Source organism: Variovorax sp. Varisp53, from assembly GCF_059491555.1.
Genome location: NZ_CP168512.1, coordinates 5903510 through 6013008, shown reverse-complemented (window position 1 = coordinate 6013008; position 109499 = coordinate 5903510). Strand labels below are relative to the sequence as shown.

Below are 109499 nucleotides of genomic sequence, written 5' to 3'. Positions count from 1 at the left end.
CACGAGGAGAACGCCCACGCCAACCAGTTCGCCCTCCTCAAGCAGCGGCGCTTCGCGCCTTTCTTCTGGACCCAGTTCGCGGGCGCGGCGAACGACAACCTGTTCAAGTTCGCCTTCACCGTCATGGTGACCTACCAGCTGCAGCTGAGCTGGATGCCGCCAGCCATGGCGGGGCTGGTGATCGGCGCGCTGTTCATCCTGCCGTTCCTGCTGTTCTCGGCCACGGCCGGCCAGCTCACCGACAAGTTCGACAAGACGAAGATGATCCGCTTCGTCAAGAACCTCGAGATCGCGATCATGGTGCTCGCGGCCTGGGGCTTCGTGCGGGCCGACGCGGTGGTGCTGCTGGGCTGCGTGTTCCTCATGGGCCTGCACTCCACGCTGTTCGGGCCGGTCAAGTTCGCCTACCTGCCGCAGGTGCTCGACGCGCGCGAACTCACGGGCGGCAACGGCATGGTCGAGATGGGCACCTTCGTCGCCATCCTGCTCGGGCAGGTGGCGGGCGGGTTGCTGGTGGCGGTGCCGCAGATCGGCCACATGAGCGTGGCGGTGGGCTGCGTGCTGCTGGCGCTGGTCGGCCGGGGCGTGGCGCAGGCCATACCAAAGGCGCCGGCCACCGACCCGGGGCTGGTCATCAACTGGAACCCGATCAGCGAGACCTGGCGCAACCTCAAGCTCGCGAACCAGAACGTGGTGGTGTTCCGCTCGCTGCTGGGCATCTCGTGGATGTGGTTCTTCGGGGCGGTGTTCCTGAGCCAGTTCCCGAGTTTCGCGAAGGAAGTGCTGCACGGCGACGAGCAGGTGGCCTCGCTGCTGCTGGTGGTGTTCTCGGTGGGCATCGGCATCGGCTCGCTGCTGTGCGAGACGCTGAGCCGCCGGCAGGTGGAAATCGGACTGGTGCCGCTGGGCGCGATCGGCATGAGCGTGTTCGCCGTCGACCTGTACTTTGCATCGCGCGGCCTGCCGGCCGTGCCCGAGATGGGCATCGGCGCCTTCGTGCGCCAGGGCGCCCACTGGCGCGTGATGGCCGACCTGGCGCTGCTGTCGCTGTTCGCGGGCCTCTACAGCGTGCCGATGTACGCGCTGATCCAGCTGCGCAGCCAGCCCACGCACCGTGCGCGCATCATCGCGGCGAACAACATCCTCAATGCGCTGTTCATGATCGGCAGCTCGGTCATCGCGGGCGCGCTGCTGGGCGCGGGTTTCACCATTCCGCAGATCTTCTTGTTCACCGGCATCGCCAACGCGGTGGTGGCGTTCTACATCTTCATGCTGGTGCCCGAGTACCTGCTGCGCTTCGTGGCCTGGGTGCTGTCGCGCTTCGTCTATCGCTTCGACATCAAGGGCGAGTCGCACATTCCCACCGAGGGCGCGGCCGTGCTGGTGTGCAACCACGTGAGCTTCATCGACGCGGTGCTGCTGATGGCGGCGAGCCCGCGGCCGATCCGCTTCATCATGGACCACCGCATCTTCAAGGTGCCGGTGCTGGGCTGGATGTTCAAGCTGGCCAAGGCCATTCCGATCGCGCCGCAGAAGGAAGACCCCGCGGCCTACGAAGAGGCCTTTGCCAAGGCGATCGGCGTGCTGCGCGAGGGCGACCTGCTCGCGATCTTCCCCGAAGGCGCGATCACCCGCGACGGCGAGCTGCAGCCGTTCAAGGGCGGCGTGATGAAGATCCTTGAAGGCGCGCGCGCCCAGGGCATCGAGCCGCCGGTGATCCCGATGGCGCTGACCAATCTCTGGGGCTCGTACTTCAGCCGCATCGAGCTGCGCGGCGGCGAGCGCGTGGCCATGGCCAAGCCCTTCCGCCGCGGCTTTTTCAGCCGCGTGGGGCTGAACGTCGGCGGTCCCGTGCCGCCGGTGGAAGTGCAGCCCGAGTCGCTGCGCCAGCGTGTGAGCGCCCTGCTGGCCGCCTGAGGCGCAGCTCCTTTCCGGCGCGCAAGGCACCGGAAAGTATCGATTGCAGATACCGGTGGCGCTGAAAACCGCAACTGGTGCAAGCATTCAAGCCCCGCGGTGCGGGAGCGAACCATCATTCGCTCACCTTCACTACGCCGCGAGGCACACATGCAACCCCTCTCATCGACCACGACCGTCTTCATCCAGCGCGACACGCGGGCCTGGCAGTTCCAGGCCTGGGCCTCGTTCGCGATCGCCGTCTTCCTGTGCGCCACCGGCCTGAGCTGGCTGCCGGGCGAGGCGCTGGACCGGGCGTTCATGGTGATGGGCTATGTGTTCTGCCTGAGCACCGCCTTCATGCTGGCCAAGTTCGTGCGCGACAGCCAGCAGGCCGCCGAGCGCAGCGCCGAAGCGACGCGCGACGTGCCGATGTGGAAGCTGGTCGTCTGGGGCAGCTTCTTCACCGCGATGGGCCTGACCGGCTGGGGCCTCGTGCGCATGGAGATCAACGAGGCCTACAAGGCCTTCCTGGGCGTGAGCTGGCTGTTCCTGATCAGCTCGGCCTTCACGTTGGCCAAGACGCTGCGCGACCGCCACGAAGCCGACATGGCCGAAGCCCGCCTGCAGGGCCGCCGCATGGCCCGTGCCGAAGCTACTTCTTCTTCTGCTGCCGAATAACCCGCGTCCGATCAACGAAAGCCCATCATGAAAAAGTCGATTGCCGCCGTTCTCGTCGCCGTCTGCGCTGCCTTTGCCGGCGTCTCGGCTCCCTTGCAAGCCCAGGCGCAGAGCGACGCCTCCGTGGCCCTCTCGCTGATGCCTGTGGCGTCGGTGGTGGTCGCCGCCTCTGCGGTGGGGGCCTCGGCCACCACAGCGGTCGCGCTGCCCGCCGCGCTGTCGGTGGGCGGCTCGACGCTCACCGTGATCGCGGTCGAAGCCTCTGTCGACGGCACGGTGTACCTGCTCGAACGCGCCTCGGACGGCGCGCGCGCCAGCATCAAGGTCGCGGGCCGCGCGGCCGACGGCGTGTCGAAAGCCGTGGGCACCAGCGTCCTCGTCAGCGTGATCGGCACGGGCGTCGTGCTGTCGGCCGCCGGCGAGGTGCTGGCCTTCGTGCCCAATGCCATCGGCCGTGCGCTGCTCCACAACGAGAGGTTGTCGTGAAATCCGCGTTGGCCGTGTTCGCTTGGCTCGCCGTCGCAGCCGCGATGGCCGTGCCGATGCAGGCGCAGGCCGGCCGCTCATGCGAGCAGGCCAAGCCAATGCCTGAAGTGATCGTCAAGGGCATGCAGCTGGCCGAGCGCACCTCGCAGGCGCTCGACGCCAGCGGCGCGCGCGTCGTGATCCTGGCGCGCGCAGGGCAGGACCTGAGCAAGTACGGCCTGCGCTACTCGCACCTGGGCTTCGCCTACAAGACGGATGCCGGCCCGTGGCGTGTGGTGCACAAGCTCAACCAGTGCGGCACCGCGGTGGCCGCCGTCTACCGCCAGGGGCTCGGCGAGTTCTTCCTCGACGACCTGTGGCGCTACGAGGCGGCCTGGGCCGTGCCCACGCCGCAGGTGCAGGCGCAGCTGCTGGCCGCGCTGAACGAACCGCCCGCGCGCATCGTGCGGCTGCACACCGCGCCCTACAGCATCGTGAGCTATGCCTGGGGCCGTAAGTACCAGCAGTCGAACCAGTGGGCCGTCGAGACGCTGGCCGCCGCCATGGAGCCCGCCACCATCGGCAGCCGCGCGCAGGCGCAGGCCTGGTTGCAGTTCAAGGGCTACGAGCCGACCACGTTGAAGCTCGGCCCGCTCACCCGGCTGGGCGGGCGCGTAGGCTCGGCCAACGTGGCCTTCGACGACCATCCGAACGACAAGCGCTTCTCGGACCGCATCGAGACCGTGACGGTCGATTCTGTGTTCGCATGGTTGCCGCGTGCCGGGCTCGGCGCGGCGCCGGTGACCTTGAAGCTTCAATAAGAACGTGGAGAAAACAACATGAGCAAATCCTTGCGCCTTTCCGAAAAATGGTTCCGCCGCGGCCTCTGGCTGGTGGCCCTGGTGTTCGCGAGCTTCCTCATCGGGCTCGGCAGCACCGTCGTGAGCGACCTGCCGCAGGTCGAGCGCGTGCGCGGCATCGACGACTTCATCGACAAGCCGGCGGCCGAGCCGCTGCGCGCCACCGTCAAGGCCTCGGAAGCCGCCGAGCTGCAGGCCGCGCGCGACCTCGACCAGATCCGCCTGCAGCTCAACGCCGCGCAGCAGGCCAGCGCCAATGCACGCGAGACCTTCGGCAACTGGATCTCCACACGGCGCGCCACCGCGCAGCCCGATCAGGACACCGAACTCATCGCGCGCACCAAGGCGCTCGACGCCTTCAAGCAGAAGGAGGAGGAGCTGCAGCGCAAGGTCAACGCGCAGCAGAAGATCGCACTCGACGCGCGCCAGGCCGAGCAGCGCGCCTCCGAAGCGCTGTCGGTGCTGGAGCGCGACGCGCAGGTCAAGCTCGACGCCGAGTACCGCCGCATCGAACTGCGCGTATTCGCCTACCGGCTGGCGCTCACGCTGCCGCTGCTGGTCGTGGCCGGCTGGCTGTTCGTGAAGAAGCGCAAGAGCACCTGGTGGCCGTTCGTGTGGGGCTTCATCTTCTTCGCGCTGTTCGCCTTCTTCGTCGAGCTGGTGCCCTACCTGCCGAGCTACGGCGGCTACGTGCGCTACGTGGTGGGCATCGTGCTCACCGTGCTGGTGGGGCGCTACGCGATCATCGCGCTCAACCGCTACCTGGCGCGCCAGAAACTCGCCGAGCAGCAGCCCGACCAGGTGCGCCGCGAGGAGCTGAGCTACGACGTCGCCCTGGCGCGCCTGGGCAAGAGCGTATGCCCAGGCTGCGAACGGCCGGTCGACCTGAAGAACAACGAGATTGACTTCTGCCCGCACTGCGGCATCGGCCTGTTCGACCACTGCGGCCACTGCAGCACACGCAAGAGCGCGTTCTCCAAGTTCTGCCATGCCTGCGGCACCTCGGCGGGCGCGCAGGCGCAGTCGCCGCACACACCTGTGACCGGCACTGCGCAATCGGTCACGCCGGGTGCCCCGGTTCTGCCGGCCACGTAGCGGAACCGCCGCACGGGCGTGCTACAACCCGAGGCTGCGGCACGCAACGCCGTGCCGCGGGTTTTCCCATTCACATTGACGGAGTACACCCATGAGCATTTTCGGCAAGATTTTTTCCAAGATTTTTCCGTCGGCCAACGCCGCTGAAGTCGTCGCCGCACCGCCGGCGGCTGCACCGGGCGCGCCGGCCGCTGCCGCACCGCCGCCTGCGATCCCGCTGGGCGACGTGCCCGCCGTCCTGGACGCGATGCCTGGTGCCGCCGGCCTGAACTGGCGCACCTCGATCGTCGACCTGCTCAAGTTGCTGGGCCTGGACAGCAGCCTCGCCGCGCGCAAGGAACTGGCCAGCGAAATTCTCTACAGCGATGGCGAGCCGGGTTCGGCCGAATGGAACATCGGCCTGCACAAGCAGGTGATGAGCCGCATCGCCGCCAATGGCGGCACGCTGCCAGCCGAACTGCGCGACTAAGAAGATCGGTACCCGGGAATTTTCTTTTTCCAGAAACACCGCGGAACCGGCCTCGCCGGGCCGCAGGTGTTGCCCCCGGCAGGGGGAAGGCGCACGCGACACGATGTGCGCGTAGCCTGGGGGCGAGCCTGTTTCAGGTCCAGCCTGCGTCCACCACGTAGTCCTGCGCGGTGCACATGCGCGAATCGTCGGCCGCGAGGAACAGCGCCATTGCAGCGATGTCCTCGGCCATCACGCGGCCCGGCAGGCACTGGGCCGCATCGATCTCCGCGCCCGATTCGGGCTTCACCCACAGCTTGATCTGCCGCTCGGTCATCACCCAGCCCGGCACGATCGAATTCACGCGGATGTTCTGCTTGCCCAGGTCGCGCGCCAGCGAACGCGTGAGGCCGCGCGCCGCCGCCTTGCAGGCCTGGTACACCGGGTAGCCCCGGCCCTTGATCATCCAGCTGATCGAGCCGAAGTTGATGATCGATCCGCCGCCCAGCGCACGCATGTCGTCCGCCACCGCCTGCGCGGCGAAGAACTGGTGCTTGAAGTTGACGGCCACGAGGCGGTCGAAGTCCTCGCTGGTCACGTCGGCCATCTCGTGGCGGCGGTCGTTGGCCGCGTTGTTCAGCAGCACGGCGATCGGGCCGAAGCGTTGGCGCACCGCGTCGATGGTGGCGCCGAGCGCGGTCGTGTCGGTCACGTCGCAGGCCTGGAACAGCGCAGGGTGCTCGCCCTGCAGCTGCGCCGCGAGTGCGTTGCCGGCGGCGGTGTCGAGGTCGCAGAAGCCGACCTTCGCGCCCTGCGCGTGGAAGGCCCGCACCAGCGATTCGCCGATGCCGCTGGCGCCGCCGGAAATGAACACGGTGCGCCCGGCCAGCGACGGATAGCGGGCGGTGTAGGGGGACGATGCGTTGGTCATGGGAATGCGGCAACAGCAGTGGAAACGGAAGGCAAGCGTAGCGGATGAGCGGGCCCCCGGCGAGCCCGGGGTTGCCGGTCGGCGTATGGCTTCCGGCGAATGGGCAGCGCCGGCCGGCGTGGCTACGCTCCTGCCCCATGACGAACACCTTTCCCCGCCGCGCCGTCCTGGCGCTCGCGCTTCTTCCCGCCGCCCTGGCGGTGCGTTCCGTGCGCGCACAGGCGCCGGCGCCCGTGCAGCTCTTCAAGGTGGTCTCGCCGCGCGACGAGGTGATCGTGGGCGCCGACGCGGCGCTGCTCGGCGCGGGCGCCGGCCCCGCCGTGGAGCGGCTGGCCGCGCAGCTGGCCGCCAAGGGTCAGCTCACGCTGTGGCAGTACGCCTCGCACAAGGACCCGGGCGGCGCGCTGGTGCAGGCGCCGCTCAGGCAGATCGTGGTCTTCAAGAACGAGGCGCTGCGTATCGAGCCCTACGCCACGCCGCTGCCCATCCAGGCCCCGAAGTAAGAAGAAGCCTCAGACGCCTCGCGCCCGCTCCGACTTGAAGCGCGCGCGGAACTCGGTGAACGTGCCCGCGTCGAGCGACGCGCGAATCTCGGTCATCAGGTTCAGGTAGTAATGCAGGTTGTGGATGGTCGTGAGCATCGGCCCGAGCATCTCGCCGCAACGGTCGAGGTGATGCAGGTAGGCGCGGCTGAAGCCCTCGCGCCCGCCGTCGTTCCACGAAACGCCCGAGGTGCCGGCGCACGCATGGCAGGTGCAGCTGGGGTCGATGGGCTGCGGATCGCTCTTGTGGCGCGCGTTGCGCATCTTCAGGTCGCCGAAGCGCGTGAACAGCGTGCCGTTGCGCGCATTGCGCGTGGGCATCACGCAGTCGAACATGTCCACGCCGTCGGCCACGCCTTGCACCAAGTCCTCGGGCGTGCCCACGCCCATCAGGTAGCGCGGCTTGTTCGCGGGCAGCCGGTGCGGCGTGTGGCCCATGATGTGCAGCATCTCTTCCTTGGGCTCGCCCACGCTCACGCCGCCGATGGCGTAACCCGGGAAGTCCATGTCGACCAGCGCTGCGAGCGACTCTTCGCGCAGGTTCTCGAACATGCCGCCCTGCACGATGCCGAACAGCGCATTCGGGTTCTCCAGCCGTGCGAATTCGCTCTGGCAGCGCCTGGCCCAGCGCAGGCTCAGCTCCATCGAGATGCGCGCCTCGGCCTCGGTCGTGATGTGGCCCTTGGTGTCGTAGGGCGTGCACTCGTCGAACTGCATCACGATGTCGCTGTTCAGGATGGTCTGGATCTGCATCGAGACCTCGGGCGTGAGGAAAAGCTTGTCGCCGTTGACGGGCGAGGCGAACTTCACGCCTTCCTCGCTGATCTTGCGCATCGCGCCCAGCGACCACACCTGGAAGCCGCCCGAATCGGTGAGGATGGGCTTGTCCCATTTCTCGAAGCCATGCAGCCCGCCGAAGTTCGCCATCACGTCCAGGCCCGGGCGCATCCACAGGTGGAAGGTGTTGCCCAGGATGATCTGCGCGCCCATCTCCTCGAGGCTGCGCGGCATCACGCCCTTGACGGTGCCGTAGGTGCCCACGGGCATGAAGATCGGCGTCTGCACCTTGCCGTGGTTGAGCGTGAGCGTGGCGCGGCGCGCGTGGCTGTCGGGGTCGGTCTTGAGGAGTTCGAAGTTCAGCATGTCGTTCAGTCCGTTTGTCGCGCGAGCAGCATGGCGTCGCCATAGCTGAAGAAGCGGTAGCCGTTGGCGATGGCATGGGCATACAGCGCCATCACGTGCTCATAGCCCGCGAAGGCCGAGACCAGCATCATCAGCGTGCTCTTCGGCAGGTGGAAGTTCGTCACCAGCACATCGACGTGTTCGAACACGAAGCCCGGCGTGATGAAGATGCGCGTGTCGCCCGTGGCCTCGCCGCTCTTGGCCCACGATTCGAGCGTGCGCACCGTGGTCGTGCCGACCGCAACGACACGGCCGCCGCGTGCCTTGCATTCGGCAATGGCGCGCTGCGTGGCCCCGGGCACTTCGTAGCGCTCGGCATGCATCGTGTGCTCTGAGATGTTCTCGGTCTTCACCGGCTGGAAGGTGCCGGCGCCCACGTGCAGCGTGACGTTGGCGCGCTGCACGCCGCGCGCTTCGAGCTCGGCCAGCAGGCCTTCGTCGAAATGCAGTGCGGCCGTGGGTGCGGCCACCGCGCCGGGCACGCGTGCGAACACGGTCTGGTAGCGGCTCTCGTCGTCGGCAGAATCGGTGTGCGTGATGTAGGGCGGCAGCGGCACGTGGCCGCAGCGCTGCATCAGCGCGTAGGGATCTTCGCCCGCATCGCTCTCGAAGCCGAAGCGGAACAGCGCGCCGTCTTCATCGGGCCAGCGGCCCAGCAGGGTGGCGCGAAAGCCGCCGACCATCTCGAGCGTGGTGCCCACGGGCGGCTTCTTGCTGACCTTCATGTGGGCGACCACCTCGTGGCCCTGCAGCACGCGCTCGACCAGCAGCTCGAGCTTGCCGCCGGTCGGCTTCTCGCCGAACAGGCGCGCCTTGACCACGCGCGTGTCGTTGAAGACCAGCAGGTCGCCCGCGCGCAGCAGCGAAGGCAGGTGTTTGAAGATGCGGTCGACTGGTGCGGGCCCCGTGCCGTCGAGCAGACGGGAGGCGGTGCGTTCGGTGGCCGGGTGTTGCGCCACCAGCTCGGGCGGCAAGGCGAAATCGAAATCGGAAAGCGTGAAGGCGCGCATGGTGCTTGAGGGCCGGACGGGCCCGTGCCAAGGAGGCATGGGAAGAGAAGGATGCGGGAAGCGGGCGATTGTCCCATGGGTCGGGATCACGGGCCCGGCAAGGGGTTGCCGAGGCAGAATCGACGCATGGTCGATTCCTCCGTCGCGCGCGTCCCGCCAGCCCCTGCTCCTCCTTCCGAAGGCGAGCTCTTCAAGAAGATCCTGGGCGGCGCCTGGATGGGGCTGCACCCCGACATCCGCCGGCGCTTCGACAAGAACCCCTCGCCCGGCAAGGCACTGCACTACCTGGGCGCGCTCAGCGAGCTGCGCTGCTCGCGCTTCGGCAAGCTGCTGGGGCACCTCACGCAGCCGATGATCCAGGGCGCGCTGATTCCCTACAGCGACAGCCACTTCCCGGTGGAGATCCAGGTCTACGCCAGGCCCGGCGACCCCGCCATCTACAAGCAGCGCATCTACCGCCTGCACGGGCGCAAGCCGATCCAGTTCACCAGCTTCATGCGCGAGAGCGAGCGCGGCGAGGTGCTGGAGTACGTCGGCATGGGCCTGGGCATGAAGCTGGTGCTGAGCGTGGAGAACGGCAGCCTGCATTTCCAGAGCGACGGCTATTTCTGGGACGTGTTCGGCTGGCGCATTCCGCTGCCGGGCCTCTTCACGCCGGGCAAGACTTTCCTCTGGCACCACAACGAGACGCCCGAGCGCTTCAACATCCGCATCGAGATCCGCCACCGGCTGATGGGCACCACCTTCACGCAGGTCGGCGTGTTCGAGGAAGTGGCCGAGCCGCAGGCGGTGCCCGCATGACGCTCGACACGCACCTGCTGGCCCTGCAGCTCATGGCGGCCCAGGGCGTGCTGGGCGCCTTCGACACGCTCTACCACCACGAGGGCACGGAGGCGCTGCCGCGGCGCGGCACTGCGGCGCGCGAGCTGGCGATCCACGCGACGCGCTCGTCCATCTACTGCGCGCTGTTCCTCGGGCTGTCGGCGTGGGCCTGGCACGGCGCGTGGGCGTGGGTGCTGCTCGCGGTGTTCGGCGTCGAGATCGTGCTCACGCTGTGGGACTTCGTGGTCGAGGACGGCAGCCGCCTGCTGCCGCCCACCGAACGGGTCACGCACACGGTGCTGGCCATCAACGCCGGCGCGTTCATCGCGCTGCTGGCGATGAGCGCGGTCGGCTGGGCCGCGCAGCCGACCGCGATGGTGTGGCAGCCGCACGGCTGGCTCAGCGCATTCCTGGCGTTGTGCGGCGTGGGCGTGGGGCTCTCGGGCCTGCGCGATGGCTTCGCAGCGCGCGCGCTGTTCGGGCAGCAGAAGCAGGCGCAGGCGCGCGATGCCCTGGCGCCGGTGCGCTTCGGCACCAAGCCGCAGCATGTGCTGGTGACGGGCGGTACCGGCTTCATCGGCCAGATCCTCGTGCGCCACCTGTTGGCCGACGGCCATGCGGTGACGGTCTGGACGCGCGATGCGCGCTCGGCCGCCTGGGGCTTCGGCGGCGCGGTGCGCTGTGTGCAATCGCTCCACCAGGTCCCGGCGGCCGACCATGTTGACGTGGTCGTCAACCTCGCGGGTGCGCGAATCCTGGGCATGCGCTGGAGCGAACGGCGACGGCAGCAGCTGCTCAGGAGCCGTGAAGGGCTGACACAGCAGCTGGTGGCATGGATCGCCACGCGGCCACGCAAGCCGTGGCTGCTGCTCTCGGGCTCCGCCATCGGCTACTACGGCGTCCAGCCGCAGGGCGACGCTGCCGAACTCGCCGAAGATGCGCCGCCGCAAGACATCTTCATGTCGCAGCTGTGCCAGCGCTGGGAGCAGGCGGCACGCGCCGCTGTCGCGCACGGTGTGCACGTGGCCTGCATGCGCTTCGGCTTCGTGCTCGGCCACCAGGGCTCGCTGCCGCAGTTGCTGATGCCGGTCCGGCTCGGCATGGGCGGGCGGCTAGGCAGCGGGCGGCAATGGCTGTCGTGGGTGCATGTGCATGACCTGGTCCGCGCGATGGCGCATGTGTGGAGCGTGACCGAACGGGCCGCGGCCCCTGCGACGGCGCAGGCTTTCAACTTCACCGCGCCCGGTGCGCTGAGCCAGGAAGAATTCACCCGCGTCGCCGCCAGCGTGCTGCACCGCCCCTGCTGGATGCCCACGCCTGCCGCACCCGTCAAGCTGCTGCTCGGCGAGCAGGCCGACCTGCTGCTCGAAGGCCAGCGCGTGGTGCCCGCGCAGTTGCTGCGCACTGGCTTCCAGTTCATGTTCCCCGATGCCCGCAGCGCCTTGACGGACCTTTGCCGCCCGCGCTAGAAGCCCGTCCGTGCCTCCCAAGAAAGCCCCGTCCCCTGCAGCTTCCGCGAGTGCCGCCGCGCCGGCGCCCGCAGGCCCGCCCGGCAGCGGCCTGAGCCAGGTGCAGCGCGCCCTGCGCAAGCTCGGCCTCGTGCGCGACATCGACTTCGCGCTCTACCTGCCGATGCGCTACGAGGACGAGACGCGCATCGTGCGGCTTGCCGACACGCGCGACGGCGACATGGCGCAGGTCGAAGGCGTGATCACCGAATGCGAGGTGGTGTACCGCCCGCGCCGCCAGCTGCTGGCGACCATCGACGACGGCAGCGACACCTGCCAGCTGCGCTTCTTCAACTTCTATCCGTCGCAGCAGAAGCAGCTGGCGGTCGGCGCGCAGGTGCGTGTGCGCGGCGAGGTGCGCGGCGGCTTCGTGGGGCGGCAGATGATGCATCCGACCGTGAAGGCGGCCGGCACCGCATTGCCGAACGCGCTCACGCCGGTCTACTCGACCGTGGCTGGTCTCGCCCAGCCGGTGCTGCGGCGCGAAGTGCGTTCGGGCCTGGCGCGCGCGGTGCTCGACGAAACGATTCCCGTGCAGATCGGCCTGCGCGGCGCGTGGGACCTGCGCAGCGCGCTGAGCTTCCTGCACTACCCGACGCCCGACGTGTCGATTGCCGCGCTCGAAGACCACAGCCACCCGGCATGGCAGCGCATCAAGGCCGAGGAACTGCTCGCGCAGCAGCTGTCGCAACTGCAGGCGCGGCTGGAGCGTGCGGCGCAGCGAGCGCCGGTGCTGCCTGCATCGACCGAGCCGGTCGCCACCTCGCTGCATGCGCAGCTGCTCGCGGTGCTGCCCTTCGGCCTGACCGGTGCGCAGCAGCGCGTGGGCGAGGAGATCTCGGCCGACCTGCACCGCCAGATCCCGATGCACCGCCTGCTGCAGGGCGACGTGGGCTCGGGCAAGACCGTGGTGGCGGCGCTGGCGGCGGCGCGCTGCATCGACGCGGGCTTTCAATGCGCGCTGATGGCGCCCACCGAAATCCTCGCGGCCCAGCACTTCGGCAAGCTGGTCGGCTGGCTCGATCCGCTGCTCGCTGCGCGTGGTCTGCGCGTGGCTTGGCTCACGGGCAGCCAGAAGAAGAAGGAGCGCGACGAGATGTCGGCGGCGGTGGAGAGCGGCCAGGCCGCGCTGGTCATCGGCACGCACGCGGTCATCTCGGAGAAGGTGCGCTTCAAGAATCTCGCGCTGGCCATCATCGACGAGCAGCACCGCTTCGGCGTGGCCCAGCGCCTTGCGTTGCGCGGCAAGGCCGGCGGCGGCACTTTCAGCCCCCCTGAGGCTTCGCCTCACCCCCCCGAGGGGGGGCAATCCGGCTTGGGGCGGCCCGGCGCCGGATTGGAGCCGCACCTGCTGATGATGAGCGCCACGCCCATCCCGCGCACGCTCGCGATGAGCTACTACGCCGACCTCGACGTCTCCACGCTCGACGAGCTGCCGCCGGGCCGCACGCCCATCGTCACCAAGCTGGTGGCCGACCATCGCCGCGACGAGGTGATCGACCGCATCCATGCGCAGATCGCGCAGGGCCGGCAGGTGTACTGGGTGTGCCCGCTGATCGAGGAGAGCGAGGCGGTCGACCTGCGCAACGCGACCGAAACGCGCGACGAGCTGGCCGACACGCTGGGCGAGCCCATCCAGGTCGGCCTGCTGCATTCGCGCATGCCCACGGCCGAGAAGCAGGCGGTGATGGCCGCATTCACCGCCAACGAGATCCAGGTGCTGGTGAGCACGACCGTGATCGAGGTGGGCGTCGATGTGCCCAATGCCTCGCTGATGGTGATCGAGCATGCCGAGCGTTTCGGCCTGTCGCAGCTGCACCAGCTGCGCGGCCGCGTGGGGCGCGGTGCGGCGGCCTCGGCCTGCGTGCTGCTCTATGCGCCGGGCGACAGTGGCCGTGTCGGCGAAGCGCGCGCGCGCGGCTCAAGGCGATGGCCGAGACCGGCGACGGCTTCGAGATCGCGCGGCGCGACCTGGAGATCCGCGGCCCCGGCGAATTCCTGGGCGCACGCCAGTCGGGCGCGCCGCTGCTGCGCTTCGCCGACCTGACGACCGACACGCTGCTGCTCGACTGGGCGCGCGAACTGGCACCGGTGATGCTGCAGAAGCATCCCGAACTGGCGCAGCGCCACATCGACCGCTGGCTCGGCACCAAGGCCGAGTACCTGAAAGCCTGATTCCGGGACCGCAACGCAAATGAACCTTCGATTCGTGGAAGCCTTCCACTGGGCGGTGGCGCTCAAGAGCGTCACGCGCGCCTCCGAGAAGCTGCACCTGACCCAGTCGGCCCTGTCCAGCCGCATCGCCGCGCTCGACCGGCGCGACAAGCAGTTCCGCCTGACCGTGGCAGGGCAGCGCTTCCATGCCTTCGCGCAGAAGCTGCTCGAGATGCAGATGCACATCAAGGCCGAGATGGGCTCGGGCGCGGCGCGCGAGACGGTGCTGCGCGTCGGCGCCATCGAGTCGGTGGTGCACAGCTGGCTCACCGGCTGGCTCAAGCACATGCAGGCCACCCACCCGGACTTCGAGCTCGAGCTCACGGTCGAAACCACGCCGGTGCTGGTCGACCAGCTGCAGCGCGGCAAGCAGGACCTGGTGTTCGCCGCGCTGCCCGCCGCCGGCGACGGCGTGCGCACGCGCGCCGTGCCGCCGATGCCCATGTGCTTCGTCGGCCACCGCGAGCTGCACCTGAAACGGCGCTACCGCCTGGCCGACCTGCTGTCGCTCGACCTGCTGACCTTCCAGCGCGGCTCGCAGCCGCACGTGGCGCTGCTCGAGCTGTTCCGCGAGGCCGGCAGCCCGCCGCCGCGCGTGCACGCGATCTCCTCGATCTCGGCCATGGCCCAGCTGGTCGAGGCGGGATTCGGCGTCGCCACGCTGCCGCGCGCCGTGGTCGAGCCGCTGGCGCGGCGCCTGCCGCTGCGCGTACTGCCGTGCGAGGACACGCTGGAGCCGCTGCCCATTTATGCGAGCTACCGCGACGACCCGTCGTCGCCGCTGCCGGAGGCCGCGCTCGGCTCCGCCGTGGTGCATGCCTCGCACCGCCAGGGGTCATCGAAAAAATCGATGAACTGAGCGAGAAACTTTGCGTTGGCGTTCGTGAGCGCGCATTCCCACAATCCGGCGCATCACAACACAACGATGCATTGCGCATCGGGAACGCCATGTCGAGCCGCCATTCCTTCGAACAACAGCCCGGTCCCTCGAGCAGCGCGCTGGCCGTGCGCCTTGCCGCCCGCAGCGGCGCGCTGAACACGCACACCAGCGGCCTCGCCAGCGCCCACGCGCAGGGCAACCTGGTGATCCTGCCGAAGTCGCATGCCGGCGACTTCCTGCGCTTCTGCCAGGCCAACCCCAAGCCCTGTCCGCTGCTGGGCGTGTCCGAGGCCGGTGACCCGGCGCTGCCGGCGCTCGGCGAGGACATCGACATCCGCACCGACCTGCCGCGCTATCGCGTCTGGCGTGACGGCGAGCTGGTCGACGAGCCTACCGACGTGCGGGCGCTCTGGCGCGACGACCTGGTGAGCTTCGTGATCGGCTGCTCCTTCACCTTCGAGCATGCGCTGATGGCCGAGGGCATCGCGCTGCGCCACGTCGCGCAGGGCCGCAATGTGGCGATGTACCGCACCTCGATCGAGACCGTGCCGGCTGGTCCGTTCCACGGGCCGATGGTGGTGTCGATGCGGCCGCTGCGCGCGGCCGACGCCATCCGCGCGGTGCAGATCACCTCGCGCTTTCCGGCGGTGCACGGCGCGCCCGTGCATATCGGCGATCCGGCGCTGATCGGCATCCGCGCCATCGGCGTGCCCGACTACGGCGATGCCGTGGAGGTGATGCCCGACGAGCTTCCTGTCTTCTGGGCCTGCGGCGTGACGCCCCAGGCCGTGCTGGCGGCCGCGCGGCTGCCGTTCGCGATCACCCATGCACCGGGCGCGATGCTCGTTACCGACCTGCTGCACCACCGCCTTGCGGCCTTCTAGGCTGCCCTTTTTTTCACCCGAGACCCTGGAGACAACGACCATGAAGAGCACTCTCGATGCAGCCCCCGCGGCCGGCGATGCGCCTGCCGGCGAGAACTGGCTGCGCACGCTCAATCCCAACGAGAAGCGCACGCTCGCCGCATCTTTCAGCGGCTACGCGGTCGACGCGTTCGACTACTACACGCTGCCGCTGGTCACGCCGATCCTGCTGTCGCTGTGGGGCATGAGCAAGACCGAGGTCGGCCTGATCGGCACCGCCACGCTCGTCGCCTCGGCCATCGGCGGCTGGGCGGCGGGCATCCTCGCCGACATCTATGGCCGCGTGCGCATCCTGCAGCTGACGATCCTGGTGTTCGCGATCTTCACCTTTGCCTGCGGCCTGTCGCGCACGCCCGAGGAACTGCTGATCGCCCGCACGCTGCAGGGCCTGGGCTTCGGCGGCGAATGGGCGGTGGGCTCGGTGCTCATCGCCGAGATGATCCGGCCGGCCTACCGCGGCAAGGCCGTGGGGCTGGTGCAGAGCAGCTGGGCCATCGGCTGGGGAGCGGCGGTGCTGGTGTCGATGGCGCTGTTCTCGTTCCTGCCGCCGGAGATCTCGTGGCGCGCGATGTTCCTGCTGGGCCTGCTGCCGGCGCTGCTGATCGTCTTCATCCGCCGCTCGATCCGCGACCCGGAAATCTACGTGCAAAGCCGTGCCGCCGTGGCGCGTGGCGAACGCAGCGGCAATTTCCTCGCGATCTTCAAGCCCGGCATGCTCGGCACCACGGTGCTCGCGAGCCTGCTGTTCACCGGCATGCAGGGCGGCTACTACGCCATCGGCGTCTGGCTGCCGACCTTCCTGAAGAACGAGCGCCATCTCACCGTGCTGGGCTCGGGCGGCTACCAGTTCATGTTCATCGTTGGCGCCTTCATCGGCTACCTGTGCGGTGCCTACCTGTCGGACCGCCTCGGCCGGCGCCGCGCCTTCATCCTGTTCGCCATCGGTGCCGGTTCGCTGGTCTATGCGTACACGCTGCTGCCCATCACGGACGGCCTGATGCTGCTGCTGGGCTTTCCGCTGGGCTTCTTCATGTCGGGCATCTTCAGCGGCGCGGGAGCCTTCCTGGCCGAGCTGTTTCCCAACGAGCTGCGCGGTTCGGGGCAGGGCTTTTGCTACAACTTCGGACGCGGCATCGGCGCCACCTTTCCGGCGCTGGTCGGCCTGCTGAGCGACCGCATGCACCTGCCGCTGGGCACCGCCATCGGCGTGTGCGCGGCCGTCGCCTACGCCATGGTGGTCGTGGTGGCCCTGTGCCTGCCCGAGACGCGCGGGCGCGATCTGCGCCAGAACTGATCCGGCGGATTCCCCCTTCGCTCGCGTGACCGCCTGCCCCGGGGGGGCAGGCAGGCCGCCCGCATTGAACCGAGAGCGCGCATCACCGCGCGCCGGGACGAACATGAACATCGACTTGAACAGCGACCTCGGCGAGAGCCTGGGCGCATGGCGCATGGGCGACGACGCCGCCATGCTTTCCCTCGTGAGCAGCGCCAACGTGGCCTGCGGCTTCCATGCGGGCGACCCGGCAGGCATCCTGCGCACGCTGCGCCAGGCGAAGGCGCGCGGCGTTGCGATCGGCGCCCACGTGGCCTACCGCGACCTCGTGGGCTTCGGGCGCCGCAACATGGACGTGGACAGCACCGACCTGCGCGCCGACGTCATCTACCAGATCGGCGCGCTGAAAGGCCTGGCCGCCGCGGCCGGCACCACGGTTAGCTACGTGAAGCCGCACGGCGCGCTCTACACCACCATCGCCCACGATGAGCGCCAGGCGCGCGACGTGATCGCCGCCATCCGCGAGATCGATCCCGGCCTGTGCCTGGTCGCGCTCGCGGGTTCGCCGCTGCTGGGCTGGGCGCGCGGCGAAGGCCTGCGCGCGGTGGCCGAGGCCTTTGCCGACCGCGCCTACACGCCGCAGGGCACGCTGGTGTCGCGCCGCGAACCCGGTGCGGTGCTGCACGACGCCGATGAAGTGGCCGAACGCATGCTGCGGCTGGCCACCGAGGGCGTGGTCACGGCCATCGACGGCAGCACGGTGCGCATCGAGGCCGAGTCGGTCTGCGTGCATGGCGACAGCCCGGGCGCGGTCGAGATGGCGCGCCAGGTGCGCGCGCGGCTGGAGCAGGCGGGCGTGACTATCCGCCCGTTCGTGGACGCTGCATGACGATGCGCTTCCTGCCCGTCAACCTGAATGCGGTGCTGGTCGAACTCGACGACCTGCCGCAGACCCTCGCGCTGCTGGCCTCGCTGCGCGCCGAGCCTGTCGCCGGCATCGAAGAACTGGTGCCCGCCGCGCGCACGCTGCTGATCACTTTCCGTCCGGCCGCGATTGCGGCTGACGAACTCGTGCGGCGGGTCGGGCAGCGCAGCCTCGACGCGCGCGAGACGCGCATCGACAAGCGCATCGAGATTCCCGTGCGCTACGACGGCGAAGACCTGGCTGAAGTGGCCAGCCTGCTCGGCATCGCGCCCGAGGAAGTGGTGCGCCGCCACACCGGCAGCGACTACACGGTCGCCTTCACCGGCTTCGCACCGGGCTTCGCCTACCTGTCGGGCGGCCACCCGAGCCTGAACGTGCCGCGCCGCCCGGTGCCGCGCACGCGCATCCCAGCGGGCGCAGTCGGCCTGGCGGGCAGCTTCAGCGGCGTCTATCCGCAGGCCAGCCCCGGCGGTTGGCAGATCATCGGCACCACCGATACGCCGATGTGGGACTTGTCGCGCGAGACGCCCGCGCTGCTGCAGCCGGGCGACACGGTGCGTTTCGTGGATGCCGCGGCGCAACCGAGGGCCGACGAGCCCGTGGCCGTGGCGCCCGCACCTTCGCGGCTCGCCGCAGTGGAGGGCAGCTGCGCCTTCGAGATTCGCGCAGCGGGGCTCCAGGCGCTGCTGCAGGACGGTGGCCGCCCTGGCCAGGCCCGGCAGGGCGTCTCTGCCTCCGGTGCGATGGACCAGCGTGCATTGCAGGCCGCCAACCGGCTGGTCGGCAACGCGTCGGACACGGCGTGCGTGGAGATCGCCCATGGCGGCTTCCAGTTCGCCTGCCGTGGCGAAGCGGTGGTGGCGATCACGGGCGCCGACGGGCCCGTCATGCTGACCCGCGCCGACGGCACGAAATGGCCGCTGCCGCGCTACCAGCCCATCGCGCTGGCCGACGGCGACATGCTGGCGCTGGGCGAGCCGTGCGCCGGCATCCGCAGCTACCTCGCTGTGCGCGGCGGCTTCGACATCGCGCCGGTGCTCGGCAGCCTCTCGACCGACACGCTGGCTCGCATCGGCCCGGCCGCCATCGCCGCGGGCGACCTGCTGTCCGTGCGCGCGGTGGTCGCGGGTGCCGTGGTCGGCGCACCTGAAACACCGCCGACAGATTTGCCCACCGTGCAGGAAGAAGTCGTGCTCGACATCGTGCCCGGCCCGCGCGCCGACTGGTTCACGGCCGATGCGCTCGCGCTTCTGTGCAGTCAGCCGTGGGTGGTCACGCCGCAGTCCAACCGAGTGGGCATTCGCCTCGCCGGCGAAGAGCCGCTGGCACGCGCCAACCACGCCGAGCTGCCCAGCGAGGGCACGGCCCGCGGTGCGATCCAGGTGCCGCCCAGCGGCCAGCCCGTGCTGTTCATGGCCGACCATCCGCTGACCGGCGGCTATCCCGTGATCGCCTCCGTCGCCACCTATCACCTCGACCGCGCGGGGCAGATCCCCATCAACGCCCGCGTCCGCTTCAACCCGCTGGCCGCGCCCATCGCTTCGTGAAAGCATTCCGATGAAAAAACTCCTGATCGCCAACCGCGGCGAAATCGCCGTGCGCATCGCGCGTGCCTGTGCCGACCACGGCGTGCAGTCGGTCGCGGTGTACGCCGATGCCGACCTGAATGCGCTGCACGTGCGCATGGCCGACGAGGCTTATGGCCTGGGCGGCGACCGCCCGGCCGACACGTACCTGAACATCGCCAAGCTGCTGGCGGTGGCCGCGCGCTGCGGCGCCGACGCGGTGCACCCGGGCTACGGCTTTCTCTCCGAGAGCGCGGCGTTCGCGCAGGCCGTCATCGACGCCGGCCTTACCTGGGTCGGCCCGTCGCCGGCCGCCATCGCGATGCTGGGCGACAAGGTGCAGGCCCGCAAGCTCGCGATGAAGGTCGGTGCGCCGCTGGTCGCGGGCACGGCCGATCCGGTGGGCAACGCGGGCGAGGTGCTTGCGTTCGCGGAGAAGCACGGCCTGCCGGTCGCGATCAAGGCCGCGTTCGGCGGCGGCGGCCGCGGCATCAAGGTGGCGTGGCGGCTCGACGAGGTGGAAGGCCTCTACGAATCGGCGGTGCGCGAGGCGGTGACGGCCTTCGGCCGCGGCGAGTGCTATGTCGAGCAGTTCCTCGACCGCCCGCGCCACGTCGAGGCGCAGGTGCTGGCCGACACGCACGGCAACGTGGTGGTGCTCGGCACGCGCGATTGCTCGCTGCAGCGGCGCAACCAGAAGCTGGTGGAAGAGGCGCCCGCGCCTTTCCTCAGCGACGCGCAGCGAGAACGCATCCACCAGTCGGCGCGCGACATCTGCGCGGAGGCCGGCTACACGGGCGCAGGCACGGTCGAGTTCATGCTGAGCGCGAGCGGTGCGATCTCTTTCCTCGAAGTGAACACGCGGCTGCAGGTCGAGCATCCGGTGACCGAGGAAACCACGGGCATCGACCTCGTGATCGAGCAGCTGCGCATTGCCGAGGGACTGCCCTTGTCGATCACGCAGACGCCCGCGCCGCGCGGCCATGCCTTCGAGTTCCGCATCAATGCCGAAGACGTGGGGCGCGGCTTCCTGCCGTCGCCGGGGCCGGTCAAGGTGTTCGACGCGCCCTCGGGCCCCGGCGTGCGCGTCGATGCCGGCGTCGATGGCGGCTCGCAGGTGCCGGGCACCTTCGATTCGCTGATGGCCAAGCTGATCGTCACCGGCGCCACGCGCGAGCAGGCCATCGCGCGGGCGCGGCGCGCGCTGAAGGAGTTCCGCATCGAGGGCGTGCCCTCGGTGCTGCCATTCCATCGCGCCGTGATGGCGCACCCCGACTTCGTGTCGGGCGATGCCTTCAAGGTGCACACGCGCTGGATAGAGACCGACTTCGCGAACGGCGAGGCCGCTGCGATGCGGCCCGACCCGATGCCCGACACGGCGCTGCTGCGCACGGCGATCGAAGTGGATGGGCGACGGATGTCGCTGGGCCTGCCGGCCGTGCTGTTGAGTGGTTTGTCGTCTGCGGCTGCTGGCGGTGCGGGCATCGCCACGGCAGAACCAGCAGTGGCAGACGCCGCCGCCGTGGCCGCGCCGGTGTCGGGCACGGTGCAGGGCTGGAAGGTGGCCGATGGCGACGAGGTCGCGGCGGGCAGCGTCATCGCCGTGATGGAGGCGATGAAGATGGAAATGCAGGTGCTCGCGCACCGGGCGGGGCGCATCGCTTTCTCGGTTGTTGCGGGCGGATACGTGGCCGCTGGCGCCGCCATTGCAACCATCGGCTGACATCGCGAGCCGGCTTGGGCAGTGATGAAAACCTAGCCGCCGCTGACGCGTCCCCAATATGGGGGCAGCGATCCCCGAATCGGGGCGGCCTGCATCTTGCGCACCACATTTGTTTTCGACATGGGTGCATGAGCCTTGTATACCACTGGCATGATTCGTGCGACTCGGGGCTGGCATGGCCTTTTGGCGGCCAGGCGTGCGCTCGAGATCAAACCCACAAATACTCTTCTTTATTCAGGAATCATGAAATTCAGCAGATTGCAAATCGTTCTGGGACTCGCGCTCAGCGGTCTCATGGCAACCGGCGCAGTCCATGCGCAAAGCGCGTTGGACACCATCCTGAAGAACAAGAAGATCGCGATCGGGGTTCCTCCTGATTTCCCGCCTTATGGATCCATGGACCGGGACTTCAAGATGCATGGCTTGGACATCGACATGGCCAACTACATCGGGGCCAAGCTCGGCGTGGAAGTCGACCTGATACCCGTGACAAGCGCCAATCGCATTCCGTATCTGCAGAAAAGAAAAGCTGCATTGGTCATTGCCACCTTGGGCAAGAACCCGGACCGCGAGAAGCAGATCGACTTTGCCGCCGCGTATTCGCCTTTCTATCAAGCCATCTTCGGCGCGAAGGCCTTGAACATCAAGAGCTTCGCCGACCTGTCGGGGAAGTCGATCGCTGTCACGCGCGGTTCGGTCGAAGACCAGGAACTCAACAAGGTTGCGCCAGCGGGTGCCGACATCAGGCGCTTCGACGACAACACCAGAACCGTTGCGGCCTTCGTGTCCGGACAGGCCCAATTGATCGCCACGGGGGCATCCGTCGCGAACACCGTCATGACCAGCAACCCCTCGCTTGGCATCACCTACAAGCTGCTGTTGAAAGAGAGCCCGAACTACGTCGGGGTGGCCAAGGGCGAAGATGCGTTGCGGCAGAGAGTGAACGGCATCATCGACGAGGCGAAGAAGAACGGCGAACTGGACAAGTTGTCGATGAAATGGCTGGAGCGCCCGGCGGGCGATCTGCCGCAGTAGATCTTCCAGATCCGATTGCATCCTTTGTGCGAGCGCGTCGGATCTGCCCGGTTCGGCCAGCGCCCCATGGCTTCCAAAGCGTTGGACAACTTCCGGATCGGTCAGCACCTTGTTGAGGGCTTGATTGAGGCGCGCGATGGCTGCAGGAGGCGTGCCGGCCGGCGCAAACAGCCCATACCATTGGACGACATCCACTCCCGCGATGCCTAGCTCTGCAAGTGTCGGCACGCCAGGAAGAGCATCCAGGCGCTTCGGGCCTGCCACAGCCAAGGCGCGCAGCTGACCCGTCCGGATGAATGGAGATGCCGTGAACAAGCTGGGGAACATGATCTGCGAGCGACCTTCGACCGCTTCCGCGATTGCAGGTGCGGCACCCTCGTAGGTCGTGCTGGCCATCGAAGTCCCGCTGCTGAGCTGAAAGAGCTCGGCAGCGAAATGCGGCGGCGTCCCGTCGCCGGCCGATGCGTAGCGCAGGCTGCGAGGCGTTTTCTTCAGCTGCGCGACCAACTGGTGCACGTCCAGTATTCCCCCGCCCGGGTGAGTGACCATCAAGGTCGAGGAAGAACCGACGAGCCGGACGGGTTCGAAGTTGGCGACCGGATCGTAGTCCAGCCTCTGCAGGGCGGGATTCATCGCATGCGTGCCGACATAGCCGAACATCAGCGTGTGGCCGTCGGGCACCCCGCCAATGCATATCGACCCAGTGCGGTCGCGGTTCATTGAAGAAGGTGTCGCACCGTGCCGCGGCGATGCATTTGTGAACCGGCGCATGCGTCATTCCGAAAATGAAATTCAGCCGCTCATTTTCAGAGGCAATCCGGCGGGCGACTTCTTCATCTTGTAGGCCACACTAGTCGCCTCGATGGAGGTTCCCTCCAGCCAGTCCGGTCCGGCTTCAGGATCGGCTCTTTCCTCAGACAAGCAGGTGCCGGCGCGAGTCGAGCCCTGCGCGAACTTGGGAGTGAACTCCGCAACCTGATCGAGCTGTGAGCTCGCATCCGAGCGCTGCATGGCGAAGCCGCTGATCGTGCCAGTCGAACATGCACGAGCAAGACGGCGAGCGATGACATTCAGTGGCCTTGCGCGCATCGCAGGTGACAACGAATGTCACTTCCTGTCGGTGCATGTCGCTCGCGCCGCGCGCAATGCATCCATCGGATTTACCAATTCAATCGCATCGAGCGATCGGGACGAGTGGCACGCAGATTGCGGAATCATTTCTTTACACACTCACGAAAGATGACACATTCATGAGCGACGACAAGAGCGACTTTCTGCTGGGTCGACGCACCTTCTTCCTTGGTACGGCGAGTGCGCTGGCACTGGGAACGACGGCCTGCGGCGGAGGAAGTCAGAGCAGCAGCTTCTCGCCCATAGGTGGGGCGGCCGCGCAGCAGACGCCGCCGCAGCTGACACCCGCTGCGGTTGCCGGTGTCGATTCCCCCAATACCCCCGGCACCCCCGTTACTCCCGAAACCCCAGCGCCCGAGCCGACCACCCCTGAGCCCCAAGTACGCAAGATCGTGCACCCGGGCCTGCTGGTCACGGAAGACGATCTGCAGCGCATCCGTGACAAGCTGGCCGCCAAGGCGGAGCCCTGGGTGGGCGGCTTGAACATGATGCTCAAGACGAACAACACCAACCTCGATGCGAAGCCGCGCCCCCTGGCGGTGGTGATACGCGGCGTCGAGGGCGAGAACTACGGCCAGATGATCGGCGACTTTGTGCGCGCCCTTCATCTCGCATTGCGCTGGAAGATCACGAACGACGAGGCCTACGCGAAGAAGGCGGTGGAGTTCCTCAATGCATGGTCGTCGACCTTGACCGAGCTGGGCGGCAACTCGAACGTCTACCTGGCCTCCGGCCTTTATGGCGCCCAGTGGGCCAATGCCGCGGAACTGATGCGGACCTACCCCGGCTGGGCGAAGGAAGACGTCGCGCGCTTCCAGGCCATGCTGCTGAACGTGTTCTACCCGAAGGCCCACGACTTCCTGGTCAACCACAACGGCACGGAGACCAGAAAGGTCACCCACTACTGGGCCAACTGGGACCTGGCCAACATCTGCGCCATCTACGCGATCGGCGTGTTCTGCGATCGACCCGACCTGGTCGCCGAGGCGAGCAACTACTACAAGGCTGGCCGCGGCTGCGGTGCGAGCGCCAACAACGTCTACCACGTGCATCCTGGCTATCTGGGGCAGTGGCAGGAGAGCCATCGCGACCAGGGCCACTCGACCCTCGGCATCTCTCTGGCCGGCATGCTGTGCCAAATGGCCTGGAACCAGGGCGAGGACCTCTTCGGCTATTGGAACAACCGGCTGCTGGCCGGCGCGGAGTACGTGGCCAAGACGAACCTGGCCGATACCAATGGCAACGCGCTGTACACGATGCCGTTCGCGCCCTACAACGGCGTCCACGGAGAAGGGACTGCTGCTGCGGGCACGAACAGCCTGCGGCCCAACTGGGACCTCATCTACAGCCACTATGTGAGCCGCAAGGGACTCTCGGCACCCTGGACCAAGGCGATGCTCGACAAGATCCGGCCCGAACGCGTCGACGGCGGCGACCAGCCGGGCATGGGCACGCTGCTCTATGCGCGCGATCCGGTTCCTCCCGCCAGGCCCAGCGGGCTGAGCGCATTCCTGAACGACGGAAAGGTGCAGCTGTCCTGGTGGGGCACCGCGGGCGCTTCCCAGTACCTCGTGCAGCGCGCGGCTTCGCCGAACGGTCCGTTCACGACCCTCGCGCCGGTCACCGAACCGCGCACCTACACCGACGATCCCGGCCAAGGCACCTGGTACTACCGGATCGACGCGGTGACCGACGCTGGCGAGATCACCGGTGCGGATACCTTGCGCGTGGCGGTTCCGGGCGAGCTGTGGCTGCACTTGCCGCTCAACGGCGATGCCAACGACGCCAGCGGCCGCGGCCTGAACGCGCAGTTGAAGGGCGGCACGAGCTGGGGCGAAGGGCGCAACGGCGGAAGCGCCGTGCAGCTCGATGGCCGCAGCGGCCATATACAGCTGCCCGACGGAGCCGTGTCGGCCCTGGGCGATTTCACGATCGCGGTGTGGGTCTACTGGGATACCGCGTCGGTCATCGCGCGCGTTTTCGACTTCGGCTCCAACGACGTGGCCTACATGATCCTGATCCTGCGCGATGGCAACAAACAGCTGCGCTTTTCAGCCTCGCGCAATCAGTTCTGGAAGGAAGAGTCGGTCGCCGGCGGCGAGACGCCCACCGGGCGCTGGGTGCACCTGGCGGTCACGCTCTCTGGCACCACAGGCACGCTCTACATGGACGGCGCGCAGGTCGCCACCGCGGACGACATCTGGATCAATCCTTTCCAGCTGGGCAACACCACCCGGACATGGCTGGGCCGCTCCCAGTACGGCGGCGACCCGTACTTCAAGGGCCGCATGCAGGACTTCCGCATCTACAGCGGCGCGCAGGACGCGGCCTTCATCGCGAACCTCGCCCGCTGACGGCTGACGGCTGACGGCTGACGGCTGACGGATAGCCGCGCGGCGCAACCCACCCTGAATTTCAACCGACCCGCGCGCGCCTTTCGGGGCGCGCCGGGGCTTTCTTCCTCCTAAACAGACTTTTCCCATGAACTTTGCTTCTCAACGATGCGCTTGCGCACTGATGACTTCGCTGCTGCTTTTCGGCTGTGGCGGCGGAGGCGGGGGCGGTAGCGGAGCCGGCGTTGCGTTGGTCGGCAGCCCGACAGGCCAGTCCGGCAGCGGCGGTCCATCCAATGCCGGCCAGAGCGGCAGCCAAGGCGGCAGTGGCAGCACGACCGGAAGTGGCACCCAGACCGGTGGTGGCACCACGGGCAACCCGGGCGGCGACGCTGCACCCGTTGCAGCGTCGGCAGCCCTGGTCGCGAAGCTCGGCAAGCCCTCTCGCGTGTTGGTTGGCCTGGGATCGACTTCCATTGACGACATGAAGAGCCAGGACATCCACCCCGACATCGTGGATCAGTACCTGGTGGGCGTCGGCCCGGGCTCGTGGCCCACGTGGAACAGTCCCGATGGGGCCTACGTCACCTTCACCGCGCAGGCCGCCCAGGCCTATGGTGCGGTTCCCATGTTCACGCTCTACCAGATGACGGCGAACGGCGAGGGCAACCTGAGCGGCATCAGCGACGCGACCTTCATGAACAAGTACTGGGGCCAAGTCCGCTTGATGTACCAGCGCATCGCGGAATGGGGCAAGCCTGCGCTGGTCAATGTGGAGCCGGACTTCTGGGGCTTCGCCGCGTCGCAGGCGCCTGGTCGCGATCTGACGAAGATGGCCGCCGCCGTGAGCGGCCAGCCGGAATGCAGCACGTTGCCCGACACCGTCGCGGGCCTCGGCCAGTGCTTCGTGCAGATGGGCCGCAAGGTTGCGCCGAAGACGCTGATCGGGTTCCCGCCCGCTTTCTGGAATGGCACGCCCGTCGAGGTCGCCGCGATGATGCGGGCCGCCGGCGCGAACCAGGCCGACTTCATCGTCGCACAGACCAGCGACCGCGACGCGGGCTGCAGGGAAGTCGCATCGCCGCCCGCGGAATGCCAGAACGGAAGCGCTCCGTTCTATTGGGACGCGAGCAACAAGACCAGCCCGAACTTCCACGATTCGCAGAAGCAGTATTCGGACTACCGCGCGGCGCTGGGCAACGGCCTGCCGATCCTGTGGTGGCAGACACCGATGGGCGTGCCTTCCGACACACCCGGCGGCACCGACCAGCACTACCGCGACAACCATGTCGACTACATGTTGCGCAACACCCAGGAATACGCCGACATGCACACCTTCGCGATCGTCTTCAGCGCGGGCGGCAGCCACCAGACCTCGATCAGCACGGATGGCGGCCAGTTCGCGCGTCTTTCAGCGCAGTACCTCGCGGGAAGCGGTGCTGCCTTGAAGTAGCGGTTTTCTGTCGAAGGGGGGCGGGTGCAATGGCGTTCACGACACCATAGGCATATCTCGACAGCGATTCCGACCGCATGCCTGCAATCGAAGACGTCACCACGATGCGGCGCTATGCCGAAAGAGACCTGGTAGTGCCACCCGCCGCGCCTTGAACAGCCACGGTGGGGTTCGCCAACGGGCCATGCCACCCGTCGTCGGCCACGGAAGTAGCGGAATGCGAGAAGAAAACGGCGGGCTTTGGTGCTTGTCTTGGACGACATCGCGGCTTCGCACCAGCGGTGAACGGGGGGGGGTGCCCGCAACCTGCAGGCATCGTCTGCGGGGCCTCTTGGTTTTGCAATTTGCTGCGGCCTGAGGGGCGCTTATGGGCACAAATGCCGGGCCTTAATGCCTAGCATCAGTCATCCAACTCATCCCCCCAATTCGAGAATACAGAGGCCACCTCAATGAAAACGCTGCTGTTGAAAAAACAGGAAGTCAGCCAATTGATTTCCATGAAGGAAGTCATCGAGACGGTGGAAGAGGCATACAAAGCCTTCAACAGCCAGCAGGTGGTGCAGCCTGGCTATGTCGAGATTCATCTTCCGACACCACGCGGCGAAATCGACTTCAAGTTGGGCTACTACAAAACCAATGAGGTGATCTCCATGAAGGCCTCATCCGGGGGATTCCCGAACAACCCGGCGGAGCACGGCGTGCCCAGCGGCATGGGCACCATCCTTCTGTTCGATGCCAGAAGCTGCGCCCTGGTGTGCGTCATGGACGGAAGCTTGATCACGGGCCTGCGAACCGGGGCGGCAGGCGCCGTTTCAGTGAAAGTGCTGGCCAGAAAGAATGCAAGAAAAGTCACCTCGATCGGCACCGGCAATCAGGCCCGCATGCAAATCCGTGCGATCCACGAGGTGATGAAGATCGAGGAGATTCACGCGTGGGACAACCACCCCGAGACGCTGTCCCGATACAAGGCGGACATCGAAAGCGAGTTCGGCATTCCGGTGGTGATGGCCCACTCCAAAAAGGAGGCGGTTGAACAGGCCGACATCCTGGTCACCACGACCCGCGGAAAGGGCTCGCTGGTGGAGGCCGATTGGGTCAAACCCGGCACGCACATCGTCGCCATCGGTACGGACACGCAAGGCAAGCAGGAGCTGGCGCCGGAGATTTTCAGGAATGCCAGGATCGTCAACGACTCCATGGCGCAGTGCATTGAAAAGGGTGAAACCTGGCACCCGCTTCATCACAACATCATCACCCAGGCAGACATCCACGCAGAAATTGGTGAAATCCTGCTGGGCCAGAAGCCAGGCAGAGAAAACGACGAAGAGATCACCATCTTCGACTCGACGGGCATGGCCATACAGGACAACACCACGTCGAGCAGGATCTATCGGAACGCCATCGCCGGCAACACTGGCACCGCCTTCGAGTTTTTTCAATGACGACCATGCTCGAACACCCCACCCTGCAGGACATCCACGAAGCCCGGGCACGGCTGAAACCGCACATCAGACGCACGCCGTTGTTGCGCGCGGAAAAGCTGGAGAACGCCTTGGGATGCCATGTCTATCTGAAGCCGGAAATGCTGCAGATCACGGGGGCCTTCAAGATCCGGGGCGCCTTGAACAAATCGCTGTCGCTTCCAAGGGACGAGATCGCCAACGGCATCATCGCCACCTCTTCGGGCAACCATGCGCAAGGGCTTGCCTATGCCGCTCGGATGCTGGGTGTGAAGGCGATCCTGGTCGTGCCAGTGACCACGCCCAAGATCAAGATCGAGAATACGAAGGCGCTCGGCGCAGAAGTGGTTCTGTTTGATGGCGATACCGCCGCCCGATGGAAGAAGGTTTACGAAATCGCCGAAGAAAATCACTACTCGGTTGTGCACGCCTTCGAGGATCCTTTGGTCATGGCCGGCCAGGGAACCATTGGCTGCGAAATTCTGGAAGACCTGGACGATGTCGACACGGTCATCATTCCCATGGGTGGCGGCGGCCTCATTTCCGGGATCGCTACCGCCATCAAGGAAACCAGGCCCTCGGTGCGCGTGATCGGCGCCGAACCTGCCCTGACACCCAAGTACTTTCACAGCCGGATCAACCAGGAACGCATATCGCTCCCGCTGAAGAACACCATTGCGGATGGTTTGCGAATCAGTGTTCCGGGGCAGAACCCCTACCCCATCATCGAGAAGTATGTGGACGAGATCGTTCTTGTCGATGACGAACACATCATTGCGGGCATGCGCACGCTGGCCAAGGATGCGAAGCTGATCGCGGAACCTGCGGCCTCCATCGGCATCGGTGCCCTGCTGGCCGGTAGCGTGAAGGTCAGGCCGGACGAAAAAGTCTGTGTGGTTCTGACAGGCGGAAACTGGGACCTGTGCGACCTCGCCGAGATATACCAGCGCGCTGAATAGGTCGGCCCGCAACCATCAATCCCACCGTTTCTGGGTCGCAATGATGCGCAGCGGATACCCGCGCCGGCCCAGCGACTGGCGCAGCACGATCCGGCTGGCGAAGCGCTCGATGCCGATGTCGTCTTCCAGCATCTTTTCCATCAGCGCCTGGAAATAGCCGACGCCGGGCGCCACGATCTTCAGCAGGTAGTCATAGCCGCCGCTCACGTTGTAGCACTCGACGATCTCCTCGTACTTCGCGGCGGCTTCCTCGAATCTGCGGAAATCATCCGGTCGGTGGCTGCCGAGGGTGACCTCCGAGAACACGATGACGTGATCTCCAAGCCTTTCCAGCGCGATGTCGGCGCTGTAGCCGCGGATCAGCCCGGTCTCCTCCAGCCGCTTGGTGCGCATGAGACACGGGCTGGGGCTGAGGCCTATGGACTCGGCCAGATCGACGTTCGAGCAGCGCCCCTCGCGATGGAGATGCACCAGGATCTTGAGGTCGAACCGGTCGAACGAAACTGCTGATCTCATGGAGTGATCGTACCGTCAACGCGAGCCCGGCGACCCGCGCTTCGCCTCGGTGAGCGATTCGTCGAGCGCCTCGATAACCATGCCGGCCTGCTCCGCCGTGAGCACCAGCGGCGGGCGGATCTTCAGCACGTTGTGCCCCTGGGCGCAGGCGCTGAGCAGCACGCCCTTGTCGCGCATCAGGTTGACCACCTGGCTGGTAAGGCCGCGGTCCGGCGCCCGCGTCGTCCGATCCGATACGAGCTCGACGCCCACGAAAAGCCCTGCCCCCCGCACGTCGCCGATGGCCTCGTGCTTCGCGCCGAGCCCCACGATGCCGTCGAGCAGCACCTTGCCGACCTTGGCTGCGTGCGGCACCAGTTGGCTCCGCTCAATGGTCTCCAGCACTGCCAAGGCGGCCGCGCATGAGACCGTGTTGCCGGCGAAGGTGTTGAAGTAGCGGGAGTTCTTGCCGAATTCCGCCAGGGCATCGGCTGTCGCGAGGAGGCCCGCGATCGGCTGGCCGTTGCCCATCGGCTTGCCCATGGTGACGATGTCAGGAACGAGGCCGTGGCGCTGGAAGCCCCACATGTGCTCGCCCGTGCGGCCGAAGCCGGGCTGCACTTCGTCGGCGATGAACAGGCCGCCAGCGCGCTTGATCGCCTCGACCGCTCCCTTCAGGAAGCCCGCAGGCCCGGGCAGGATGCCGTCGCTGGTGAAAAGCGAATCGACGATCAAGGCCGCCGGCTTGATGCCGTGGCGCTGCAGGTCGGCGATAGCCGCCTCGACGTCGCGCGTGAAGCGCTCGCCAAGGTCAGTGCCTTCGGCGTGGTACAGGCGTGGCGCCGGCACCAGGCGAACGTGCGGACCAAGGGCGACGCTCACGCCGAGCGATGGCGAGAACTGCGACACCGCGTCGGTGATGCCGTGGTAGGCCGTGTCGGTGACGATCACACCCGTGCCGCCGGTGCGTACCTTGGCGATGCGATAGGCCAGGTCGTTGGCCTCGCTGCCGGTGCAGGTCAGCATCAGATGGGCGAGGTCCGTGCCGGGCACGCTGGCGAGCAGGCGCTCCGCCAGCTCGAGGATGGTGTCGTGGAGGTATCGCGTATTGGTCGCAAGCGTCTGCACCTGGCGGCAGATCGCCTCGGTCACTGCGGGGTGGCAGTGACCGAGCGAGGTGACATTGTTGTAGACGTCGAGGTATCGGTGGCCTTCCGGGTCCATCAACCACACACCGTCGCCGCGCACGATGTGCAGCGGGTGTTCGTACATCAGCCGGTAGGCCGGGCCGAGCAGCGCATTGCGCCGCTCGATCATTGCCTCGGTGACGGGGCCGACGTTGGCGCGACCGGGGATGTAGGCGTTGACCATGTTGAGGTCAGCAGTGGCTTTCATGGGGAGGTTCCGTTTCGTCGTGATGGCGTCAACAAGCGGTCGCGCGCTTCATGGCGCGAGAGGTCTGCCATCTGTGACAGTGCCTCCCACGCCGCGGGGTTGTGGCGCATGATGTAGCTGCGGTTTTCGGGATAGCGCAGGGCGCGCCACTCCGAGATCAGCGCCGTGATGAGGTGGCGTGTTGCCATGAGGTCGGCGACGATGTCCTGCTCCGGCTCGGTCAATGGCAGGACGGCCTGGTAGGCGCCGACGAACTGCGCCGGTCCTTCGAACGGGTCGGCGCTGCCGGCCATGTGGAAGGCGGCCGCCGTCGCCACCTCGCCGACCAGTGGCGCATGGAGCATGTCGCCGAAATCGATGATGCCGGTGATGCGCGCCTGATCATCCGGCGCGACCAGCACGTTGTAGAGGTGATAGTCGTTGTGGATCACCTGCGCCCTCACCGACGCAAGGCGGGGCAGCACATGCTCGGTGAAGCGCGTCATGAACGATCGGGCCAGCGCACGTTGCGGTCCTTCGACCAGGCTGTCGAGTTGGACGGTCAGTCGGTGCGCGGCCGACACGTTCCACAACAGGTCGTGCATGGCCGCAGGGTGCGTGAAGCCCTGCAGGGCAAGGTTCAGTTCGGCCAGACCCTTGCCCATCGCCACGCGCTGTGCGGCGGTGCGCTGTGTCTCCCGGACCTGGATGCCCTCCAGGTAAGTGAGCATGCGCACGGTGGTCCGGGCGCCGTCGGAGAGCGTCACGGTTTCACGTGCGCGGCCGTCTGCAGTCTGAACGACGCGAGGGACAGGCTGGCCGGGCGATGTGCGGGCGATGTGCTCGATGGCAGCGATCTGGAAATCGACCAGCGATACCGGCTCGGAGGGGTTGCTGATCTTGAACACGTAGCGCGTGCCGTCGGCGGACTCCACGGCGCAATTCTGGTCGCGCTCGCCGGCCAGCGACTTCACCACGCCATGGATGCCGTAGAGGCGTTCCACCAGCGCCTGCACCTCGGCCGGCGCCAGGTCGGGCGCCGGGGTGCTCAGCGCGGCGGCCTCGGTCGGGCGCCCCTCGGGCACCCGGGGTCCAGGGTGGAGGTGCAGGCTGGCCATCAGAGTCCGAGCAGAGCAGGAAGCTGACGAACGTCGGTCAAGCGGCTCACGCCATATTCGCTTGACGTGGGCTCGTGACCACGGTCGATGAAAGCCTTGGCCATGAAGCCCAGGTCCGACGCTGTCATCAGGTCATACCGGAAGCTCGACGAGACATGCATCATCTGATCGGGCCCGCAGCCGAGTTCGTCGAACATGTATTCGAAGGCTTGCATGCGCGGCTTGTACGCGCGCGCTTCCTCGGCGGTGTAGACCGCATGGAAAGGGGCCTTGAGATGCGCGACGCTGCGAGGGATGAGGTCGACCATCGAGTTCGACAAAATCACCAGCGGCACGTGCGGCGCGATCGCCTCCAGCACCTCGACCACGTTTGGATGAGGCTGCCAGGTCGGCACCGCGTCGTACAGAGAGAGAGCATCCGATGCCAGGTATTCGATACCGTGCGCTTTGCAGGCACGCTGGATGGAGTTCGCCACCACGTCGTAAAACGGCTTCCAGTCGCCCAGTACCTCGTCAAGGCGATAGGCGCGGAAACTGTCCAGGAACGCCGGCATCCGGTCGACCGGCACGCGGTCCTTGAACAGGACTTTTGCCGTCGGGCCCATCTCGAAATTGATGAGCGTTCCATAGCAATCGAAGCTGATAAATTTTGGTTTGAACATCATGGGCGCGCCCGCTGCGTTGAGATGGAGCAAGTCTAGGTTTGCCCCCTTTGCAGGAGATGCCGTATCGCAATGGGACCCAAGCAGTTTCTTTGTCAATCCGCAGAGGGCCTGGCATTTTTGAGTGGTTCGGGATTGAAGCGTGTTCTTGCCGATCCTCGTAGATTTCGAATCTCTGTCAGGGGCTTCTAAAGCCCTATACGGTCGGGTCACAAACCCTTGCGCATAATTGACGCAAGCTATGACTCTCACCGAACTCAAATACATCGTCGCAGTGGCCCGCGAACGGCACTTCGGCAAGGCGGCCGAGGCCTGCTACGTTTCCCAGCCGACCCTGTCGGTCGCGATCAAGAAGCTCGAGGACGAGCTCGAAGTCAAGCTCTTCGAGCGCAGTGCCGGCGAAGTGACCGTCACGCCGCTCGGCGAGCAGATCGTGCAGCAGGCCCAAAGCGTGCTCGACCAGGCGGCCAGCATCAAGGAGATCGCCAAGCGCGGCAAGGACCCGCTGGCCGGTCCGCTGAACCTCGGCGTGATCTACACCATCGGGCCGTACCTGCTGCCCGACCTCGTGCGCCAGGTGATCGCGCGCACACCGCAGATGCCGCTGGTGCTGCAGGAAAACTTCACCGTCAAGCTGCTCGAGATGCTGCGCGCCGGCGAGATCGACTGCGCCATCATGGCCGAGCCCTTTCCCGACACCGGCCTCGCGATGGCGCCGCTGTACGACGAGCCCTTCATGGCGGCGCTGCCCAACAAGCACAAGTTGGCCGACCGCGAATCGATCACCTCGGAAGAACTGCAGAGCGAGACCATGCTGCTGCTGGGCACCGGCCACTGCTTTCGCGACCACGTGCTGGAGGTGTGCCCGGAGTTCGCGCGCTTTTCCAGCAACGCAGAGGGCATCCGCAAGAGCTTCGAAGGCTCGTCGCTGGAGACCATCAAGCACATGGTGGCCTCGGGCATGGGCGTGACGCTGGTGCCGCGCCTGTCGGTGCCGGCCGATGCGCTCAAGCCGAAGCTCAAGGGCCGCAAGGAACTCGAGCAGATGGTGCGCTACCTGCCGGTGCGCGATGCGCAGGACCGCGACCCGCCCACGCGCCGCGTGGTGCTCGCATGGCGGCGCACCTTCACGCGCTACGAGGCCATCGCGGCACTGCGCAACGCGATCTATGCCTGCGAGCTGCCGGGCGTGAAGCGCCTTTCGTAGCGGCATTTGCGGGGTTGGCCTACGCGCCGGCCGTTCTGAATCGTTGATCGCTGAGATAGAGTGGCGCTGTTGCGAAGCCGCATGCCGGCTTTCAAAATCGGGTGTCCACCCTCCCAATTTGAAGAAAGACTTCCCGCCATGGCCAAAGCCTCGAAGAAATCGTCGTCCGCGTCCTCCGCCGGCAAGGTGCCCAAGAAGGGCGGCACGGTGGTCGCGCAGGAGTCGGGCAGCCGCAATGCGCCGATCATCAACATCGGCATCGAGCGCCAGGACCGCGCCGCCATCGCCGAAGGCCTGAGCCGCGTGTTGGCCGACACCTACACGCTCTACCTCACCACGCACAACTTCCACTGGAACGTGACCGGCCCGCACTTCAACTCGCTGCATGCGATGTTCATGGGCCAGTACACCGAGCTGTGGGGCGCGACCGACGTGCTGGCCGAGCGCATCCGCGCGCTGGGCCACTACGCGCCGGGCTCGTACGCCGAGTTCAGCAAGATTGCCACCGTGCCCGACGTGCCGCAGACCCCGCCCAAGGCGATGGAGATGGTGCGCATCCTGGTGAAGGGCCACGAAACCGTGTCGCGCATTGCGCGCGAATTCATTCCGGTCGCCGAAGAAGCAGGCGACGACCCGACGGCCGACATGCTGACCGCGCGCTGCACGGTGCACGATCAGACGGCCTGGATGCTGCGTTCGCTCCTTGAAGACTGAGTCCGCTCCCCCCACCACCGCGCCCGCGCCGCCTCGCGGGCGTTTTGCGTTGTACCTCGACCTGATCCGCTGGAACCGTCCGGCGGGTTGGCTGCTGCTGCTGTGGCCCACGCTGGGCGCGCTCTGGTTCGCGGCCGGCGGCTGGCCCGGCTGGCTTCTGCTGGTGGTATTCGCGCTCGGCTCCTTCCTCATGCGCAGCGCGGGCTGCTGCGTCAACGACGTGGCCGACCGCGACTTCGATCGCCATGTGAAGCGCACCGCGCAGCGGCCCGTCACCAGCGGCGCGATGTCGGTCAAGGAGGCGCTGGGGCTGGGCGTGGTGCTGGCGCTGGCGGCCTTCGGGTTGGTGCTCACGACCAACCGCACGACGGTGCTGTGGTCGTTCGCGGCATTGGCCATCACGCTGATCTACCCGTTTGCCAAGCGCTTCGTCTCGGTCCCGCAGGCGGTGCTGGGCATTGCCTTCAGCTTCGGCATTCCGATGGCCTTCGCGGCGGTGCAGTCCACCGTGCCGGTCTTCGCCGCGTGGCTGCTGGCGGGCAACCTGTTCTGGGTGCTGGCCTACGACACCGAGTACGCGATGGTCGACCGCGACGACGACCTCAAGATCGGCATGAAGACCTCGGCCATCACCTTCGGCCGCTTCGATGTGGCGGCGGTGATGGCGAGCTACGCGATCTTCCTTGCGGTCTGGACCTGGGCCGGCGCGAGCAGCTCGCTGGGCACGCTGTTCTACGCCGGCATCGCCGCGGCCGCGGTGCAGGCGCTGTGGCACTGGCGGCTGATCCGCGAGCGCACGCGCGAGGGCTGCTTCAAGGCCTTCCGCCTGAACCATTGGCTGGGCTTCACGGTGTTCGCCGGCGTCGTGGCCGGCTACGCCGTCCGCTGAGAGTGCCCGCATGCTGGAACAGTTGAAGCGAAAGATCGGCCAGGAGGGCTTCTCCGAATGGCACTGCATCACGCAGGAGATGGTCCAGCGCTATTCGGAACTGTCGGGCGACGGCGAAGGCGAGTGGATCCATCTCGATCCCGAGCGCGCGGCGCGCGAGGCGGACTACGGCGGCACCATCGTGCAGGGCTTCTTCCAGGTCTCGCACCTGGTCCGGCTGACCGGCGAGGCCATGCGCACGCTGCTGCCCTTCGATTCGAACCACGCACTGAACTACGGCTTCGACCGCCTGCGCTTCGTGCGACCGATGCCGGTGGGCGCGCGCTTCCGGGCGCGCGTGCGCATCATGGACGTGACGCCCAAGCCCGGCGACAGCTTCATGGTGAAGGAGGAAGTCCTGCTCGAGCTGGAAGACGGCACCGTCACGCTGGCCGCCGAGTGGTTGTTCTTCCTTGGGCCGGGCGCACTGCCGCCGGCCTGAAATCAGCCGCGGCCGAATTCCTCGCCCAGTTCGGCGGCGCGCTTCTGCGCCGCGCGGATCGCGGTCTTGAACTGCGCCTTCACGTCGGCCTGCTGCAGCGAGGTGATGGCCGCGTAAGTGGTGCCGCCCTTGGAGGTCACGCGCTCGCGCAGCACCGACGGCGGTTCGGTCGCGCTGTGCGCCAGCGCCGAGGCGCCGGTGAAGGTGCCGATGGCCAGCCGCTGGGCCTGTTCGGGCGTCAGGCCCATCTCGACGCCGGCTTCGGTCATCGCCTCGATGAAATAGAAGACGTACGCCGGGCCCGAGCCTGACATGGCGGTCACGGCGTCGAGTGCCGATTCGGTGTCGACCCAGATCAGCTCGCCGGTCGGTGCCAGCAGCTGCCCGACCAGCGAGCGGTCGGCCCCTTCGACGCCGGGTCGGGCGTACAGGCCCGTCATGCCCTTGCCCACGAGTGCCGGCGTGTTGGGCATGGCGCGCACCACGCGCTCGGTGCCGAGCCAGCGGGCGATGCTGTCGGACGGGATGCCCGCGGCCACGCTCAGGTGCAGCGCGTCTTTGGTGAAGTCGCGCACCGGTCGGGCAGCTTCGGCAAAGGCCTGGGGCTTGACCGCCCACACCACCACCCCGCAGCGCGACAGCGCCTCGCCCGCCTCGGCCTTCGCGACGATGCCGAATGACTGGGCCAGCTTCGTGCGGGCCTCCTCGAAGGGCTCGACCACCTCGAACGCATCCGCCGGAGTGCCTTGCTGGATCAGGCCGCCGATGATGGCGCTGGCCATGTTGCCGCCTCCGATGAAGGCGACGGGGGGCAGCGGCGCGGGGCCGGTGCGGGGCAGGAAGGTCACGGCGATGGTCATGGTCGGTCGGCGTATTCGAAGGCGGCGAACTGGGTGATTTGAAGCGGATTGAAATTGTCGTCGCTCACGACCACCAGCATGCGCTTGCCGTCCGGCAGGGGCGGTCCCCAGCACATGCCCTCGGTGTTGTCGAGGCGTGACAGGCCGAGCGCGGCGAAGTCGGCCACCAGGGTCTTGGCCGCCGGCCGGTGGTTGCCCGGCGCCAGTGCGTCGATGGCGAGCACGTCGCTGGCGGCACGGGTGTCGATTTCATACAGGCGCAGCGAATTGCCGGCGCCGGTGGCGTAGGCGCGCTCCAGCACCAGCATGCGGTCTGCATCGAGCATCAGGATCTCGCTCACGCCGTTGTCGGCGTAGCTGCCGGGAATCAGCGGGCGCAGGGGAATAGCGTCGGGAACGTAGGCGATCTGGCGGTCAGCCTGGCCGGTTTCCAGATCGATTCGGGTGAAGCGACAGGGCCCGCCGGGGGCGCCGGTGGTGGGCTCGGGGCCGTCCTGGATCAGGGCGTTTTCCATGCCGAGCCAAGCGAAGCGGCCATCGGGTGCGAGGGCGAGTCCTTCGAGCGTCAGGTTGTCGCGCGGGCCGCGGCGCTGGGCCGGGTCGGGCCTGAACATGGCCGGGAGAGGGAATTCGCGCAGAAAGCGGCCGTCGCGGGCCGATTCGTACAGCGCCGGGCCGAAGCCGCGGGCGATGTCGCCCTCGCTGGTCCACAGCAGGGTGTTGGTTGCGGGCCGCAGCCGCAATGCCTCGGGGTCGGGAACCGGAAGTCCCTCGACCGCCCGGCGCCGGTTGGGCCAGGGGCCGCCGCCGGGGCGTTGCAACTGCACCACGCCGAGGGGTTCGGGGCGGGCGGCCTGCGGCTGGGGCCATCGGGCGATGTAGTAGCGCACAGGCGCGAGGTCCGACCGGTCATCGCTGATAAGCAGGTACTCACCTCGGATCGGGTCGTAGTCGATGCCCGAGAGGCCTCCGGCCACGGTGCCCTCTATATTGGAGTGGTGCGGCCAGCGGGCCTCCGCGATGCGCCGCAGCCGGCCGGGATCCGGGTTCGGCGCCGCGCTCCTGCAGCCGGCCAGGCCCAGCGCCAGCAGGCCGGCCGCGCCCGCCAGCACGCGCCGACGCTTCGGCTGCGAAAAGTAGAAATTCAGGGTGTCGCGCACCGCCCGGAGTCTAGTGCCAGCGCGGTGATGTAATGGGGTTGTTGACATCGGCAGTAGTGCGTGCCACAATCGCTGGCTTCGCTTTCAAAAGGCGAAGCTTTCAGCCCAAAGCGGAAGTGCCTCGAGTGGTTCGAGGCATGGACGACGGGCCCAAGACTGACCGCGGTGCTTCCCTCCTGGAGGCGCATCGGTACAAGTTGGGAATATCAAGAAATGATCCAAACTGAATCCCGGCTCGAAGTGGCCGACAACACGGGCGCGAAATCCGTCCTGTGTATCAAGGTGCTCGGTGGCTCCAAGCGGCGTTACGCCAGCGTGGGCGACGTCATCAAGGTCAGCATCAAGGAAGCCGCTCCACGTGGTCGCGTCAAGAAGGGCGAGATCTACAGTGCAGTGGTGGTCCGTACCGCCAAGGGCATCCGTCGCGCCGACGGTTCGCTCGTCAAGTTCGACGGCAATGCCGCCGTGCTGCTCAACGCCAAGCTGGAGCCCATCGGCACCCGCATCTTCGGACCGGTCACGCGCGAACTGCGCACCGAGAAGTTCATGAAGATCGTGTCGCTGGCACCCGAAGTTCTGTAAGGACAACAACGCCATGAACAAGATTCGCAAAGGCGACCAGGTCATCGTGTTGGCCGGTCGTGACAAGGGCAAGCGGGGCGTCATCTCGCTGCGCAAGGACGACTCGCACGTCGTCATCGAAGGCCTGAACCTCGTCAAGAAGCACACTAAGCCGAACCCGCTCAAGGGTACGACCGGTGGCATCGTCGAGAAGTCCATGCCCATTCACCAATCCAACGTGGCGATCTTCAATGCTGCGACCGGCAAGGCCGATCGCGTGGGCATCAAGATCACCCAGGGTGCCGACGGCAAGCGCGTGGCTGTTCGCGTCTTCAAGTCGAGCGGCGACGAAATCAAGTTCGCCTAAGAGGTACTCACATGGCACGTCTCCAACAACACTATCGCGAAAAGATCGCGAAAGACCTGGCGGAAAAGTTCGGCTACAAGTCGCCGATGCAGGTTCCGCGCCTCACCAAGATCACGCTCAACATGGGTGTGGGTGAGGCAGTCGCCGACAAGAAGGTTCTCGACAACGCTGTCGCCGACCTGACCAAGATCGCTGGCCAGAAGCCCGTGGTGACCAAGTCGAAGAAGGCCATCGCCGGCTTCAAGATTCGCGAAATGCAACCGATCGGCTGCATGGTCACGCTGCGCGGCGTTCAGATGTATGAATTCCTGGACCGTTTCGTGACCATCGCGCTGCCGCGCGTTCGTGACTTCCGCGGTATTTCGGGTCGTGCCTTCGACGGTCGTGGCAACTACAACATCGGCGTCAAGGAACAGATCATTTTCCCTGAGATCGAGTACGACAAGGTTGACGCCCTGCGCGGTCTCAATATCAGCATCACGACGACGGCCAAGACCGACGAAGAAGCCAAGGCGCTTCTCGCTGGTTTCCGTTTCCCGTTCAAGAACTGAGGCGAATCATGGCAAAACAATCCCTGATCCAGCGCGAACTCAAGCGCGACAAGCTGGTTGCCAAGTTCGCTGCGAAGCACGCGGAACTGAAGGCAATCTCCAACGACGTGAAGAAGACCGACGAAGAGCGCGCTGCTGCCCGCCTGGGCCTGCAGAAGCTCCCGCGCAACGCGAACCCCACGCGTCAGCGCAACCGTTGCGAAATCACTGGTCGCCCCCGCGGCACCTTCCGTCAATTCGGTCTGGCTCGCGCCAAGATCCGTGAACTGGCCTTCGCTGGCGACATCCCCGGTGTCACCAAGGCCAGCTGGTAAGCCAGGCAGGAGCAAACAACATGAGCATGAGTGATCCCATTGCCGACCTGCTGACGCGTATCCGTAACGCGCAGATGGTGGCGAAGCCCACCGTGTCGGTCCCGTCTTCCAAGGTGAAGGTCGCGATCGCACAAGTTCTGAAGGACGAAGGCTACATCGACGGCTTCCAGGTCAAGACCGAAGCCGGCAAGAGCGAACTTGAAATTGTTCTGAAGTACTACGCTGGCCGTCCGGTCATCGAGCGCATCGAGCGCGTGAGCCGCCCCGGCCTGCGCGTCTACAAGGCAAGCTCTTCCATTCCGCAAGTCCAGAACGGCCTCGGCGTTGCGATCGTCACGACCCCCCAAGGCGTGATGACCGACCGCAAGGCACGCGCCACCGGTGTCGGCGGCGAAGTCCTGTGCTACGTCGCCTAACCGAGACATCGAGGAGTTACTGAAATGTCCCGAGTAGGAAAAATGCCGATCACCATCCCCGCTGGCGTGGATGTGTCGATCAAGGAAGACCAGATCAGCGTCAAGGGCACGGGCGGCACGCTCAACCTCGCACGCAATGCACTGGTCAAGATCGTCAGCAATGACGGCAAGCTGAATTTCGAACCCGCCAACGAATCGCGCGAAGCGAATGCGATGAGCGGTACGATCCGTCAGCTGGTGAACAACATGGTGGTTGGCGTGACCAAGGGCTTCGAGAAGAAGCTCAACCTGGTCGGCGTCGGCTACAAGGCTGCAGCCTCCAACAACAAGTTGAACCTGCAAGTCGGTTACTCGCACCCGGTCAACATCGACATGCCGCAAGGCATCACGGTGGTCACCGCGACCCCGACCGAAATCGTGATCAAGGGTGCTGACCGTCAGCGCGTTGGTCAAATCGCCGCTGAGATCCGCGCTGTTCGTCCGCCTGAGCCTTACAAGGGCAAGGGCATCCGTTATTCGGACGAGAAGATCGTGATCAAAGAGACCAAGAAGAAGTAAGGGGCAGCAAAATGATGTTGACCAAAAAAGCACAGCGTCTTCGCCGCTCGCGCCAGACCCGCATCCGCATTGCGACGCAGGGCGTGGCCCGTCTGACGGTGAACCGCACCAACCTGCACATCTACGCCACCGTCATCTCCGACGACGGCACCAAGGTGATTGCAACCGCATCGACGGCCGAAGCCGAAGTGCGTACCTCGCTCGGCGGTTCGGGCAAGGGCGGCAATGCCGCTGCTGCCACCGCCGTCGGCAAGCGCATCGCTGAAAAGGCGAAGGCTGCCGGCGTCGAGAAGGTCGCCTTCGACCGCGCAGGTTTTGCGTACCACGGCCGCGTCAAGGCGCTGGCCGAGGCGGCTCGCGAAGCCGGTCTGCAGTTCTAACCGGACACGAGATTCAAAATGGCAAAGATTCAAGCAAGAACGCAGAACGAAGGCCCTGAAGACGGTTTGCGCGAGAAGATGATCGCGATCAACCGCGTCACCAAGGTGGTGAAGGGTGGTCGTATCCTCGGTTTCGCAGCACTCACCGTCGTGGGCGACGGCGACGGCCGCGTCGGCATGGGCAAGGGCAAGTCGAAGGAAGTGCCTGCTGCAGTGCAGAAGGCAATGGAAGAAGCCCGTCGCAACCTGTTCAAGGCTCCGATCAAGAACGGCACGCTGCACCACCGCGTGACGGGTCACCATGGCGCCGCTTCGGTCGTCATGATCCCCGCACCGAAGGGTACCGGCATCATCGCCGGCGGCCCGATGCGCGCCGTGTTCGAAGTCATGGGCATCACCGACATCGTGGCCAAGAGCCATGGTTCGTCGAACCCCTACAACATGGTTCGCGCCACGCTCGACGGGTTGAAGAACTCGACGACCGCGTCCGATGTGGCTGCCAAGCGCGGCCTGACCGTCGAAGAAATCTTCGCCTGAGCGCAAGCTCTCGCAAGGCTGAAGGAAGCATTCAAATGACGACGCAACAACAAACCCTCAAGGTGCAACTGGTCAAGAGCCCGATTGGCACCAAGGAATCGCATCGCGCGACCGTGCGTGGCCTCGGCCTGCGCAAGCTCAACAGCGTGAGCGAGCTGCAGGACACCCCGGCGGTGCGCGGCATGATCAACAAGATCAGTTATCTGGTCAAGGTTCTGTAAGAGAGACTGATATGGAACTCAATGGCATCAAGCCGGCAGCCGGCGCCAAGCACGCGAAGCGTCGCGTCGGCCGCGGTATCGGCTCCGGCATCGGCAAGACCGCAGGCCGCGGTCACAAGGGTCAGAAGTCGCGCGCAGGCGGTTTCCACAAGGTCGGCTTCGAAGGCGGTCAAATGCCGCTGCAGCGTCGCCTGCCGAAGCGTGGCTTCAAGTCGCACCTGCTGAAGTTCAACGCCGAAGTCACGCTGACTGCCCTCGAGCAGCTCGGCCTGGCTGAAGTGGACATCCTGGCGCTGAAGCAAGCCGGCCTCGTGGGCCAGCTCGCCAAGGTCGTCAAGGTCGTCAAGACCGGTGAACTCACCAAGGCCGTCAAGCTGACGGGCGTGGGCGCAACGGCTGGCGCCAAGGCTGCTATCGAAGCAGCCGGCGGCAGCATCGCCTGATCACCATCGGACTGAAAGAAGTTCTTCGTGGCAACTAACGCGGCAACGATCGCAAAAACAGGCAAGTTCGGCGACCTCCGTCGTCGGCTCGTCTTTTTGCTGCTCGCGCTCGTGGTCTACCGGATTGGCGCGCACATTCCTGTGCCGGGCATTAACCCGGACCAGCTGGCGGCGTTGTTCCAGGGCCAGCAGGGCGGCATTCTGAGCCTGTTCAACATGTTCTCGGGCGGTGCGCTGTCGCGCTTCACCGTGTTCGCGTTGGGGATCATGCCGTACATCTCGGCGTCGATCATCATGCAGCTGATGACCTACGTGCTTCCGACCTTCGAGCAATTGAAGAAGGAAGGCGAGGCCGGCCGCCGCAAGATCACGCAGTACACGCGCTACGGCGCGCTGGGTCTGGCACTGTTCCAGTCGTTCAGCATCGCAGTGGCCCTCGAGTCGTCGGCCGGTCTGGTCATCGCCCCCGGTTTCGGCTTCCGCCTGACCGCCATGGTGAGCCTGACGGCAGGTTCGATGTTCCTGATGTGGCTCGGCGAGCAGATCACCGAACGCGGCCTGGGCAACGGCATCTCGATCCTGATCTTTGCAGGTATCGCGGCCGGTTTGCCCAACGCCATCGGCGGCCTGGCTTCGCTGGTGACGACCGGTGCGATGAACCCGATCATTGCGCTCTTCATCATCGCGGTTGTGGTTCTGGTGACCTACTTCGTGGTGTTCGTCGAACGCGGCCAGCGCAAGATCCTCGTGAACTATGCGCGGCGCCAGGTCGGCAACAAGGTCTATGGCGGCCAATCGTCGCACCTGCCCTTGAAGCTGAACATGGCCGGTGTGATTCCACCGATCTTCGCTTCGTCGATCATCCTGCTGCCCGCAACGGTGGTTGGCTGGTTCAGCACCGGTGAAGGCGGTTTCCGCTGGATCAAGGACGTTGCCGGCGCACTGCGTCCGGGCGAGCCGATCTACGTGCTGCTGTACGCCGCCGCGATCGTTTTCTTCTGCTTCTTCTACACGGCACTCGTGTTCAACAGCAAGGAAACGGCCGACAACCTGAAGAAGAGTGGTGCATTCATTCCTGGCATTCGCCCGGGTGACCAGACCGCTCGCTATATCGACAAGATTCTGGTTCGCCTGACGCTGGCCGGCGCGGTGTATATCACCTTCGTCTGCCTGCTGCCCGAGTTCCTGATCCTGAAGTACAACGTGCCGTTCTACTTCGGTGGTACCTCCCTGCTGATCATCGTGGTCGTCACGATGGACTTCATGGCCCAGGTGCAAAACTACATGATGTCCCAGCAGTACGAATCGCTGCTGAAGAAGGCGAACTTCAAGACATCGTAGGGCTGTGTTGCAGTATTGAGTCCGGGCGGTAGACCGCCACGTTAAACAGTTTTAGGAGAATGAAATGAGAGTTTCGGCTTCGGTCAAAACCATCTGCCGTAATTGCAAGGTCATCCGCCGTAAAGGTGTGGTGCGTGTGATTTGCACCGACCCGCGCCACAAGCAGCGCCAGGGTTGATTGAAGAGTATTAGAGGACGCACATGGCACGTATTGCTGGCATCAACATTCCGCCGCACAAGCACGCTGAAATCGGCCTGACCGCCATCTTCGGCATCGGTCGCACCCGCGCCCGTCAGATCTGCGAAGCGAGCGGCATCGAATATTCGAAGAAGATCAAGGATCTGACCGACGCCGATCTCGAGAAGATCCGCGACCAGATCGCTCTGTTCACCATCGAAGGCGATCTGCGTCGCGAGACGACGATGAACATCAAGCGTTTGATGGACATCGGCTGCTATCGCGGCTTCCGTCACCGTCGCGGCCTGCCGATGCGCGGCCAGCGCACGCGCACCAATGCCCGCACCCGCAAGGGTCCGCGCAAGGCAGCGCAGTCCCTGAAGAAATAAGGATAGACAAGCATGGCTAAAGCACCTGCAAACAACGCCGCACAGCGCGTTCGCAAGAAGGTTCGCAAGAACGTTGCGGACGGCATCGCCCACGTGCATGCCTCGTTCAACAACACCATCATCACGATCACCGATCGCCAGGGCAACGCCCTGTCGTGGGCTTCGTCGGGTGGCCAGGGCTTCAAGGGCTCGCGCAAGTCGACCCCGTTCGCTGCGCAGGTCGCTTCCGAAGTGGCCGGCCGTGCTGCTGTCGAACAAGGTATCAAGAACCTCGACGTCGAGATCAAGGGCCCGGGCCCCGGTCGCGAATCGTCGGTGCGCGCGCTGGCTGCGCTCGGCATCCGGATCAATTCCATTGCCGACGTGACGCCCGTTCCGCACAACGGCTGCCGTCCCCAGAAGCGTCGTCGCATCTGATCGTCAGTCCGCAAGGCGCAGCCGGCTTTGAATAGCGGCTGCGCATTTGTTTTTTATCTAAGCCCACCGCCACTCGCGTTTCGCAAGTGGCTCCCGCAGGCAACTGCGGCAGATACACAAAGGAAGAATCGTGGCACGTTACCTCGGCCCCAAGGCCAAACTTTCCCGCCGTGAAGGCACCGACCTGTTCCTGAAGAGCGCCCGCCGTTCGATCCAGGACAAGGCCAAGTTCGACTCCAAGCCCGGCCAGCACGGTCGCACCTCGGGTCAGCGCACTTCCGACTACGGCCTGCAACTGCGTGAAAAGCAGAAGGTCAAGCGCATGTACGGCGTGCTGGAAAAGCAATTCCGCCGCTACTTCGAAGAAGCCGATCGTCGTCGTGGCAACACCGGCGCCAACCTGCTGTTCATCCTCGAATCGCGCCTGGACAACGTCGTCTACCGCATGGGCTTCGGCTCGACCCGCGCCGAAGCGCGTCAGCTCGTGTCGCACAAGGCGATCACGGTGAACGGTCAGTCGGTCAACATCCCGTCGTACCTGGTCAAGACCGGTGACGTGATTGCCGTGCGCGACAAGTCGAAGAAGCAGAACCGCATTGTCGAAGCGCTGCAACTCGCCCAGCAAGTCGGTATTCCGGCTTGGGTCGACGTGAACGCCGACAAGGCCGAAGGCACGTTCAAGAAGGTGCCCGATCGCGACGAATTCGCAGCCGACATCAACGAATCGCTGATCGTCGAACTGTATTCGCGTTGATTTTTTCTACCCGCCTTGGCGCATTCGCGCCGGCGGGAGATTGATATTGTTGTTCACGTTCCTGCTCCGCGCTTCGTCGCGGATCAGGTGCTTCACCAGCCTTACCGGTGTAACGAGCCGGGGGTATTGAGAGGAAGTCTGCATGCAAACCACCCTGCTGAAACCCAAGACCATCCAGGTCGAGCAACTTGCTGCCAACAAGGCCAAGGTGACGCTCGAGCCTTTCGAGCGCGGCTATGGCCACACGCTCGGCAACGCGCTGCGTCGCGTTCTGTTGTCGTCCATGGTGGGCTACTCGGCCACCGAAGTCACGATCGCCGGCGTTCTGCATGAGTACTCGTCGATCGACGGCGTGCAGGAAGATGTCGTCAACATCCTGCTGAATCTCAAGGGCGTGGTGTTCAAGCTCCACAACCGCGACGAAGTCACGCTGAGCCTGCGCAAGGACGGCGAAGGCCCGGTCCTCGCATCGGACATCCAGACCCCGCACGACGTCGAGATCATCAACCCCGACCACGTGATCGCGCACCTGTCGCAAGGCGGCAAGCTCGACATGCAGATCAAGGTTGAAAAGGGTCGCGGCTACGTGCCCGGCACGATGCGCCGCTACGCCGACGAGCCGACCAAGTCGATTGGCCGCATCGTCCTCGACGCCTCGTTCTCGCCCGTCAAGCGCGTGAGCTACACGGTCGAAAGCGCCCGCGTTGAACAGCGTACCGACCTGGACAAGCTGCTGGTCGAAATCGAAACCAACGGTGCGATCACCGCCGAAGACGCCGTGCGCGCTTCGGCTAAAATCCTGGTTGAACAGCTCGCCGTGTTTGCACAGCTCGAAGGTGGCGAACTCGCTGCATTCGATGCACCCGCACCGCGCAGCGCACAGCAATTCGATCCGATCCTGCTGCGCCCTGTCGACGAACTCGAACTGACGGTGCGTTCGGCCAACTGCCTGAAGGCCGAAAACATCTACTACATCGGTGATCTGATCCAGCGCACCGAAAACGAGCTGCTCAAGACCCCGAACCTGGGTCGCAAGTCGCTCAACGAAATCAAGGAAGTGCTCGCCTCGCGCGGCCTGACCTTGGGCATGAAGCTCGAAAGCTGGCCGCCGGCCGGCCTCGACAAGCGTTGATTTGAATTTTTGAATTTGGCCCCTGAAAGGGCCAGTGCACCGGGCAGTACCTGATACGGCTGCCTGTTTTTATAAAGTAAAGGAAAGCACCATGCGTCACGGACACGGACTCCGCAAACTCAACCGCACCAGCTCGCACCGCCTTGCGATGCTGCAGAACATGATGAATTCGCTCATCGAGCACGAAGTCATCAAGACCACGGTCCCCAAGGCCAAGGAACTGCGCCGCGTCATCGAGCCCATGATCACGCTCGCCAAGAAGCCCACGCTCGCCAACAAGCGCCTGGCCTTCGACCGCCTGCGCAGCCGCGACAGCGTCGTCAAGCTGTTCGGCGAACTCGGCCCGCGTTTCGCAGCGCGTCCGGGCGGCTACACCCGCATCCTGAAGATGGGTTTCCGCGTGGGCGACAATGCTCCGATGGCACTCGTCGAACTGGTCGACCGTGCTGAAATTAAAGAAGAAGCAGCCGAGCAAAGCGCTGCAGAATAAGTTATAATTCCATCTTGCCGCGCGATGGAGCAGCCTGGTAGCTCGTTGGGCTCATAACCCAAAGGTCGCAAGTTCAAATCTTGCTCGCGCAACCAATTTAAAAGGCCCTTTGAATTTCAAAGGGCCTTTTTCTTTTGTCGATGAATTGAAGAAAGAAATGCCCTCGCGAAGAGGGCATTTCTATTTCCGCCGGCCTTTGCCGGTGCGTGCAGCGCTGCCGCTGCCGCCCGATCAATCGGGAACGACTGCCGTGACTTCGATTTCCACCTTGGCGCGATGCTCGACCAGCGCCGCCACCTGCACGCAGGTCATGGCCGGGAAGTTGCGGCCCATCGCGTCGCGATAGACGGGCCCGAGCTCGGAGAGCCGGCGGCTGTATTCGTCGCGGTCCGTCACGTACCAGGTCATGCGCACCATGTGCTCGGGGCCTGCGCCGCCTGCGCGCAGCACCTCGGCGATGTTGCGCAACGCCTGGCCGCATTGCTCGATGAAGTCGTCCGACTCGAACTGCTGTTGTGCATTCCAGCCGATCTGGCCGCCGACGAACAGCATCGTGCCGCGCGCAGCGACACCGTTTGCATAGCCCTTGGGAGGCAGCCAGCCTTCAGGCTGCAGGAGTTTGTTGATCATGGTGTGGTGTTGAGTTGTCTCAGTTTGAATCGCTGGAGCTTGCCGGTTTCGGTGCGCGGCAGCACCGCGACGAACTCGATCTCCCGCGGGTATTTGAACGGTGCGATCGTCGCTTTCACATGGTCCTGCAGCGCCTTCACGAGGGCCGCATCGCCTTCGTGCCCTGGCTTGAGCACGCAGAATGCCTTCACGATCATGCCGCGGTCGGCGTCGGGCTTGCCGATCACGCCGCACTCGGCAACCGCCGGGTGCTTGAGCAGCGCGTCTTCGACCTCCGGTCCGCCGACGTTGTAGCCGGCTGTGATGATCATGTCGTCGGCGCGCGCCTGGTAGAAGAAATAGCCGTCGTCGTCCTGCACGAAAGAATCGCCTGGGTAGTTCCAGCCGTTCTTCACGTAGCCGGTCTGGCGCGGATCGTCGAGATAGCGGCAGCCCACGGGACCTTGCAGCGCGAGCTTGCCGACCGTGCCGTGCGGCACTTCGTTGCCCTCGTCGTCCACCACCTTGGCGGTGAAGCCAGGAACCACCTTGCCCACCGCGCCGCGGCGGACGTCGGCGCCCGCGGCGGAGATGTAGATGTGGAACACCTCGGTGCCGCCGATGCCGTCGAGCATCTCGATGCCGGTGGCTTCCTTCCACAGCTGGCGCGTGGCGTCGGGCAGCGCCTCGCCGGCGCTCACGCTGATGCGCAGGCTGGGCATGCCGTGCTGCTTCACGAAGGGCGCCATCTGGCGATAGAAGGTCGGCGCCGTGTAGCAGATCGTCGCGCCCACCTCGTTGATGAGCTTCACCAGCCCTTCGGGAGTGAACGGCGCGTCGGCAAAGTACACCGAAGCGCCGGCCCACATCGGGAACACGAGCAGCCCGCCGAGCCCGAAGGTGAAAGCCAGCGGCGGCGAGCCGATCACAATGTCGTCGCTGCGCGCGCGCAGCACATGGCGCGGCCAGGTCTCGCACATCGCGAGCACGTCGCGGTGCGTGGTGACGGGCGCTTTCGGCTTGCCCGTGGTGCCCGAGGTGAAGGCCAGCAGCGCGATGTCGTCGGAAGCCGTGGGGCAGGCCGTGAACACGCCGCTCTTCTTCGCTGCGCGCGCGGAGAGCGAGTCCGGCGCATCGGGCTTGTTGAATGCGATCACCGTGGCCAGCACGGGGTGCTCGCGCTGCGCGATCGCGAGTTCGTCGAGCAGGCGGCCATCGCACAGCGCAGCAACGGGCTGCGCCTTCTCGATGATGTCGCCCAGCTCCTTTGCGCGCAGCAGCGGCATCGTCGCCACCGCGATCAGTCCGGCCTTCACCACCGCGAGCCACGACAGCGCCATGGCCACCGAGTTGCCGCCGCGCAGCAGCACGCGATTTCCCGGCACGAGTCCGAGATCTTCGGTCAGCACCTGCGCGATGCGGTTGACCTCGATGGCGGCCTGCGCATATGTCAGCGTACCCTGCGGTGAACGCAGCATCGGCTTGTCGCCGAAGCCCTTCGCCGCAGCCTTGTCGAGCAGTTCCTCGACCAGGTTCAGCTGGTCGGGCAACTGCAGCTCGGGCAGGTCGTAGCGAAAGACGGGCAGCTGCTCGGCGGGCGGCAGGCGGTCGTGAACGAAGCGGTCGACTTGGGCAGACACGGTGTTTATCCCCGCAGAACGGATTTGCCAATGATCAGTTGTTGAACCTCCGTCGCGCCTTCGTAGATGCGCAGCGAGCGGATGTCGCGGTAGAGGCTCTCAATCTTCGTGCCAACCTTCACGCCGAGGCCGCCGTGCATCTGCAGTGCCATGTCGATCACGCGGCTGGCGTTCTCGGTGGCGCACATCTTGGCCATCGCGGCAGCGGTCGACACATCGCCGACGGCGGGTGCGCCGCGTTGCTCGGCGTCGTCGCGCATCCATGCGGCGCGGTAGGTGAGCAGCGCCGCGCTGTCGATCAGCGCAGCCATCTCGCCGAGCTTGGCCTGCGTGAGCTGGAAGTCGGCGAGCGTCTGGCCGAACATGCGCCGGCTCTTCGAATGCGAGATGGCTTCGGCCAGTGCGCGACGACCCATGCCGAGCGCTGCCGCCGCCACTGAAGCGCGGAAGATGTCGAGCGTGCGCATCGCGAGCTTGAAGCCGCCGTTGAGTTCGCCGAGCTGCGCCGTGCGCGGCACGATGCAGTTCTCGAAGCGCAGCGTGGCGAGCGGATGCGGTGCCATCACGTCGATGTGCGCGGAGGTGTCGAGACCGGGCGTCGTCGCGTCGACGATGAAGGCCGTGATGCCGCGCGTGCCGCCCGTGGGATCGGTCTTCGCGAACACGCAGTAGAAATCGGCGATGCCGCCGTTGCTGATCCAGGTCTTCTCGCCGTTCAGGCGCCAGCCGTCGGCGGTCGCTTCGGCGCGCATGGCCATTGCACCCACGTCGGAGCCTGCCTCGGGTTCGCTGAGCGCGAAGGCCGCGATCTTGCTGCCCTTCGCCACGGCCGTCAGGTAGCTTGCATGCTGTTCTGGCGTGCCGGCGAGCGTGATCGCACCGCTGCCGAGGCCCTGCATGGCGAAGGCAAAGTCGGCGAGCGGCGAATGGAAGGCGAGCGTCTCGCGCAGCAGCACGAGTGCGCGCGAGTCGAGGCGCTCGAGCGCACCGCCAGCGCTGCCGGGCACGGCATAGCGCAGCCAGCCGCCGTCGCCGAGCCGCTTCACCCAGTCCCGGCACGCCGCGCGGTCGTCGTGCTCGTCCACTTCCTGTGCGGAGGCCCAGGGCAGCAGGCCATCGGCCAGTGCGCGGTGCGCATTGTCGAAGAACGGCAGCGCGAGGTGCGCGGTCGACGGCGGTGCGGGTGCTTTGGTCATCATCGCGTCAATCTCCGCCGAACACGGGTTTGCGCTTGGCCGCGAAGGCCTCGTACGCCCGTTTGAAGTCTTCGGTCTGCATGCAGATCGCTTGCGCCTGCGCCTCGGCCTCGATGGCCTGATCGATGGTCATCGACCATTCCTGCGACAGCATGGTCTTCGTCATGCCATGCGCGAAGGTCGGGCCTTCGGCCAGGTCGCGCGCCACCTTGGTGGCGGCTTCGAGTAATGCATCGCTTTCGTGCAGGGCGTTGAAGAAGCCCCAGGCGTGGCCTTCCTGCGCGGTCATGGCGCGGCCGGTGAACAGCAGTTCCGACGCACGGCCCTGGCCGATCACGCGGGGCAGCAGTGCGCACGCGCCCATGTCCGCGCCGGCTAGGCCCACGCGCGTGAACAGGAACGCGGTGCGAGTGGCGGGCGAGCCGTAGCGTAGGTCGCAGGCCAGCGCGATCATCGCGCCAGCACCGGCGCACACACCGTCGATGGCACCGACGATCGGTTGCGGACAGGCGCGGATCGCCTTCACCAGGTCGCCCGTCATGCGCGTGAACTCCAGCAGCTCGGGCATGCGCATGCCGGTCAGCGGGCCGATGATCTCGTGCACGTCGCCGCCCGAGCAGAAGTTGCCGCCCGCGCCGGTCACGACGATGACCTTCACGTCGGTGGCGTAGGCCAGTGCGCGGAACAGATTGCGCAGTTCGGCGTACGAGTCGAAGGTCAGCGGGTTCTTGCGCTCGGGCCGGTTCAGCGTGATGGTGCCGACACCGGCTTCAAAACTCCACGCGAAGTGCTCGGCCTTGTAGGCCGCCTTCGCCTCGAATTGCGCGCGCATGGGGTTGCCTGCGCCGATGTAGTGCTTCATTCGGTCTCCGCCATCAATAGTTGGTTGTGTGAGTGTTGCTTGACCTTGCCGAGCAGCTTGTGGAGCTGCGCGATCTCCTTGCCGCTGAGGCCCGCGAAGGCCTCGACGATCCAGTCTTCATGCTGCTGCGCCATCTCGTTGAAGAGCTTGCGCCCGCGCGCGGTGAGCCGCACGCGCCAGGCGCGCCGGTCGCCCTCGACGTTGATCCGCTCGACCAGCCCTTCGGCCACGAGCTGGTCGGTGATGCCGGTCACGTTGCCGCCCGTCACCATCATGCGGCGCGAGAGCTCGTTCATCTTCAGGCCCTCGGGCGAGCGCTCGAGCTGCGACATCAGGTCGAAGCGCGGCAGCGTGGTGGCGAACTGCGAGCGCAGTTCGTTGCGCACCTGCTTCTCGATGAGCTGGGTGCAGGTCAGGAGCCGCAGCCAGAGCCGCAGCGCCTCGGGGTGTTCGCTGTGCGCGCGGGCTTCGAGGTCCATGTCAGTGCGTCTCCTCGTTGTTCTGTGCCGTCACCGCAGCCGCGGCCATCTGCTGCTGCTTCGCGATCTCGCGGTACATCTGGTCGCGGCCGCTCAGGTATTGCTTGGGCCAATCGACGTCGCGGCTCTGCAGCTTTGCGGCCTCGTGCAGCGTCCACGCGGGGTCGGCGAGGTGCGGACGGGCCACGGCGCAAAGGTCGGCGCGGCCGGCGGCAATGATGCTGTTGGCCTGGTCGGCATCGGTAATGGCGCCCACGGCGATAGTCGAGATGCCGACCTCGTTGCGGATGCGGTCCGAGAACGGCGTCTGGTACATGCGCCCGTACACCGGCTTCGCGGCGCGCGTGGTCTGGCCCGACGACACGTCGATGAAATCGGCGCCGGCTTCCTTGAAAAGACGCGCGACCACGATCGCATCGGCATCGGTGTTGCCGCCGGGCGCCCAGTCGTGCGCGGAGATGCGCACGCTCATCGGCTTGTCGGTGGGCCACACAGCGCGCATGGCGCGGAACACTTCGAGCGGGTAGCGGCAGCGCGCCTCGATGTCGCCGCCATATTCGTCAGTGCGCAGGTTGGTGAGCGGGCTGATGAAGGCCGACAGCAGGTAGCCGTGCGCGCAATGCAGCTCGAGCCAGTCGAAGCCGCATTCGGCGGCGCGGCGGGTGGAGGCTACGAACTGCTCGCGCAGCGTGTCCATCTCGGCGCGGGTGATCGCCGCGGGCAACTGGTTCTGCTCGCCGTAAGGCACGGCACTCGCGCCGAGCACCGGCCAGTTGCCGCTTTCGAGCGGTTCGTCGGTGCCTTCCCAGCCCACGCGGGTCGAGCCCTTGGGGCCGCTGTGGCCGAGTTGCATCGCGATCTTCGCGCTCGACTGCGTGTGCACGAAATCGACGATGCGCTTGAATGCGGCCTGCTGCGCGTCGTTGTACAGGCCCGTGCACGCCGGCGTGATGCGGCCTTCGGGCGTCGGGCTCGTCATCTCGACGAACACCATCGCGGCGCCGCCGAGCGCGCGGGCGCCCAGGTGCACCAGCAGGAAGTCTTGCGGCACACCGTCGACCGCGCTGTAGGTGGCCATCGGCGACACGAGGATGCGGTTCTTCAGCGTGAGCCCGCGCACCTTGTACGGCATGAGCATCGGCGCCATCGCCTTGCCGCCTGCGAGCCACTGCTCGTAGCCGCCGAGCCATTGCGTGTCGCGCACGCGCAGGTTCTCGTGGCTGATGCGCTGCGAACGCGTGAGCAGCGAGTAGGCGAACTGCTCGATCTGCATGCCCGTGTAGCGCGGCACGTTCTCGAACCACTCGGTGGAGTTGCGCGCGGCGTTCTGGATCTTCAGCACCTCGACGCTGCGGCGCGCCTCGTAGCCTTCGAGCACATGGTCGACCGTGCCGCCCTGCGCGAACTCGTTGGCCAGGTCAATCGCGTCTTCCAGCGCAAGCTTGGTGCCCGAGCCGATCGAGAAGTGCGCCGTGTGCGCGGCGTCGCCCATCAGCACCACGGGCACCGATCGGCCTTCGACGTCGATGCGGTGCGTCCAGCGCTCGCACACCACGCGCGGAAAGCGGATCCAGTTGGCCGAGCCGCGCAGGTGCGTGGCATTGCTGATGAGCGGGTGGCCGCCCAGGTACTTGGCGAACAGCTTCTCGCAGAAGGCGATGGCCTCCGGCTGCTCCATCTGGTCGAGGCCGTGAGCCTTCCACACGGCCTCGGGCGTCTCGACGATGAAGGTCGAGGTCTTGTCGTCGAACTGGTAGGCATGGGCCTGGAACCAGCCGTGCTCGGTCTGTTCGAAGGCGAAGGTGAAGGCGTCGAAGGTCTGGTGCGTGCCGAGCCACACGAAGCGGCAGTTGCGCAGGTCGACATCGGGCTTGAACACGTCGGCGTAGCGCTGGCGGATGCGGCTGTTGAGGCCGTCGCTGGCAATAACCAGGTCGGCGTTGTACTTGGCGGCGATCGCCTGGTCGTCCGTGGCGTCGGTTTCGAACACGAGGTCGACGCCCAGTGCCAGGCAGCGCTCCTGCAGGATGTTCAGCAGCCGCTTGCGGCCGATGCCGCAGAAGCCGTGGCCGCCCGAGCGCACCTGGCGGCCCTTGAAGAAGACCTGAATGTCGTCCCAGTGATGGAACTCGTTGCCGATCAGCGCCGCGGTTGGCGCATCGGCCGCGCGCAGGTTGCCCAGCGTCTGGTCGCTCAGCACCACGCCCCAGCCGAAGGTGTCGAAGGGGCGGTTGCGTTCCACCACCGTGATCTGCAGCGCGGGGTTGCGCGCCTTCATCAACAGGGCGAAGTACAGGCCCGCCGGCCCGCCGCCGATGCACAGGATGCGTTGGAGGTCCGAGGCGGGAGCGGGTTTGACCGTGCTGAGGCTGTTCATGGTTCAATAGTTTAGACATAAACGATTTGCTGTCAATGCCGATTCGTAACGGCCATCCGGCGCGCGGGTCGCGGCTTCGGCCGACAAGGGCAGTCATGCAAAAACTTTGAAAAATCAATACCATGAGCTCCATGCAAAACTTGATACCCAAGATCGAGTCGCAGCTGGCTTCGCTGCCTGTCCCCATCGCGCTGGAACTGCCCGATGGCCGGCGCGTTGCCCAGGCGGGAGCCCGCGTCACGCTGGCCTTCAAGGAGTGGGCGGTGCTCGCCAAGCTGGCAGCGCGACAGGTGGGCGCCATCGGCGAGGCGTACGTCGAGGGCAAGGTGCAGATCGAGGGCGCCATGCGCGACCTGATCGACGCCACCGTCGGTATGCTGCCCGGCAACCCGGCCGAAACCGACACCGGCTGGTGGAGCCGCCTGCAGCACATGGCCAAGTCGCATGGCTCGCACTCGCTGCGCAAGGACGCGGCCCAGATCGAGTTCCACTACGACGTGTCCGACGACTTCTACGCGCTGTGGCTGGACCCGCGCCGGGTCTATTCATGTGCGTACTTCCGTACGCCCGATCTCACGCTGGCGCAGGCGCAGGAAGCCAAGCTCGACCACATCTGCCGCAAGCTCATGCTGCAGCCGGGCGAGCGATATCTCGACATCGGCTCGGGCTGGGGCGCGTTGCTGCTGTGGGCGGCCGAGCATTACGGCGTGGACGCCACCGGCATCACGCTGTCGAAGAATCAGCACGCGTACGTGCAGCGGCTGATCGCGGAAAAGGGCCTGCAGGGCCGCGTGCGCGTCGAACTGCGCGACTACCGCGAGCTGTCGGTCGACCAGCCTTTCGACAAGATTTCCTCGGTCGGCATGTTCGAGCACGTGGGCGCGGCCAACATGCCAACCTACTTCCGCAAGATCCATTCGCTGCTGAAGCCGGGTGGGCTGGTGATGAACCACGGCATCACCTCGGGCGAACTCAACTACCGCCAGCTCGGCGCCGGCATGGGCGACTTCATCGAGAAGTACATCTTCCCCGGCGGCGAGCTGCTGCACGTGACGCATGTGCTGCGCGAGACGGCCGCGGCCGGCCTGGAGATGGTCGACACCGAGAGCCTGCGCCCGCACTACGCGCGCACGCTATGGGCTTGGTCGGATGCGCTCGAGGCACAGCTCGATGCGGCGCGCGAGGTGCTGCAGCGCAGCGGCGGCCGCCAGAGCGACAACGCCGAGCGCATCCTGCGGGCCTATCGCCTGTACCTCGCGGGCTCGGCCATGAGCTTCGAGCAGGGTTGGATCTCGCTGCACCAGATGCTGTCCACCAAGCCAGACGGCAAGGTCGAACACGGCGTTCTGCGCGGCGCGCAATCGGTGTACCCTTTTGCCCGTGACTACATCTACAAGTGAGTGAGAACACCATGCTCTATCGATTCCAGTCCCGAGCCTCTCCCGACTTCGTGATGCTCGAAGTGCATGCCCGGCAGTTGTTCGACATCGTCGGCAAGTCGGTTGCACCGCAAGGCATCATCACGGTCGAGCAGATTCCGGGCGCCATTGCGGCCCTCGAAGCCGCGCTGGCGCGCGAGGCCGCCAACGCCCACAACAACGACGATTACGCCGTCGAAGGCCACGCCAGCGAGGCCGAGAAGCAGCATGTCGGGCTGCACCAGCGCGCGATCCCTCTGCTGCATATGCTGAAGGATTCGCTGGCCGAGAAAAAAGACGTGACCTGGAAGACCTGATCGAACGGTCCCAGTCGCGAGACGCCGCGGAACCGGCTCTGCCGGGCCGCAGGCGTTGCCCCCTGCAAGGGGGTTGGCGTCAGCGACACGAAGTGCGCGAAGCCTGGGGGTCAGTCAACTTTCGCGCCGGAGTCCTTCACCACCTTGGCCCACTTCACGTGCTCGCTCGCAATGAGCTTCGTGAAATCGGCGGGTGAATTTCCGCTCGGGATCGCGCCCTGCGCGAGCATCTTTTCCTTGATGGCCGGCGTGCTCAGCGACTTGGCCACTTCCTGCTGGATGCGGTTCACGATCTCCGGTGAGGTTCCGGCCGGGGCCAACAGCCCGAACCACGAGCTTGCCTCATAGCCCTTGAGCGACGGGCCTCCCGCTTCAGCCACCGTCGGAATGTCCGGCAGCGCGGGCGAACGCTGCGCGCTCGTCACGGCCAGCGCGGTGAGCTTGCCGGCCTTGATCTGCGCCATCGACGAGGGCAGGTTGTCGAACATGACGTCGGCGTTGCCGCCCACCATGTCCAGCAGCGCCGGGCCCGAGCCCTTGTACGGGATGTGGGCCATGAACGTGCCAGTCATGCTCTTGAACAGCTCGCCGGCGAGATGGATCGACGTGCCGCTGCCGCTCGACGCCATGTTGAGCTTGCCCGGGTTGGCCTTGGCGTACTTGATGAAGTCCTGCACGTTGTGGATGTTCAGCGTCTTCGCCTTGTCGGCGTTCATCTCCATCACGTTCGGCACGGCGGCCACCAGCGTGATCGGGGCGAAGTCCTTGATCGGGTCGAAGGGCAGCTTGGGGTACAGCGCGCGGTTGATGCCGTGCGTGCCCACCGTGCCCATCAGCAGCGTGTAGCCGTCGTTCGGCGCGCGCGCCACGAGTTCGGCGCCCACGTTGCCGCCCGCCCCCGCGCGGTTGTCCACGATGAACTGCTGGCCGAAAGCCTTCGACAGCTCAGGTGCGACGGCGCGCGCCAGGATGTCGGTGGTGCCGCCGGCCGCGAAGGGCACGACGATGCGCACGGGCTTGGTCGGCCAGGTGCCTTGGGCCCATGAAGGAGCGGCCATCAGCGTGAGGGCGGCGGCGACGGAAGCGGCCAGCGCGGTGCGACGATGGGTCCGGAAGGAAGAGCAGAAGAAAGAAGTCATGCGCGCGTTTGTACAGGCGCGCGCCGCGCACGTCGCGGGTGAAAACCCCGTGAGCCGGCAGGCCGCTCAGGCCACCTGCATCCGCTGCGCAAACCGCTCGTCGCGAAAACGTTCGAGCACGAAGTCGATGAACACGCGCGTCTTCGGCGGCAGCAGCTTCTTGCTCGGGTAGTACAGCCACACCGCGCCCGCATCCTGATGCCAGTCGGGCAGCAGCCGCAGCAGCTCGCCGCTGCGCAGGCCGCGCTCCACGAAGGGCATCGGCAGCATCGCCACACCCAGCCCCATCAGCGCCGCATGCGCGATGGCCTCGGGGTCGTTGAAGATCGCGCGCGGCCGGGGCAGCTCCACCGTGGCCTCTTCGCCGCGCGCATGCCGCAGCGTCCAGCCGCGCAGCCGGCCCGTGGGCGAGGAGCGGCGCAGCAGCGTGTCGAGCGCCGCCAGGTCCGAGGGATGCCGGGGCCGCTCGCGCCCCTCCATGTAGCGCGGCGATGCCACAGCCACCACGTGGATGCGCGCCAGCTCCCGCGCTATCAGCCCGGCCGAGAGTTCGATGCCGCCGCCGATGGCCGCGTCGAAGCCTTCGCCCACCAGGTCCACCTGGTGGTTGTCGAAATGCCAGTCCGGCAGGATGGCCGGGTAGCGCGCGAGGAAGTCGCCCATCATCGGCAGCACGTGCTCGCGCCCGAAGGCCTGGCCCATGCTCACCTTCAGCGTGCCGGCGGGCTGGCCGTCGTCCTTGTCGATGCCGGCCACCGCCTCCTGCAGCGTGGCGAGCGCGCCGCCGATCTGCGCCAGGAAGCGCTCGCCGCCCTCGGTCAGCGTGAGGCGGCGCGTGCTGCGCTGGAACAGCCGCACGCCCAGCCGCGCTTCGAGCCGTGCAACATTCTTGCTCACGGCCGCCGGCGTCAGCCCCAGGCGCCGGGCCGCCGCCGAGAAGCTGCCGCCCTCGGCGCTTTGCACGAAGGATTCGAGGTGACTGAGCGGTTCCATGGCCGCATTGTCATTCCCATCTTCAACTCCGGGTTGAATTTGATTGCGCCGATTGACGGCTACCGTCCCAGGAATGAATTGCCGACACTGAAGGCCTTCCTCCTCCACCTGATCGGAAAAATCATGGCCTCCAACACTGCTTCTTCTTCTCCAGTCCTGGCCGGCAAGGTCGCTTTCGTCACCGGCGGTTCGCGCGGCATCGGCGCCGCCATCGTGCGCCGGCTGGTGCGCGACGGCGCCGCCGTGGCCTTCAGCTATGCCAGTTCCAGCGCCCCGGCCGACGAACTGGTGCGCAGCATCCAGTCCGAAGGCGGCCGCGCCCTTGCGCTGAAGATCGACAGCGCCGATGCCGCCGCGCTCACCGCCGGCATCGACGAAGCGGCCCGCGCGCTCGGCAAGATCGACATCCTCGTGAACAACGCCGGCGTGTTCCTCGGCGGCACCCTCGACGACTTCTCGCTCGAAGACTTCGACAAGACGCTGAACGTCAACGTGCGCGCCGTGTTCGTCGCGGCCAAGGCGGCCTCGCGCCACATGGGCGAAGGCGGCCGCATCATCAACATCGGCAGCACCAACGCCGAGCGCATGCCCTGGCCCGGCGGCAGCGCCTATGCCATGAGCAAGTCGGCGCTGGTCGGCCTGGTGCAGGGCCTGTCGCGCGACCTCGGTCCGCGCGGCATCACGGTCAACAACGTGCAGCCGGGCCCGGTCAACACCGACATGAACCCGGTCGACGGCCCCAACGCCGCCGCCATGCACGGCCTGATGGCGCTCGCCCGCCACGCCCGCCCCGAAGAAATCGCCGGCATGGTCGGCAACCTGGCCAGCCCGGAAGCCGCGTTCGTGACCGGCGCCAGCCTGAACATCGACGGTGGCTTCGCCGCCTGAAGCGGCGCGAGTTCACGAGAAGGCCGGGACCTCCCGGCCTTTTTCGCGTGCGCCTTCGCCCGCATGGCGCTTGGGGAATTCCCGGATGCCCAGAGCCCCGCCCCGATGGGATAGTTAGTTCGCCCTTCAAACTAACTAATTTCTTACCGCTGGTTCCTGCGGGGCGCACCAACACTGGAGAGACATCGATGCAACTGAAACACACCCTGGCCGCCATGGCCTTCGGTTTCACGGCCGTGGGCGCCCTGGCGCAAACCGTGGTCGGCGTGAGCTGGTCCAACTTCCAGGAAGAACGCTGGAAGACCGACGAGGCCGCCATCAAGGCCCAGCTCGAGAAGCTCGGCGCCAAGTACATCAGTGCCGATGCGGGCGGCTCGCCCGAGAAGCAGTTGGGCGACATCGAGGGCCTGATGTCGAAGGGCGCCAAGGCGCTCATCGTGCTGGCGATGGACAAGGACGCCATCCTGCCCGCCATCACCAAGGCCACGCGCCAGAAAGTGCCCGTGGTGGCCTACGACCGCCTGATCGAGGCGCCGGGCGTGTTCTACATCACCTTCGACAACGTCGAGGTCGGCCGCATGGAGGCGCGCGAAGTCTTCAAGGTCAAGCCCAAGGGCAACTACGTGATCATCAAGGGCTCGCCCAGCGACCCGAACGCCGACTTCCTGCGCGCCGGCCAGCAGGAAGTGCTGGACGCCGCGATCAAGAAGGGCGACATCAAGATCGTCGGCGACGAATACACCGACGGCTGGAAGCCCGAGGTCGCGCAGAAGAACATGGAGCAGATGCTCACCAAGAACGGCAACAAGGTCGACGCGGTGGTCGCGGCCAACGACGGCACGGCCGGCGGCGCGGTGGCGGCGCTCACCGCCAAGGGCCTGCGCGGCATCCCGGTGTCGGGCCAGGACGCCGACTTCGCGGCGCTCAACCGCATTGCGCTGGGCACGCAGACCGACACCGTCTGGAAGGATTCGCGCGAACTCGGCCGCGAAGCCGCCTCCGCCGCCATGGCGCTGGCCGCCGGCAAGCCGGTCGACAAGGCCGCCCCGTGGGCCGGCGGCGCCAAGAAGATCTCGCTGTCCTCGCGCCTGCTGACGCCGGTGCCGATCACGCGCGACAACCTCGACGTGGTCGTCAAGGCCGGCTGGATCAAGAAGGACGAGCTCTGCAAGGGCGCCACGGGTGCGAGTGCGCCCGCCGCCTGCAAGTAACGAGTCTGCCAATCCGCGCCACGCGGCGTCCGGCCGGCCCCTGGGGCTGGCCGGTACGCGGTTGCGCACCTGCCGTTCCAAGGGGCACCTTCAAAAATGAGCAATGAAACTCCGGGCTGGTGGCGCCGCACGGGCATCGACCTGCGGCTGATCCTGATGTGCGTGCTGCTGGCCGTGATGGCGGTGGTGTTCAGCGTCATGTCGGGCGGCGTGTTCCTGTCGCCCGAAAACCTCTACAACGTCGCGCAGCAGACGGCCGTGGTCGGCATCGTCTCGACCGTGATGGTGCTCGTCATCGTGGCGCGCCACATCGACCTGTCGGTCGGCTCGGTGATGGGCTTCGTCGGCGTGCTGATCGCGTACCTCCAATACACCTCGGGCTGGTCGTGGCCCACGGCCTGCCTCGCGGGCCTTGCCGTGGCACTGCTCGTGTCGATCTATCAAGGCTGGCTCACGGCGGTGCTCGGCGTGCCCTCGTTCGTGGTCACCCTCGGCGGGCTGATGTCGTTCCGCGGCGCGGCCTTCCTCGTGGCCGACGGCAAGACGCAGCCGGTGAACGACGAATTCTTCCAGCGCCTGGGCGGCGGCTACGACGGCGGCATCGGCGTCACGGCGAGCTGGGTGCTCGCGGGGCTGGTCGCGCTGGTGCTGTTCGGGCGCATGCTGCAGAAGCGCCGCGCGCGGCAGCGCTACGAGATGCCGACCGAGGCTCTGTGGCTCGACGTGCTGATCACCGCGGTGCCGGTGGCGGTGGTGTTCGGCTTCGCGTGGGTCATGAACAATTACCAGATCTCGTCGAAGAGCGAGCCGCAGGGCATTCCGATCCCGGTGCTGATCTGGGCGGTGGTGGCGATCGTGCTGTCGTTCATCGTGCACCGCACGCGCTTCGGGCGCTATGTGTTCGCGATGGGCGGCAACCCCGATGCCGCGGCGCTGGTGGGCATTCCGGTCAAGCGCGTCACGCTGATGCTGTTCGCGCTGCTGGCGGTGCTGGTCACGGTCGCGGCCATCGTGTCGATCGCGCGGCTCAACGCGGGCACCAATTCGCTGGGCACGGGCATGGAGCTGTACGTGATCGCCGCGGCCGTGATTGGCGGCACGGCTCTGGCGGGCGGCAGCGGCTCGATCTTCGGCTCGGTGCTGGGCGCGCTGATCATGCAGTCGCTCGACAGCGGCATGTTGCTGCTCGACGTGCCGATCGGCAAGCGCATGGTCATCATCGGGCAGGTGCTGATCGTGGCTGTGGTATTCGACGTTCTGTACCGCCGCAAGTTCGGGGAGAACTAGGAATGAACGCGTTTGCCTCGTGGGGCGATCACGCCGACGGCGTGCTCCTTTTCTCGAATGTCCCCCGCCCTTCGGGCTCCTCCTTTATTTCGCGAAAAGGAGCCCACCGCCGACGCGATCGTTCAGAGCCGTCGTTGATCGGCCGCACACCAACAGCGTGCCCTGATGCACAGGGCGCCGGGTGCTCCCCGCAGCGAAATAAAGGAGGAGGCCGAAGGCCGGGGGACATTCGCGGAGGGGAGTACCCGGCGGCCTGTGCACGTACCCCGAACAAGAGCATCAAAACAATGTGGAGCACTGACCAATGGCCGGCATAGAAACCTCCAAGCCACTCGTAGAACTGCGCGACATCCGCAAGGCCTTCGGCGGCGTCAAGGCCGTGGACGGCGTGAGCGTGAATCTCTACCCCGGCGAAGTGGTCGCGCTGCTGGGCCACAACGGCGCCGGCAAGTCCACGCTGATGAAGATGCTTGCGGGCGCCTATCCCATCGACTCGGGCGACACGCTGATCGCGGGCGAGAAGGTCCACATCCGCACGCCCGCCGAAGCGCAGGCGCAGGGCATCGAGACCATCTACCAGACGCTCGCGCTGGCCGACAACCTCGACTCGGTGTCGAACCTCTTCCTCGGCCGCGAGAAGATGACGCCGTGGCGCACGCTCGACGACCACTTCATGGAAGTGCAGGCGCGCAAGGTGTTCCATCGCCTCAACAGGAACTTCACCAACATCCGCGTGCCGGTGCGCCGGCTCTCGGGCGGGCAGCGGCAGGTGGTGGCGATCTCGCGCGCGCTCTACTTCAATGCGCGCATCCTCATCATGGACGAGCCCTGCGCCGCGCTCGGCCCGGAAGAAACCGCGATGGTCGGCGGCCTCGTGAAGCAGCTCAAGGCCGATGGCGTGGGCATCTTCCTGATCACGCACGACATGCCCGACGTGTTCTCGCTGAGCGACCGCCTCGCGGTGATGAAGAACGGCAAGCTGGTCGGTACCTACCGCACCACCGACGTGACCGAGGACGAAGTGCTCGGGATGATCATTGCCGGCAAGCGGCCCGAGGGCAAAGAGCAGGCTCACAGGTAATGCAGGGCGCACAGCCTCTTCCAGGAACACCGCGGAACCGGCTTTGCCGGGCCGCAGGTGTTGCCCCCTGCAAGGGGGGAGGCGGCCACACGAAGTGGGCAAGCCTGGGGGTTGGCCAATGACCACCATCGGCGACCAGCAACTGTTGAAGCGCATGAACCGCAGCGTGCTGCTGCGGCTGCTGCGCGCGCAGCCCGGCCTGTCGCGCGCGCGGCTGGCAAGCGAGAGCGGGCTCACCAAGTCGACCGTCAGCCTGCTGGTGCGCGAGCTGCTCGACGAAGGCTGGCTCAGCGAGGCCGGTGCGACGGTGGCCGACGGCATGGGCCGGCCTTCGACGCCGCTGCAGATCAACGTCGGTGTGCGCGCGCTGATGGGCGTGGAGATCGCCGTCGAGACCGTGCGCCTCGTGTGCGTGTCGCTGCAAGGCGAGGTGCTGCACGCCGACACCCAGGCGCTGACCGATGGTTCGCCGGCCGGCGCGTGCGCGCAGGTCGCGCGCATGGCCGCCGCCGCGCACGTGGTGCTCGAGCGGCTCGGCCTGCGCCTGTCGAGCATCGGCGTGTGCGTGCCGGGCGCGGTGGACGATTGCACCGGCGTGGTCCGCTTCGCGCCCAACTTCGGCTGGCGCAACGTGAGCCTGCTGCCTGCGCTCGAGAAAGCCTTTGCTGCCGTCGGCCTGCCCGGCGTCACCGTGCAGCTGCAGAACGACGCCGATGCGGCCGCGCTCGGCGAGTACGAGTTCGCGGCGAGTGAAGGCCAGGACGGGGAAGACCCGCTGATTTTTGTCAACTGCGACGTGGGCGTGGGCGCCGGCGTGGTGCTGAACGATCGGCTTTTCACCGGCGCGCAGGGCATGGCCGGGGAGATCGGCCACACCATCCTCGAACTCGACGGGCCGTTGTGCTCGTGCGGCCGGCGCGGCTGTGCCGAGGCCTTCTTCGGCTCGCGCGTGCTGGAGCGCGAGGGCGCCGACATGCAGCGCGCCGCGGCCTTCTTCGGCGTGCTGCTGCAGAACCTGTGGGTTACCTTCAATCCGCGCGCGATCGTGCTTGGCGGCAAGGCCTGCGCCGACCATCGCGGCTTTGCGCAGGCAGCGTTCGAAAGCGTGAAGCGCCACGCCGACGGTGCCGGCATGCCTCCGCCCGACCTGCGCACCGCGCGCTACGGCGCGCTGGCACCCGCGGTGGGCGCGGCCGCGCTGGCGCTGCACGAATATCTGCGGCCGCTGCAGCCCGACGCAAAGGCACGCCGCGCGCGTGCGCTGGCGCGCGGCGCCGCCTGATCGATCAGGCCGGCGACGCGCCTTCTTCTGCGCCGTTGTTGTCGCGCCAGCCGTGCAGCCGCCGATAGAGCGTGCCGCGCGACACGCGCAGCTGCCGCGCCGCCTGCGACACATTGCCGCCATGCGCGGCGAGCGTTTCCTCGATCAGCTTGCGGCTGTGCTCGCGCAGCGTCGCCTGCGCAGGAGACGCAGATTCGCCAGGGTCCGCGCGCTCGTGGGCTTCGGGCGCGTGCATCCGCGCATCGTCCTGCCGCTCGAGGGCCAACGGTGCCGCCTCGCCGGGCATCGCCACTGCATGCCTGAAGTCCGCACCGTCCGCGCCCTTCAGCCGTGCCTGCACCCACACGCCCAGCCCGCTCGCCAGCCGCAGCGGCTGCGCCGCCTCGCGCCGCCCGAGCCGCAGCAGGCTCGCGAGGTCGTGCCCCAGCAGGTATTCGACGTCGCGCTCGTCCGCCGCCTCGGGCAGCCGTCCCAGCAGCCGCGCGCCCGCGTTGTTGAGCCAGGCGATCGTGCCGTCGGGCGCGACGCCCGCCAGCGCTTCGAGCGGCGTGCCCAGCAGCGTGGGGCTGGCCTGGAAGCGCAGGATCAGGTGGTCGCGCGACTGCGCCTGCAGCAGCCGGTTTTCGATCGTCGTGGCATGGAGCGCCACCATCGACGCCGCGTCGAAGCCGAAGCGGCGCGCCTCCACCGTGAGGTCGAGCACGCCGGCGAGCTGCCCCGCCACGTCGCGGATCGGCGCCGCCGCTCACTGCATGTGGCCCAGCACGTCGAAGTAGTGCTCCGCGCCATCGACCGCGCAAGCCTGCCCGGTGCTCGCCACGATGCCCGGCGCCGTGGTGCCGACGACGCGCTCGGAGATGTTCACGCCCACGCGCGATGTCTTGCGCAGCACCGGCTGGTGCGCGGCGGCGGGCTGCTGCGTGACGTGCACCACCACGCCCTCGCGGTCGGTGAGGATCACGCGGCAGTCGGTGCCCGCGAGCGCGTGCTCCATCTGCGCCAGCTCCTGACGCGCCGCATCGAGCAGCTCGCGGCTGCGCGCGAGCGTGGCGTGCAGGCGGCTCGGCGTGACCGCGTCGAAGGTCACGATGCGCTGGCGGTCGGTGTGCGTGCGGCTGCAGCGCATCCACGACTGGATCACCGCCTCGCCCACGAGGCCCGAGGGGCGCACGCCTTCCTCGAAGAACTGCTGCCGCGCGAGCGCCACGCGCTGCGCGGGCGTGCTGGCAAAGAGCTGGCGCGGCGCGTCCGGCGTGCCGATTCTGTCGAGGGCCATGGGTTCGCTGCCTCCCTGGGTGGGGTCGGGGTCGGGACCAGCGCTGAATGTGTTCCGCAATGGAACAGCGCCGGACTGGGGAAATCCCGGGGGTGAACCCGGAGCCCGCGCGCACGATCCTTGAGGGACAAAGGAGACCTGCGATGAAAAAAACACACTCCGGGCTGCTCGTGCTGGCCGGCGCCTTGCTGTGCCTGGGCGCATCGACCGCGGCCTCGGCCCAGAATGCACAGGACCGCGCAGCCGCTGCCACGAAGCGCGTCGACGGCAGCTTCATCCGCGCCAACGCGACGCAGAAGAAGACGCCCGACTGGCCCAGCGTCGGCCTCGACTATTCGGAGTCGCGCTTCAGCAGGCTCGACCAGGTGAACGCCGGCAACGTGAAGCAGCTGGGGCTGGTCTGGTCATACAACCTCGAATCGACGCGCGGCGTGGAAGCCACGCCGCTGGTGGTGGACGGCACCATGTACGTCACCGCCTCGTGGAGCGTGGTGCACGCCATCGACACGCGCACCGGGCAGAAGCTGTGGACCTTCGATCCGCAGGTCGACAAGTCCAAGGGCTTCAAAGGCTGCTGCGACGTGGTGAACCGCGGCGTGGCGATCCACGAAGGCAAGGTCTACGTGGCGGCCTACGACGGCCGGCTCATCGCGCTCGACGCGGCCACCGGCCAGAAGGTCTGGGAGAAGAACACCATCGAGGGCCAGAAGGGCAGCTACACCATCACCGGTGCGCCGCGCGTGTTCAAGGGCAAGGTCATCATCGGCAACGGCGGTGCCGAGTACGGCGTGCGCGGCTACGTCACCGCCTACGACGCGAAGACCGGCGACCAGAAGTGGCGCTGGTTCGTGGTGCCCGGCGACCCCAGCAAGCCCTTCGAGGACGAATCGATGGCGCGCGCCGCCAAGACCTGGGATCCATCGGGCAAGTACTGGGAAGCCGGCGGTGGCGGCACCGCGTGGGACAGCTTCGCCTTCGATCCCGAGCTCAACCTGATGTACGTGGGCACCGGCAACGGCTCGCCCTGGTCGCACAAGGCGCGCAGTCCCAAGGGCGGCGACAACCTGTACCTGGGCTCGGTGGTGGCGCTCAACCCCGACACCGGCAAGTACGTGTGGCACTACCAGGAGACGCCGGGCGACAACTGGGACTACACCTCCACGCAGTCGATGATCCTGGCCGACATGAAGCTCGGCGGCAAGCCGCGCAAGGTGCTGCTGCATGCACCGAAGAACGGCTTCTTCTTCGTCATCGACCGCACCAACGGAAAGTTCATCTCGGCGAAGAACTTCGTCGAAGTGAACTGGGCCACGGGCTATGACAAGAACGGCCGTCCCATCGAGATCGCCGCGGCGCGCGACACCACCAAGCCCGGTGACTCCATTCCGGGGCCGTTCGGCGCGCACAACTGGCACCCGATGTCGTTCAACCCGCAGACCGGCTTCGCCTACCTGCCCGCGCAACATGTGCCGATCAACCTGATGGACGACAAGGACTGGAAGTTCAACGAGGACGTGCCGGGCCGACCGCACTCGGGCATGGGCTGGAACCTCGGCAAGTTCGCCAATGCCGAGCCGCCCAAGAGCAAGCCCTTCGGCCGCCTCGTGGCCTGGGACCCGGTCGCGCAGAAGGAAGCGTGGGGCGTCGACTACGCCTCGCCATGGAACGGCGGCACCCTCACCACCGCGGGCAATCTCGTGTTCCAGGGCACGGCCGACGGCCGCCTGCTGGCCTACGACGCGAAGACGGGCGAGAAGCTGTGGGAAACGCCCACCGGCACCGGCGTGGTGGCGGCGCCCTCGACCTACATGGTCGACGGCAAGCAGTACGTGTCGGTCGCGGTGGGCTGGGGCGGCGTGTACGGCCTGGCGCAGCGTGCCACCGAGCGTCAGGGTCCCGGCACGGTCTACACCTTCGCGGTCGGCGGCACGGCGAAGATGCCGGACTTCGTTCAGTACCGCATGGACAAGCTGGTGCAGGGCGTGAAGTACGACCCCGCGAAAGTGCAGGCCGGCACCATGCTCTACGTAAGCAACTGCGTGTTCTGCCACGGCGTGCCGGGCGTGGACCGCGGCGGCAACATCCCCAACCTGGGCTACATGGACACGGCCTACATCGAGAACCTCGACAAGTTCATCCTCAAGGGCCCGGCCATGGCGCGCGGCATGCCCGACTTCACGGGCAAGCTCTCGGGCGACGAGATCGAGAGCATCAAGGCCTTCATCCAGGGGACGGCTGACGCCATCCGGCCGAAGTAGCCGCAACGAAAAAAGCCGCCGTCCTCAAGAGTACGGCGGCTTCTGCGAATTCAAATCCAGGAACACCGCGGAACCGGCTTTGCCGGGCCGCTGGTGTTGCCCCCGGTAGGGGGAAGGCGAAGCGGGCACGAAGTGCCGCGCAGCCTGGGGGCGAGCAAAAGCTAGTCGGCGTAGACGCCAGCGGCCTTGATGATCGGACCCCACTTGGCGATCTCGGCCGAGACGAACTTCTTGTGCTCGGCCGGCTCGGTGCGCTTGTCGGTCGTGATCACCGCGCCCAGCGCCTCTTCGCGCTTGACGAAGCCCGGGTCCTTCATCGCGGCCTTGATGGCCTCGTTGAGCTTCTTCAGCACCGGCGCGGGCGTGCCCTTGGGCGCATACACGCCGTGCCAGATCGTCACCTCGAAGCCCTTGAGGCCCGACTCGTCGAGCGTCGGCAGGTCCTTCAGCGCCGGCGTGGTCAGGCGCTTGCTCGTGGTCACGGCATAGGCCTTGACCTTCTTGGCCTCGATCTGCGAGGTGGTGTTGGTGGTCTGGTCGCACAGCAGGTCGATCTGGCCGCCCAGCAGGTCGGCGATGGCCGGGGCCGTGCCCTTGTACGGCACGGGCGTCATCTCGACCTTCAGCGCGCTCTGGAACAGCAGGCCGCACAGGTGCGAGGCGGCGCCCAGGCCGGCGTTGCCGAGGTTGATCTTGCCCTTGTTGGCGGCGATCCAGGCCGTCAGTTCCTTGTAGTTGTTGGCGGGCAGGCCGGGCTTGCCGATCAGCGTCATCGGCACTTCGTTGACCATGCCGAGGTACTCGAAGTCGTTCTCGACGTTGAAGGGCAGCTTGCGGTAGAGCGCCGGCATCGTCGACATGCCGATGTGGTTCAGCAGCAGCGTGTAGCCGTCGGGCGCGGCGCGCGCAACCTTGGCGGTGCCGATGGAGCTGCCCGCGCCTGCGGTGTTGTCCACCACGATGGTGGTGCCGAGCGTCTTCTGCATGGCTTCCGCCAGGTCGCGTGCGACACGGTCGGTCGGGCCGCCGGCCGCGAAAGGCACCACCAGCGTGACGGTCTTGCCCGCAGGGAAATCCTGGGCGTGGACACCGGCGGCTGCGGCGGCAATCGCCGCGAGGGCGAACAGTTTCTTCATGACGTCTCCGGGAGGGGGATAAAAGGCCGCGATCTTAAAGGCTGACCACAGCCTGACCTATACCGGATAGCCCTTAGAGATGGCCGGGGGCCGAGGGCGCCCGGGCTCGACGATTCCTTCGGGTGAAATATGTCTGCCCTGCGGAATCGGGCGAACAAATCCTGCGACTCGTAAGAGGAGTTTGCCGCCCGTCGAACTGTCCGACAGGCGGAGCCGGCGCAGGACGATGCGGGCGAGGTGGGCGTGGCCTAGGGTGAATCTTCATTGCTTTTTTTATGCAACCCCGAAGGAGATTCACTCATGCCCATCACCTCCTCTTCCCTCGACGGAATGAAGATCGCCATCCTCGTGTCGGACGGCTTCGAGCAGGTCGAGATGACCGAGCCGCGCAAGGTGCTCGACGGTGCCGGTGCGCAGACGCAGATCGTCTCGCCGCTCGCCGGCAGCGTGCGCGGCTGGCACCACCATGAGCCTGCCGACAGCTTCGCGGTCGACGTGCCGCTGAAGCGCGCCGACGCCGGCGACTTCGACGCGCTGCTGCTGCCCGGTGGCGTCATGAACCCCGACGCGCTGCGCATCGACGAGAAGGCCGTGGCGTTCGTGCGCGCCTTCGTCGAAGCGGGCAAGCCCATCGCGGCGATCTGCCATGGGCCGTGGACGCTCATCGAGGCGGGCGGCGTCAAGGGGCGCAAGATGACCTCGTGGCCTTCGCTGCGCACCGACCTGAAGAACGCCGGAGCGAAGTGGAGCGACAAGGATGTCGTGGTCGACCAGGCGCTCGTGACGAGCCGCAAGCCCGACGACCTGCCGGCATTCAACCGCGAGGTGACGAAGCTCTTCGAGCTGGCGCATGAGCCCGAGCTTCATTGACCGACGCGGCTGGCCGCGTGGCGCATTCGTGCACTGAACCTACACCGCACACCCGCCGTCATCCGATACCCTCGCTCGCTCTCTCTCTCTCTTCGCATGCAGCGGCATGCGCCCTGCAAGGCGAAAGTATTCCAATGACGGCAACCCCTTCTCACGCACGCGCGCGGCGACTGCCGCGCGATCTCGCGCTCGTCACCGTGGCCATCGGTGCCGCGGTGCTGCTGGTCAACATGGTCATGCTGCTCTGGCCCGACTCGCCTGACGGCGAGCAGCTGCGCAGCACCTATGCCCTTCCGGGCGTGTGGATTCCAATGGTGTTCAGCGTCGGCATGGCCTGGTTGCTGGCAGCGGCGCTGGCCTGGAGCCATGGGCGCGACGCGCTCGAAAAGCGCGGCGTGGACAGCGTGGCGAAGCTGTCCCATCCCCGCAGCCGCTATGGCGCGGCATACGCGGTGGTGCTGGTGCTGAACTTCTACGCGCTGAGCCCGCTGCTCTACGAAGTGCAACTGCTCTTCATGCCGGGCGGCCGCCTGCAGGACTTCTTCGGTCCGGATTCCATGCGCACTGCGATGGCCGCGTTCATGTTCCTGCAGTCGATCGTCCAGCTGATCGTGCTTGTGCTCGGTGTGTGGGCCACGGCATGGTTCGCCCTGAGGGCAGGCCGCGCCGCGCCCTCCGCCGTGCAAGATGATGAAGCCGCCGGCTCCTCGCCACGCCGCGCCGTGGCGTTGGTGGGCGCCTCGCTGTTCGCGTCGCTGCAGATGTGGAGCGGCGTGGTCGTGAGCCGCTGGACTTCCGTGGCGAGCGGCATGGAGGGGCTTGAGCTGCTGCTCGCCTGGATGGTGCCGCCGCTGGTGGCCTTCGCGCTCGCATTGTGGGGCGGCTGGCTCGGCGCCAACGCCGGGCTGGTGCGTGTGCGGCCTTTCAGGGCCGTGACGGCGGCGGTGCTGGCCTTCGTGCTGGTGCAGGCGAGCTGCATCGCCATCGCGCTGGCGTGGCTGATGCTGTCGATGTGGGCGCGCGGCCACGACCCCGCGGGCGGGCTCATCGGCTTCGCCCTGGCGCTTGTGCTGGCCTATTCGGTGCTCGTGGTGGTGCTGATGCGCGCCACCACGCGCGGGCTGTACCGCCGCTACTTGTAGCTGCGCACGTCGTCGATCACCTTGCCGTCATTGGGCAGTTCGCCAGCGCCCACGACGACCACTTCGCCGCGCAGCTTGGTCACTTCGCGGATCGCATCGCCCACGCGGGCCTGAAACCCTATGGGCACGGCACCCGCGCATTCGAGCGTCAGCGTCATCTTGTCGTCGCCCATCTCGCCCGACACCACGAGCCGCGCGCGCTGCGCCTCGGGAAAGCGCCGCACGATCTCTGCCACCTGCGAGGGGTGCACGAACATGCCGCGCACCTTCGTGGTCTGGTCGGCGCGGCCGAGCCAGCCCTTGATGCGCTTGTTGGTGCGGCCGGTGGGGCAGGTGCCCGCGAGCACGGCCGAGAGGTCGCCGGTGCCGAAGCGCACGAGCGGGTAGTCGGGGTTGAAGCTGGTGACGACGATCTCGCCGACCTCGCCGTCGGGCACCGGGTCGCCGGTGCCGGGGCGCACGATCTCGACCAGCACGCCTTCGTCGATCACCAGGCCTTCGCGCGCGCTTGTTTCGTAGGCGATGAGGCCGAGGTCCGCCGTGGCGTAGCACTGGATGCCCTTCACGCCATGCGCGGCGATCCAGTCGCGCAGGCTCGGCGGAAAGGCTTCGCCCGACACCAGCGCCTTGGTGAGCGAGGGCAGCTTCATGCCCTTCTCCGCGGCCTTCTCGAGCAGGATCTTGAGGAAACTCGGCGTGCCGGCATAGCCCTCGGGCTTCAGGTCGGCGATGGCTTCGAGCTGCTGCTCGGTCTGCCCGGTGCCGCCCGCGAACACGGTGCAGCCGATGGCGCGCGCACCGCTTTCCATGATGGAGCCCGCGGGCGTCATGTGGTAGCTGAAGCTGTTGTGGATCAGCTCGCCGCTGCGAAAGCCCGCCGCATGCAGTGCCCGTGCGGTGCGCCAGTAGTCGCGCGCCTCGCCCTCGGGTTCGTAGATGGTGCCGGGGCTCGCGAAGATGCGCAGCATGCGCGGCCCGCGCACGATGGAGGCAAAGCCACCGAACGGGTCGTCCGCGCGGCGTGCCTTTTGCAGGTCGAGCAGTTCGGATTTGCGCGTGACAGGCAGTTTGGCGAGGGCTTCGCGCGTCGTCACGTCGGCAGGCTTCACGCCGTCGAGGATCTTTGCGAACGCTGGTGCGGCGGTCTGCGCTTGCGCGATCTGCTTCGGCAATGCGGCCAGAAGGTCGCGCTCGCGTTCGGCGGGGTCGCGGATTTCAAGCTTGTCGTAGTGGTCGGTCATGTCCGTCCCCTTTGTCTTTCAATTCGGTTTTCCAACTACGCTGGGGTTGTTCAGGGCGCGTGCACAGGCCGCCGGGTACTCCCCTCCGCGAATGTCCCCCGCCCTTCGGGCTCCTCCTTTATTTCGCTGCGGGGAGCACCCGACGCCCTGCGCACCATGGGCGCGGCTCACGCATTCGCCGACCAACGACTGCTCTGAACGATCACGTCGGCGGTGGGCTTCTTTTCGCGAAATAAAGGAGGAGCCCGAAGGGCGGGGGACATTCGAGAAAAGAAGCACGCCGTCGGCGTGAGCGCGCCCTGAAGAACCACACACATCCGTCAAGCCAGCCACCTCTTGCGCCGCTTGTAGCTCTTCACGTCGCGGAAGCTCTTGCGATCCGCGCCGCCGACGCCCAGGTAGAACTCCTTCACGTCCTCGTTCTCGCGCAGGCTCTGCGCCGCGCCGTCCATCACGATGCGGCCGTTCTCCAGGATGTAGCCGTAGTCGGCATAGCGCAGCGCCATGTTGGTGTTCTGCTCGGCCAGCAGGAAGGTCACGCGCTCCTTGGCATTGAGGTCTTTCACGATCTCGAACACCTCTTCGACGATCTGCGGCGCCAGGCCCATCGAGGGTTCGTCCAACAGCACCATGCTCGGGTTGGCCATCAGCGCGCGGCCGATGGCGCACATCTGCTGCTCGCCGCCCGAGGTGTAGGCCGCCTGCGAAGTGCGCCGCGTCTTCAGGCGCGGGAAGTACGCGTAGACCTTCTCCAGCGTCTGCTGCACCGCGGCCTTGCCGTCGGTGCGCGTGTAGGCGCCGGTCATCAGGTTCTCTTCGATGGTCAGGTGCGCGAAGCAGTGGCGGCCTTCCATCACCTGGATCAACCCGCGCTTCACAAGCTCGGCCGGCGACAGCGCCTCGATGCGCTCGCCGCGCAACTCGATAGTGCCCTTGGTGACGGCGCCGCGTTCGCCCGCGAGCAGGTTGCTCACAGCGCGCAGCGTGGTCGTCTTGCCCGCGCCGTTGCCGCCGAGCAGCGCCACGATGCCGCCATCGGGCACGGTCAGCGACACGCCCTTGAGCACGAGGATCACGTGGTTGTAGATAACCTCGATGCCGTTGACGTTGAGAAGGATGTTGGGTTCGCTCATGGTGTGGTCCGAAGCATTCGAAAGAACTAGCGCGATGCCGTTCTTTCGGATGCCCGCTTGGCCTGCCGCCCTTCGGGGAACACCGCGGAACCGGCTTTGCCGGGCCGCAGGTGTTGCCCCCTGCAAGGGGGTAGGCGAAGCGACACGAAGTGCGCGCAGCCTGGGGGTGTGCCTAGGACTGGCAGTCCGCCGCTTCGCGGCGCGTCAGCTTCTTCTCGCCCGCGTACTTGTCGGCGGCGGCCTTCACCATTGGCTTGATGATCTGGCTGTCGGCCTCGTACCAGTCGGACATGCCGCCCCACTTGGCACCGTCCCAGGTGTGCACGCGCGCCCAGGTCGAGCCCATGTGGTCCTGGCACGAGGTGCTCACCGGGCGCATCACGCCTGAGAAGCCCAGCGCGTCCAGCTTCTTCTGGTCGAGCGCGAGGTTCTCCATGCCCCAGCGCACCTGCTCGCCGGTCATGACCTTGCCCTTGCCGAAGCGCTCCTGAGCGCGCCGCACGGCCTCGACGCCGAGCATCTGGATGATCACGCCGCGTGTGTAGAGCACCGAGCCCACTTCTTCCTTCGGCCCCGTGCCCTGGCCCTTGTCATGCACCTGCTTGAGGATGTCCTGGATCACCTTGGGTTGCGTGCCCGAGGTGTTGAGCGCGAGCGCGTTGTAGCCCTTGGCGTTGGCGCCCACGTCCTTCACGTCGGGCTCGGCGCCGGCCCACCACACGCCGTACATCTTCTCGCGCGGGTAGCCCGTGGCCACGGCCTCCTTGAGCGCGGTGGAGTTCATCACGCCCCAGCCCCACAGCAGCACATAGTCGGGCCGCTGCTGGCGCACCTGCAGCCAGGCCGACTTCTGCTCCACGCCGGGCGCGGTCACCGGGATCAGCGAGAGCTCGAAGCCGTTCTGCTTCGCGCGCTCCTGCAGCAGCGGGATCGGTTCCTTGCCGAACGGCGAGTCGTGGTACACGAGGGTGATCTTCTTGCCCTTGAGCTTGTCCATGCCGCCTTCCTTCTTCCCGATGTGCTGGATCAGGATGTCGGCCGCCGTCCAGTAGGAGCCCATCAGCGGGAAGTTCCACTTGAAGACGCCGCCGTCCTGCGAGGCCGAGAGGCCGTAGCCCAGCGTGATCAGCGGAATCTTGTCGGTCGGCACCTTGTCGGTCAGCGCGAAGGTGATGCCGGTGGCCTGCGGGTCGAACAAGGCCACGCCGGGGTGGCCCTTCAGGCGCTCGTAGCACTCCACGCCCTTGTCGGTGGCGTAGCCGGTCTCGCACTCTTCGTACGCGATCTTCACGCCGTTGATGCCGCCGGTGGCATTGATGTACTTGATGTAGTCCTGCTTGCCGTTGGCCCAGGGCGTTCCGTTGGGCGCGTAGGGGCCGGTGCGGTACACCAGCAGCGGGAAGAACTGTTCCTTGGCCTGCGCCTGCGCGATCGATGGCACGAGCAGGGCGCCGAGGGTGCTGGCCACCAGGGCGGCGGTCAGAGCGAGCGATTTCAGTTTCATGCCTGTCTCCTTATGTGGGCACCTCGGTGCCGGGTTTTTACGTGCGAACGGAAATTCAGTGAGGGAAGGGCCAGAGCCGCAATTTCTCCTTGGCCGTGGACCACAGCCGCGCAAGGCCGTGCGGCTCCACGATCAGGAAGAACACGATCAGCGCACCGAAGATCATGGTCTCCAGGTGCGAGGCCAGCGCGGTGGAAATCGAGAAGCCAAGCCACCCCGGCAGCTGGTTCAGAAAGAGCGGCAGCAGCACGATGAATGCGGCGCCGAAGAAGCTGCCCATGATCGAGCCGAGCCCGCCGATGATCACCATGAACAGCAGCTGGAACGAGCGGTCGATGCTGAACGCCGCCGGCTCCCACGCGCCCAGGTGCACGAAGCCCCACAGCGCGCCGGCCACGCCGACGATGAAGCTGCTCACCGCGAAGGCCGTGAGCTTGGCGTACACCGGGCGAATGCCGATCACGGCGGCGGCCACGTCCATGTCGCGCATCGCCATCCACTCGCGGCCGATGGCGCTGCGCACCAGGTTCTTTGCAAGCAGCGCGAACACCGCCACGAAGATCAGGCAGAACAGGTACTTCTGCACCGGCGACTCGATGGGCACGCCGAACACGTTGAGTCCCGCCACGCTCACCGAACCCGAGGACGAATTGTTGGTGAACCACTGGATGCGCAGGAACGCCCAGTCGGTGAAGAACTGCGCCGCCAGCGTGGCCACTGCAAGGTACAGGCCCTTGATACGCAGGCTCGGAATGCCGAACAGCACGCCGATCACCGTCGCGCACAGGCCGCCCAGCAGCAGCGAGGCAATGAGCGGCATGCCGTCGATGCGCACCTGGAAGTTGTAGGCCGCGTACGCGCCCACCGCCATGAAGGCGCCGGTGCCCAGCGAGATCTGCCCGCAGTAGCCCACGAGGATGTTGAGGCCCAGCGCCGCGAGCGAAAGAATAAGGAAGGGCGTGAGGATGGCGCGCATCCAGTAGTCGGACACGCCGAGCGGCACCACGACGAAAGCCACGAGCAGCAGCACGAGGATCGCGAGGCGGTCCTGCGCGATCGGGAAGATCTGCTGGTCGGCGCGGTAGCTCGACTTGAACTGGCCGTTTTCTCTGTAGAACATTTCGTTCACACCCGATCAATGATTTTTTCGCCGAAGAGGCCCTGCGGCCGCACCAGCAGGAACACCAGCGCCAGCACATAAGCAAACCAGATCTCGATGCCGCCACCAAGCATGGGGCCGAGATAAATTTCAGACAGCTTCTCGCCCACGCCGATCAACAGGCCGCCGATGATGGCGCCCGGAATCGATGTGAGTCCGCCGAGGATCACCACCGGCAACGCCTTCAGCGCCACCAGCGAGAGCGAGAACTGCACGCCGAGCTTGGAGCCCCAGATGATCCCGGCCACCAGTGCCGAGAAGCCGGCCACCGACCACACGATCACCCAGATGCGCTTGAGCGGAATGCCGATCGACTGCGCAGCCTGGTGATCGTCGGCCACCGCGCGCAGGGCGCGGCCCGTGGCCGTCTTCTGAAAGAAGATTGCCAGCACCACCACGAGCCCTGCCGCCACCAGTGCGGCGATCAGGTCTTCCTGGCTCAGCAGCAGCCCGCCCTGGAAGGTGCCTTCGAGCACCATCAGCGGCTCCTTGGGCATGCCCACGTCGATCTTGTAGATGTCGTTGCCGAAGATCGTCTGGCCCACGCCGTCGAGGAAGTAGGCGATGCCCAGCGTGGCCATCAGCAGCGTGATGCCTTCCTGGTTCACGAGCTTGCTGAGCGCGAGCCGCTCGATCAGCCAGGCCACCACGACCATCACCGCCATGGCCGCGACGAAGGCCAGGATGTTCGCGAGGATCTGGTTCTCGAAGCCGAACCACTGCGGGAACCACTCCGAGAAGCGCGCCATGGCCAGCGCCGCGAACAGCACCATCGCGCCTTGTGCAAAGTTGAAGACGCCCGAGGCCTTGTAGATCAGCACGAAGCCGATGGCGATCAGCGAATAGAGCATGCCGACCATGAGGCCGCCGAAGAGGGTTTCGAGGAAAAAGCCCATGGTCAGTTTCTTTCTTGACTTTCTCCCTCCCCCGCTGGGGGAGGGTTGGGGTGGGGACACGCGGCGTCCGATGAGGCGCTGCCTTTTTGCGAAGGCCGCTGTGCCCCCATCCCAGCCTTCCCCCAGAGGGGGAAGGAGCAATACTTCAGCGCGAGGTTTCGCATGGCTTCAGTGCTCCACGCCGAGATACGCCCGAATAACGTCCTCGTTATTGCGCACTTCATCCGGCGTCCCGTCGCCGATCTTCTTGCCGTAGTCCAGCACTACCACGCGGTCGGAGATGTCCATCACCACGCCCATGTCGTGCTCGATCAGCACGATGGTTGCGCCGAACTCGTCGTTCACGTCGAGGATGAAGCGGCTCATGTCCTGCTTCTCTTCCACGTTCATGCCCGCCATCGGCTCGTCCAACAGCAGCACCTGCGGCTCCATCGCGAGCGCGCGGCCGAGGTCGACGCGCTTCTGCAGGCCGTAGGGCAGGCGGCCCACCGGCGTCTTGCGGTGTGCCTGAATCTCGAGGAAGTCGATGATGTGCTCGACGAACTCGCGGTGCCGCAGCTCCTCGCGTTCGGCCGGGCCCCAGCGCAGCGCCTGTGCGAACAGGCCGCTCTTCATCTTGAGGTTGCGCCCCGTCATGATGTTGTCGAGCACGCTCATGCCCTTGAACAGCGCCAGGTTCTGGAAGGTGCGCGCCACGCCCATCTCGGCCACCTGGCGCGAGTTCATGTGCTTGAAGGTCTGGCCGCGGAAGGTGATGGAGCCCTGCTGCGGCCAGTACACGCCGTTGATGCAGTTCAGCATCGAGCTCTTGCCCGCGCCGTTCGGCCCGATGATGGCCCGCACCTCGTGCTCGCGCACGTTGAAGCTGATGTCGGTCAGCGCCTTCACGCCGCCGAAGCTCAAACTGATGTTCTGGACGTCGAGGATGACGTCGCCAATCTTTCGGTTGCTCATGCAGCGGCCTTCACGATGGGGAAGGTCTTGGCTTCGTTGATCTTCAGCGTGGCGCTGACAACCCCCGTGCGCCCGTCCTCGAACTTGACCTGCGTCTCGATGAACTGCTCGGTCTTGCCGCCGTAGAGCGCACTGACCAGCACCGCGTATTTCTCGGCGATGAAGCCGCGGCGCACCTTGCGCGTGCGGGTCAGTTCGTCGTCGTCGGGATCGAGTTCCTTGTGCAGCACGAGGAAGCGCGCGATCTGCGTCTCGCCCATGCCGTCTTCGCTCGCAAGGTCGGCATTCACCTTGGCGATGCAGTCGGCCACCAGCGCCAGCACCTCGGGCTTGCCGGCCAGGTCGACGTAGCCGCCGTACGCCAGCCCGCGGCGCTCGGCCCAGTTGCCGACGGCCTCGTAGTCGATGTTGACGGCCGCGCACACTTCGTCGCGCCCGTTGCCGAAGCACACGGCTTCCTTGATCTGCGGAAAGAACTTGAGCTTGTTCTCGATGTAGTTGGGCGCGAACATCGCGCCGCCCACGAGCCGGCCCACGTCCTTCGCGCGGTCGATGATGCGCAGGTGGCCTTCGCTGTCGAGCACGCCCGCGTCGCCGGTGTGGAAGTAGCCGTTGGCATCGAGCACCTCGGCCGTGGCGTCGGGGCGCTTGTAGTACTCCTTGAGCACCGACACGCCGCGCACCAGCACCTCGCCGTCGTCGGCGATCTTCAGTTCGATGCCGGGCGCGGCCGTGCCCACGGTCTGCAGCTTGACCTTGCCGTCCTGCTGCAGGCACACGTAAGCGCAGGTCTCGGTCTGGCCGTAGAACTGCTTGAGGTTCACGCCGATGGAGCGGTAGAAGCGGAACAGGTCGGGCCCGATGGCGGCACCGGCCGTGTAGGCCACGCGGATGCGGCTCATGCCCAGCACGTTGCGCAACGGTCCGTAGATCAGCAGGTTGCCCAGGCTGTACATGAACCGGTCGCCGGTGCCCACGGGCGCGCCGTTGAGGATGTCCGCGCCCACGCGCTGCGCCAGCGCCATGAACTTCGCATACAGCCAGCGCTTGGGCGCGGCCGCGTCTTCCATGCGGATCGACACGGCAGTGAGCAAGCCTTCGAAGGTGCGCGGCGGGCCGAAGTAGTAGCTCGGGCCGATCTCGCGCATGTCGTTCATCACCGTCTCGGCCGACTCGGGGCAGTTGAGCGTGAAGCCGCCCACCAGCCACTGCGCCACCGAGAACAGGTGGTCGCCGACCCACGCCATCGGCAGGTAGCTCATGATGTTGTCGCCGGGACCGAGCTTGTCGGTCTCCACGCCGCCGCGGCCTGCCGCGATGAAGCTCGCATGCGTCTGGCACACGCCCTTGGGGCGGCCGGTGGTGCCGGAGGTGTAGAGGATCACGCCCACGTCGGTGGCTTCGCCGCCGGCCACGGCGCGGTCGTAGTAGCCCAGGTTGGCCTTGTCGAACTCGCGGCCCAGCGCGCGCAGCTGCTCGTAGCTCATCAGCCCCGGCTGGTCGTAGTGGCGCAGGCCCTTGGGGTCGTCGTAGATGATGTGGCGAATGCCGTGCCGTTGGTCTTTTTGCAACTCGCGGCACTCGAGCAGCTTGTCGACCTGCTCCTGGTCTTCGACGACCACGAACTCCACGGCCGCGTCCTGCAGCATGAAGACCATTTCGCTCGCCACCGCGTCCTGGTACAGCGGCACCGGCACGCCGCGCAGGCTTTGCGCGGCGATCACCGCCATGTACAGGTGCGGCCGGTTGGCGCCGACGATGGCGAGGTTGTCGAAGGCCTTGAAGCCGAGGCTCGCGAGACCACAGGCCATTTCGCGCACTTCCTGCGCCACGGCGTTCCAGGTCCAGGTTTGCCAGATGCCGAGGTCCTTCTCGCGCACGGCGGGCGCCTCGGGTTGGGCCTCGGCATGCGCGAGCAGCAGACGGGGGAAGGTGGGGGCGGTTGTTTGCACAGTGGGCGGATCGTAGGTCTCACTTTGACGCCCGGTTGTCATTCCAACGACAATCCTAGGGACACTACTCCCCGGAGTTTCCCGATGCCTCGCGGTGACCTCAACCACAACAACCTGCTCGGCGGTTCGATCAAGGATCGCGCGCGTCCCGCCAACGCCGCCGAGCTCGACGGCATTCCGTGGCTGCCCACGCTCACGCCCACCGAACGCCGCCGCGCCGAGACCACGCTGGTGGTCGGCGAGGCCGAGCCCGGCGACCTGGTGTGCCGTGTCGGGCGCTCGCCCACCTACTGGTTCGGCGTGCTCGAGGGCCTGCTCAAGATGAGCAACGACAACGCCGATGGCGGCTCGGTCACCTACACCGGCGTGCCGCCCGGCGGCTGGTTCGGCGAAGGCACGGTGATGAAGCGCGAGCCCTATCGCTACAACATCCAGGCGCTGCGGCGCAGCCTGGTGGCGGGGCTGCCGATCGAGAGCTTCCACTGGCTGCTCGACCACTCCATCGGCTTCAACCGCTTCGTGATGAACCAGCTCAACGAGCGGCTCGGCCAGTTCATCGCGGCGCTGGAGATCGACCGCCTCAACAACCCCGACGCGCGCGTGGCGCGCAACCTCGTTTCGCTGTTCAACCCGGTGCTGTACCCGGGCGTGGGCGAAGTCCTGCGCATCACGCAGCAGGAGCTCGCGTACCTCGTCGGCCTGTCGCGCCAGCGCGTTAACGAGGCGCTCAACGGCCTGTCGGCGCAGGGGTTGATCCGCGTGGAGTACGGTGGCCTGCGCGTGCTCGACCTGCCGGGGCTGCGCGCGACCGCGATGTCGAACAAGAAGAACCTGCCAACGCCAACGGAAACCCCATGACCCTGACCGACAAGCTCCAGATCGTGCCCGCGAACGCGGAGGCCGGCTTCGTTCCACCGCCCGAGGCGCCGAAGGCCAAGCCCGCAGAAGCCGGCCCGACGCTGGAAGAAGCCATTGCGCGCAACGAGCAGTTGGCCGAGAAGATCGACGCGCTCAACGCGGTGCTGGCCAAGCCGCTCAACGAGATCCTGGCCGACCGCGAGAAAGCCGACGAAGCCGCGCTTGCATGGGACCGCTTCGGCGCGATGTGGATGCTCTCGCAGCGCGCCATGCGGCGCGTGGCGCTCGACCTCGCTGCGCAGCTCGGCGTGAGCGAGGAAGACGTCGTCGCGCGTGCGATGGCCAACGCCAACGCGGTGCTCAATGGCGCGGACGAAGTCGACCTCGGCGGCAGCGTCGCGCCCGCGCAGCTGCAGCACATCGCCCGCCACCGCAACTTCCTGCGCAAGCAGTTCAGAACCGGTTGAGCGCGCCACGTGCCCATCCGATTGCGCTTACCCTTCCTGCCTTCGCTCCAGAAAGACTTTTTCCGATGACCGCTTCCCATCTCACCCTCATCACCGGCGCCTCCCGCGGCCTGGGCCGTGCCATGGCCGAACAGCTGCTGCAAGCCGGCCACGTGGTGCTCGGCATTTCGCGCAAGCAGGACGCACAACTGGCCGAGGCCGCCAAGGTTGCCGGCGCCGAACTCGTGCAATGGGAGCAGGACCTGTCCGACCCGGTCGCCGCGGCAGCCCGCGTGTCGGCTTGGCTCAAGACCATTGACCCGCAACGCTTCGACAGCGTCACGCTCATCAACAACGCCGGCACCGTCGGCAACCCCGCGCCGCTGTCCAGCGCCGTCGAAGCCGAGCTGTCGCTGGCCCTGCGCATCGGCCTCGAAGCGCCGATGCTGCTGACGGCCGCTTTCCTGGGCGCGACGCGCGAATGGCGTGGTGCACGCAAGGTGCTGAACATCTCGTCGGGCCTGGGCCGCAACGCCATGGGCAGCCAGGCGCCCTACTGCGCGTCCAAGGCCGGCATGGACCATTTCTCGCGCGCCGTGGCGCTGGAGGAAGCGAATGCGCCGAACGGCGCGCGCATCGTCTCGCTGGCGCCTGGCATCATCGACACCGACATGCAGGTGCAGCTGCGCGGCGCATCGGCCGAGAAGTTTCCGGACCGCACGCGCTTCGAGAAGATGAAGAACGACGGCATGCTCGACAGCCCCGCCACGGCGGCCGCCAAGGTGCTGAAGTACCTGGCCCGAGCGGACTTCGGTACGAACCCCGTGGCCGACGTGCGCGACCCGGCCTGAAACTGCAGGACGCACACACCATGGCCACCGCCAAGTCGATCGACACCAACGACTACAAGCTCTTCCCGTCGCCGAGGAACGTGCACCGCATCGTCTTCGAACACCAGGTCTTCGTGCCGTACCCGTACGCGCTGATCGTGATGGACGAGTTCTACTTCAAGGGCCGCTACAGCCTGTTCTCGGCCTGCAGGATGAGCGACGGGAAGATGGGGCAGGTGGCGACGTTCGAGGACGCGGCGGACGTGGAGATCTTCAATAAGAAGTTCACGCCGGACTGAGCCCGTATTTCTCCCTCCCCTTCCGGGGGAGGGCAGGGGTGGGGGCAGGCGGCGCATCCATTGCTCATGGCTTTTTCAATGCCGTGAGCCCCCATCCCAACCTTCCCCCAAAGGGGGAAGGGGCAAGAAGGGCTATTCGATCGTCGCGCCCGAAGCCTGCACGATGTCCTTCCACTTCTCGTAGTCGGTCTTCAGCAGCGCCTCGAACTGTTCGGGCGTCATGCTTTGCGGCTCGGCGCCCTGCGCGACGATGGCGGCTTTCATCTCGGGCGTGGCCAGCAGCTTGTTCACTTCTGCATTCAGCGTGGCGATCACGTCCTTCGGCGTCCTGGCCGGCACGAAGAGACCGTACCAAGTGGACACGTCGAAGCCCTTGTAGCCGAGCTCGGCCACGGTGGGCGTGTCGGGCAGCGAGGTGCTGCGCTTGGCGGAGGTCACGGCCAGCGGACGCAGCTTGCCGGCCTTGATCTGCGCCAACGCCGAGGGCACCGACGACACCATCAGGTCGACGTTGCCTGCGAGCACGTCCATCATGGCCGCGTTGGAGCCCTTGTAGGGCACGTGGCGCATCTTGATCTGGGCTGCGCCGTTGAAGATCTCGCCGGCCAGGTGGATGGTGGTGCCGTTGCCGGGCGAGCCATAGGTGACGGTGTCGGGCGCGGCGCGCGCGGCCTTCACCACGTCGTCGAGCGTCTTGAACTTCGAGTTGGCCTGCGTGACGATCACCACCGGCGTGTAGGCCACGTGGGCCACGGCGGTCAGGTCCTTCACCGGGTTGTAGCTCAGGTTCTTGTAGAGCCAGGGCGCGACGACCATGTTGTCCTTCTGGCCCATCACGATGTCGTAGCCCGTGGGCGCGGCGCGCGCGGCTTCGGCAATGCCGATGGTGCCGCCGGCACCTGCGCGGTTGTCGGGCACCACGGTCCAGTGGTTCGTCTCGGTGAGCTTCTGCGCGACCAGGCGCGCCAGGATGTCGGTGCCGCCGCCGGGAGGGAAGGGCACGATCATGCGCACGGGCTTGGCGGGGTAGGACTGTGCATGTGCGGTGGCCGTGAAGGCCAACGGGAATGCCAGCGCAATGGCCAGCGTGCCGAGGTGTCTGCGAATCATGGGTTGTCTCTTTGTCGAGGTCGTTTCGGGGTTGCAGTCGTTGTCGTCGTGACTGCACCGAGGTGCAGTGTGCCGGACGCCGATCAAGAAGGAATTCTTCATTCGCGATGGGGCTCGTATCGGCCTGCGGTGGGCTATTTTCCGATGCCTTGACAGGGCCTCGCCCGATGCGAATACTGCACCGCATGGTTGAGTATTTTTGGCTCGCCTGGCGTGCCTCGGCAGGTCGCCGGGCTTCGAAGGAGACTCGCATGCTCGGAAACATCGACGCGGTGGCCAATCTCGCGGTCAAGGACCTCGCCGTGGCCCGCCGTTTCTACGAAGACACGCTGGGCCTGTCGCAGGTCGATGCGGAAGGCGACGAGGTCATCGTCTACCGCAGCGGCAACACGCGCATCAACGTGTATCGCTCGCAGTTCGCGGGCACCAACCAGGCCACGGCCGTGACCTGGCAGGTCGGCGACGACATCGGCCGCATCGCCGCCGCGCTCAAGGACCGGGGCGTGCGCTTCGAGCACTACGACATGCCCGGCACGACGCTCGAGGGCGACCTCCACGTCATGGGCGGCATGAAGGTCGCGTGGTTCAAGGACCCGGACGGGAACATCCTGAACCTCATCAACGGCTGAACTTTCAGCCGAAGTTCTTCGCCGCGAAGTCCCAGTTCGCCAGCTTGGCCAGGAAGGTCTCGACGAACTTCGGGCGCAGGTTGCGGTAGTCGATGTAGTAGGCGTGCTCCCACACGTCCACCGTCAGCACCGGGGTGTCGCCGGTGGTCAGCGGCGTGCCCGCGGCGCCCATGTTCACGATGTCCAGCGAGCCGTCGGCCTTCTTCACGAGCCACGTCCAGCCCGAGCCGAAGTTGCCCACGGCCGATTTCACGAAGGCTTCCTTGAAGGCGTCGTAGCTGCCCCACTTGGCGTCGATGGCCTTGGCCAGGGCGCCGGTCGGAGCGCCGCCGCCCTGGGGCTTCATGCAGTTCCAGAAGAAGGTGTGGTTCCAGATCTGCGCGGCGTTGTTGTAGATGCCGCCGCTGGACTTCTTGACGATCTCCTCGAGCGTCATCGATTCGAATTCGGTGCCCTTTTGCAGGTTGTTGAGGTTCACCACGTAGGCGTTGTGGTGCTTGCCGTAGTGGTATTCGAGGGTTTCCTTCGAGTACTCGGGCGCCAGTGCGTCGAGGGCGTAGGGCAGGGGTGGGAGCTTGTGTTCCATCGTGGTTTCCTTGTGGCTGTTGAAAAAAAGGTTCAGGCATTCGCCTTGGGTTCGACGCGGTAGGCGCATCTTCTGGCGCCTGCCAGCACATGTTCGACGCGGCTGACGGCCACGTCCGGCCCCAGCACTTCGTTGAACAACTGCAGTTCACTGCGGCAGAAGCCCGTGCAGGCCCGCGCCGCAGTGCAGATGGGACAGTGGTTCTCGATGAACAGAAAGCCGTCGCCCGGGCCCTGTTCGTCGGGCCGGAACTCGGCCATGTAGCCTTCGCGGTTGCGAATTTCGGCCAGCCGCGCCAGCCGCGACTCGAGGCTGCGCGCGCCGCGCATGGCCTCGGCGTAGTTGGCGCGCATGGCCGCTTCGCGCGCCGCGATGAGCTGGTCCATGCCCTTCTCGCCGAACACGCTGATGACGGCGCTGATCATCTGCACCGTCATCTCGGCATGCGTATCGGGAAAGCGCCTGTGGCCCTCGCCCGTGAGCCGCCAGATCTGCGTGGGCCGGCCGCGGCCGCTGGAGCGGCTCTCGGCGTCGACCCATCCCTCGGCCTGCAGCTTGGCCATCTGCTGGCGCACCGCCTCCACCGTGACGTTCAGGACCTTGGCGATGTCGGGAATGCCGAGCGCACCGCGCGTCTTGAGCGTGGAGAGGATGCGGTCTGCCGGCTGGTGCGGCATTGGCGCGGGCCCGGCGACTGAGGCTGGCATGAGATTAATCAAAGTGGTCATTTTGATTATTAAGTGACGCGACGCCGCTGTCGAGGCTTGGCGCAAATGACCCCAAGCCACGCAGGGCAGTGTGCTTTTACGCTTTCTTTATGCGCCGCCGCTGACTCTGTTCCCCGTTTTTACGCACTGCTGCCGAGACTGAAGGCCTTGTGTTTCGCTCCAGGAGCAGTTGAATGGATATCGTCTGGATGGGCGCCTTGCTGGCGCTGTGGGCCGTGGTGGGGGCCATGGTGGTCGGGCTGGACAGGCTCGACGCGCCGAAGCCATCGAACAAGACCGACGGAGCGTCATCGTGATCAGCCTCGAAGTTCTCTATGGCTTCGGCGCGTTGATCGCCGTGGTTCTCTTCGCCTACCTCGTGTTCGCGCTGATCTGCGCGGAGGAATTCTGAAATGACTTCTTCCGCCTGGGGCCTGCTGGCCCTCTACCTGGCCGTGCTTGGCGTTCTCGCCTGGCCGGTCGGCAAGTTCCTTGCCGCGCTGTGCAACGAGCGCGTGCCGCGCTGGATGCAGCGCGTCGAGGCGCCTTTCTACAAGCTCGCCGGCACGAAGCCCGAGCAGTCGATGCACTGGCTGCGCTATGCCTTCGCGCTGCTGGCCTTCAATGCCATTGGCGCGATTTTTGTCTACGCGCTGCAGCGCCTGCAGGCATGGCTGCCGCTCAACCCCGCCGGCATGGGGGCCGTGTCGCCCGACTCGGCCTTCAACACCGCGGTGAGCTTCGTCTCCAACACCAACTGGCAGGGCTATGCGGGCGAGTCGACCATGAGCTATCTCACGCAGATGCTCGGGCTCACGGTGCAGAACTTCTTCTCCGCCGCCACCGGCATCGCGGTGGCCTTCGCGCTGGTGCGCGGCTTCGCACGCCGCGGCGACGGCAAGGGGCTGGTGGGCAACTTCTGGGCCGACATCACGCGCATCACGCTGTGGGTGCTGGTGCCGATCTCGTTCGTGCTCGCGGTGGTCTTCGTCGGCCAGGGCGTGATCCAGAACTTCGACGGCTACAAGGAAGCGAGCACGCTGGAGACCACCGCCTTCCAGCAGCCGAAGAACGGCGCCGACGGCCAGCCGCTGAAGGATGACAAGGGCCAGCCGGTGATGGAAGACGCCACCACCAAGACGCAGACGCTCGCCATGGGCCCGGTCGCTTCGCAGGAAGCGATCAAGATGCTGGGCACCAATGGCGGCGGCTTCTTCAACGCCAACTCGGCGCACCCGTACGAGAACCCGACGGCACTGGTGAACCTGCTGCAGATGATCGCGATCTTCCTGATCCCGGCTGCGCTGTGCTTCACCTTCGGCCACGTGGTGGGCGACATGCGCCAGGGCTGGGCCGTGCTCGCGGCAATGACGGTGATGTTCGTCGTCGCCGTCATCGTCATCACGCCCGCCGAGCAGGCCGGCAACCCGCTGCTGACCTCGCTTGGCGTCGACCAGATGCATGACGCGCTGCAGGCCGGCGGCAACATGGAAGGCAAGGAAGTGCGCTTCGGCATCGACGCCTCCTCGCTCTTCTCGGCCATCACTACGGCCGCCTCCTGCGGCGCGGTCAACGGCATGCACGACTCGCTCACCCCGCTGGGCGGCATGGTGCCGCTGGTGCTGATGCAGCTCGGCGAGGTGGTCTTCGGCGGGGTGGGCTCGGGCCTGTACGGCATGCTGATCTTCGCGATGCTCGCGGTGTTCATCGCCGGCCTCATGATCGGCCGCACGCCCGAGTACCTCGGCAAGAAGATCGAGGTGCGCGAGATGAAGCTGATCTCCATTGCCATCCTGGTCACGCCGATCCTGGTGCTGGCCGGCACGGCGGTGGCGGTGATCGCGGGCGCGGGCAAGGCCGGCATCGCGAACCCCGGCGCGCATGGTTTCTCCGAAATCCTGTACGCGCTGAGCTCGGCCGCCAACAACAACGGCAGCGCCTTCGCGGGCCTGTCGGCCAACACGCCCTTCTACAACGGCCTGCTCGCCCTCGCCATGTGGCTCGGCCGCTTCGCGATGATCGTGCCGGTGCTCGCCGTGGCCGGCGCGCTCGCGGCCAAGAAGCGCCTGCCCGTCACCAGCGGCACGCTGCCCACGCACGGCCCGCTGTTCGTTTCGCTGCTGATCGGCACCGTGCTGCTGGTCGGCCTGCTCAACTACGTGCCGGCATTGGCTCTAGGTCCGATCGTCGAACACCTCGTGCTCTGGAAATAAGAAGGAGCGCACCATGACTGCCAATACCAAAACCTCTCTTTCGCTGTTCGATGCGGCGTTGGTCAAGCCCGCCTTGTGGGGCGCCTTCGCCAAGCTCAACCCGCGCACCCAGTGGCGCAACCCGGTGATGTTCATCGTCTACATCGGGAGCATCCTGACCACGCTGCTCTGGCTGCATGCGCTGAGCTTCCCGGGCGACACCGGCATGAAGCCCGCCTTCGTGCTGGCCGTGACCATCTGGCTGTGGTTCACCGTGCTGTTTGCCAACTTCGCCGAAGCATTGGCCGAAGGCCGCAGCAAGGCGCAGGCCGCTTCGCTGCGCGGGCTGCGCAAGGACACCTGGGCCAAGAAGCTGCATGAGCCTCACCATGGCGCGCAGTGGCTGCCTGAACAGGCACCGAATCTGCGCAAGGGCGATGTCGTGCTGGTCGAAGCGGGCGATGTGATCCCGCTCGACGGCGAGGTGATCGAAGGCGTGGCCTCGGTCGACGAGAGCGCCATCACCGGCGAGTCGGCACCGGTGGTGCGCGAATCGGGCGGCGACTTCTCGGCCGTGACCGGCGGCACGCGCGTGCTGTCCGACTGGCTGATCGTGCGCGTGTCGGTGAACCCGGGCGAGTCGTTCCTCGACCGCATGATCGGCATGGTCGAGGCCGCCAAGCGCCAGAAGACGCCCAACGAGATCGCGCTGACCATCCTGCTGGTGGCGCTCACCCTCGTGTTCCTGATGGTGACGGTCACGCTGCTGCCGTTCTCGGTATTCAGCGTGGAGGCCGCCGGTGCGGGCACCGTGGTGTCGCTCACCGCGCTGGTCGCCCTGCTGGTGTGCCTGATCCCGACCACCATCGGCGGCCTGCTGTCGGCCGTGGGCGTGGCCGGCATGAGCCGCATGATGCAGGCCAACGTGATCGCCACCTCGGGCCGCGCGGTGGAAGCCGCGGGCGACGTCGACGTGCTGCTGCTCGACAAGACCGGCACCATCACGCACGGCAACCGCCAGGCCACTTCGTTCCTGCCGGCGCCGGGCATTCCGAAGGCACGCCTCGCGCGCGCCGCGATGTTCGCCTCGCTCGCCGACGAAACGCCCGAAGGCCGCAGCATCGTCGAGCTGGCCCGCCGCGACGGGCTGGACGCCACCGCAGTCGAAGGCACGCACTTCGTTCCCTTCACCGCGCAGACCCGCATGAGCGGGGTGGATCTGCCGGCCGCTGCGAACAGTCTGGACACCGAAGCCACCCTGCTGCGCAAGGGCGCGGTCGATGCGGTGCGCCGCCACGTCGAAGCGCTCGGCGGCAGCATGGCGCCCGAGGTGCTGCGCGCGGCCGAGGAAGCGGCGCGCCGCGGCAGCACGCCGCTGGCGGTGGCGGAGGGCAACCGCGTGCTCGGCGTGATCGAACTCAAGGACATCGTCAAGACCGGCATCAAGGAGCGCTTCGCGGAGCTGCGCCGCATGGGCATCAAGACCGTGATGATCACGGGCGACAACAAGCTCACGGCCGCGGCCATCGCCGCCGAAGCGGGCGTCGACGACTTCCTGGCCGAAGCCACGCCCGAGGACAAGCTCGCGCTCATCCGCCAGTACCAGTCCGAAGGCCGCCTCGTGGCCATGACCGGCGACGGCACCAACGACGCCCCCGCGCTCGCGCAGGCCGACGTGGCCGTGGCCATGGGCAGCGGCACGCAGGCCGCCAAGGAGGCCGGCAACATGGTCGACCTGGACTCCAACCCGACCAAGCTGCTGGAAGTGGTGGAGACCGGCAAGGCGCTGCTGATGACGCGCGGCTCGCTCACCACCTTCTCGATCGCGAACGACGTGGCGAAGTACTTCGCGATCATCCCGGCGATCTTCATCTCGACCTATCCGCAACTGGGCGCGCTCAACGTGATGCGGCTCACGAGCCCGTCGTCGGCGATCCTGAGCGCGGTGATCTTCAACGCGCTGGTCATCGTGTTCCTGATTCCGCTGGCGCTCAAGGGCGTGCGCTACCGGCCCGTGGGCGCCGCCGCGCTGCTGCGCCGCAACCTCGCCATCTACGGCCTGGGCGGGCTGCTCGTGCCCTTCATCGGCATCAAGCTGATCGACTGGCTGCTTGTCGCCGTCCATCTCGTCTGAGGAGTATTCCGTCATGAACAACAACATCGTCAATGGCAACGGCAATGGCAGCGAGGGCGGCATCGTCCGCCCCGCGCTCGTGCTCTTCGTGCTGCTGAGCGCGCTCACCGGCCTGATCTACCCGATGGCCGTCACCGGCGTCGCGAAGACGGCGTTCCCCGCGCAGGCGGACGGCAGCCTCATCGTGATCGACGGCAAGACGGTGGGCTCGAAGCTCATCGGCCAGAACTTCAGCGATCCGAAGCACTTCTGGGGCCGCCCCTCGGCCACTGCACCGCAGCCCTACAACGCGAGCGCCTCGGGCGGCTCGAACCAGGGTCCGCTCAACCCCGCGCTGACCGATGCGGTGAAGGCGCGCGTGGAAGCGCTGCGCGCGGCCGATCCGGACAACACCGCGCCGGTGCCCGTCGACCTGGTCACGGCCTCGGCCAGCGGGCTCGACCCCGACATCAGCCCCGCCGCCGCTCAGTACCAGGCGGCGCGGGTGGCGCGCGTGCGCGGCATACCGCTCGCGCAGATCCAGTTGCTGATCGACAAGAACACGCAGAAGCCCTTGTTGGGCCTTCTGGGCGAATCGCGCGTCAACGTGCTGGCGCTGAACATCGCGCTCGATGCCGCTTCGGGTTCCTTCAGTCCTTCGGCTCCGCGTTGAGGAGAAACCGACCATGGCCTATGCCGCCTATCGAGCACCTCGCGCGCTGCGGCCTGCACCATGGTCACTGACCTGTTGATGGCGCTGCTGGCCATGGCGGCGCTGTTCGTGCCGCTGGGCTTTGCCTGGTGGGTGCTGTCGCGCACCGCGCGGCGCCACCAGCGCTCGCGCCGCAAGGACGGCCCGATGCGCTAACCTGTGCCGCCGATGAACGAAGTGCTCCGTCCCGATCCCGACGCGCTGCTCGCGCAGCTGCGCAGCGACGAGGCGCGCGCCCAGCGCGGCAAGCTGCGCATCTATTTCGGCGCCAGCGCGGGCGTCGGCAAGACATGGGCCATGCTCAGCGCCGCCCAGCGCGAGCGTGCCGCCGGTCGCGACGTGCTGATCGGCGTGGTCGAGACCCATGGCCGCAGCGAGACCGCCGCGCTGCTCTCGGGGCTGGAGGCGCTGCCGCTGCGCGAGCTGGACTACCGCGGGCGCACGCTCGCCGAGTTCGACCTCGACGCCGCGCTCGCGCGCAAGCCCGCCGTGCTGCTGGTCGACGAACTGGCTCACACCAATGCCTCCGGCTCGCGCCACGCCAAGCGCTGGCAGGACGTGCAGGAGCTGCTGGCCGCCGGCATCGAGGTGTGGTCGGCGCTCAACGTGCAGCATCTCGAAAGCCTCAACGGTACGGTTGGCGCCATCACCGGCGTGCGCGTGCACGAGACCGTGCCCGACACCGTGCTCGACGAGGCCGACGAGGTGGTGCTGGTCGATGTCACGCCCGACGAACTCACCGCGCGGCTGTCGGCCGGCAAGGTCTACCTGCCCCAGCAGGCCGAACGCGCCGCGCAGAACTTCTTCCGCAAGGGCAACCTGATCGCCCTGCGCGAGATCGCGCTGCGGCGCACCGCCGAGCACGTGGAAGACGACGTGCGCGGCTGGCGCGTGGAGCAGTCGGGCCCAGGCGGCGGGGGCGGGAACGGCAAGGGCCCCGGCCTGCAGGCCTGGAACACATCGGGCGCGATCCTCGCGTGCGTCGGCCCGCACGAGGGCGCGGCGCAGACCGTGCGCACCGCCGCGAGGCTCGCGGGACAGCTCAGCGTGCGCTGGCATGCGGTGTACGTCGAGACGCCGCGGCTGCAGCGGCTGGCCGCGGCGGAGCGCGACCGCATCCTCGCGGTGCTCAAGCTCGCGGAAGAACTGGGCGCGGCCACGGCCGTGCTCACCGGCTCCGACGTGGCCGAGCAGCTCGCCGAGCAGGCAAGGCGGCTCAACTGCGCCACGCTGGTGCTCGGGCGCTCGCAGCCCGAGGCCGGCTGGCGGCGCTGGTGGCCCGCGAGGGCGGTGCCGCTCGCGCGCTCGCTGGCGCAGCGCGCGCCGGCGCTCGACATCATGGAAGTGGCGCCCGCCGAAAGCTCGCGCCGCCTGTCGCGCGCGCCGCTGCAGGGCGCGAGCATCGACAGCGACGACCACGAGAAGGCGCCCATCCACTGGCCCGGCTATGCATGGGCGGCAGCCACCAGCATCGCGCTCACGCTGGCGTGCACGCCGCTGGTCGGCGTGCTGGAGCTGTCGAACATCGTCATGGTGTTCCTGCTCGGCGTGGTGGGCGTGGCGATGCGTTTCGGGCGCGGGCCCTCGGCACTGGCCGCCCTGCTCAACGTCGCGGCCTTCGACTATTTCTTCGTGCCGCCGCGCATGTCGTTCGCGGTGAGCGACGTTCAGTACGTGCTGACCTTCGCGATCATGCTCGGCGTCGGCCTGCTGGTGGGGCAGCTCACCGCGGGGCTGCGCTTCGCGGCGGGCGTGTCGACCAGCCGCGAGCGGCGCGCGCGTTCGCTGTTCGAGCTCACACGCGAACTGTCGGCCGCGCTCGAAGCCTCGCAGGTGGTCATGCTCGGCACCGCTGCCGTGCGCGGGCACTTCGGCGGCGATGCGCTGGTGCTCGTGACCGACGCGGCCGACCAGCTCGTGATGCCCACCGACGCGCCCGAGGGTTTCGATCCGCAGGTGGCCGACTGGGCCTTCCGCCACGGCCAGAGCGCCGGCCTCGCCACCGCCACGCTCGCGGCCCAGCCCTGGCACTACGTGCCGCTGCAGGCGCCGATGCGCGTGCGCGGCGTGCTCGCGCTCTCGCCCGCGCAGCCGCGCTGGCTGCTCATTCCCGAGCAGGCGCAGCAGCTCGACACGCTGGCACGGCAGATCGCGATCGCGCTGGAGCGCGTGCACTACGTCGAGGTGGCGCAGCAGGCCGTGGTCGAGATGGAATCGGAGCGGCTGCGCAACGCGCTGCTGGGCGCCATCTCGCACGATGTGCGCACGCCGCTCACCGCGCTCATCGCGCTGGCCGAGTCGCTGCAGACATTGCCGCCCGAGGAGCACGCCAATGCCGCGCGCGCCATCGTCGCGCAGGCGCACGAGCTGCATGCGCTGGTGAGCAACCTGCTCGACATGGCGCGGCTCGAAAGCGGCATCGCCGGCGGCGCGGTGAACCTGCGGCGCGACTGGCAGTCTGTGGAGGAGGTGGTGGGCTCGGCCATCCGCGCGGCGCGCACGTCGCTGGGCAGCACCGTGGTGCAGACCGCGCTCGACCCGGACCTGCCGCTGGTCGAGTTCGACGCGGTGCTCATCGAGCGCGTGCTGGTCAATCTGCTGGAGAACGCCACCAAGTACGGCGCGCCGCCCATCGTGGTCGGCGCGCGTGCCGAGCCCGGTGCTCTGGTGCTGACGGTGCGAGACCACGGCCCCGGCCTGCCGGCCGCGCTGTTGGGCCGCGAACAGAAGCTCTTCGACAAGTTCACGCGCGGCGAGGTCGAGTCGGCCACGCCCGGCGTGGCCTGGGCCTGGCGATCTGCAAGGCGGTGGTGAGCGCGCACGGCGGCGAGATCACGGCTGAAAATGCGCGCGACGGCGGTGCAGAATTCACCGTCACCCTGCCGCGCCGCGAGCCACCGGAACCCGCCGAAGCACAGCTCTGAACCCATGCCTTCTCCTACCGCCATCGTGATCGAAGACGAGCCGCAGATCCGCCGGTTCGTGCGCGGCGCGCTCGAGGCCGAGGGCTGGGTGGTGCACGAGGCCGGCTCCGTGCGCGACGGGCTCGCCGCGGCCGGCACGCGCCAGCCCGACCTGCTGGTGCTCGACCTCGGCCTGCCCGACGGCGACGGCGTCTCGCTGATCCGCGATGTGCGCGGCTGGTCGGCCGTGCCGATCATCGTGCTGTCGGCACGTACCGACGAAGCCGACAAGATAGCCGCCCTCGACGCCGGCGCCGACGACTACCTCACCAAGCCCTTCGGCACCGGCGAGCTGCTGGCCCGCGTGCGCGCCAACCTGCGCCGCCCACGCACCGCCAGCACCGAGGAAGCAACGCCCGAGGCGCTGTTCCGCTTCGGCGAGATCGAACTCGACCGCGCCGCGCGCCTCGTGCGCCGCGCGGGTGTCGAGGTGCACCTGACGCCGACCGAATACCGGCTGCTGTCGGTGCTGGTCGCGAACGCGGGGCGCGTGCTGACGCAGCGCCAGCTGCTGCGCGAGGTGTGGGGGCCGTCGTACGCCGACCAGAGCCACTACCTGCGGATCTACATGGGGCATCTGCGGCAGAAGCTCGAAGTCGATCCGGCGCAGCCTCGTCATTTGCTGACTGAAACTGCGGTGGGGTATCGGCTGGTTGTTTAGCTCTCGGGTGCGTGCGTTCAGGGCGCGTGCACAGGCCACCGGGTACTCCCCTCCGCGAATGTCCCCCGGCTTCGCCTCCTCCTTTATTTCGCTGCGGGGAGCACCCGATGCCCTGAGCACAGGGCACGGTGCTGATTCGCGGCCGATCAACCAGTGCTCTGAACGATCACGCCGATGGGGTGCCTTGCGCAGCGAAATAAAGGAGGAGGCCGCAGGCCGGGGGACATTCGCGGAGCAAGGTACCCCGTCGGCGTGAGCGCGCCAACGGCCCACGCGCAACGTTCAAGCAACAACATCCTTGTTCGGATTCAGCAAGAACTTCTCCCCCGTAGCCTGCTTCCCATAAACCCCGATCGCATCGAGCTGCAGTGCCTCGACCAGCGAAACCTCACGCGTGTACTTGCTCGCGAACGTAGTCTTCAGCTCCGCGACGACGCGCGCCTTCAAACGCTTGGTGCCTTCGTCGCCGAGCTTTCCGAGGAACGGGAACAGCAGCCACCCGCCCATGCCCCACGCCATGCCGAAGTTGCGCACGAACTCGGTCGGGCTGCGGTCGAGGCCGCCGTAGATGTACACCTGCTTGTGCGTGGTCGAACCGTAGCGGCTGTATTCCTTGGCCGTGCGGTTGATCGCGGCTTCCATGCAGCCGAGGATCTGCCCGGCGAGCTTGCCGCCACCGGTGGCGTCGAAGGCCAGTGTGGCGCCGGTTTCGACCAATGCCTGCGTCAGGTCTTCGAGGAAGGTGGGCGAGGTCGCGTTGCACACGTACTTCGCGCCCAGGCCGCGCAGCAGGTCTTCCTGCTCCTGCTTGCGCACGATGTTGACGAGCGCGATGCCGTCCTTCTGGCAGATCTTGTTGAGCATCTGGCCCAGGTTCGACGCGGCGGCCGTGTGCACCAGCGCCTTGTGGCCTTCCATGCGCATGGTCTCGACCATGCTCAGCGAGGTAAGCGGATTGACGAAGCACGACGCGCCTTCGGCCGGCGTGGTGCCTTCGGGCAGTTCCATGCACTGGGCAGCGGCGAGGCAGCGGTACTGCGAGTACATCGCGCCGCCGATGGCCGCCACGGTCTTGCCGAGCAGCGCCTGCGCAGCCGGCGACGAACCGGCCTTCACCACCACGCCCGCGCCTTCGTTGCCGACCGGCATCGATTCGCCGAGCCGCGCCGCCATGGCGGGAAGCGCACGCTCGGGCACCGTGGCGGTGACGACCGGGCGCTCGGCGGTGCCCGAGGCCTTGGCCGTGCTCATGTCGGCCGCACCGAACAGCAGGCCGAGGTCCGACGGGTTCAATGGCGACGCCTCGACGCGGATCACCACTTCGTGGGCCTGCGGTTCGGGGATCGGGTCGTCGTGCAGCGAGAGTTCGAGTTCGCCGTTGGCGCGGATGAGGGAGCGGATTTGCAGTGCCATGGGAGGCCCCTTTTCAGACGGTTCGCAGATGGCCTGTGGCCACGGGGCGGCCAGTATAGGAGCGCGGTGCGAAAGCTGCAGGCGCCTTCAGGACACCACGGGAACCACCGGCGCATGGGCCAGCGCGTGGCGCATCTTCACCGGGTCGAGCCGTTCGATGTAGCGCGGAATGTTGCGCCAGAGCGTGTGATAGCCGTAGCCGCCGCGCAGCATCTCGTGGCGCGCGCTGTCCTTGTCCCAGTCCTGCACCGCCATGCGGTAGACCGCCGCGATCACGCCGGTGCGGTCGGCGCCGTGCATGCAGTGAATGAGCACCGGGCCGTGCTTCCCGGCCTCGCGGATCGCCACCAGCGCGCGCAGCACCTTGGCGTCGTCGATGGACCAGGTGTTGATCGGCACGCGCACCAGCCGGATGCCGGTGCCCGCGAACACCTTCCTGTCGTCGTTGAAGGAGCGCAAGCTCACCACGGTGCGGATGCCCAGCGACTGCAGCGCCGCCATGTTGGCGCGCCGCGGCTGCGCGCTGCGGTAGAGCGTGGGCGTGATGCGGTGCAGGTTCTCGACCTGTAGTTCGTCCAGCGGGTCGGCCCAGTGGCCGGGGCGCGGGTCGGCGATGCCTTCTTCCGCTGTTGCTGCTGCTGTCTTGTGCTTCTTCGTCATTGCTTCTTCTTCTCGCGCCCCCAGTGCCGCGTCCCCAGGATCAGCGCCGCCACCGCGAGCCCGCCCCAGTAGTCGACCGGCGCGCCCCACACCCAGTGCTTGTGCCAGAACGCATCCACCGCATTGAAGCGCGCCCAGCCGAAGGCCGGGTTGATGATGAACCACAGGAAGTCTTCGCACACCCAGAACACGATGAGCCCCGCCACCGCCAACCCGACGTCGCGCCACGTCCAGCGCCCGTTGAAGGCCAGCGGCGAGAAGAACACCAGCGCCATGAAGGTGAACACCCAGGCGTGGTAGCCCGTCATCGCGCGGCCACCCCAGAAGAGGTCGAGCCAGATGCTGTTCTCGATGCGCCAAGTGGGCAGCGAGGTGGCCCAGCCCGCGCCGCCTTCGATCTGGATCTCGGCGTTGGCGAAGAAGAAGGCCATGACGACCACCCAGGCGAGATAGCCGAGCGTGCGGGCCACGCCCGTCTTTTCGGCGGCGCCGCTCACGCCGTCGTTCCCGCCGGCGCAGCCAGCACGTGCTGCAGCACCGCGCGCGCGGCCTGCGGTTTGCCCAGCGCCCGGCTGCGCGAGGCCATGTGCGCAAGCTTGGCGGGGTCGGCCATCAGCCGCGCCACCTTGTAGTCGAGGCCGATGGCGTCGTAGGCGAGCCAGGCCGCGCCTTCCTCCATCAGGAAGCCGGCGTTGTGTTCTTCCTGCCCGGGAATGGGCGAGATCAGCAGCATCGGCTTGCCGAGCGCCAGGCACTCGGACACCGTGAGGCCGCCGGGCTTGGTCACGACGAGGTCGGCCGCGGCCATCATCTTGTGCATCTCGTTGGTGAAGCCGATGGCCACCACGCGGCCCGGGTAGCGCCTGGCCAGCGCTTCGAGCTTGCCGTGCGCTTCCACGTTGCGGCCCGCCACGGCGATGACCTGGAAGTTGCCTTCACCGCCGAGGCCGAGCACGCGCTCCACCATGCTCGCCAGGTCGCCGACGCCTGCGCCGCCAGACGCCATCAGCAGTACGGGCCGCGAAGGATCGAGGCCGAGTTCCGCCACGCAGGCGTTGCGCGCGAGCGCCGGCACATCGGGTTCGGAAAACGCCGGCATCACCGGAATGCCGGTGACGTGGATGCGGTCTGCGGGAATGCCGCGCGCGCGCAGGCGGAACGCCACCTCTTCCGTGGCGGCCAGGTAGCCTGCCATGCCCGGCACCAGCCACATGTTGTGGAGGTCGTAGTCAGTGATCTGCAGCCACACCGGGTAGTCGATGCGGCCGCGGTTGCGCTCGCGCATCAGCAGCTCGGCCGGCAGGAAGTGCGTGCAGACCACGGCATCGGGCTTCTCGCGGCGAATCTCCTTCACGAGCGCGCCGGTGCTCAGCCGTTCGATGCCGCGGCGCAGGCGTTGCGAGGGCGCGTGGTGCGGCGTGCTGTCGGTGCGCTGGTGCAGGTACGACCACAGCTCGGGTGCGCGGTTCACGAGCTGGATGTACCAGTCGGTGTAGACCTTGCGGAAACCGCCGGCCACGTGGGCCATCGCGTCGATGTGGACCGCGGTGCAGGGCGGGGCGAGGGACTGTGCGGTGGCGGTAAGCGCCTGTGCTGCACGCACGTGGCCGTTGCCGGCGCTCACGCTGAGGATCAGGAGTTTGGTCATGAATTCCGGAAGTTGCGCGGATTATGGCGATGCCATGTGGCACTTGCTGCTTGCGGTTGGTGCAGAGGTCTTGGGATCTGGGGCGCGATCACGCCGACGGGGTACCTTGCTCCGCGAATGTCCCCCGCCTTCGGCTCCTCCTTTATTTCGCTGCGCAAGGCACCCCGCCAGCGTGATCGTTCAGCGTCGCGTTTGATCGGCCAGCACAACGGCCGCGCTCATCGTGCGCAGGGCACCGGGTGCTCCCCGCAGCGAAATAAAGGAGGAGGCCGCAGGCCGGGGGACATTCGCGGAGGGGAGTACCCGGTGGCCTGTGCACACGCCCTGAAGGCCACCGCTCAGAGCGGCGCCCGAGAGGTAATGAACTGATTCACCCCCGCCGCAGCCCTTTCGCGAACAGCCTCGAACGTAGTGCTCTCAACGATGCGACCGTTCTCGAACACCGTCTGCAGCAAATCGCTCTGCCCCGCCGAGAGCGCTTCTTCGCGCAATGTCTGCACCTCGCCGCGCGCGTTCTTCACCAGCGCGAGCCGCCCCTTCTTCGAGGCCTTGCCCACATCGCCCACCGGCGACTTGTACACATCGCGCCACTCGCCGTTCACCTGCATGGCCGAAGACTTCATCGCCCACTGCATCGTGTCGCGGTTGACCTGCTGCAACAGCCCGCCGCCCATGCCGAAGGAGATGTTCTCGGTCGAGAAGCCGTTGTGGAAGAAGTTCGACAGGCACAGCCGCAGCGAGTCGAGGTTCACGCCGTCGCCCTGGATGATGCGCACGTTGTTCAGCACGCGAAAGCCCTTGGCATTGGTCGTCGTGCCGAAGCGCTCGGCCAGGATCTGCGCCACCTTGAGCGTGGTTTCGGCCGGGTCGCCCGAGTCGGGCCGCACCACCAGCGTCGCGCCCGAGGCCACCACCTTTGCCTTCAGCTCGTCGCCCCAGATGCGTGCGCAGGCGTTGAAGATGTCGTAGCTGTCGCTCACCACCGCGAAGGTCGCGCCGGGCTTGCCGAACTGGTCGATCATGTTGCTATACGCGTCGGCTTCGTGCTCCCGGCCCCAGCCCGTGATGGTGCTGTGCTCGGCCGCGGGAATCGAGAAGCCCGCCACGTCGCAGTCGTAATACCGGCGCGCGGCCACCAGCGCGGCCAGCGTGTCGGTGCCCATGAAGTTCACCAGGTGGGCCATGCCGCCGAGCGCGGCCGATTCGAGGCTCGACACGCCGCGTGCGCCGAAGTCGTGCAGCCTGAAGGCGATCTGCCCTTGCGGGTCGTCGCAGGTCGCCTCGAGATACCGCAGCAGCGTGGTGCGCGCGGCGGCCGAGAGCGTGGCCACCGTAGTCGGGTACCAGATGGCGCGCAGCAGCTCGGTCTCGAGAAAGCTCGTGACCCAGAAGAACTCGGGGTCGGTGTTCTCGATGGTCGCGAGCACGTTGTGCACCGGCAGCACACTGCCCTCGGGCACCGCGCGGATGCGCACCGGCATCAGCCCGCCATGCTTCTCGATCAGGCGCAGCCAGCCCTCGCGGTTGAAAGGCTCGCCGTGCACGGCCATGAGTGCGGCGGCTTCCTCCACGTCGGCCAGCGTCACCGGCGTCTGCAGGTATTCGCGCAGGTAGGCCTGCAGGCCGAAGAAGAGGGAGTGGCTGAAGATGCCGCCGCGCGATTCGATGTAGCTGTACACCGTCTGCGTGCCGGGCGGGTACTGCATCCAGTGCGACACCTTGTAGGAGTCGGTGCGAAGCAGCAGGTTGTTGCCCAGGGGCGTGGAGGTGAGATTGCGGTTCATGTGTGAAAGCTCCTTTCACGTTGGCCCCGTCAACCAGGGCCGTTCTTGCTGACAAAGCCTGGTCGTTCAGTTCTTGCCCAGGCCACCCAAAAAATGATTCGCGATGAAGAAGTGGTCTTCGTAGATGCGGTCCTGCATGTCGAGGAACTCGGCGATCGGCACCCAGCGCACCTCGGCCGCATCGTCGTCGGCGCGCACCTCCGACAGGCCCGTCCACTGGTTGTGCGCCAGCTCGAAGAAGAAGCCGTGCGTGATGGTGCGCCCGCGCTGCGAGCGGTCGGGCGCGTCGAACACATGGCTGGCCTTCATGCTGCCGTTGAGCACGGGCACGGGCACCTTGAGCCGGGTTTCTTCCTTCAGCTCGCGGATGGCCGCGTCCTGCAGGCGCTCGTGCTGGCCGACGAAGCCGCCGGGCAGCGCCCAGGTGCCCTTGCCGGGATGGAACTTGCGCTGCACGAGCAGGATGTGGCCCGCCTCGACCACGATGGCGTCGACCGTGGTGTAGATCGGCGGAAAGCTGCTGCCCGCATAGCGGTACTTGTCGCGGTAGTCGGCGAGGAACGCGCGCTCCTCGCAGAGCTCGGCGTAGTCGGCGGTGTTTGCGAACTGCTCGAGGAAGGCCGCGGTGCCGTCGGGCAGGTCGGCGCGCGCCAGCTGGCCGCGGTTCTCGGGGTCGAAATAGAGGCTGCGCACGTCGGTGGCGTTGAGGCTCTCCACGCTGTTCTGGCCGGCGAATTCCCAGTGCGGGAAGAGCTTCAGGTAGTAGCTCGATGCGTCCTTCAGATGGCCTACCAGCGCGACCTTGGCCTTGGCCGGCGCATGGCCATCCTGCTGGATCAGCTTCTCGACGGCCGACTGGATCGACGCGATCCAGATCTGGTCGTTGTAGGGCGAATCGCCCACGCCCACCACGCTCACGCGCATCTGCTCGGTGCCGCGCAGGCAGGCGCGCACCATGCGTTCGCGCTCGTCGAAGGTGAAGGGGTTCTTGACGCTGCGTGGCTTGCGGTCGGAGCCGACCACCACGATGACCCGATCGGCGGCGCGCAGGCCTTCTTCGATGAGTCTTTGGTGTCCGAAATGGACGGGCTGGAAACGCCCGATGACGATGGCGTACTGGTACTTGCGTGTGCTCACTTGGGAATCCCCCAAAAAGGGCGCGATCAACTCGCGCTTGCGTTCAGGATAGCATCGGTGCCGCACATTGATCAAGCCTTCCGATGACCGAGCCCTCCACTCCCCCCACTGGTGCCGTGCGCCTCAACAAGCGCATGGCCGAACTGAAAATGTGCTCGCGCCGCGAGGCCGACGAATGGATCGCCAACGGCTGGGTGAAGGTCAACGGCAAACCGGCCGAGATGGGCGTGAAGGTCGTGCCGTCCGACCGCATCGAGATCGACAAGGCGGCCAAGGGCCAGCAGGCCAACCAGGTCACCATCCTCATCAACAAGCCCATCGGCTACGTGAGCGGGCAGGCCGAAGACGGCCACGAGCCCGCGGTCACGCTGTTCACGCCGCAGAACCGCTGGGCCGACGACAACGCGCGCTTCTTCTTCAGCCCGCAGCAGCTGCGCGGCCTCGCGCCGTGCGGGCGCCTGGACATCGACTCCATCGGCCTGCTCGTCATGACGCAGGACGGCCGCATCGCGCGCCAGCTCATCGGCGAAGACTCGGTGATGGAGAAGGAATACCTCGTGCGCGTGGCCTACCACGGCCTGGGCCAGCCCGCGCCCACGGGCCAGCTGGTGCGCATGGACGACGACGATCCCGTCACCACCAACGTGCAGGCGGTCTTTCCACCGGCCATGCTGGCGAAGCTGCGCCATGGCCTGAGCCTCGATGGCCAAGCGCTGAAGCCAGCGCGGGTCGAATGGCAGAACCCCGAGCAGCTGCGCTTCGTGCTAACCGAAGGCAAGAAGCGGCAGATCCGCCGCATGTGCGAACTGGTGGGCCTGAAGGTTGTGGGGCTGAAGCGCGTGCGCATCGGCAAGGTGATGCTCGGCAACCTGCCGGTGGGGCAATGGCGCTACCTCGGGCCGCACGAGAAATTCTGAGCCTGCGCGCGCTGAACCGCGCCACGCTGGCGCGGCAGATGCTGCTGGCGCGGCGAAAGCTCACGGCAGTGCAAGCCGTCGAACGGCTTGCCGGGCTGCAGGCGCAGGCACCCAACCCGCCCTACATCGGCCTCTGGAGCCGGCTCGAAGGCTTCGAGCGCGACCAGCTGACCGAGGCAATGCGCAGGCGCCGCATCGTGCGCTTGTCGACGATGCGCTCCACCCTGCACCTGATGACCGCGCACGATGCGCTGGCGTGGCGTCCGCTGCTGGAGCCTGTTCACCAGCGCGGGCTGATGGGCAGCAGCCACAAGCGCGCGCTCGAAGGCCTCGACCGCGCGGCGGTGGTGGCGGCGGGGCGCGCGCTGCTCGGCGAGAAGCCGCGCACCAGCGCCGAGCTCGGGCAGGCCCTCGGCATGCGATGGAAGGGCCGCGAGACCGCCTCTCTCGCCGCGCTGATCCGCAACAACCTGCCGCTGGTGCACCTGCCGCCGGCCGGCAGCTGGAACTCGCACCAGAGTGCATTGCTGCAGCCCCTGGGCGACTGGCTGGACGACGTCGAGGCACCTCCGGCCACGCAGGACGACCTGCTGCTGCGCTACCTCGCCGCCTTTGGTCCCGCCACGCTGGCCGATGCCGGCGCATGGTCGGGCCTCACGGGCTGGAAGGCGGTGGCCGAGCGCCTGCGGCCGCAGCTGCGCGTGTTCGTCGGCGAAGACGGGCAGGAGCTCTTCGACCTGCCCCGCGCGCCGCGCCCCGACCCCGACATGCCCGCGCCGCCGCGCCTCGTGGCCGAGTGGGACAACCTGCTGCTTGCGCACGCCGACCGCAGCCGCGTGCTGAGCGAAGCGCACCGGGCCCGCGTGTTCACCGTCAACGGCATCGTGCGCGGCACGGTGCTGCTCGATGGGTTCGTGGCGGGTGTCTGGAAGATCGAGCGGGCGAAGAACACCGCGACCGTGGTGCTGGAGCCTTTCACGCGCTGGTCCAAGGCCGACCGCCTCGGTGTGGAGGAAGAGGCCCTGGAGCTGCTGGCCTTCACCTCCGACGGCGAGGGCGAACACCATGCAGTGCGCGGTCTTGCTCCCTCTCCCTCCGGGAGAGGGCGGGGGTGAGGGCCACGGCATCCACCCAGGCGCCGCGCTTTGTCGAGCGCACATGCCCTCACCCCAACCCTCTCCCGGAGGGAGAGGGAGCAAGACGGGGGCTTTAAGTCCCGCGTAACTCTGCGCCACTACGCTGCGCCTCGGCGCAGGCACTTCCGATCATTCCGGTCGCGTGCTACCTTGCGGCCGAAGGAGTTGCCGCGATGCGCGTGCTGTTGGTGGAAGACGATGAAATGATCGGGCGCAGCCTCAAGCAGGCGCTCGAGGGCGCGGGCTGGTCCGCGGACTGGGTGCGCGACGGCGAACTGGCGCAGAGCGCGCTCGGCGATGGCGGCTACACCTGCGTGCTGCTCGACCTCGGGCTGCCGAAGCACGACGGCACCGAAGTGCTGCGCCGCGCGCGCGAACGCGGCGACGCCACCCCGGTGCTGGTGCTCACCGCGCGCGACGGCCTCGACGACCGCATCCACAGCCTCGACCTCGGTGCCGACGACTACCTGCTCAAGCCCTTCGAGTTCCGCGAGCTGCTCGCGCGCATGCGCGCCGTGGTGCGGCGCCGCGACGGCGCTGCGCATTCGCTGGTCGGCAGCGGTGCATTGCAGCTCGACCTCACCACGCGCGAGGTGGTGACCAACGGTGCGCGCGAGGCGCTCACGGCGCGCGAGTTCGCCCTGCTGCACGCGCTGCTGGAGCGGCCCGGCGCCATCCTTTCGCGCGAGCAGCTCGAGAACCGCATCTACGGCTGGGGCGAGGAAGTCACGAGCAACGCGATCGACGTGCTCATCCACGGCATGCGCCGCAAGCTCGGCGCCGAATCGATCCGCAACGTACGCGGGCTCGGCTGGCGCGTCGCGGCATGATGATGCTCGCCCCCAGGCTTCGCGCACTTCGTGTCGCTTCGCCAACCCCCTACCGGGGGCAACACCGGTGGCCCGGCAAAGCCGGTTCCACGGTGTTCCGCGTACAGGCAGACGGGTTGCCCTGCCAATGAACGGAGCTTCGCGCGGCACCGGCCGCTGGTGGCGGCCGCGTTCGCTGCGCACGCAGCTGCTGCTGTGGCTCGTCACGCTGCACCTGGGGGCGGCGATGCTCACGGCCTGGTTCTCGTTCGTGGCCTACGGCAACCTCGTGCACAACGCGCTGGACGAACAGATGCGCCTCGTGGCCGAGTCGTACGCGGGCAGCGATCCGGCGAAGCTGCCGCGCCCGATGAACGGCGAGGCGGCCTTCTCGCGCGGCGCCTTCATCGTGCAGATCTGGAGCGCCGACGGCCGCACGCTGCGCGCCACTTCATGGCCCGTGCTCGCGGTGCCCCTGCAGGCCCAGCCCGGCTTCGGCGACGTGAACACCGGTACGCACGCGGGTTCCGCCTGGCGCGTGTTCACCGCGCCGCCCGGCACGCGCGCCGACCAGCCGCGCGTGCAGGTGCTGCAGAACGAGGACTACCGCCGCCGCCGCGCCCTGCGCCGCGCGCTGCTCGAAGGCCTGCCGATCACGCTGCTGCTGCCGTTGGCGCTGTTGATCCTGTGGATCATCGTGTCGGCCGCCTCGCGCACGCTGCGTGTGGTGGCGCGCGACGTGGCCTCGCAGGACGAACGCAGCCCCACCGAGCTGTCGCTCGCGCGCGTGCCCGACGAGATCGCGCCGCTGGTGGGCGCCTTCAACAACCTGCTGTCGCGCGTGCGCAGCGCCTTCGCCACGCAGCGGCGCTTCGTGCAGGACGCGGCCCACGAGCTGCGCACGCCGATGGCCGCCATCGGCCTGCAGATCGAGAACCTGCGCGCGCACGTGCCGGCCGGCGAGGCCACCGAGCGCTTCAACCAGCTCGAAGCCGGCGTCACGCGCGCGCAGCACCTGATCGAGCAGCTGCTGCACCTCTCGCGGCAGGACGCGCCGCAGGGCGGCGATGCGCGCGAGCGCGTCGACGTCGAGGTGCTGCTGCGCGAAAGCGTGAGCCAGCTGATGGTGCTGGCCGACGCGCGGCGCGTGGACATCGGTTTCGAAGGCAGCATCGCCGCGGTGGTGTTCGCGCCCGCGGCCGAGCTGCGCAGCGTGTTCGACAACCTCATCGACAACGCGCTGCGCTATGCGCCCGAAGGCGGCGTGGTCGACGTGAAGCTGCACCAGGCCGAAGGCCACGCGGTGGTCGACGTGCTGGACAACGGCCCGGGCATTCCGCCGGCCGCGATCGGCCGCGTGTTCGACCGCTTCTTCCGCGTGCCGGGCGCCGTGGCAGGCGGCAGCGGGCTGGGGCTCGCGATCGCGCGCACGGCGGCCGAGCGGCATGGCCTGCGCATCGAGCTGTGCAATCGCGCCGATGGACCGGGGCTGATGGCGCGCGTGCACCTGCCCTCGGCGGCGGCGTAGCGGGCAGCGCGCCGCTCACGCGCCGCTAACACATCGCTCACCTTCGCCTCAGTCTGGCTGCCTAGAGTGCGTTCAGGTCCTGCCACGCGCAGTTCGCGCGTGCCGGGTGACCGGAGACAACCTGTCCTCAGGAGAGCAAGTCATGCGCATTTCTTTCAAGCTACTCGCCGTCGGTTCCTTCGCTGCGCTGGCCGCGATGGGCGCCGTCACCGCATCGGCCGAGACCACCGATGGCTCGGACTTCCATCCGCTGCAGATGAACTCGCCAGAGAATCCCGAAGTCCAGTCCGGCGCGATGGCCGCGGCCCATCCGAGCGGCACCGAGCCTGTGGGCCAGTCGACCAGTGCACCCGCGATGGCCTCGACGCTGCCGGTGGCCGACGTCCAGGCCGGCGCCTATGCGGCGTCGCATGCGACCGGCACCGAGCCGATCGGGCAATCGACCTCGCTGCCGATGGTGAAGTCGGGCAGCGGCAGCTGAAGAAGAAGCTGCAGCGCCGCCACTGACGACGATCAGTCGTCGCTGCCGCTGCTGAGCAGTGCGCGGTAGATCACTGCGCCGATGATGGCGCCCGCGATGGGTGCCGCCCAGAACAGCCACAGTTCCGACACGGCATAGGACGGACCGAACAGGGCCGGCCCCGTGCTGCGTGCCGGATTGACCGAGGTGTTGGTCACTGGGATCGAGATCAGGTGGATCAGTGTGAGGCACAGGCCGATGGCAAGGCCCGCGAAGCCGCCGGCCGCGCGCCTGGCGGTGGACCCGAGGATCACGATCAGGAACACGGCTGTCATCACCACTTCGCACAGCAGCGCGGCCGTCATGCCGTACTTGCCCGGCGAGTGTTCGCCAAAACCGTTGGTGGCGAAGCCGCCGATGTCCGCGCCCGGCTTGCCCGTGGCGATGAGGTAGAGCACGCCGGCCGCCGCGATGGCGCCGAGCACCTGCGCCACGATGTAGCCCGCGAGCTGCGAGGCCTTGAAGCGGCCCGCAGCCGCGAGGCCGATCGACACCGCCGGGTTGAAGTGCCCGCCCGAGATCGGGCCCAGTGCATAGGCCCCCGTCACCACCGTGAGGCCGAAGGCAAGAGAGACTCCGAGCAGGCCGATGCCGACACCCGGGAAGGCCGCGGCCAGAACTGCGCTTCCGCAGCCTCCGAGCGTGAGCCAGAAAGTACCAATGAACTCCGCGGACCATTTCTTGTAGGTACTGTGTTCCATAAATTCCATCTTTGAGTTGTGAAAACGCGCAGGGCACGAGCCCAGGCGCGGGCGGATTCTAGGAACGGCCGGAGGGGGCGTCGAGCACGTCTTTTGCACTAGTGCGACCTATTCACGGATGGCTCGGTTTTTGTGCAATTTCGCAATCGTGGTGCGTTTTCGAAAGGCCTTGTCTTCAGAGCGTTCAGAGCGTGACGACGACCTTTCCGAACGCTCCGCGTTCGAGGTGATCGAGCGCGGCGGGCAGTGCGTCGAACCCGTACCGCGCAGCGATCACCGGCTTGAGTGCATTCGCGTCGACGGCGCGCACCAGGTCCTCCAGCGCGCGCCGGTGGCCCACGCCGATGCCCTGCACCGTCACGCGGCCCAGCACCATTGCGTAGAACGAAGCGCCCAGCGTCTCTCCGCCGAGCATGCCGATGATCGACACGCGCCCGCCCTGCTTCACGGCCTGCAGCGAGCGGTCGAGGTTGGGGCCGCTCGCGAGTTCGAGCACGTGATCTGCGCCGCGCCCGTGGGTGAGCCGGCGCACTTCGGCGGGCCAGTCGCCATCGTCGCGCGCCAGCACGTGCGTGGCGCCGAGTGCGAGCGCCTGTGCGCGCTTGTCCTCGCTGCCCGTGACCACGATGGCTTGCGCGCCATGCAGCCGCGCGATCTGCAGTCCGAACAGCGCGACACCGCCGGTGCCGTGGATCAGCACGGTCTCGCCGGCGCGCAGCCCACCGGTCTCGGCCAGTGCGAACCACGCGGTGAGGCCCGCGCACGGCAGCGTGCTCGCTTCGGCCAGGCTCAGCGTGGTGGGTGCGGCCACGGCCCAGGCCGCGTCGATCAGCACATGCGACGCCAGCATGCCCGGGCCGGGGCCGCCCAGCAGCGTGGTGTCGGCGTGCCAGTGGCTGTCGATCCAGCCGCCCCAGAAGGTGTTGATCACGCGGTCGCCCACGGCGAAGCGGGTCACGCCGGGGCCGGCGGCCACCACGGTGCCGGCCATGTCGGAGCCAGGCGTGAAGGGAAGGTCGAGCGGCATGCCCATGCCGTCGCGAATCATCAGCAGGTCGCGGTAGTTGAGCGCCACCGCACCGACCTTCACCAGGATCTGGCCCGCGCCCGGCGTGGGCATCGGCGCTTCGGTTTGTGCGAGGTGGGTGCGGCCCAGCCGGGGCAGTTGCCAGCGGCGCAGGGTGTCGGGTTCTTGCATTGAAAGGCTCCACGAATGACAGGGAGCCGCCATGCTATTGAGGATGGAAGGTATCCGGTGGTGGATAATTTTCTCTTCACTGGTGCTTGAAAGTATCCAATGGGACAACGTCTCCAAGGCATCGAAGAGTTCGTCGCGGCGGTCGAGGCCGGCAGCTTCGCGCTGGCGGCGCAGCGCCTGCATGTCACCCGCTCGGCGGTCGCCAAGAGCATCGCGCGCCTCGAGGCGCGGCTGAACACGCGGCTGTTTCTGCGCACCACGCGCAGCCAGAGCCTCACCGAGGAAGGCCACGGCTACTACGAGCGCTGCCGGCGCGTGCTGGACGAACTGGATGCGGCGCAGGCGGTGACCTATGTGGCGCGCAGCACCTCGACCGGCGTCGTGCGGATCAGCATGCCGGCGATGCTCGGCCGGCTCAAGGTCGGTCCGTTGCTGCTGGCACTGGCGCGGCAACATCCGCAGTTGTCGCTCGAACTCGCGTTCAACGACCGGCGCGTGGACCTCGTGGAAGAGGGGCTCGACCTCGCGATCCGCAGCGGCGAGCTGGCCGACAGCGCGGAGCTGGTCGCGCGGCCCGTAGGCACTCAGTGGATGGCACTGTGCGCCGCGCCGGCCTACCTGGCCGAGCGCGGGCGCCCCGCGAACATCGGCGACCTGATGAAGGAACCGCACGAGGCCGTGCTCTATGCGCGCGACGGGCTGGTCTCGTCCTGGCGCTTCCACGATGCCGGGGGCCGGCTCGTCGACCTGACGCCGCCGTCGCGGCTGCGCTGCGACAGCGCCGAGGTGCTGCTCGAGGCCGCCGTCGGCGGCATGGGGCTCGCGCGCCTGCCGGCCTGGCTCGTGGCCGATGCGCTCGCGGCCGGCACGCTGGTGCGCGTGTTCGACGAGCCGCAGCCCTTCGGCTTCGCGCTGCACGTGATCCGCTCGCGCAGCCGCTACCTGCCGTTGAAGACGCGCGTGGTGACCGACTGGCTGGCCGAGCACCTGCCGCCGCTGCTGGCCGCGCGCTGAACGCCCGCGGGCGCTATCCTGCGCCTTCGAAGAACCACGAGGAGACCCGCGCATGCACCCCATCCGACACATTGCCGCTGCCGCATGCATTGCGGCAACGGCTCTCCTGGGCGCACCGAACGCCGCGGCGCAAGGCACCGTCAACGCGCTGTGCAGCACCGACGCCGGCTGGTGCGAGGCGGCCGCCACCGCCTTCACGCGCGAGACCGGGATCAAGGTGCAGCAGGCGCACAAGGGCACCGGCGAGATCGGCGCGCAGCTGCGCGCGGAAGCCGCCAACCCCAAGACCGACATCTGGTGGGGCGGCACCGGCGACCCGTTCCTGCAGGCGGCCGAGCAGGGCCTGCTCGAACCCTACCGCCCGGCCTACATCAACGACCTGCACGACTGGGCCGTGCGGCAGTACGCGCTGTCGCAGAACATGGTGGGCGGCTTCTACACGAGCGCCATCGGCTTCGGCTTCAACACCGACCTGCTGAAGAAAAAGAAGCTGCGCGAGCCGAAGTGCTGGGCCGATCTGGTCAGGCCCGAGTACAAGGGCGAGATCGAGATCTCGCACCCGGCCTCCAGCGGCACGGCCTACACCATCATCGCGGGCCTGGTGCAGCAGATGGGCGAGGACGCGGCCTTCGAGTACCTGAAGAAGCTGCACCGCAACGTCACCAGCTACACCCGCAGCGGGCAGGCGCAGGCGCCCAACGTGGCCAAGGGGGAAGTGGCCATCGGCGTGAGCTTCATCTTCGGCTTCGAGCGCTGGCGCTACGACAAATTTCCCGTGAAGACCGCCGCGCCCTGCGAAGGCACGGGCTACGAGGTCGGCGGCATCGCGCTCGTGAAGGGCGCGCGCAACAAGGAGAACGCAAAGCGCTACTACGACTGGCTCATGAGCCCGGCGGGCCAGGCCATCGGTGGAACCGTCGGCAGCCTGCAGTCGCCGGCCAACAAGACCTTCAAGCCGGACCCTCGCATCCCCTCGATGGCCGACGTGAAGCTCATCAAGTACGACTTCGAGAAGTACGGGAAGGCGGCCGAGCGCAAGCGGCTGATCGACCGCTGGACGCGCGAAGTCGAGTCGCAGCCGCGGTAGGCCGTTCGCAGGAGCCTGTTGTTTTCCGGGACACAGGCCCCAGATCACGAATTTGGCGAGCCCGGCCCGATCCTGGCGGCTGGACTTAGAATTTTTTGTTCGATATCTTTTTTCCCCATGGCTGACTCCTCCAACACCAAACTCCCGTTCCAGGCCGAAGTCGCGCAACTGCTGCACCTCGTCACGCATGCGCTCTACTCGAACAAGGAAATCTTCCT

General features: G+C 66.9%; 108 protein-coding genes, 1 tRNA gene and 4 pseudogenes (2 of these 113 running past the window's edge). 74 read left to right on the top strand and 39 right to left on the bottom strand.

Going from position 1 to position 109499, the window contains the following annotated elements; all coding sequences use genetic code 11:
- The 6 genes from ACEOAB_RS28300 to ACEOAB_RS28275 all read left to right on the top strand — a co-directional run.
- On the top strand, positions 1-1917 hold the 3' portion of the coding sequence (locus ACEOAB_RS28300; protein ID WP_413749558.1) for an MFS transporter. 42 nt of this gene lie to the left of the window's left edge; the window shows 1917 of its 1959 coding nt (coding positions 43-1959); its start codon lies beyond the left edge, outside the window; its stop codon occupies positions 1915-1917.
- A gap of 150 nt (positions 1918-2067) precedes the next feature.
- Complete coding sequence (locus ACEOAB_RS28295) at positions 2068-2577, top strand: YiaA/YiaB family inner membrane protein (protein ID WP_413749559.1); 510 nt, start codon at positions 2068-2070, stop codon at positions 2575-2577.
- Positions 2578-2604: 27 nt separating this feature from the next.
- Positions 2605-3063 (top strand): hypothetical protein, encoded by a 459-nt coding sequence (locus ACEOAB_RS28290; protein ID WP_413749560.1) that lies wholly within the window; start codon positions 2605-2607, stop codon positions 3061-3063.
- A 44-nt stretch (positions 3064-3107) separates the two neighbouring features.
- Positions 3108-3863, top strand: coding sequence for a DUF2145 domain-containing protein (locus ACEOAB_RS28285; protein ID WP_413749569.1), 756 nt, complete (start codon positions 3108-3110; stop codon positions 3861-3863).
- Between the two features lie 18 nt (positions 3864-3881).
- Entirely contained in the window at positions 3882-4997 is a 1116-nt protein-coding gene (locus ACEOAB_RS28280) for a serine endopeptidase (RefSeq protein ID WP_413749561.1), read from the top strand.
- Positions 4998-5088: 91 nt separating this feature from the next.
- Positions 5089-5466 (top strand): DUF3597 domain-containing protein, encoded by a 378-nt coding sequence (locus ACEOAB_RS28275; protein WP_009124759.1) that lies wholly within the window; start codon positions 5089-5091, stop codon positions 5464-5466.
- 133 nt (positions 5467-5599) lie between these two features.
- Here ACEOAB_RS28275 and ACEOAB_RS28270 read toward each other — a convergent pair whose 3' ends face one another.
- On the bottom strand, positions 5600-6376 hold the full coding sequence (locus ACEOAB_RS28270) for an SDR family NAD(P)-dependent oxidoreductase (protein WP_413749562.1): 777 nt from the start codon (positions 6374-6376) through the stop codon (positions 5600-5602).
- A 137-nt stretch (positions 6377-6513) separates the two neighbouring features.
- On the opposite strand from ACEOAB_RS28270, the gene ACEOAB_RS28265 reads away from it, so the two are divergent.
- A complete protein-coding gene (locus ACEOAB_RS28265) occupies positions 6514-6879 on the top strand; it encodes a hypothetical protein (RefSeq protein WP_413749563.1) in 366 nt (121 codons plus the stop codon).
- 9 nt (positions 6880-6888) lie between these two features.
- On the opposite strand, the gene tgt is transcribed toward ACEOAB_RS28265, so the two are convergent.
- Together tgt and queA are read right to left on the bottom strand one after the other, a co-directional pair.
- Positions 6889-8061, bottom strand: coding sequence for a tRNA guanosine(34) transglycosylase Tgt (tgt, locus tag ACEOAB_RS28260; protein ID WP_413749564.1), 1173 nt, complete (start codon positions 8059-8061; stop codon positions 6889-6891).
- 5 nt (positions 8062-8066) lie between these two features.
- Complete coding sequence (gene queA, locus ACEOAB_RS28255; RefSeq protein WP_413749565.1) at positions 8067-9110, bottom strand: tRNA preQ1(34) S-adenosylmethionine ribosyltransferase-isomerase QueA; 1044 nt, start codon at positions 9108-9110, stop codon at positions 8067-8069.
- Between the two features lie 126 nt (positions 9111-9236).
- Between queA and ACEOAB_RS28250 the strand changes: the two genes are divergently transcribed.
- From ACEOAB_RS28250 to ACEOAB_RS28205, 10 genes and pseudogenes are all read left to right on the top strand, one after another.
- A complete protein-coding gene (locus ACEOAB_RS28250) occupies positions 9237-9911 on the top strand; it encodes a DUF4166 domain-containing protein (RefSeq protein ID WP_413749566.1) in 675 nt (224 codons plus the stop codon).
- On the top strand, positions 9908-11401 hold the full coding sequence (locus ACEOAB_RS28245) for a TIGR01777 family oxidoreductase (RefSeq protein ID WP_413749567.1): 1494 nt from the start codon (positions 9908-9910) through the stop codon (positions 11399-11401). Before ACEOAB_RS28250 ends, ACEOAB_RS28245 begins: the two co-directional genes overlap by 4 nt.
- A gap of 10 nt (positions 11402-11411) precedes the next feature.
- Positions 11412-13615: pseudogene (gene recG, locus ACEOAB_RS28240) on the top strand (ATP-dependent DNA helicase RecG).
- 19 nt (positions 13616-13634) lie between these two features.
- Positions 13635-14513, top strand: a complete 879-nt coding sequence (locus tag ACEOAB_RS28235) for a LysR family transcriptional regulator (protein WP_495653271.1) — start codon at positions 13635-13637, stop codon at positions 14511-14513.
- Positions 14514-14602: 89 nt separating this feature from the next.
- Positions 14603-15418, top strand: a complete 816-nt coding sequence (locus ACEOAB_RS28230) for a putative hydro-lyase (protein WP_495653270.1) — start codon at positions 14603-14605, stop codon at positions 15416-15418.
- Positions 15419-15458: 40 nt separating this feature from the next.
- Complete coding sequence (locus tag ACEOAB_RS28225; protein ID WP_495653269.1) at positions 15459-16751, top strand: MFS transporter; 1293 nt, start codon at positions 15459-15461, stop codon at positions 16749-16751.
- Between the two features lie 103 nt (positions 16752-16854).
- The gene (locus tag ACEOAB_RS28220; protein ID WP_495653268.1) at positions 16855-17619 is read left to right on the top strand and encodes a LamB/YcsF family protein; all 765 of its coding nucleotides are present in this window, start codon (positions 16855-16857) and stop codon (positions 17617-17619) included.
- A gap of 2 nt (positions 17620-17621) precedes the next feature.
- Positions 17622-19202: a 5-oxoprolinase subunit PxpB gene (gene pxpB / locus ACEOAB_RS28215; protein WP_413750779.1), complete on the top strand. Its 1581-nt coding sequence runs from the start codon at positions 17622-17624 to the stop codon at positions 19200-19202.
- Positions 19203-19212: 10 nt separating this feature from the next.
- Positions 19213-20943, top strand: coding sequence for an acetyl/propionyl/methylcrotonyl-CoA carboxylase subunit alpha (locus ACEOAB_RS28210; RefSeq protein WP_413750776.1), 1731 nt, complete (start codon positions 19213-19215; stop codon positions 20941-20943).
- Between the two features lie 243 nt (positions 20944-21186).
- Positions 21187-21978, top strand: a complete 792-nt coding sequence (locus ACEOAB_RS28205; RefSeq protein WP_413750778.1) for a transporter substrate-binding domain-containing protein — start codon at positions 21187-21189, stop codon at positions 21976-21978.
- 75 nt (positions 21979-22053) lie between these two features.
- On the opposite strand, the pseudogene ACEOAB_RS28200 reads toward ACEOAB_RS28205, so the two are convergent.
- Positions 22054-22698 (bottom strand): annotated as a pseudogene (locus ACEOAB_RS28200) (Bug family tripartite tricarboxylate transporter substrate binding protein); the annotation flags it as partial.
- Between the two features lie 72 nt (positions 22699-22770).
- Positions 22771-22989 carry a hypothetical protein gene (locus ACEOAB_RS28195; protein WP_413750775.1) on the bottom strand — a complete coding sequence of 73 codons (219 nt, stop codon included), beginning with the start codon at positions 22987-22989 and terminating at the stop codon, positions 22771-22773.
- Between the two features lie 239 nt (positions 22990-23228).
- On the opposite strand from ACEOAB_RS28195, the gene ACEOAB_RS28190 reads away from it, so the two are divergent.
- From ACEOAB_RS28190 to ACEOAB_RS28175, 4 genes are all read left to right on the top strand, one after another.
- The gene (locus tag ACEOAB_RS28190) at positions 23229-25463 is read left to right on the top strand and encodes a LamG-like jellyroll fold domain-containing protein (RefSeq protein ID WP_495653267.1); all 2235 of its coding nucleotides are present in this window, start codon (positions 23229-23231) and stop codon (positions 25461-25463) included.
- Between the two features lie 163 nt (positions 25464-25626).
- Positions 25627-26895, top strand: a complete 1269-nt coding sequence (locus ACEOAB_RS28185) for a hypothetical protein (protein ID WP_413749818.1) — start codon at positions 25627-25629, stop codon at positions 26893-26895.
- 449 nt (positions 26896-27344) lie between these two features.
- On the top strand, positions 27345-28337 hold the full coding sequence (locus ACEOAB_RS28180; protein WP_413749819.1) for an ornithine cyclodeaminase family protein: 993 nt from the start codon (positions 27345-27347) through the stop codon (positions 28335-28337).
- On the top strand, positions 28334-29314 hold the full coding sequence (locus ACEOAB_RS28175) for a threonine ammonia-lyase (protein WP_413749820.1): 981 nt from the start codon (positions 28334-28336) through the stop codon (positions 29312-29314). Before ACEOAB_RS28180 ends, ACEOAB_RS28175 begins: the two co-directional genes overlap by 4 nt.
- A 15-nt stretch (positions 29315-29329) precedes the next feature.
- On the opposite strand, the gene ACEOAB_RS28170 is transcribed toward ACEOAB_RS28175, so the two are convergent.
- Genes ACEOAB_RS28170 through ACEOAB_RS28155 form a run of 4 tightly spaced genes read right to left on the bottom strand, consistent with a single transcriptional unit; the run spans position 29330 to position 32966 of the window.
- Complete coding sequence (locus ACEOAB_RS28170; RefSeq protein ID WP_413749821.1) at positions 29330-29830, bottom strand: Lrp/AsnC family transcriptional regulator; 501 nt, start codon at positions 29828-29830, stop codon at positions 29330-29332.
- Between the two features lie 15 nt (positions 29831-29845).
- Entirely contained in the window at positions 29846-31204 is a 1359-nt protein-coding gene (locus tag ACEOAB_RS28165; protein WP_413749822.1) for an aspartate aminotransferase family protein, read from the bottom strand.
- Complete coding sequence (locus tag ACEOAB_RS28160) at positions 31201-32301, bottom strand: phosphotransferase (RefSeq protein ID WP_413749823.1); 1101 nt, start codon at positions 32299-32301, stop codon at positions 31201-31203. Before ACEOAB_RS28160 ends, ACEOAB_RS28165 begins: the two co-directional genes overlap by 4 nt.
- On the bottom strand, positions 32301-32966 hold the full coding sequence (locus ACEOAB_RS28155) for a haloacid dehalogenase type II (RefSeq protein WP_413749827.1): 666 nt from the start codon (positions 32964-32966) through the stop codon (positions 32301-32303). Before ACEOAB_RS28155 ends, ACEOAB_RS28160 begins: the two co-directional genes overlap by 1 nt.
- A gap of 238 nt (positions 32967-33204) precedes the next feature.
- Between ACEOAB_RS28155 and ACEOAB_RS28150 the strand changes: the two genes are divergently transcribed.
- The 4 genes from ACEOAB_RS28150 to ACEOAB_RS28135 all read left to right on the top strand — a co-directional run bounded on the left by ACEOAB_RS28150 (position 33205) and on the right by ACEOAB_RS28135 (position 36254).
- Positions 33205-34170, top strand: coding sequence for a LysR substrate-binding domain-containing protein (locus ACEOAB_RS28150; protein WP_009124794.1), 966 nt, complete (start codon positions 33205-33207; stop codon positions 34168-34170).
- 138 nt (positions 34171-34308) lie between these two features.
- Positions 34309-34884 carry a Dps family protein gene (locus ACEOAB_RS28145; protein WP_009124795.1) on the top strand — a complete coding sequence of 192 codons (576 nt, stop codon included), beginning with the start codon at positions 34309-34311 and terminating at the stop codon, positions 34882-34884.
- Positions 34874-35773 (top strand): 4-hydroxybenzoate octaprenyltransferase, encoded by a 900-nt coding sequence (ubiA, locus tag ACEOAB_RS28140; RefSeq protein ID WP_495653266.1) that lies wholly within the window; start codon positions 34874-34876, stop codon positions 35771-35773. Before ACEOAB_RS28145 ends, ubiA begins: the two co-directional genes overlap by 11 nt.
- 10 nt (positions 35774-35783) lie before the next feature.
- Positions 35784-36254 (top strand): MaoC/PaaZ C-terminal domain-containing protein, encoded by a 471-nt coding sequence (locus ACEOAB_RS28135; protein WP_056592814.1) that lies wholly within the window; start codon positions 35784-35786, stop codon positions 36252-36254.
- Between the two features lie 2 nt (positions 36255-36256).
- Here ACEOAB_RS28135 and proC read toward each other — a convergent pair whose 3' ends face one another.
- The gene (gene proC, locus ACEOAB_RS28130; RefSeq protein ID WP_413749825.1) at positions 36257-37114 is read right to left on the bottom strand and encodes a pyrroline-5-carboxylate reductase; all 858 of its coding nucleotides are present in this window, start codon (positions 37112-37114) and stop codon (positions 36257-36259) included.
- On the bottom strand, positions 37111-38274 hold the full coding sequence (locus tag ACEOAB_RS28125) for an esterase-like activity of phytase family protein (RefSeq protein ID WP_495653265.1): 1164 nt from the start codon (positions 38272-38274) through the stop codon (positions 37111-37113). The genes proC and ACEOAB_RS28125 overlap by 4 nt, the downstream gene beginning before the upstream one ends.
- A 213-nt stretch (positions 38275-38487) precedes the next feature.
- Between ACEOAB_RS28125 and rplN the strand changes: the two genes are divergently transcribed.
- The 18 genes from rplN (at position 38488) to ACEOAB_RS28035 (ending at position 47418) form a co-directional block, all read left to right on the top strand.
- Positions 38488-38856 carry a 50S ribosomal protein L14 gene (gene rplN / locus ACEOAB_RS28120; protein WP_009124801.1) on the top strand — a complete coding sequence of 123 codons (369 nt, stop codon included), beginning with the start codon at positions 38488-38490 and terminating at the stop codon, positions 38854-38856.
- Between the two features lie 13 nt (positions 38857-38869).
- Entirely contained in the window at positions 38870-39202 is a 333-nt protein-coding gene (rplX, locus tag ACEOAB_RS28115) for a 50S ribosomal protein L24 (RefSeq protein ID WP_009124803.1), read from the top strand.
- An 11-nt stretch (positions 39203-39213) separates the two neighbouring features.
- A complete protein-coding gene (gene rplE / locus ACEOAB_RS28110) occupies positions 39214-39753 on the top strand; it encodes a 50S ribosomal protein L5 (protein WP_413749360.1) in 540 nt (179 codons plus the stop codon).
- Between the two features lie 8 nt (positions 39754-39761).
- Positions 39762-40067: a 30S ribosomal protein S14 gene (gene rpsN / locus ACEOAB_RS28105; RefSeq protein ID WP_009124806.1), complete on the top strand. Its 306-nt coding sequence runs from the start codon at positions 39762-39764 to the stop codon at positions 40065-40067.
- A gap of 20 nt (positions 40068-40087) precedes the next feature.
- A complete protein-coding gene (rpsH, locus tag ACEOAB_RS28100) occupies positions 40088-40483 on the top strand; it encodes a 30S ribosomal protein S8 (RefSeq protein WP_009124808.1) in 396 nt (131 codons plus the stop codon).
- Positions 40484-40507: 24 nt separating this feature from the next.
- Positions 40508-41041, top strand: a complete 534-nt coding sequence (gene rplF, locus ACEOAB_RS28095) for a 50S ribosomal protein L6 (RefSeq protein ID WP_413749359.1) — start codon at positions 40508-40510, stop codon at positions 41039-41041.
- A gap of 14 nt (positions 41042-41055) precedes the next feature.
- Entirely contained in the window at positions 41056-41421 is a 366-nt protein-coding gene (gene rplR / locus ACEOAB_RS28090) for a 50S ribosomal protein L18 (protein WP_042672913.1), read from the top strand.
- Between the two features lie 18 nt (positions 41422-41439).
- Positions 41440-41958 carry a 30S ribosomal protein S5 gene (rpsE, locus tag ACEOAB_RS28085; RefSeq protein WP_009124813.1) on the top strand — a complete coding sequence of 173 codons (519 nt, stop codon included), beginning with the start codon at positions 41440-41442 and terminating at the stop codon, positions 41956-41958.
- Positions 41959-41993: 35 nt separating this feature from the next.
- Positions 41994-42179: a 50S ribosomal protein L30 gene (gene rpmD / locus ACEOAB_RS28080; RefSeq protein WP_009124818.1), complete on the top strand. Its 186-nt coding sequence runs from the start codon at positions 41994-41996 to the stop codon at positions 42177-42179.
- Positions 42180-42190: 11 nt separating this feature from the next.
- Complete coding sequence (gene rplO, locus ACEOAB_RS28075) at positions 42191-42622, top strand: 50S ribosomal protein L15 (protein WP_126748522.1); 432 nt, start codon at positions 42191-42193, stop codon at positions 42620-42622.
- 27 nt (positions 42623-42649) lie between these two features.
- A complete protein-coding gene (secY, locus tag ACEOAB_RS28070) occupies positions 42650-43963 on the top strand; it encodes a preprotein translocase subunit SecY (protein WP_009124822.1) in 1314 nt (437 codons plus the stop codon).
- A gap of 64 nt (positions 43964-44027) precedes the next feature.
- On the top strand, positions 44028-44141 hold the full coding sequence (gene rpmJ, locus ACEOAB_RS28065; RefSeq protein WP_013544106.1) for a 50S ribosomal protein L36: 114 nt from the start codon (positions 44028-44030) through the stop codon (positions 44139-44141).
- A 23-nt stretch (positions 44142-44164) separates the two neighbouring features.
- Positions 44165-44530: a 30S ribosomal protein S13 gene (gene rpsM / locus ACEOAB_RS28060; protein WP_013544105.1), complete on the top strand. Its 366-nt coding sequence runs from the start codon at positions 44165-44167 to the stop codon at positions 44528-44530.
- Between the two features lie 12 nt (positions 44531-44542).
- A complete protein-coding gene (gene rpsK / locus ACEOAB_RS28055) occupies positions 44543-44947 on the top strand; it encodes a 30S ribosomal protein S11 (protein ID WP_009124825.1) in 405 nt (134 codons plus the stop codon).
- A 130-nt stretch (positions 44948-45077) separates the two neighbouring features.
- On the top strand, positions 45078-45701 hold the full coding sequence (rpsD, locus tag ACEOAB_RS28050; RefSeq protein ID WP_009124826.1) for a 30S ribosomal protein S4: 624 nt from the start codon (positions 45078-45080) through the stop codon (positions 45699-45701).
- 142 nt (positions 45702-45843) lie between these two features.
- A complete protein-coding gene (locus ACEOAB_RS28045; RefSeq protein WP_009124827.1) occupies positions 45844-46833 on the top strand; it encodes a DNA-directed RNA polymerase subunit alpha in 990 nt (329 codons plus the stop codon).
- A gap of 91 nt (positions 46834-46924) precedes the next feature.
- On the top strand, positions 46925-47323 hold the full coding sequence (rplQ, locus tag ACEOAB_RS28040; RefSeq protein ID WP_009124828.1) for a 50S ribosomal protein L17: 399 nt from the start codon (positions 46925-46927) through the stop codon (positions 47321-47323).
- 18 nt (positions 47324-47341) lie between these two features.
- A tRNA-Met gene (locus ACEOAB_RS28035) sits at positions 47342-47418 on the top strand.
- Between the two features lie 136 nt (positions 47419-47554).
- On the opposite strand, the gene ACEOAB_RS28030 is transcribed toward ACEOAB_RS28035, so the two are convergent.
- From ACEOAB_RS28030 to ACEOAB_RS28005, 6 genes are read right to left on the bottom strand one after another with little or no spacing between them, the layout of a single operon-like run.
- Positions 47555-47953: a RidA family protein gene (locus ACEOAB_RS28030; RefSeq protein ID WP_056516702.1), complete on the bottom strand. Its 399-nt coding sequence runs from the start codon at positions 47951-47953 to the stop codon at positions 47555-47557.
- Positions 47950-49572, bottom strand: a complete 1623-nt coding sequence (locus ACEOAB_RS28025; RefSeq protein WP_413749358.1) for an AMP-binding protein — start codon at positions 49570-49572, stop codon at positions 47950-47952. Before ACEOAB_RS28025 ends, ACEOAB_RS28030 begins: the two co-directional genes overlap by 4 nt.
- A gap of 5 nt (positions 49573-49577) precedes the next feature.
- Positions 49578-50771, bottom strand: coding sequence for an acyl-CoA dehydrogenase family protein (locus tag ACEOAB_RS28020; protein WP_413749357.1), 1194 nt, complete (start codon positions 50769-50771; stop codon positions 49578-49580).
- Between the two features lie 4 nt (positions 50772-50775).
- Positions 50776-51630 (bottom strand): enoyl-CoA hydratase family protein, encoded by an 855-nt coding sequence (locus ACEOAB_RS28015; protein ID WP_056592798.1) that lies wholly within the window; start codon positions 51628-51630, stop codon positions 50776-50778.
- Positions 51627-52109, bottom strand: coding sequence for a MarR family winged helix-turn-helix transcriptional regulator (locus ACEOAB_RS28010; protein ID WP_413749356.1), 483 nt, complete (start codon positions 52107-52109; stop codon positions 51627-51629). The genes ACEOAB_RS28015 and ACEOAB_RS28010 overlap by 4 nt, the downstream gene beginning before the upstream one ends.
- Before the next feature lies 1 nt (position 52110).
- Positions 52111-54486 (bottom strand): bifunctional salicylyl-CoA 5-hydroxylase/oxidoreductase, encoded by a 2376-nt coding sequence (locus tag ACEOAB_RS28005; RefSeq protein WP_413749355.1) that lies wholly within the window; start codon positions 54484-54486, stop codon positions 52111-52113.
- A 131-nt stretch (positions 54487-54617) separates the two neighbouring features.
- Here ACEOAB_RS28005 and ACEOAB_RS28000 point away from each other — a divergent pair, with 131 nt between their 5' ends.
- Positions 54618-55886 (top strand): class I SAM-dependent methyltransferase, encoded by a 1269-nt coding sequence (locus tag ACEOAB_RS28000; protein WP_413749361.1) that lies wholly within the window; start codon positions 54618-54620, stop codon positions 55884-55886.
- An 11-nt stretch (positions 55887-55897) separates the two neighbouring features.
- Positions 55898-56221 carry a DUF1840 domain-containing protein gene (locus ACEOAB_RS27995; protein ID WP_056592792.1) on the top strand — a complete coding sequence of 108 codons (324 nt, stop codon included), beginning with the start codon at positions 55898-55900 and terminating at the stop codon, positions 56219-56221.
- A gap of 110 nt (positions 56222-56331) precedes the next feature.
- Here ACEOAB_RS27995 and ACEOAB_RS27990 read toward each other — a convergent pair whose 3' ends face one another.
- Positions 56332-57360, bottom strand: coding sequence for a Bug family tripartite tricarboxylate transporter substrate binding protein (locus ACEOAB_RS27990; RefSeq protein ID WP_413749354.1), 1029 nt, complete (start codon positions 57358-57360; stop codon positions 56332-56334).
- A 66-nt stretch (positions 57361-57426) separates the two neighbouring features.
- A complete protein-coding gene (locus tag ACEOAB_RS27985; protein ID WP_495653264.1) occupies positions 57427-58353 on the bottom strand; it encodes a LysR family transcriptional regulator in 927 nt (308 codons plus the stop codon).
- Between the two features lie 123 nt (positions 58354-58476).
- Between ACEOAB_RS27985 and ACEOAB_RS27980 the strand changes: the two genes are divergently transcribed.
- From ACEOAB_RS27980 to ACEOAB_RS27960, 5 genes are all read left to right on the top strand, one after another.
- Entirely contained in the window at positions 58477-59241 is a 765-nt protein-coding gene (locus ACEOAB_RS27980; RefSeq protein ID WP_495653263.1) for an SDR family oxidoreductase, read from the top strand.
- A 188-nt stretch (positions 59242-59429) separates the two neighbouring features.
- The gene (xylF, locus tag ACEOAB_RS27975) at positions 59430-60452 is read left to right on the top strand and encodes a D-xylose ABC transporter substrate-binding protein (protein WP_495653262.1); all 1023 of its coding nucleotides are present in this window, start codon (positions 59430-59432) and stop codon (positions 60450-60452) included.
- A 96-nt stretch (positions 60453-60548) separates the two neighbouring features.
- Entirely contained in the window at positions 60549-61739 is a 1191-nt protein-coding gene (locus tag ACEOAB_RS27970; protein WP_007830539.1) for a sugar ABC transporter permease, read from the top strand.
- A 304-nt stretch (positions 61740-62043) separates the two neighbouring features.
- Entirely contained in the window at positions 62044-62820 is a 777-nt protein-coding gene (locus ACEOAB_RS27965) for an ATP-binding cassette domain-containing protein (protein ID WP_413751203.1), read from the top strand.
- A gap of 118 nt (positions 62821-62938) precedes the next feature.
- Positions 62939-64102, top strand: a complete 1164-nt coding sequence (locus tag ACEOAB_RS27960; protein WP_495653261.1) for an ROK family transcriptional regulator — start codon at positions 62939-62941, stop codon at positions 64100-64102.
- 4 nt (positions 64103-64106) lie between these two features.
- Here the strand turns inward: ACEOAB_RS27960 and ACEOAB_RS27955 are convergent.
- Positions 64107-65378 (bottom strand): annotated as a pseudogene (locus ACEOAB_RS27955) (helix-turn-helix domain-containing protein).
- 143 nt (positions 65379-65521) lie between these two features.
- On the opposite strand from ACEOAB_RS27955, the gene ACEOAB_RS27950 reads away from it, so the two are divergent.
- A complete protein-coding gene (locus ACEOAB_RS27950; RefSeq protein WP_413749966.1) occupies positions 65522-67636 on the top strand; it encodes a PQQ-dependent dehydrogenase, methanol/ethanol family in 2115 nt (704 codons plus the stop codon).
- A 161-nt stretch (positions 67637-67797) separates the two neighbouring features.
- Here the strand turns inward: ACEOAB_RS27950 and ACEOAB_RS27945 are convergent, their stop codons facing one another.
- Positions 67798-68772, bottom strand: coding sequence for a tripartite tricarboxylate transporter substrate-binding protein (locus tag ACEOAB_RS27945; protein WP_007830551.1), 975 nt, complete (start codon positions 68770-68772; stop codon positions 67798-67800).
- Positions 68773-69072: 300 nt separating this feature from the next.
- Between ACEOAB_RS27945 and ACEOAB_RS27940 the strand changes: the two genes are divergently transcribed.
- Both ACEOAB_RS27940 and ACEOAB_RS27935 read left to right on the top strand, forming a co-directional pair.
- Positions 69073-69642 (top strand): type 1 glutamine amidotransferase domain-containing protein, encoded by a 570-nt coding sequence (locus tag ACEOAB_RS27940; protein WP_413749967.1) that lies wholly within the window; start codon positions 69073-69075, stop codon positions 69640-69642.
- A gap of 134 nt (positions 69643-69776) precedes the next feature.
- Entirely contained in the window at positions 69777-70784 is a 1008-nt protein-coding gene (locus ACEOAB_RS27935) for a hypothetical protein (RefSeq protein ID WP_413749968.1), read from the top strand.
- On the opposite strand, the gene ACEOAB_RS27930 is transcribed toward ACEOAB_RS27935, so the two are convergent.
- From ACEOAB_RS27930 to ACEOAB_RS27900, 7 genes are all read right to left on the bottom strand, one after another.
- Positions 70775-72025 (bottom strand): phenylacetate--CoA ligase family protein, encoded by a 1251-nt coding sequence (locus ACEOAB_RS27930; protein WP_413749969.1) that lies wholly within the window; start codon positions 72023-72025, stop codon positions 70775-70777. The genes ACEOAB_RS27935 and ACEOAB_RS27930 overlap by 10 nt on opposite strands.
- 320 nt (positions 72026-72345) lie before the next feature.
- Positions 72346-73158: an ABC transporter ATP-binding protein gene (locus ACEOAB_RS27925; protein ID WP_007830556.1), complete on the bottom strand. Its 813-nt coding sequence runs from the start codon at positions 73156-73158 to the stop codon at positions 72346-72348.
- A 172-nt stretch (positions 73159-73330) separates the two neighbouring features.
- Positions 73331-74662, bottom strand: coding sequence for an ABC transporter substrate-binding protein (locus ACEOAB_RS27920; protein ID WP_413749970.1), 1332 nt, complete (start codon positions 74660-74662; stop codon positions 73331-73333).
- Between the two features lie 55 nt (positions 74663-74717).
- Positions 74718-75782, bottom strand: a complete 1065-nt coding sequence (locus tag ACEOAB_RS27915; protein WP_007830558.1) for a branched-chain amino acid ABC transporter permease — start codon at positions 75780-75782, stop codon at positions 74718-74720.
- 5 nt (positions 75783-75787) lie between these two features.
- Positions 75788-76717 carry a branched-chain amino acid ABC transporter permease gene (locus tag ACEOAB_RS27910; RefSeq protein WP_007830559.1) on the bottom strand — a complete coding sequence of 310 codons (930 nt, stop codon included), beginning with the start codon at positions 76715-76717 and terminating at the stop codon, positions 75788-75790.
- A gap of 168 nt (positions 76718-76885) precedes the next feature.
- Positions 76886-77671 carry an ABC transporter ATP-binding protein gene (locus ACEOAB_RS27905; RefSeq protein ID WP_056592756.1) on the bottom strand — a complete coding sequence of 262 codons (786 nt, stop codon included), beginning with the start codon at positions 77669-77671 and terminating at the stop codon, positions 76886-76888.
- Positions 77668-79665 (bottom strand): AMP-dependent synthetase/ligase, encoded by a 1998-nt coding sequence (locus tag ACEOAB_RS27900; RefSeq protein WP_413750021.1) that lies wholly within the window; start codon positions 79663-79665, stop codon positions 77668-77670. Before ACEOAB_RS27900 ends, ACEOAB_RS27905 begins: the two co-directional genes overlap by 4 nt.
- Positions 79666-79707: 42 nt before the next feature.
- Between ACEOAB_RS27900 and ACEOAB_RS27895 the strand changes: the two genes are divergently transcribed.
- The 4 genes from ACEOAB_RS27895 to ACEOAB_RS27880 all read left to right on the top strand — a co-directional run bounded on the left by ACEOAB_RS27895 (position 79708) and on the right by ACEOAB_RS27880 (position 82056).
- The gene (locus ACEOAB_RS27895; protein ID WP_413750020.1) at positions 79708-80481 is read left to right on the top strand and encodes a Crp/Fnr family transcriptional regulator; all 774 of its coding nucleotides are present in this window, start codon (positions 79708-79710) and stop codon (positions 80479-80481) included.
- Positions 80478-80948, top strand: coding sequence for a hypothetical protein (locus tag ACEOAB_RS27890; protein WP_413750019.1), 471 nt, complete (start codon positions 80478-80480; stop codon positions 80946-80948). The genes ACEOAB_RS27895 and ACEOAB_RS27890 overlap by 4 nt, the downstream gene beginning before the upstream one ends.
- A 65-nt stretch (positions 80949-81013) precedes the next feature.
- Entirely contained in the window at positions 81014-81778 is a 765-nt protein-coding gene (locus ACEOAB_RS27885) for an SDR family NAD(P)-dependent oxidoreductase (RefSeq protein WP_056592743.1), read from the top strand.
- A gap of 20 nt (positions 81779-81798) precedes the next feature.
- Entirely contained in the window at positions 81799-82056 is a 258-nt protein-coding gene (locus tag ACEOAB_RS27880) for a hypothetical protein (protein WP_056592740.1), read from the top strand.
- A gap of 132 nt (positions 82057-82188) precedes the next feature.
- Here the strand turns inward: ACEOAB_RS27880 and ACEOAB_RS27875 are convergent, their stop codons facing one another.
- Complete coding sequence (locus ACEOAB_RS27875) at positions 82189-83166, bottom strand: Bug family tripartite tricarboxylate transporter substrate binding protein (RefSeq protein WP_413750018.1); 978 nt, start codon at positions 83164-83166, stop codon at positions 82189-82191.
- A 251-nt stretch (positions 83167-83417) separates the two neighbouring features.
- Here ACEOAB_RS27875 and ACEOAB_RS27870 point away from each other — a divergent pair, with 251 nt between their 5' ends.
- A complete protein-coding gene (locus ACEOAB_RS27870; protein ID WP_056592734.1) occupies positions 83418-83795 on the top strand; it encodes a VOC family protein in 378 nt (125 codons plus the stop codon).
- 4 nt (positions 83796-83799) lie between these two features.
- On the opposite strand, the gene ACEOAB_RS27865 is transcribed toward ACEOAB_RS27870, so the two are convergent.
- Entirely contained in the window at positions 83800-84381 is a 582-nt protein-coding gene (locus ACEOAB_RS27865) for a superoxide dismutase (protein WP_413750017.1), read from the bottom strand.
- A 32-nt stretch (positions 84382-84413) separates the two neighbouring features.
- On the bottom strand, positions 84414-85088 hold the full coding sequence (locus tag ACEOAB_RS27860) for a helix-turn-helix transcriptional regulator (RefSeq protein ID WP_413750016.1): 675 nt from the start codon (positions 85086-85088) through the stop codon (positions 84414-84416).
- A 194-nt stretch (positions 85089-85282) separates the two neighbouring features.
- Here ACEOAB_RS27860 and ACEOAB_RS27855 point away from each other — a divergent pair, with 194 nt between their 5' ends.
- The 8 genes and pseudogenes from ACEOAB_RS27855 (at position 85283) to kdpE (ending at position 93729) form a co-directional block, all read left to right on the top strand.
- On the top strand, positions 85283-85405 hold the full coding sequence (locus ACEOAB_RS27855; protein WP_268810467.1) for a hypothetical protein: 123 nt from the start codon (positions 85283-85285) through the stop codon (positions 85403-85405).
- Positions 85402-85500 (top strand): K(+)-transporting ATPase subunit F, encoded by a 99-nt coding sequence (kdpF, locus tag ACEOAB_RS27850; RefSeq protein WP_019657711.1) that lies wholly within the window; start codon positions 85402-85404, stop codon positions 85498-85500. The genes ACEOAB_RS27855 and kdpF overlap by 4 nt, the downstream gene beginning before the upstream one ends.
- Before the next feature lies 1 nt (position 85501).
- Positions 85502-87301 carry a potassium-transporting ATPase subunit KdpA gene (kdpA, locus tag ACEOAB_RS27845; RefSeq protein ID WP_413750015.1) on the top strand — a complete coding sequence of 600 codons (1800 nt, stop codon included), beginning with the start codon at positions 85502-85504 and terminating at the stop codon, positions 87299-87301.
- A 13-nt stretch (positions 87302-87314) separates the two neighbouring features.
- A complete protein-coding gene (gene kdpB / locus ACEOAB_RS27840; protein ID WP_495653260.1) occupies positions 87315-89414 on the top strand; it encodes a potassium-transporting ATPase subunit KdpB in 2100 nt (699 codons plus the stop codon).
- A gap of 13 nt (positions 89415-89427) precedes the next feature.
- Complete coding sequence (gene kdpC / locus ACEOAB_RS27835; RefSeq protein ID WP_413751277.1) at positions 89428-90066, top strand: potassium-transporting ATPase subunit KdpC; 639 nt, start codon at positions 89428-89430, stop codon at positions 90064-90066.
- A gap of 60 nt (positions 90067-90126) precedes the next feature.
- The gene (locus ACEOAB_RS27830; protein ID WP_019657716.1) at positions 90127-90261 is read left to right on the top strand and encodes a hypothetical protein; all 135 of its coding nucleotides are present in this window, start codon (positions 90127-90129) and stop codon (positions 90259-90261) included.
- 12 nt (positions 90262-90273) lie between these two features.
- Positions 90274-93029, top strand: a pseudogene (locus ACEOAB_RS27825) (DUF4118 domain-containing protein).
- 4 nt (positions 93030-93033) lie between these two features.
- Positions 93034-93729, top strand: a complete 696-nt coding sequence (gene kdpE / locus ACEOAB_RS27820) for a two-component system response regulator KdpE (protein ID WP_495653259.1) — start codon at positions 93034-93036, stop codon at positions 93727-93729.
- Between the two features lie 282 nt (positions 93730-94011).
- On the opposite strand, the gene ACEOAB_RS27815 is transcribed toward kdpE, so the two are convergent.
- The 6 genes from ACEOAB_RS27815 to ACEOAB_RS27790 all read right to left on the bottom strand — a co-directional run bounded on the left by ACEOAB_RS27815 (position 94012) and on the right by ACEOAB_RS27790 (position 100371).
- On the bottom strand, positions 94012-95142 hold the full coding sequence (locus ACEOAB_RS27815; protein ID WP_056597886.1) for a zinc-binding dehydrogenase: 1131 nt from the start codon (positions 95140-95142) through the stop codon (positions 94012-94014).
- 87 nt (positions 95143-95229) lie between these two features.
- On the bottom strand, positions 95230-95802 hold the full coding sequence (locus ACEOAB_RS27810) for a dual specificity protein phosphatase family protein (protein ID WP_056516599.1): 573 nt from the start codon (positions 95800-95802) through the stop codon (positions 95230-95232).
- The gene (locus ACEOAB_RS27805) at positions 95799-96299 is read right to left on the bottom strand and encodes a hypothetical protein (RefSeq protein ID WP_056597884.1); all 501 of its coding nucleotides are present in this window, start codon (positions 96297-96299) and stop codon (positions 95799-95801) included. Before ACEOAB_RS27805 ends, ACEOAB_RS27810 begins: the two co-directional genes overlap by 4 nt.
- The gene (locus tag ACEOAB_RS27800) at positions 96296-97450 is read right to left on the bottom strand and encodes an MGDG synthase family glycosyltransferase (protein WP_413750254.1); all 1155 of its coding nucleotides are present in this window, start codon (positions 97448-97450) and stop codon (positions 96296-96298) included. Before ACEOAB_RS27800 ends, ACEOAB_RS27805 begins: the two co-directional genes overlap by 4 nt.
- A gap of 338 nt (positions 97451-97788) precedes the next feature.
- Positions 97789-99234 carry a nicotinate phosphoribosyltransferase gene (locus ACEOAB_RS27795; protein WP_413751034.1) on the bottom strand — a complete coding sequence of 482 codons (1446 nt, stop codon included), beginning with the start codon at positions 99232-99234 and terminating at the stop codon, positions 97789-97791.
- Positions 99235-99300: 66 nt separating this feature from the next.
- The gene (locus tag ACEOAB_RS27790) at positions 99301-100371 is read right to left on the bottom strand and encodes a bifunctional nicotinamide-nucleotide adenylyltransferase/Nudix hydroxylase (protein WP_413751035.1); all 1071 of its coding nucleotides are present in this window, start codon (positions 100369-100371) and stop codon (positions 99301-99303) included.
- 83 nt (positions 100372-100454) lie between these two features.
- On the opposite strand from ACEOAB_RS27790, the gene ACEOAB_RS27785 reads away from it, so the two are divergent.
- From ACEOAB_RS27785 to ACEOAB_RS27765, 5 genes are all read left to right on the top strand, one after another.
- On the top strand, positions 100455-101288 hold the full coding sequence (locus ACEOAB_RS27785) for a pseudouridine synthase (RefSeq protein WP_056597877.1): 834 nt from the start codon (positions 100455-100457) through the stop codon (positions 101286-101288).
- Positions 101255-102403 (top strand): winged helix DNA-binding domain-containing protein, encoded by a 1149-nt coding sequence (locus tag ACEOAB_RS27780; protein ID WP_495653258.1) that lies wholly within the window; start codon positions 101255-101257, stop codon positions 102401-102403. Before ACEOAB_RS27785 ends, ACEOAB_RS27780 begins: the two co-directional genes overlap by 34 nt.
- A 194-nt stretch (positions 102404-102597) precedes the next feature.
- The gene (locus ACEOAB_RS27775; protein WP_056597873.1) at positions 102598-103254 is read left to right on the top strand and encodes a response regulator; all 657 of its coding nucleotides are present in this window, start codon (positions 102598-102600) and stop codon (positions 103252-103254) included.
- 127 nt (positions 103255-103381) lie between these two features.
- A complete protein-coding gene (locus ACEOAB_RS27770; protein ID WP_056597871.1) occupies positions 103382-104761 on the top strand; it encodes a sensor histidine kinase in 1380 nt (459 codons plus the stop codon).
- Positions 104762-104903: 142 nt separating this feature from the next.
- On the top strand, positions 104904-105242 hold the full coding sequence (locus tag ACEOAB_RS27765; protein ID WP_413750177.1) for a hypothetical protein: 339 nt from the start codon (positions 104904-104906) through the stop codon (positions 105240-105242).
- 32 nt (positions 105243-105274) lie between these two features.
- Here ACEOAB_RS27765 and aqpZ read toward each other — a convergent pair whose 3' ends face one another.
- Complete coding sequence (gene aqpZ / locus ACEOAB_RS27760) at positions 105275-105982, bottom strand: aquaporin Z (RefSeq protein WP_056597866.1); 708 nt, start codon at positions 105980-105982, stop codon at positions 105275-105277.
- A 184-nt stretch (positions 105983-106166) separates the two neighbouring features.
- On the bottom strand, positions 106167-107180 hold the full coding sequence (locus ACEOAB_RS27755; protein WP_056597864.1) for a zinc-dependent alcohol dehydrogenase family protein: 1014 nt from the start codon (positions 107178-107180) through the stop codon (positions 106167-106169).
- Positions 107181-107279: 99 nt separating this feature from the next.
- Between ACEOAB_RS27755 and ACEOAB_RS27750 the strand changes: the two genes are divergently transcribed.
- The 3 genes from ACEOAB_RS27750 to htpG form a co-directional block, all read left to right on the top strand.
- On the top strand, positions 107280-108194 hold the full coding sequence (locus tag ACEOAB_RS27750) for a LysR family transcriptional regulator (protein ID WP_495653257.1): 915 nt from the start codon (positions 107280-107282) through the stop codon (positions 108192-108194).
- A gap of 52 nt (positions 108195-108246) precedes the next feature.
- Complete coding sequence (locus ACEOAB_RS27745; RefSeq protein ID WP_056597860.1) at positions 108247-109281, top strand: ABC transporter substrate-binding protein; 1035 nt, start codon at positions 108247-108249, stop codon at positions 109279-109281.
- A gap of 117 nt (positions 109282-109398) precedes the next feature.
- Positions 109399-109499: the start of a molecular chaperone HtpG gene (gene htpG, locus ACEOAB_RS27740; RefSeq protein ID WP_413750179.1), read on the top strand. 1936 nt of this gene lie beyond the right edge of the window; the window shows 101 of its 2037 coding nt (coding positions 1-101); its start codon is at positions 109399-109401; its stop codon lies beyond the right edge, outside the window.

What these genes read in the sequence shown, in the direction of transcription:
- ACEOAB_RS28280 (WP_413749561.1), top strand. Translation starts at nt 3,882, where the DNA reads ATGAGCAAATCCTTGCGCCTTTCCGAAAAATGGTTCCGCCGCGGCCTC.
- ACEOAB_RS28225 (WP_495653269.1), top strand. Translation starts at nt 15,459, where the DNA reads ATGAAGAGCACTCTCGATGCAGCCCCCGCGGCCGGCGATGCGCCTGCC.
- ACEOAB_RS27755 (WP_056597864.1), bottom strand. Translation starts at nt 107,180, where the DNA reads ATGCAAGAACCCGACACCCTGCGCCGCTGGCAACTGCCCCGGCTGGGC.
- ACEOAB_RS27770 (WP_056597871.1), top strand. Translation starts at nt 103,382, where the DNA reads ATGAACGGAGCTTCGCGCGGCACCGGCCGCTGGTGGCGGCCGCGTTCG.
- aqpZ (WP_056597866.1), bottom strand. Translation starts at nt 105,982, where the DNA reads ATGGAACACAGTACCTACAAGAAATGGTCCGCGGAGTTCATTGGTACT.
- rpsH (WP_009124808.1), top strand. Translation starts at nt 40,088, where the DNA reads ATGAGCATGAGTGATCCCATTGCCGACCTGCTGACGCGTATCCGTAAC.
- ACEOAB_RS28245 (WP_413749567.1), top strand. Translation starts at nt 9,908, where the DNA reads ATGACGCTCGACACGCACCTGCTGGCCCTGCAGCTCATGGCGGCCCAG.
- ACEOAB_RS27995 (WP_056592792.1), top strand. Translation starts at nt 55,898, where the DNA reads ATGCTCTATCGATTCCAGTCCCGAGCCTCTCCCGACTTCGTGATGCTC.
- ACEOAB_RS27890 (WP_413750019.1), top strand. Translation starts at nt 80,478, where the DNA reads ATGACCCTGACCGACAAGCTCCAGATCGTGCCCGCGAACGCGGAGGCC.
- ACEOAB_RS27970 (WP_007830539.1), top strand. Translation starts at nt 60,549, where the DNA reads ATGAGCAATGAAACTCCGGGCTGGTGGCGCCGCACGGGCATCGACCTG.
- ACEOAB_RS28170 (WP_413749821.1), bottom strand. Translation starts at nt 29,830, where the DNA reads ATGAGATCAGCAGTTTCGTTCGACCGGTTCGACCTCAAGATCCTGGTG.
- ACEOAB_RS28275 (WP_009124759.1), top strand. Translation starts at nt 5,089, where the DNA reads ATGAGCATTTTCGGCAAGATTTTTTCCAAGATTTTTCCGTCGGCCAAC.
- ACEOAB_RS27870 (WP_056592734.1), top strand. Translation starts at nt 83,418, where the DNA reads ATGCTCGGAAACATCGACGCGGTGGCCAATCTCGCGGTCAAGGACCTC.
- ACEOAB_RS27750 (WP_495653257.1), top strand. Translation starts at nt 107,280, where the DNA reads ATGGGACAACGTCTCCAAGGCATCGAAGAGTTCGTCGCGGCGGTCGAG.
- ACEOAB_RS27880 (WP_056592740.1), top strand. Translation starts at nt 81,799, where the DNA reads ATGGCCACCGCCAAGTCGATCGACACCAACGACTACAAGCTCTTCCCG.
- ACEOAB_RS27950 (WP_413749966.1), top strand. Translation starts at nt 65,522, where the DNA reads ATGAAAAAAACACACTCCGGGCTGCTCGTGCTGGCCGGCGCCTTGCTG.
- ACEOAB_RS28045 (WP_009124827.1), top strand. Translation starts at nt 45,844, where the DNA reads ATGCAAACCACCCTGCTGAAACCCAAGACCATCCAGGTCGAGCAACTT.
- ACEOAB_RS28160 (WP_413749823.1), bottom strand. Translation starts at nt 32,301, where the DNA reads ATGGCCAGCCTGCACCTCCACCCTGGACCCCGGGTGCCCGAGGGGCGC.
- rpsE (WP_009124813.1), top strand. Translation starts at nt 41,440, where the DNA reads ATGGCAAAGATTCAAGCAAGAACGCAGAACGAAGGCCCTGAAGACGGT.
- ACEOAB_RS27800 (WP_413750254.1), bottom strand. Translation starts at nt 97,450, where the DNA reads ATGACCAAACTCCTGATCCTCAGCGTGAGCGCCGGCAACGGCCACGTG.
- ACEOAB_RS28185 (WP_413749818.1), top strand. Translation starts at nt 25,627, where the DNA reads ATGACTTCGCTGCTGCTTTTCGGCTGTGGCGGCGGAGGCGGGGGCGGT.
- proC (WP_413749825.1), bottom strand. Translation starts at nt 37,114, where the DNA reads ATGACCATCGCCGTGACCTTCCTGCCCCGCACCGGCCCCGCGCCGCTG.
- queA (WP_413749565.1), bottom strand. Translation starts at nt 9,110, where the DNA reads ATGCGCGCCTTCACGCTTTCCGATTTCGATTTCGCCTTGCCGCCCGAG.
- kdpA (WP_413750015.1), top strand. Translation starts at nt 85,502, where the DNA reads ATGACTTCTTCCGCCTGGGGCCTGCTGGCCCTCTACCTGGCCGTGCTT.
- rplO (WP_126748522.1), top strand. Translation starts at nt 42,191, where the DNA reads ATGGAACTCAATGGCATCAAGCCGGCAGCCGGCGCCAAGCACGCGAAG.
- ACEOAB_RS28210 (WP_413750776.1), top strand. Translation starts at nt 19,213, where the DNA reads ATGAAAAAACTCCTGATCGCCAACCGCGGCGAAATCGCCGTGCGCATC.
- ACEOAB_RS27785 (WP_056597877.1), top strand. Translation starts at nt 100,455, where the DNA reads ATGACCGAGCCCTCCACTCCCCCCACTGGTGCCGTGCGCCTCAACAAG.
- ACEOAB_RS27895 (WP_413750020.1), top strand. Translation starts at nt 79,708, where the DNA reads ATGCCTCGCGGTGACCTCAACCACAACAACCTGCTCGGCGGTTCGATC.
- ACEOAB_RS28220 (WP_495653268.1), top strand. Translation starts at nt 16,855, where the DNA reads ATGAACATCGACTTGAACAGCGACCTCGGCGAGAGCCTGGGCGCATGG.
- ACEOAB_RS28165 (WP_413749822.1), bottom strand. Translation starts at nt 31,204, where the DNA reads ATGAAAGCCACTGCTGACCTCAACATGGTCAACGCCTACATCCCCGGT.
- rpsK (WP_009124825.1), top strand. Translation starts at nt 44,543, where the DNA reads ATGGCTAAAGCACCTGCAAACAACGCCGCACAGCGCGTTCGCAAGAAG.
- rplR (WP_042672913.1), top strand. Translation starts at nt 41,056, where the DNA reads ATGTTGACCAAAAAAGCACAGCGTCTTCGCCGCTCGCGCCAGACCCGC.
- ACEOAB_RS27930 (WP_413749969.1), bottom strand. Translation starts at nt 72,025, where the DNA reads ATGACCGACCACTACGACAAGCTTGAAATCCGCGACCCCGCCGAACGC.
- ACEOAB_RS27765 (WP_413750177.1), top strand. Translation starts at nt 104,904, where the DNA reads ATGCGCATTTCTTTCAAGCTACTCGCCGTCGGTTCCTTCGCTGCGCTG.
- ACEOAB_RS27815 (WP_056597886.1), bottom strand. Translation starts at nt 95,142, where the DNA reads ATGGCACTGCAAATCCGCTCCCTCATCCGCGCCAACGGCGAACTCGAA.
- ACEOAB_RS28235 (WP_495653271.1), top strand. Translation starts at nt 13,635, where the DNA reads ATGAACCTTCGATTCGTGGAAGCCTTCCACTGGGCGGTGGCGCTCAAG.
- ACEOAB_RS27980 (WP_495653263.1), top strand. Translation starts at nt 58,477, where the DNA reads ATGGCCTCCAACACTGCTTCTTCTTCTCCAGTCCTGGCCGGCAAGGTC.
- ACEOAB_RS27875 (WP_413750018.1), bottom strand. Translation starts at nt 83,166, where the DNA reads ATGATTCGCAGACACCTCGGCACGCTGGCCATTGCGCTGGCATTCCCG.
- ACEOAB_RS28290 (WP_413749560.1), top strand. Translation starts at nt 2,605, where the DNA reads ATGAAAAAGTCGATTGCCGCCGTTCTCGTCGCCGTCTGCGCTGCCTTT.
- ACEOAB_RS28010 (WP_413749356.1), bottom strand. Translation starts at nt 52,109, where the DNA reads ATGGACCTCGAAGCCCGCGCGCACAGCGAACACCCCGAGGCGCTGCGG.
- pxpB (WP_413750779.1), top strand. Translation starts at nt 17,622, where the DNA reads ATGCGCTTCCTGCCCGTCAACCTGAATGCGGTGCTGGTCGAACTCGAC.
- ACEOAB_RS27885 (WP_056592743.1), top strand. Translation starts at nt 81,014, where the DNA reads ATGACCGCTTCCCATCTCACCCTCATCACCGGCGCCTCCCGCGGCCTG.
- ACEOAB_RS28205 (WP_413750778.1), top strand. Translation starts at nt 21,187, where the DNA reads ATGAAATTCAGCAGATTGCAAATCGTTCTGGGACTCGCGCTCAGCGGT.
- ACEOAB_RS27810 (WP_056516599.1), bottom strand. Translation starts at nt 95,802, where the DNA reads ATGACGAAGAAGCACAAGACAGCAGCAGCAACAGCGGAAGAAGGCATC.
- ACEOAB_RS27940 (WP_413749967.1), top strand. Translation starts at nt 69,073, where the DNA reads ATGCCCATCACCTCCTCTTCCCTCGACGGAATGAAGATCGCCATCCTC.
- ACEOAB_RS28285 (WP_413749569.1), top strand. Translation starts at nt 3,108, where the DNA reads ATGGCCGTGCCGATGCAGGCGCAGGCCGGCCGCTCATGCGAGCAGGCC.
- ACEOAB_RS27780 (WP_495653258.1), top strand. Translation starts at nt 101,255, where the DNA reads ATGGCGCTACCTCGGGCCGCACGAGAAATTCTGAGCCTGCGCGCGCTG.
- ACEOAB_RS27925 (WP_007830556.1), bottom strand. Translation starts at nt 73,158, where the DNA reads ATGAGCGAACCCAACATCCTTCTCAACGTCAACGGCATCGAGGTTATC.
- ACEOAB_RS27860 (WP_413750016.1), bottom strand. Translation starts at nt 85,088, where the DNA reads ATGCCAGCCTCAGTCGCCGGGCCCGCGCCAATGCCGCACCAGCCGGCA.
- ACEOAB_RS28190 (WP_495653267.1), top strand. Translation starts at nt 23,229, where the DNA reads ATGAGCGACGACAAGAGCGACTTTCTGCTGGGTCGACGCACCTTCTTC.
- ACEOAB_RS28020 (WP_413749357.1), bottom strand. Translation starts at nt 50,771, where the DNA reads ATGATGACCAAAGCACCCGCACCGCCGTCGACCGCGCACCTCGCGCTG.
- ACEOAB_RS28135 (WP_056592814.1), top strand. Translation starts at nt 35,784, where the DNA reads ATGCTGGAACAGTTGAAGCGAAAGATCGGCCAGGAGGGCTTCTCCGAA.
- ACEOAB_RS28180 (WP_413749819.1), top strand. Translation starts at nt 27,345, where the DNA reads ATGAAAACGCTGCTGTTGAAAAAACAGGAAGTCAGCCAATTGATTTCC.
- ACEOAB_RS28270 (WP_413749562.1), bottom strand. Translation starts at nt 6,376, where the DNA reads ATGACCAACGCATCGTCCCCCTACACCGCCCGCTATCCGTCGCTGGCC.
- ACEOAB_RS27945 (WP_007830551.1), bottom strand. Translation starts at nt 68,772, where the DNA reads ATGAAGAAACTGTTCGCCCTCGCGGCGATTGCCGCCGCAGCCGCCGGT.
- ACEOAB_RS27985 (WP_495653264.1), bottom strand. Translation starts at nt 58,353, where the DNA reads ATGGAACCGCTCAGTCACCTCGAATCCTTCGTGCAAAGCGCCGAGGGC.
- ACEOAB_RS27915 (WP_007830558.1), bottom strand. Translation starts at nt 75,782, where the DNA reads ATGTTCTACAGAGAAAACGGCCAGTTCAAGTCGAGCTACCGCGCCGAC.
- ACEOAB_RS28230 (WP_495653270.1), top strand. Translation starts at nt 14,603, where the DNA reads ATGTCGAGCCGCCATTCCTTCGAACAACAGCCCGGTCCCTCGAGCAGC.
- ACEOAB_RS27935 (WP_413749968.1), top strand. Translation starts at nt 69,777, where the DNA reads ATGACGGCAACCCCTTCTCACGCACGCGCGCGGCGACTGCCGCGCGAT.
- ACEOAB_RS27960 (WP_495653261.1), top strand. Translation starts at nt 62,939, where the DNA reads ATGACCACCATCGGCGACCAGCAACTGTTGAAGCGCATGAACCGCAGC.
- ACEOAB_RS27920 (WP_413749970.1), bottom strand. Translation starts at nt 74,662, where the DNA reads ATGAAACTGAAATCGCTCGCTCTGACCGCCGCCCTGGTGGCCAGCACC.
- rpmJ (WP_013544106.1), top strand. Translation starts at nt 44,028, where the DNA reads ATGAGAGTTTCGGCTTCGGTCAAAACCATCTGCCGTAATTGCAAGGTC.
- ACEOAB_RS27865 (WP_413750017.1), bottom strand. Translation starts at nt 84,381, where the DNA reads ATGGAACACAAGCTCCCACCCCTGCCCTACGCCCTCGACGCACTGGCG.
- ACEOAB_RS27905 (WP_056592756.1), bottom strand. Translation starts at nt 77,671, where the DNA reads ATGAGCAACCGAAAGATTGGCGACGTCATCCTCGACGTCCAGAACATC.
- ACEOAB_RS28015 (WP_056592798.1), bottom strand. Translation starts at nt 51,630, where the DNA reads ATGAAGCACTACATCGGCGCAGGCAACCCCATGCGCGCGCAATTCGAG.
- rpsN (WP_009124806.1), top strand. Translation starts at nt 39,762, where the DNA reads ATGGCAAAACAATCCCTGATCCAGCGCGAACTCAAGCGCGACAAGCTG.
- ACEOAB_RS28195 (WP_413750775.1), bottom strand. Translation starts at nt 22,989, where the DNA reads ATGCAGCGCTCGGATGCGAGCTCACAGCTCGATCAGGTTGCGGAGTTC.
- rplF (WP_413749359.1), top strand. Translation starts at nt 40,508, where the DNA reads ATGTCCCGAGTAGGAAAAATGCCGATCACCATCCCCGCTGGCGTGGAT.
- rpsM (WP_013544105.1), top strand. Translation starts at nt 44,165, where the DNA reads ATGGCACGTATTGCTGGCATCAACATTCCGCCGCACAAGCACGCTGAA.
- xylF (WP_495653262.1), top strand. Translation starts at nt 59,430, where the DNA reads ATGCAACTGAAACACACCCTGGCCGCCATGGCCTTCGGTTTCACGGCC.
- ACEOAB_RS27965 (WP_413751203.1), top strand. Translation starts at nt 62,044, where the DNA reads ATGGCCGGCATAGAAACCTCCAAGCCACTCGTAGAACTGCGCGACATC.
- ACEOAB_RS27830 (WP_019657716.1), top strand. Translation starts at nt 90,127, where the DNA reads ATGGTCACTGACCTGTTGATGGCGCTGCTGGCCATGGCGGCGCTGTTC.
- ACEOAB_RS28030 (WP_056516702.1), bottom strand. Translation starts at nt 47,953, where the DNA reads ATGATCAACAAACTCCTGCAGCCTGAAGGCTGGCTGCCTCCCAAGGGC.
- ACEOAB_RS27855 (WP_268810467.1), top strand. Translation starts at nt 85,283, where the DNA reads ATGGATATCGTCTGGATGGGCGCCTTGCTGGCGCTGTGGGCCGTGGTG.
- ACEOAB_RS28005 (WP_413749355.1), bottom strand. Translation starts at nt 54,486, where the DNA reads ATGAACAGCCTCAGCACGGTCAAACCCGCTCCCGCCTCGGACCTCCAA.
- rplN (WP_009124801.1), top strand. Translation starts at nt 38,488, where the DNA reads ATGATCCAAACTGAATCCCGGCTCGAAGTGGCCGACAACACGGGCGCG.
- kdpC (WP_413751277.1), top strand. Translation starts at nt 89,428, where the DNA reads ATGAACAACAACATCGTCAATGGCAACGGCAATGGCAGCGAGGGCGGC.
- ACEOAB_RS27990 (WP_413749354.1), bottom strand. Translation starts at nt 57,360, where the DNA reads ATGACTTCTTTCTTCTGCTCTTCCTTCCGGACCCATCGTCGCACCGCG.
- rplQ (WP_009124828.1), top strand. Translation starts at nt 46,925, where the DNA reads ATGCGTCACGGACACGGACTCCGCAAACTCAACCGCACCAGCTCGCAC.
- ACEOAB_RS28175 (WP_413749820.1), top strand. Translation starts at nt 28,334, where the DNA reads ATGACGACCATGCTCGAACACCCCACCCTGCAGGACATCCACGAAGCC.
- ACEOAB_RS28250 (WP_413749566.1), top strand. Translation starts at nt 9,237, where the DNA reads ATGGTCGATTCCTCCGTCGCGCGCGTCCCGCCAGCCCCTGCTCCTCCT.
- ACEOAB_RS27900 (WP_413750021.1), bottom strand. Translation starts at nt 79,665, where the DNA reads ATGACAACCGGGCGTCAAAGTGAGACCTACGATCCGCCCACTGTGCAA.
- rplX (WP_009124803.1), top strand. Translation starts at nt 38,870, where the DNA reads ATGAACAAGATTCGCAAAGGCGACCAGGTCATCGTGTTGGCCGGTCGT.
- ACEOAB_RS28155 (WP_413749827.1), bottom strand. Translation starts at nt 32,966, where the DNA reads ATGATGTTCAAACCAAAATTTATCAGCTTCGATTGCTATGGAACGCTC.
- ACEOAB_RS28295 (WP_413749559.1), top strand. Translation starts at nt 2,068, where the DNA reads ATGCAACCCCTCTCATCGACCACGACCGTCTTCATCCAGCGCGACACG.
- kdpE (WP_495653259.1), top strand. Translation starts at nt 93,034, where the DNA reads ATGCCTTCTCCTACCGCCATCGTGATCGAAGACGAGCCGCAGATCCGC.
- tgt (WP_413749564.1), bottom strand. Translation starts at nt 8,061, where the DNA reads ATGCTGAACTTCGAACTCCTCAAGACCGACCCCGACAGCCACGCGCGC.
- ACEOAB_RS27775 (WP_056597873.1), top strand. Translation starts at nt 102,598, where the DNA reads ATGCGCGTGCTGTTGGTGGAAGACGATGAAATGATCGGGCGCAGCCTC.
- ACEOAB_RS27745 (WP_056597860.1), top strand. Translation starts at nt 108,247, where the DNA reads ATGCACCCCATCCGACACATTGCCGCTGCCGCATGCATTGCGGCAACG.
- ACEOAB_RS28145 (WP_009124795.1), top strand. Translation starts at nt 34,309, where the DNA reads ATGGCCAAAGCCTCGAAGAAATCGTCGTCCGCGTCCTCCGCCGGCAAG.
- ACEOAB_RS28150 (WP_009124794.1), top strand. Translation starts at nt 33,205, where the DNA reads ATGACTCTCACCGAACTCAAATACATCGTCGCAGTGGCCCGCGAACGG.
- rpmD (WP_009124818.1), top strand. Translation starts at nt 41,994, where the DNA reads ATGACGACGCAACAACAAACCCTCAAGGTGCAACTGGTCAAGAGCCCG.
- ACEOAB_RS27795 (WP_413751034.1), bottom strand. Translation starts at nt 99,234, where the DNA reads ATGAACCGCAATCTCACCTCCACGCCCCTGGGCAACAACCTGCTGCTT.
- ACEOAB_RS28265 (WP_413749563.1), top strand. Translation starts at nt 6,514, where the DNA reads ATGACGAACACCTTTCCCCGCCGCGCCGTCCTGGCGCTCGCGCTTCTT.
- rplE (WP_413749360.1), top strand. Translation starts at nt 39,214, where the DNA reads ATGGCACGTCTCCAACAACACTATCGCGAAAAGATCGCGAAAGACCTG.
- ACEOAB_RS27910 (WP_007830559.1), bottom strand. Translation starts at nt 76,717, where the DNA reads ATGGGCTTTTTCCTCGAAACCCTCTTCGGCGGCCTCATGGTCGGCATG.
- ACEOAB_RS28000 (WP_413749361.1), top strand. Translation starts at nt 54,618, where the DNA reads ATGCAAAACTTGATACCCAAGATCGAGTCGCAGCTGGCTTCGCTGCCT.
- kdpB (WP_495653260.1), top strand. Translation starts at nt 87,315, where the DNA reads ATGACTGCCAATACCAAAACCTCTCTTTCGCTGTTCGATGCGGCGTTG.